The sequence below is a fragment of the Enorma massiliensis phI genome, from assembly GCF_000311845.1.
GTDB classification, from domain to species: Bacteria; Actinomycetota; Coriobacteriia; order Coriobacteriales; family Coriobacteriaceae; genus Enorma; species Enorma massiliensis.
In genome coordinates this window covers 396,446-501,754 of the sequence record NZ_HE978575.1, presented here as the reverse complement: position 1 = coordinate 501,754, position 105,309 = coordinate 396,446, and the positions used below count along the sequence as shown (strand labels likewise).

Genomic DNA, 105,309 nt, shown 5'->3' with positions numbered 1-105,309 from the left:
GCGGTCGCCGCCAAAGCCACCGCGTCCGCCGCGGTCGTCACGGCCACCAAAGCCGCCACGGCCACCGCGGTCGCCGCCGCGCGAACCACCGCGCTCGTCGCGACCACCATGCGTGCGATCGTTCTCGCAACCCATCTCCACGAGCGGATTGATTACCTCGTCGAGCAGGGAAAGCAGCTCGCGCGCACTCTCAGCGGAAAGCTGAGGAACGAGCTTCTTGCGCTTGTTGCCGCGCGCCTCGGCCATCGCCACGGCATCCTCGCCTGCGAAGACCACGATATGGCGCATGTCGCCATCCTCGGGCTCGATACGGCCCACGATATCCTGCTTTTCCGCCTCAATCAGCAGCTCATTGAGGGCGCGAAGGCGCATGCCCAGAAGGTCGGCCATCTCCTTCTCTTCCATCTTGGGCTTGAGCTCGAGCAGGTGCAGCGCGCGAACCAGGTCCTTGGTGCGCTCGGCCTCCGCCTCGGCCTCCTCGGCCAGCGCGGACTTGCGGTTACGCAGCAGGCGAGCAGCGCGGTTCACCTTATCAAACAGCAGATCATCGAGGTCCTCGTTTGCAGGCCCCACCGGCTTCTCCTCCGCAGGCTTCTCAACCTGGAGCTCCTCGGCAACCTCGGCTACGACCCCTTCAGACTCCTCAGCCGCTTCGTTTGCCTCGATGCTCTCCACGGCCTCGGTGGCATCAGCCTCAAGCTCCTCCGCCTCAACGGCAGCGGCGGCCTCGACCTCTTCGATAATTTCGTTCTCTACCATGTTCTCGTTTTCGCTGTACTCAGACATGCGTTCCTCCTACGCCCTTCCGGGCTCTCTTGGGCGCCATTGCATCTCGCCCATCACTCAAAGCAGCCTTTCGGCTGGGCAGCGTCGTTGCTGCGCACCCAAGTGTAGAGGTCGCCGCGGCCATATTCGCAGGAAAAACTTCGTGTACACGAAAGCCGGACAATCGAGAGGGGCAGGCAACGGTAAGGCACTCTTCCGCGCCCAGACATCAGCTCGCAAAGACGGGCCGCCGCCATGCCGCCCCCTAAGTGAAATCCTAGCGAGCACCGACAAGTTCGAAAAGAAGCGCAGCCCTCTAGAACGGAGCAATCGCAAGCATCGCTACGAATACGATGCCAAGCCCCACGATTCCAGCCAGATAGATAGCCTGGCACATGCGGTACGTGCGGTCGCGGCCAAAGCGCGCGATCACCGCACTGGCACCCTCCTCGCGCATCGCAGCAACAAGCTCAGCGCTTTCGAGCATAGACCCCTGCTCCGCCTCAGCACGCGCAGCGCCCTCACGGCCATAGAGCGCGAGGACGATCCCCGCCAGCTCAAAAGCACCTCCCGCACGATAGGCATGCGACATGCGCGCGAGGTGCGACCAGCATGTGCATACCGGGTATAGCGAGATCGCGCACGCAAAGAACAGGTCGGAAAGGGGCTCGGTCGCCACCGCGATCACATGGTGCCGCTCACCCGCCGCAACAAGAAGCAGGCCGAACACCGTAAAGAAGAACGCGGTGCCCAGATAGCGTAGGAGCTGGCCCTTGAGCCCGGTAAACTCGCTGTCGCGCTTCCCGATTACAGCCTGCAGCGTCTCCATGGTGCCTCACCTTTCCTACCGTTCGTGCATAGGGCGCAATGCCCGCCGCACGCCCTGCATGCCTACACCCTACCCCGCTCTACGCGCAAAACGGTTAAAGGCATGTCATGGGTTGGTAAAGTCGGCACCGTTCAGCAGGCAATATCGGCCGCCCGCCGCCTGACTCCCGTGGAACAGGTAGCGGCCGGCGCAATCCATAGCCCCAAACGACCCGGCACAAGATAGTCGTTCCACTTTTGGGAATATCTTTTTCAGGATGTGCCCGTACGCACGCGAAGGAGCGTTCGAATCCTGCGGATTTCCTAGCAGCAGGCAGCGCTTTCGACGGCTCCGAAAAGATATTCCCAAAAGTGGAACGAACAATCGATTCACGCAGCCAGAATCGACCGCGAGGCGATGAGCAAGGGCTATCCGAAGCGATCGCCCACAATTTTCTAGAAGAACATCCTAGGCCAGAGATTCGCCCTCAGTTCTGCAAGTTCATCCCGCGATACGAGATGCCGCAGGAATCTAAGATCCGCTTGGAAATCTGGTTGCTCTCGGTGCCGTCGTATTTGTCGCTTAGGTACACGACCTCGCCGATGCCCACCTGCGCGAGGATCTTCGCGCACTCATGGCACGGGAACAACGTGACGTAGATGGTCGCGTGGTTGAGGTCTTTGAGCGACCCGCGGTAGTTGAGCACGGCGTTTGCCTCGGCATGCACCACATAGCTGTGCTTGTCCAGCAACGGATCGTCGCTCACGCCCCACGGGAAGTCGTCGTCGTTCAGCGCGGACGGAGTTCCATTGTACCCCACCGAAAGGATGCGGTGGTTCGTGTCGGCGATGCACGCCCCGACCTGCGTGTTTGGATCCTTGCTCCGCAGCTGCGCAGCCACCGCCACACGCATGAAGAACTCGTCCCAGGTAATGACATCGTTGCGCTTGTCAGGCATGGTCACTCCTCATAACACATACGGCACAATGACTGGCTCGGTCCGAAGCGCCCCGGGAACACGCCCGTCGGCCAAGCCGAAGAGCCCGATCCCGCTCAGCTGCGAAGCCAAGACCGCCGAGCCTCCCGGCAGGCGCACGGGCACCGGCCAGGCTAACGCGCACGGACACCGGCCTCCCTCACGGCAAGCACGGACAGGCGTCGGACCTCCGCCCTATTGTGCCCCATTCTCGTCTAATGCTGGCGGTAATGCTCAAAGAAGTCGGCAAGGTCCGTCATCGCCTCGCGCAGCACCTCCATACGCGGCAGGTACACGATGCGGAAATGGTCGGGCTTGTCCCAATTAAAGCCGCCGCCGCGCGTGATGAGGATGCGCTTCTGGTGCAGCAGGTCGAGCGCGAACTGCTCGTCGTCGGTAATATTGAACTTCTTGACATCCATCTTGGGGAAGATGTAGAACGCGGCCTTGGGCTTTACCGCGGTGATGCCATCGATGGCGTTCAACGCCTCGTACACGTAGTTGCGCTGCTCGTACACGCGGCCGCCCGGCACGATGTAGCTCGTCACGCTCTGGTGGCCTCCGAGCGCCGTCTGCACGATGGACTGCGCGGGCACGTTTGAGCACAGGCGCATGTTGGAAAGCATGTTGATACCATAGATGAAGTCGCGCATGCAGCGCTTGTTGCCCGAGAGCACCATCCATCCAATGCGATAACCTGCGATCATATGGCTTTTCGACAAACCGGAGAAAGTTACACACGGAAGATCGGGCGCAAGCGAGGCGATGGAGATGTGCTCGTAACCATCCATGCAAAGGCGGTCGTAAATCTCGTCGGAGAGAATCATGAGCTGGTGGCGGCGGGCAATCTCGACAATCTGCTCCAAAATCTCGCGCGGGTAGACGGCGCCCGTGGGGTTGTTGGGATTGATGATGACGATGGCTTTGGTGCGCTCGGTAACCTTAGCCTCCATATCTGCAATGTCGGGGCACCACTCGGCCTGCTCGTCGCACACATAATGCACCGGCACGCCACCGGCGAGCGTGGCGCACGCGGTCCAAAGCGGATAGTCGGGGCTGGGAATGAGGATCTCGTCACCGTTGTCGAGCAGCGCATTCATGGTGAGCTGGATGAGTTCGGAGACGCCATTGCCGGTGTAGATGTCCTCCATACCCACGTTGGGCAGGTTCTTGATCTGCGCGTACTGCATGATGGCCTTGCGCGCAGAGAAGAGCCCGCGCGAATCCGAGTAGCCCTCGCAGTCGGGCAGCTGCTGGCGCATGTCGGTTACGACCTCGTCCGGCGTGCGGAAACCAAAGGGGGCCGGATTGCCGATGTTGAGCTTCAAGATACGCAGGCCTTCCGACTCCATTCGGGCGGCCTCGTCGGCCACGGGGCCGCGAACATCGTAGAGAACGTTATCGAGCTTGGTAGACTTTTTGAACTCACGCATGGATGCGCTCCTTTTCGGGTTGGATGTGAAGGAGTTGCTGGCGGCCGCAGGCCGCGCGGAAGCTCGCGTCACATCATCCGCAGGCGCGGGAGCCTCGTTAACGTCGCCCATCTTAGCTGGACCCGAAGCGGATTCCTGCCAAGCCCCGCGCGTTACCGAATTGGCGTCGTTCGCCGAATGGCTTTCGTCAACCATGGGGTCCATGCCATCTGCCAGCCACACTTCGCGCACGCCGAGAACCTGCGCAAGCAGCGCCATGACATTGCGACGCGGCACGGTCTTCCCACTTACATATTGGCTGACCTGGCTTTTTCCAAGCCTGCCGCCATACTTGGAAGCAGCATGAATTACATCCGCCTGTTTCATTCCGGCGCGGGACATCGCCTCGATCAGCCGTGCGGAAAACGCCTCTTGGCGCGCCATTTGCCCTCCTTTAGTTCAATTTAGATTGAACTCTTTTGGTAAGTATGCCATAACATTAGGTTTAAAGTTCAATTTATATTGAACCTGTAGCTCTGAGCACGCAGACTCCATGCTTTTTGAACAATTCCCGGACTGAGACGCATCAACCCGCAGCCGAAGCAATGCCGCTAGATTGAAAGCGACTCATTTCGCTGAGGAATTCTTGAAACAGTTCGCAAAACTGGATAACTTTGTCGATTTTCGGCGCTGGCAAAGGCGCGCGGGCATGCAATTTGGGCCAAAAAGCCGCTGCGGAGACCCTTCGCGGGAGTTTTCACAGCAATTAATCTCGATAAAGCCCCGTGCACAGAGCATCAATCGCCAGAAATCGACATTTTTAGCCAATTCCTCTTCCAAATCAACCGAAACAGTCTAAGGCTGCCGCGATACGGTAAAGCCATCGCAATCAAACGCCGCCAATCGCCACAGCCAGCTCCCAGCGGCAAGTGCATGCGGCGCTCAACGGGCAGCGCCCAATAGCGGCGGGCACGGCCTGCGGCGCACCGGGCGCGATCTCTCATAACGGCCCACACGACCTGCGGCGCACCGGGCGCGATCTCTCATAACGGTGGTACGTGCGACAGCGCAACGACCAGGCTCGTACGCAACAGCGAGCACGCCCGTAGTACAACGGTCGTGCGCCGCCATGGCGACGAACCTGCCCAGCAGTACGATCCGCTATCCCAAATCTATGTGATATAGCTCTTTATACGAAGCGCCCTCTTGGCTCAACTCGCTCTTAAAAAGCGCTACCCGATAGGCACGTTCCGGATCCGGAAACACTAACTCCGGCAAGTCACCTTGAGGCAGCCGGGCGCGACGCGCCAGCGTAATATGCGGTCGAAACGCCTTGCGGTCGTAGGCGATGCCCCGCTCTTCGAGTCCCGAGCGAACCGCCTCGGCTAAAGCGCGAAGCTCCTCGGTTAGCGCAATGCCCAGCCAGAGCGTCGCGTCATGTGGGCGGCCGAAGGTGCCCAAACCATCCGCAGAAAGCCGCACCGCCCCGCAGCGCTCGCATACCTCGTCAAGCGCGCTAATAGCACGAGCCGCTTCCGGCTCACCAATCTCTCCCAAAAACGCCAAGGTCAGATGGTAGGTCTCTGGCTTCATGAATCGCCCGGCAACAGCAGGCCGGAGCTGCCGGGCCAGTGCGGACACCTCGCCCGCAAACGGCTCAGGCAACTCCAATGCAACAAACGCCCTCAAAGGTGAATTACCCCTTGCTCTCTAAACCCGCTCGGGCCAATTCCAGCGGCAGAAGCGCTGTTCGCGACCGCCCCGGTGGCAGGCACGTCGCCCGCTGCAATCCCGGCAGCAGGCGCGCCACCCGCTGCAACCCCCGGTGGATACGCTACTCAAACCAACCCGGCGGCAAGCGAACTACTCGCGGCCGTCCCAACAGTAGGTGCATACCTGCGCGGGGTCGATGCCGATGGCCTCGAGCATGCCGGGCAGACTCTGGTAGCCCAGGGAATCGAAGCCGAGCTGCTCGCAGATGCGCTTAAGCATGCACTTGCCGCGCTCGGTCGAGCTGTCGGCGTATTCGTCGAGGTGCTCATCGCCCTCCGGCCCCTCAAGCTCGCGCACCACGCGGCGGGCGATAAGGTCTTGGTCGCTCTTGCCGCGCGAGAAGCTCAGATATTTGCAGCTAAACATGATCGGCGGGCACGCTGAGCGCATGTGCACCTCGGCGGCACCGGCCTCGTACAGGAAGTCGACGGTCTTTCCCAGCTGCGTTCCGCGCACGATGGAATCGTCGACAAGCAGCAAGCGCTTGTCGCGGATAAGCTCCGGTACGGGGATCTGCTTCATCTCGGCGATGCGGTCGCGCACCTCCTGGTTGGTCGGCATGAACGAGCGCGACCACGTGGGCGTGTACTTGATGAACGGCCGCGCGAAGGTGGCGCCGCACTCGTTAGCGTAACCGATGGCATGCGGCAAACCGGAATCCGGCACGCCCGCCACATAGTCAACCTCGGGCAGCGTTCCCGCCATAGCCTCGTCGCGCGCCATGATATGGCCGTTTCGATAGCGCATGACCTCGACGTTCATGCCCTCGTAGTTCGAATTGGGGTATCCGTAGTACACCCACAGGAACGCACAGATCTTCATCTGGTCGCCCGGCGCCACGAGGCTCTCGTAGCCATCGCTCGTCACGCGCATGATCTCGCCGGGACCGAGCTCGCACTCATCCTCATACCCGAGCTTGTGGTAGACGAAGGACTCGAACGAGATGCAGTAACCCTGGCCCTCGATATCGCGGCCGATCAGCACCGGCAGGCGGCCCATGCGGTCGCGTGCAGCGTACACGACGCCATCCTCCGTCATGACGAGCAGCGTGAGCGACCCCTGAATGGCCTTCTGCGCAAAAACGATGCCCTCGACCAGGTCGTCTTTCTGGTTGATGAGCGCCGCGACGAGCTCGGTGTGATTGACTGCACCGGAGCTCATTGCCATGAACTGCGCGCCGCCCTGCTCGAAATACCGCTCGATGAGCTCGTCGGCGTTGGTGATGGCACCGACCGTCGTGATGGCAAAGGTGCCGTGGCGGCCGCGAACGAGCAAGGGCTGGGGGTCGGTATCGGAAATGCAGCCGATGCCGCTCGTGCCGTGGAAGCGCTCCAGATCCTTATCGAAGCGAGAGCGGAACGGCGTGTTCTCGATGGAGTGAATCTCCTTCTGGAAGCCGCCCGTGCCCTCGCAAAAGACCATGCCCGCACGGCGCGTGCCCAGGTGAGAGTGGTAGTCCACGCCGAAAAAGACGTCCAGCACCACATCGCGCTTCGAAACCGCGCCAAAGAATCCGCCCATCGCTCCCCCTCATATATGGCTGATGATGCTGCCATTATACGTGAGCCATTCCTTCGCAGCGCGAAGGATATGAATAGCGCGGAAAGACGCATGGCAGATATGCGTGCTTCCCGGCAACCGGGAGCAGGCCACGCCGCTCACCCCCACCGGCTCTCCGTCGCGTGCCCCTTGCTCCCATTTCACCGAGCCCTCCTCGCTCCTTCCGCCGCGCGCGACGCTCGCCCGGTGGGCCCCACGCTCCTTCCGCCGCGTGCTTTCCGCCGCGCCCCTCGCTCCCTCGCCCCTTTCAATCGCGCCCCACGCCGGAAGACAGCGCGAGGCCCTTGTCGATGCGAACCTCGCCCCCGCGCCCACATGCTCTAGCGTTGAAAAAGAAAGCAGGTGTATAATCGCGCGCGAATCGCGGCACAATGCCGTTATTCCATAGTGGAGGAGGCCAACATGGACGAGTCTCTGATCGGAATCATCGTTGCAGCGGGGTGCGGGCTGCTTTGCGCTGGGCTCGGCGCGTATATGGTCGTAACAGGCAACCCCTCACTTCTGCATAGCTATCATTATGCGACCACCCCGCTCGCGGACCGCCCGGCGCTTGCGCGCGAATCGGGCGCCGGACTCATCGTGACCGGTGTGGGCTGCGCACTCATGGGGCTTTCGGATTTCTTTGGAGTCTGGGCAGGCGTTGCGGGCATCGTGCTGCTCGTCGCCGGTATCGCAATCAACCTTATTTCCATCATCAGGCATAACGGCTCGCTCTTCTCGTTCCCTTCAAGCGAGGAAAAGGCACATGGAGGGCGTGGGCTTCACATCGGCCTCAATACCGGAGGCGGCGTCGTCCTAGGCGCAATCATCGGCCTCGTTTGCATCGTGCCCGGCGTCTATATGATCGCGACTGGCGACGTGAGCCTGCTTCACAGCTACCACTACGAGCATATCGCCGCTGCGGACCTGCCCGCGTTCTCGCTCATCGAAGGCCTCTCGATGATTGGCCTCGGCATCGGCCTTGCCATCTGCTTTGCCGCGGGCGGACGCATGACGATGCGTCCCATCCCGCTCTGGGCAAAGGTGCTCATGGCTGTAGGCGGAATCATCTGGGGCGCGAGCCTCATCGCCCTAATCGTCGCGATCCCCACCTTCGGAGGTTCGCTGTCATAGGATCCGCCCGAGAGGCGGGCCACAGGCCGAACGCCCGACGCTCCGCCTCGCGCGGCATCGACATTCTTCGTCCTCTGCGCCAGCATCGCACCCGTAGCGAGACAGTTGTGCCGGGTTAAACTGTCTCATAATCGTCATGCCTGAATGAGACAGTTTAACCCGGCACAACTGTCTCACAACTGTCTCACGGCTACGCCTCTGCGTCGTCCCTCTCGGCAGCTTCGGCGATGCGCGCCTCCTCGAAGGCGGCCTTCATGGTAGGGTTGCCGCGCGTGAGCTTTTTGATGGTGAGGCCCTGCGCCTTGTCGTTCGCTAGGCGCAGGTTGCGATCGCTCGAGAGCAGTGCCTCTTTGGTCTTCTGCAGATGGCTAATGGTCTTGTCAATCTCCTCGATCGCCGTCTGGAACTTGCGGTTCGCCAGCTCGAAGTTGCGCGAGAACCCTTCCTGGAACGCCTCCAGCTTCGATTCGAAATTGGTCACGTCCACGTTCTGCTGCCGCATGATAGCGAGCTCCTGCTTGTAGGCAAGCGCGTTCATGGCGGCGTTGCGCAGAAGCGTGATGAGCGGGATGAAGAACTGCGGGCGGATCACGTACATCTTTTCGTAGCGGTAGCTCACATCCACGATACCCGTGTTGTAAAGCTCGCTCTCCGGTTCCAGCAGGCTCACCAGCACCGCGTACTCGCACTTCTTCTTCGTGCGGTCCGCATCGAGCTTCTTGAAGAAGTCCTCGTTCTTATGTTTGGTGGCCGTGGCATCGTTTTCGTTCTTCATCTCGAACATGATGGATATGATCTCGTTGCCGTCATCGTCGCACTCGCGGAAGATGAAATCGCCCTTGGAGCGGCGCGAACCGTCCTCGCCCTCAACAGCGTCGTTGTCTTTCTCGAAGTACGCGTGCGGGAAGGCCGTCATGCGCAGGCGGTTGAACTCGGTCTCGCAGTGCTGCTCGAGCGTCTCGCCCACCATCTTGGTAGACAGGCGCACCTTCATGTCGCGCAGGCGCTCGATTTCCTCATCCTTGTAGCGAATGAGCGCATCGCTCGCCTTCTTGGATTGCTCAAGCTCAAGCGCGTGCGAGGCCTCGAGCTGCTGGCGCTCGCTATCGTGAAGCGCGCGCTCGCTCGCAAGTGCCGCGCGCGCCTCGTCGCGCTCGCGCTCCGCCGCCGTAACCGCCTGCGCCACGGCAAGCTCCTGCTTCGCCGCATCGGCGGCAATCTGCTGCCTGAGCTTGGAAATCTCGGCATCCTTGGCAGCAATGCCCTGGGAAAGCTCCTCGCGTGTCGCAGCGCGCGCGTTCTCAAGCGCAACCGCCTGCTGTTGGGCAGATGCCTCGGCCTGGGCCTTGAGCCGAGCGATCTCGGCGTCGCGAGCGGCGATATCCTCCTGAAGACGCCGAGCTGCCTGCGCTTGGGAGAGCTCCGCCTCCGTCTCTTGCTGAGCCAACTTCGCCCGAAGCTCGTCGCACGTGCGCTCGAGCTCTGACAGCTGCTGCTGAGCATCTCGCTGCGCCTGCGCCGCGGCGCGCTCCTCAGCGAGCCCGCGCTCGTTCGCCGCGGATGCAAGCTGCGCCTCGAGCTCGGCGATGCGCGCATCGCGCCCCGAAACCGTTTCCTGAAGCTGGCGCTCGGCCTTCTGCTCTGCAAGCTCCACCGCTGCCGCACGCTCACGCTCCATGATGCGCTCGCGCTCAGCGAGCTGACGCGAGAACTCCTGGTCGCGCACCTGGCGCGCGATATCTGCATACCCTTGTTCGTCTACCTGGAACACCGTACCGCACTGGGGGCACTTTATCTCGTTCATAAACGGACCTTTCTTCCAAAGACGCCTGCACCCATGGTTCCTTTTACTGGAATCAGTCTACCCCGGCATGCGGACAGAAGAATGCGGCGCGCCCGGAGAGCTAACGAAGCTCATGTAGACGAGCAGATGAACCGCACCTGTCCGTCACGAACGCCGCACGTCGCGGGCGGTTAAGGTCGCCGGGCGGTTAAGGTCTCCCCGTGCGTTCAGGCGCGATTCGGACGAACCCGGCACGCCTGCCGTTCCCGGGCCGGATTGGGACATCGCCTGTGTTGTCGGGCAGGATTCGGGCGCGCACCGGACGTTTTGCCATTCTCGGGCGGAATTCGGACACGGCCGGCGTTCTCGGGCGAGATTCAGACGGAACAGGGCCCTCGAATGTCCAAATGTTGCCCGAAGGCGGCCAACATGTCCGAATGTCGCCCGGCGCAGAAGAGCAACGGCGGATGCCGCCCAGCAACGCCGTCAGTGATTGGGTGAGACAGTTTAACCCGGCACAACTGTCTCCCTGTCACATCCCGAGGTACGAGCGCAGCGCGTCGAGCGTAGCCTTGCCGTCGCGGCGGCCGACCTGGTACACGCGGTCGAGAATCGCCGGATCCTTCACCGAGAGCGGCGTCTTGACCGATTCGCTCGGCCGAATCACGAACACCTTGCCCTCGCGCTCCAATCGCGCGAGCTCGTCGAGTTGCGCGTTGTAGCGCTCATGGCGGTTGGCCAGAAGCTCAACCAGCTTGGGATACCGGCGCAGCAGCACGCGCAGCGCGGGCATGAGGCCGTTGGGCTCCTTCCGATACCCCTCGGGCTGCGTACACACCACCACGCAGCGGTCGTAGCCCTGATCGAGCATCCAGCGGAAAGGAACGGAATCGGCCGTTCCGCCATCGAGCAGCAACCGCCCTTCCAGCTCAACGGGGCGAGAGAGCGCCGGAATCGCCGACGAGGCGCGCATCCACTCCACGTCCTCCTCATCACCGCGGTTCACGTCGTGGTACACCGGCTCGCCGGTTTGGATATCGGTCGCCACCACGGTGAATCGCATGGGGTTAGCAGCATAGGTTCCCACGTCGAACACATCGAGCTCCCAAGGGAGGCGCCCGAAGGCGAACTCTCGATTGAAGAGGTTCCCCGTGGTAAGCAAGCTTCTCATGCCTGCATAGCGGGGATCGTTGCAGAACCTTTTGTTATAGCGAACCGCGCGCCTCAACTGGCACGACTTGAAATTGCACCCGAAGGTCGCGCCCGCGGAAACTCCCACCGTATGCGTGGCCCCTATGCCCTCCTCGAGCCATACGTCGAACACGCCCTCGGTATAGTGGCCGCGAAAACCGCCACCCTCGAACACCACGCCTACCGTATGCGGCAACGCGCCAAACTTGGGGCGCTCGCTCGGCTCCCGCACATCGGAAAGCTTGTAGTCTGCACCCGAGCCAACAATGTTAGGTTCTTTCGCCTGTACCATGCCATACCTCACTTAATCATGGCTTTTGAGTATAGCGCGGCGCATGGAAAAGGTAGTCGGCTTCCTCGGCACCTTCGTCGCCCGTCGCCGGGCAGGGCTGACAAGCCGCGCCGCCCATCGCCCCATGGATTCTTCACGGCCGCTTAAGCCAGGCTTCACTGCTGTGGAAAGCCCATGCAGGGCAGCGGTTCACCGTAGAATCGAGAGGGTACCGATAAACGGAAGGGGGCTAAACCACGGCAGAAACAGTCTTGATCGTAGAAGACGACCAGGATATCGTCGAGCTGCTGTCGCTCTATCTAACCGGCAGCGGGTACGACGTCGTCACTGCTGAAAATGGGGAAGATGCTCTCGAGCAACTTCGACAGCACCCTGCCGATATCGCGCTTGTCGACATCATGATGCCGCGCATGAACGGCTACGACTTCATCAAGGCCCTCCGCGCCACGAACAATATCCCCGCCATCATCATCTCAGCTCGCACGCAGGCTGCCGACAAGATTGTGGGGCTTGACGCCGGGGCGGATGGATTCATCGCGAAGCCCTTCAACCCGCTCGAGGTCACGGCGCAGATTCGCGCCCTCCTGCGCCGCCGGGCCACCGATGTTGCCGACGCCCTCGCCGCAGCCGGCCGCACCGCCCCCGCCGCAGATGAGGCGTGTGCTACCGCACCATCGGAAGGCGAGGCATCCCTTCCAGGACCAGACACCTCTTGTCCCAGCGATCGCGCGACTGCAGAGAGCACCCCCGCGCCTTCAACCCCCTCGCAAGACGGCGCGCATGTGCTTCGCGTGGGCGACCTCGCCTTTGACACCGAACGGCTCGAGCTCTTCAAAGGCGGCACGCCGATTCCGCTCACCGCCGCCGAGCTCAAGATCATGGCAACCTTCATGGCCGCCCCTGGTCGCGTTTTCAGCAAAGCCCAGCTCTATGCATGCATCAACGGGGAGAGCTTTGCTGGCAGCGAGGCAAGCGTGATGGTTCATGTCTCCAACATCCGCGCCAAGCTGGAAGACGACCCGCTGCGGCCGGCATACATCAAGACCATCCGCGGTATGGGATATAAGATCGATGGCTAGCGAATTCGAACACACGCCCTCTTCCCGCAGTCCCTTGCATCGTCTGCGCAAGAGCATCGCCGTGCGCTGCCTCGCCGGCCTTATCGTCTACGCAGCGCTCCTAGCACTCGTGCTCTGGAGCATCAACCGCGCTAGCGAGAATCTGTTCGACAGCGCCTTTCCCTCCATGGAAACCGTGCTGACGTATGCCGACGATCTGGAGCATGACCGCTTCGATGCGCTGCAGACGCAAGCGCTCGAGCACTGCAGGATCGTCATCTTCGACGGCGACGGCACGCGGCTCTACGCATCGAGCGCACGGGCAGCGGAGAAGATCCATGCCTCCGACCTCGACCTCATCAGCGAATACGATGAGCAGAGCTTCTACGAGGTGTTCCAGCAAAGCACCGTCGACGGCCTGCACTACCGCATCGTGCAGTGCACCTACAGCCTCGAAGACGGGTTCACCAAACGCATCACGGCGTGGTGTGAGCTCGACGAAAACCTAACCGTGGTGGCCGGCGATCTATTCGCCGATCGCGGCGCGCTCACGCAGCGCGAATTCGACTTCCTGCAGGGCGTCTACAGTGCGCAGATGTCTGTGGAGCGCGTGAGCTACCAGACCGTAGACGGCGAAGAGCGCATTCTCGTGCTGGCCGCCCCGCTCATGAGCGACATTCGCTACCAGCAAGTCATAGACGAAGCCAACCGCCTGCCGCTCCTTGCTACCCCCGTGACGCTCGTCATCACCATTGGCTGCGCATGGTACCTGGTGGGCGTCGCGAAACGTGCGACGCGCCCACTGGACCGCGCGATCAACGCCTACCGTCGCGGAGACGAGCAAGTGGACGCGGCGACCGACGTTCCCACCGAGCTCGTGCCCATCTACGACAACTTCACCGACCTCATGGACGAGCTGCGCGAGGCGCGCGAGGACAGCCAGCGCATCATCGCCAACATCTCACACGACCTCAAGACGCCGCTCACCGTGATCTACGGGTACGCACAGGCCTTCCGCGACGGGCGCGTTCCGCCGGAAAAGGAGCAAGACTACCACCGCATCATCGGAGAGAAGGCGCTTGCCGCAAGCGAGCTCATCGACACGCTCTTCGCCTATGCGAAGATGGAGCACCCCGAATACGCCCCGAACCTCGAGCCATGGCGCGTAGACGAGCTGGTGCGCTCGGTGGCGCGTGAGGCGGAGGCTCAGGTAGAGCAGGCAGGATGTTCGCTCTTCGTAGTTCCCGAAGGGACATCGCTCGCGCAGGCCGCACAGGGTGACGAGAACCCTGGCATGGCGACGAGCAGCGCCGAGCCCATCGCCTGCATAGACCGGCAGCTCTTCCATCGGCTGCTCATGAACCTCATCAGCAATGCTTGCGCCCACAACCCTTCGGGCACAAGCATCTATCTCGCCTGCGAGGTCGACACCGGGCGCGGCCTCGTGCGCGTGCGGGTAGCCGACACCGGCACGGGAATCCCCGACCACATTGCCTCGCACGCCTTCGACCCCTTTGTGACCGAAAACGCCGCACGCTCCACCAACGGGGGAACCGGCTTGGGCCTCACCATCGCGCGGCGCGCCGCCGAGCTCATGGGCGGCACGCTCACGCTTTCCCCGAACCCTCCCCACCCGTGCGCTACGGAGTTCGTGATCGAACTGCCCCGCTGCGCGGAGGAGTGAACGCTGCGCGACCAACTTCCGTGCGATGCTCGGCTTCATCGTCGCGGCGGTCGTGGTAAACGCTGCGCGCGGCCGGCTTCCGTGAACCGGGTGCGCACCCGCTGCGCGCGAACCCAAAGGCTGCCCGACCGCGCGCGGGGTCGCAGTGCGCGCGAACCTAAAGAAACCTTTAGCAAGCGTTCAGGTGCGCTAAAGCTTCCCTTCCCATACTGGAACCCATCGAACCGACCAGTTGGAGGAAGCAATGCACACGACGGCGCATACACCGATCGAATACCTTGAGCGATCTGCCCGGCTGTTCCCGAGCAAGACCGCAGCGATCGACGAGTTTGGCACCTGCACCTATGCCGAGCTGCTCGAGCGCAGCCGAGCCATCGCCCAAGGCCTTCTTGCTACAGACGCGCGATCAAACGCCTCCGGCAACCCGGGGATCCGCGCTGCGGGCTCCGTTAACGCGCCCGCGCCGCAGCCCGTCGTCGTCTTCATGGAGAAGCGCATCGATATGCTCGCCTCCTTCCTCGGTGCCCTCATGGCGGGCCGCTTCTACGTGCCGGTCGATCCCAGCGTGCCTGCAGAGCGAGCGAGAAATGTCTATGCCACCCTGGCGAATGGGAAGCCGGAAGAAAACGGCCCGGTCGTGATCGCGAACGCCGATACCATAACCGCCGCGCGAGCAATCTTTCCGGAAGGCAGCGTAGCGCTCGTGGATGACCTGCTGCAGCACACGGTCGATAGCGCGGCGCTTGAGAACGTCGCGCGCTCCTTGGTGAGCAGCAACCCCGCCTACGTGCTCTTCACGTCTGGGTCGACCGGCATACCGAAGGGTGTGGCCGTGAGCCATCGCTCCATCTGCGGGTTCATCGATGCATTCGTGGAAGCCTTCGGCATCCGCGACGATGACGTCATCGGCAACCAGGCGCCGTTCGACTTCGATGTCTCGGTCAAAGACATCTACGGCGCACTCGCGACAGGCGCCACGATCGTCTTGCTGCCGCGCAGGCTGTTCAGCGCCCCCGCGCAGCTGGTAGATGCCCTTCGCGAGCACGAGGTCACGGTCATGACCTGGGCGGTGGCCGCGCTCTGCCTCGTGAGCAGCCTTCACGGCCTCGACCACGCCCCGCTGCCGAGCGTGCGCCTTGTCCTGTTCTCGGGCGAGGTCATGCCGCGCAAGCATCTCGCACGCTGGCTAGAGCACCTGCCCGAGGCAACCTTCGCGAACCTCTACGGGCCTACCGAGATCACCTGCAACTGCCTCTACCACATCGTGGATCGCAGCCGCGCCTACCTTGACGGCCTGCCCCTGGGCGAGCCGCTCGGCGACCGCCGCATCCTGGTGCTGGACGAAGGCATGCAGCCCGTTAGCGAGCCCGGACAGGTGGGGGAGCTCTATGTGGGCGGCCCGAACATCGCGCTCGGCTACTACGCCGACCCCGCTCGCACGGAGGGCGCATTCATGCCGAACCCCATCCCCGGAGCGTTGCCGGAAACCGTATACCGCACCGGAGACCTCGTGCGCATAGGCGAGGGCGGGGAGCTCTTCTTCAGCGGGCGGGCGGACAACCAGATCAAGCATCAGGGCCACCGCATCGAGCTGGAAGAGATCGACGCCGCCTTCGAGCGATGCCCCGGTGTCGAGCGCTGCCGCTGCGCCTATAACGAGCGCTTCAAACGCATCCATGCGTTCTTCGAAGGCTCGGCCGAAATCGATGAGCTCCGCCGCGCCGTGAGCTCGATGCTTCCCGGCCCCATGGTACCCGCAAGCATCGAGCGCGTGGAGCGCATGCCGCTCACCAAGAACGGCAAGGTCGACCGCCGCGCGCTGCTCAACGCGTGACACTTTCCCCCGGTACAACTGTCTCAGAGACAGTTTGACCCGGCACAACCGTCTCATGAGGAGGAGATCTGATGACCGATTCCGCACTGCGTGCACTCGCCGACCGCTTCGGCACGCCGCTCTACGTCTTCGATGACCGCGCGCTCGTACAGCGCGTCCGCTACCTGCGCGAGGCCCTGCCGGCTCGCATGGGCATCTGCTTCGCCATCAAGGCAAACCCCTTCGTTCTCCCCGCGCTCGAGCCCCTCGTCGACCGGCTCGAGGTGTGCTCGCCCGGCGAGTACCGCATCTGCCGCGCCCTCGGCCTGCCCCACGACAAGATCGTGGTCTCGGGCGTGCATAAGGACATCCAGACCGTATCGAGCGCCGTGAGCGAACGGCAGGCGCCCGCAGCCGTCACCATCGAGTCGGTCTCCCAGCTTGACCTGGTCCTGCACCAAGCCGCCACGCACTCGGCACGCGTGCCGGTGCTCCTGCGACTCACCAGCGGTAACCAATTTGGCATGGGGCGCGACGACGTGAAGGCTGCGGTCACGCGCCTGCGCCACAACGGGCGCGTGCGCCTTGCAGGGCTCCAGTTCTTCTCCGGCACGCAGAAGAACTCCCTCAAGCGGCTTGCCCGCGAGCTCCGCGGCCTGGATGCGTTCATTCAGGAGCTTGAGCAGGATTGCGGTTGGCGCGTGCCCGAGCTGGAGTTTGGCCCCGGGTTCCCCGTCTCGTACTTCGCCCACGACGACTTCGATGAAAAGGAGTTTCTGGCGGAATTCAGCGCGCTTATCGAGGGCATGTCCTTCCAGGGCCACATCATGCTCGAGCTCGGCCGCAGCCTTACCGCCTCATGCGGTACCTACCTCACGCGCGTGGTAGACGCCAAGGTGAACGCGGGGCAGCGATATGCCATCGTGGACGGCGGCATGCACCAGCTCGTGTACTTCGGCCAATCCATGGCCATGAAGCAACCGTGCTGCCACCTGCTTGGCGCCGATGACGAGAATTCCGCTCCAGCAGACGAAGAGCTCTGGAACATCTGCGGCTCGCTCTGCACGGTAAACGACATCCTTGCCAAGCAGCTCCCCCTCTCCGGGCTCGAGCAGGGTAGCATCCTCGCTTTCAAGAACGCCGGCGCCTACTGCATGACCGAGGGCATCTCGCTCTTTTTGAGCCGCGATCTTCCGCGCGTGATCATGGTCGACGGGCATGGCGCCCCCACGCTCGTGCGCGACGGGCTGCGCACCGACATCCTCAACACCCCGCTCTTCCCCATCAGGTAACACCCCGGCGCAACAAGCGCGCTGGGCTACAACTAAGAAAGGACCATCATGGACGCAATTCTCGACATCTTGAACGAACTCAAGCCCGGTATCGATTACCGCACGCGCCACGACCTCGTCGACACGCGCGAACTCGACTCGCTCACCATCATCACGCTCGTCTCGGAGCTCGAGGATGCCTTCGACATCACCATCCCCGCCGTGGAGATCGTGCCCGCTAACTTCAACTCCCTCGAGGGCATGTGGAACATGGTGCAGCGCCTGCGCGAAGCTGGCTTTTAGCGAGGTGCCGGGGCTCTCATGACTTCGTACTTCTCTTTGACGATGCTCGGGCTCATCCTGCCCGGCACGGCGGTCGCCTACCAGGTCATGCCGCGCCGGGCGCGCTGGGCCGTGCTTCTCGCCGCTAGCTATGTCACCTTCTGGGCCATCAGCGGAAAGCTGCTCGCCTTCCTTTTGGCGTCGACCGTGACCATCTGGCTCTGCGGCCTTGCGCTCGATCGCGAGATCAAGCAGCGCGGCGAGGCCCTGCGGGCTCCGGGCGCCAACCGCAAGGCGGTCAAGCAAAGCTATGCGAGGCGCATGCGCCTCATCATGGCGGCGGGTGCGGCGGTCAACCTTGGAATGCTCTTCGCCTTCAAATACGTGGTGTTCGCGCACCGCCTGCTCGCTCCGCTCGCCGCCCCGCTCCTCACCCACCTGGGGATCGGCTGGGCAGCACCCGCGGCAATCGCGGCGCCCATCGGCATCTCCTTCTACACGCTGCAGGCCGTCTCGTACCTCGTGGACGTGTATCGCCAGAGCGTCACCGCCGATCGCAACCTGTGCCGCTTGGCGCTCTTCATGGCGTTCTTCCCCCAGATCATGGAGGGGCCCATCTGCCGCTACGGCCAGACGGCGCAAGCGCTCTGGGCGGGCCACGGCATCACCTGGGAGAACCTCGTATCGGGAAGCCAGCGCATCCTTTGGGGCGCGGCGAAGAAGCTTATCGTTGCCGATCGGGTGAATCTGCTGGTGAAGACCGTCTTTGCCTCATATGAGTCCTACGACGGCGGCATCATCGCCCTCGCCGCGGTGCTCTACACCATCCAGCTGTACTGCGATTTCTCGGGCACGATGGATTTCGTGGTGGGCACGGGACGCATCTTCGGCGTGCGCCTGCCCGAGAACTTCCGCCAGCCCTTCTTCTCGCGCACCGCATCCGAATTCTGGCAGCGCTGGCACATCACCCTGGGCACGTGGTTTCGCGACTACGTGTTCTACCCCGTATCGCTCAGCAAGCCGGTGAAGCGCCTGACCACCTCGGCGCGGCATCTCCTGGGCAATCGCATGGGGCCGGTGGCCGCGAGCGGCGTGGCGCTCCTCGCCGTGTGGCTCGGCAACGGCCTCTGGCACGGCGCGGGCGGGCAGTACGTGTTGTTCGGACTGTTCTGGTTCGCGGTCATCTGGCTCGGCGGCTTCGCTGAGCCGATCGCGCAGTCCATCTGCGAGCGCCTGGGGATCGACCGCTCGGCGCTCCCGTACCGCGCCTTCCAGCACGCGCGCACGCTCGCGATCGTCTTTTGCGGAGAGCTCATCTTCCGCGCCGATGGCGGATGGGCGGCGCTCGGCATGCTGAGGCGGCTCTTTGGCCAGTTCTCGCTCGCATCGTTCGCCGACGGCACCGTGCTCAAGCTCGGTATGGACGGCGCCGATTTTGCCTGCGTCGGCATCGCGATCGCAGTGCTCTTCGTCGTTGGACTGCTGAGGGAGCGCGCCCAGCACGACCCTGCCGCCTCCGCCACCCCGGCAGGACACGCGGGCATGCCGGCGGCAGCCACCGCGAACACCGCAGCCACCCGCTTCGCCCTCGCCTGGTGGCAGAACTTCAACGTGCGCTGGGTACTTGGCTGCGCCCTCATCCTTGCCATCGTGGTGTTCGGCGCCTATGGAACGGGCTATGTTCCCGTCGACCCCATGTACGCATCGTTCTAGCAAGCATCAGTACCGGCAGGCAACAGGTCCCGCCGGGCACGACAGCGGCTGATAGGAGGTCCCATGCTTCATAACGCAACAACGCCCGCCACGGGGCGCACCCAACAGCAGGCGGCGCGGCACATGCGCATCGCGCTTCGTCTCGTCGTTACCGGCATCGTGCTCTGCGGCCTCCTTGCCGCGGTGTCGCGCATCGTGCAGCCGAAGAACAACCAGGCCGAATTCGGTCAGAGCGATCCCGAGGCCCACGGCGTGCTCGGCGAGCCGCGCGACAGCATCGACGTCCTCGTTCTGGGAGACTCCGAGTCGTTTTGCTCCATCTCGCCCCTGCAGCTTTGGGGCGAACAGGGCATCACCTCCTACGTATGCGGCACGAGCGGACAGATACTCCCGCTCACCCGCTCCCTGCTGTTGAGCGCGCTGAGCAAGCAGCATCCTAAGGTCGTGGTCCTCGAAACCAACTGCCTCTTCCGCCCGTTCCGACCGGGGTTCGCGCTCAACCGCGCCCTCCAAGACAAGTTCCCGGTGTTCGAATACCACAACCGCTGGAAGAAGCTGCGCGCGGAGGACCTCGTCTATTCGCCCCAGGTCACCTGGACGCACGAGCTCAAGGGCTTTCGCATCAAGAAAGACACAGTTGCCGCAGACCCTTCCGGCTACATGGCCCCTACCGATGAACTGGCGCCGATGCCGCGCCTGAGCGAACTGTACCTGCGCAGCATTGCGAGGATCTGCCGTGATAACGGCACCAGGCTCGTGCTCGTGAGCACGCCGAGTACGGTGAACTGGAACACGGCGCGCCATAACCGCACCCAGCTTCTAGCGGGCGAGCTGGGCATCGATTACATCGACCTCAACATGGGCAGCCAGCGCGTCGAGATCGACTGGGCCACCGATACCTGCGACAAAGGCGACCATCTCAATATCTACGGCGCCCAAAAGGTCACGAGCAAGCTTGGCGAGATCCTGCGCGCTACGTACCAGGTGCCGAGCCATGCGAACGAGAAGGCATATGCCTCTTGGAACGACGCGTACGCGCGCTACGCCAAGCAGCTCGCCGGAACGTGATGCCGCGCGGAGCCGGCACGCGTAGGCACCCTCGCCCGCTCTCGGCGCCCGCGCTCCTCGGCGCCCTGCCGCCTCCTAGCGCGCTGCCCCCTCCTAGCGCGCTGCCTGCCGTGGCGCCTCACCCGCCTTATCGCGTTCCCAAGCCCCGCCCTATCCATACCGAAAGGAACCCATGCCACTCAGCAAACCTTCGCCCGAGCTCAGGCACATCGCCCTGCGCCTCGCCGTCACCGCCGCCGCGCTCGTCATAGCGCTCGCCGGCATATCGCGCATCGTGCTGCCCAAACACAACCAAGATGCGCACGGCCCCAATAACTACGAAGCCGCCCACGGCATCTTCGCCGAGCCGGAAAACTCCGTCGACCTGCTATTTCTTGGCGATTCCGAAACCTACTGCGCCATCACGCCCCTCGAGCTCTGGCGCGACCACGGCATCGCCTCGTACATCAGCGCCACGGGTGCCCAGCGCCTGCCGCTCACCCTCTCCATGCTCAACCGCGTCCTCGGCTGCCAGCGCCCCAAGATCGTGGTCCTCGAGACCAACTGCCTGTTCCGCGCGGTCACGCCGGGCACGGTGGCGCGCCAGACCGCAAACGACGCCCTCCCCGTGCTTGAATACCACAACCGGTGGAAGACGCTACGGCCCGACGACCTCACGGCTGCCCCCTTCTCCATCGGCACCGACGACTTCAAAGGCTATCGCCTCAAGACGGGCGTTAGCGCTGCCGACGACTCGTCCTACATGACGCCCACGATGGACAGCGAGTCCATTCGGTCGCTCAACCGCTGGTACCTGGAGCAAATCGCAGACGTCTGCCGTAGCCACGACATCAAGCTCGTGCTCGTGAGCACGCCGAGCACCGTGAACTGGAATATGAAGCGCCACAACTGCGTGCAGCAGCTTGCAGGCGAGCTCGACGTCGATTACATCGATCTCAACACGGGCAAGAACCGCGCTCAGATCGACTGGTCGACCGATACCTTCGACGGGGGCGATCACCTGAACCTCCAGGGCGCGCAGAAGGCAACCGCGAAGCTCGTCGAGATATTGCGGAACAGCTACCAGCTGCCCGACCATTCCGGCGAGAGCGCCTACCGCTCCTGGGACGAGGCCTACGCGCGCTACGAACGCGTCGTGAACGAGGGCGCGGCATCGTAGCGCCGGCCTGTACCCCACGGGCGCCGATTCCCGCTGGCTGCTCGCCAAGACCCGGCTCGCACCGATTCCCGCCGTCTGCTCGCTAAGCCCCGGCTCGCGCCGATTGCCCGCCGGCTCCTTCGGGTACAACTAGGGGGACATCCCACGAGCAAGGAGGCACCATGAACACGCTTGAAGCACTCAAAACGCGGCGGAGCTGCCGGGCCTACACCAGCGAGCCCGTCGCACCGGAGCTCCTCGACCAGATCATCGAGGCGGGAACCTACGCCCCCACCGGCATGGGGCGCCAATCCCCCATCATCGTCGCCATCACGAACAAAGAGGTGCGCGACCGGCTTTCGCGCATCAACGCGCGCGTCATGGACAGTGAAGACGACCCGTTCTACGGGGCGCCCGCCGTGCTCGTGGTGCTCGCACGCAAGGATGTGGGCACGCACGTGTACGACGGCAGCCTGGTGATGGGAAACATGCTGAACGCTGCCCATGAGCTGGGCCTTGGCAGCTGCTGGATCCATCTCGCGAAGGAAGAGTTCGAAGCACCCGAGGGCCGCGCCATCTTGGAGGGCCTGGGCATCGATGCCGACGCATACGAGGGCATCGGCAACTGCATCGTAGGCCATGCCGCCGAGCCCGCGCCGGAAGCCGCCCCGCGCAAGACAGACTACGCTTACCATATCGACTAGCTGCACATTTAACGAGCCCGCGCGACCGAATCCGCAGGGCGCGCTGCAAACTATCTGAGGAGGCTCCATGCCTTACGCCACCCATGAGAACGACGTTCAGTACCTCGCAGATGATGGCACCGTACTCGGCGAGGTTACCTTTCCAAGCTGCGGCGATGGCATCGTGGACATCAACCACACCTTTGTAGACGGATCGCTGCGCGGGCAGGGCATCGCGGGCGAGCTGCTCTCCCGTGCAGCAGCCGAGCTCGAGAAGAGCGGGCGGCGCGCCCACCCCTCATGCTCGTACGCCGTTCGGTGGTTCGAGAAGCACGCGGAGTACGCGCATCTGCTTGCGGAGTGAGAAAAAACCGCCCCGCCATATCCGAAATGAGCGCGCCGCATGCGCAATCCGCCCCGCGTCACGGCTTCGGCCAAGGCGCGGGGCTCGCTTTTGCAACTTTTGGGCACTTGATTCCTGAATGTCCAAGTATAAAGCGATCCCTCGTTACCATAATCGCAGGTCAGAGGCTTGGCCAATATGTCGCTACTCAGCAGATCTCCGTTTAAGTGCCCAAAAGTTGAAAACACTTCTAAACCTAGCTCCCTCGCCGTCCCGATCACGGTAACAACTGCGTTACGGCGGCGTTTCGCGCGCGTTTCCTGCGGCGCGGCCTCATAATAGACCCCACCTGAATATCAACGGGCGGGCCATCGCGCCAGCGATCACCGCAACGGCGCGCCCGCCCATGCAAGGTTAGGGGTCGATATGTCCATGAAGTTCAAGCGCCTGCTGCCCATCCCCAAGGAGATCCGCGAGGAGATGCCGCTTTCTGCCGAGACCGCGGCGAAGAAGCCGGCGTTCGACGCGCAGGTGGCCGACATTCTCACGGGCAAGGACGACCGCAAGCTCGTCATCATCGGCCCGTGCTCCGCCGACCGCGAGGACTCCGTGCTCGAATACGCCGGCCGCCTGGCGAAGCTTGCCGAGCGCGTGAGCGAGCGCCTCTTCATCGTACCGCGCGTCTACACCAACAAGCCGCGCACCAAGGGCACGGGCTACAAGGGGCTCCTGCACAACCCCGACCCCGAGGGCCCGAGCGACCTCTTGGGCGGCGTCAAGGCCATCCGCCGCATGCACCTGCGCGTTGCGGAGGAAACTGGCATGTTCACCGCCGACGAGATGCTCTACCCCACCAACTACCAGTACCTCATCGATGTGCTTGGCTACATCGCCGTGGGCGCGCGCTCGGTAGAGAACCAGGAGCACCGCCTCGTGGCTTCGGGCGTTCCCATGCCCGTCGGCATGAAGAACCCCACCGGAGGATCCACGAGCGTCATGCTCAACTCCATCTACGCGGCGCAGCAGCCGCAGACCTTCATCTTCCGCAACTGGGAGGTCGAGACCACGGGCAACCCGCTCGCGCACGCCGTGCTGCGTGGCTATATCGGCGAGGACGGGCTCAACTACCCCAACTACCATTATGAATACCTGGAGCGCCTGGCAGAAAAGTACACCGAGGCAGATTTCGTCAACCCTGCGGTTATCGTGGACTGCAACCACGACAATTCGGGCAAGCGCCCCTTCGAGCAGATCCGCATCAGCCACGAGGTTGCAGATTCCATGCGCCGCTCGGAGCAGATCCGTCATCTCATCAAGGGCTTCATGGTGGAAAGTTACCTGGAAGACGGCAACCAGCCCATCGACGGCGGCGTGTACGGCAAGTCCATCACCGACCCATGCCTCGGCTGGGAGAAAACGGAGCGCCTGGTACTCGATCTCGCAGAGCGCGTGTAGCCGGAACCAGCTGGGCGAATGACGGGTCCCGGTCGCCTGGCGTGGCTCCCGGCGTGCCCGCACGAAGCCGGGCCAGGCTCGAAGGAGTCTGGCCCGGCTTCTCGCTAGATGGATACCTCTCGAAAAGGACTCCGGCGTTTCTTAGCCGATAGCACCTGCATGCAACAGATCGCGCACCTCGAAGAGGTCCCGGCAGATGCGCGTCGCCAGGGCGCGCATCTCGTCATCCGGCTGCACCAAGTCGGGCACCATGATGGTGATGAAGCCGCCTGCGGCGCCGGCGCGCACGCCGTTGAAAGAATCCTCGAGCACGAGCGCCTCGTGCGCATCGCACCCTAAGAGTTCTGCCGCGCGAAGGAACACGTCGGGCTCCGGCTTGGCGTGCTCAACCTCAAGCCCGGACACCGTGGCAGAAAAGCACGCAGAAACGCCCGCGTTCTCAAGGTTCTGCGCGATCTGGCTCGCCGGCGAAGAAGACGCCACCGCCGCGGGTATGCCCTGCTCTCCCAGATACGCGAGGAGCTCATCGAGGCCGGGCTTCTTCTCCACCCCGGCGCGCAGGTGCTCCTCCACGATCGCATGCCAAACATCCCAGAGCTCATCCGCGTCGACGCTCTCGTCGTACCACGCGTGAACAACCTTCGCGAACTCACCTCCCGCGGTACCGCGCACCGCGTCCGAGAGTCCGGGCTTATAGGCGAGGCCCAAAGCATCGGTCGCCGGCTTTAGGTTTTCTCCCCATACGGGCTCGGTGTCGAACATGAGCCCGTCCATGTCGAAGATGACGCCCTTGACCATTACGTACTCCCTATCCATTGGCCTGCTCTGTAGAGCTCTGAACACAGAAGACGATAGGGCGCCTCGCCCCATGCGCGAACCATTATCGTATACTTCGAGGCGTCCTCGCGGGAGGCACGAAAATGTTTCCAAGCGCGAAGCTGCACGACCAAGGAGCCCTATGAGCGAGCAAGCAACCCGCATTCTGTTCGTCTGCCACGGCAACATCCTGAAAAGTCCCGGAAAAGCCAGTAAAATCAATGGTTTTACGAAACAGAAAGGCGCTTACTACACCACTACTACACCATTTTTGAAAGTGCCTTGATGTGACGAGTTTTATGGACGATACAGTAAAGCGGCGTATTCCTTAATAGGAGTATCGCCACTTGCTGTATACGTGGAAATATGCGCCTTCAGTAAAAAACCAGAGCATGAAACCGCTTATGGCTAAGTAGATGTCATCAAGAGAAGGAAGGAAAGCACAATTCAGACGGAACCGGCGATTGTGGTAAGAAATGTTCGTGGGATAGCAAGAATTTTGATATATTGGGAGCAGGAACCCTGGAACCGGGATAAATGTACATAAGCTATAAACCCCTATGACATACGCTGGTTGAGCGCAATATGAGGAAAGAGGACTTGCGAATTGCCGCCGGTCTTACAACAAATATGATAGCCAATATGGGTAAAGGCAAAAATATCAGCATGGAAACGCTGGCTCGTATCTGCGAAGCCCTGAATTGTGATATTTTGGATGTGATTGAATTGGAGCAAGACGAACCGAAACATGATTGACTTTTGGGGGATAGGATGTTATACTAAGCGAAAATCATACAATGTTTTGCTTGCTGCCGGGGAAGCATTTAGTGTTGATTTCGTATCGATAGGCCTATGGAGATACGAGGTTAACACTTATTTTTTATCTATGCGCTTACCCTGTTCGGAAGCAGGACTTGTTAAAATTATAGGCAACTCTGTTTTGTCAGAGTAAATACACAGGGAGGATTTGTTATGTTTAGAGAAATGCGCCGAAAAAGGCAACTTCTTTCAAAAGAAGATACTCAAAAAGTATTGTATCAGGGAACATCTGGAGTTTTAGCTGTATCAGGTGATGATGATTATCCCTATGCGGTTCCGCTCAGCTATGTATACGATGGACATAAAATTTATTTTCATAGTGCCAAAGCCGGACACAAATTAGACTCTATTGTCAAAAATCCGAAAGCCTCTTTTTGCGTAATTGACAAAGACCAAATAGTACCGGATGAATACACAACTTATTTTAGAAGTGTCATTGTTTTTGGAACGATTCGCATTCTTCACGATGAAGAAGGAAAAAGAGAAGCCATTAAAAATTAGCAGTTAAATATGCGCCTGATGATACAGAAGAAAATCGTAACAAAGCGATTGAACGTGAATGGAATCCGTTATGTATGTTGGAAATGACCCCTGAACATATATCTGGAAAAGAGGCGATTGAGTTAGTTAGACAGCATAAATAAGTAATCAAATGTTATTAGCCCGCCGGGGCATAGATATTGTGTAGTAGGCCTGCGTTACACAAAACGCAGGCCTATTTGTATTTAAGGAGTGAAAGAGCATGCTGCCCGCGATCATGCCCACCGAGAACACCACCTCTGCGAGGGCGGCATCGGCCGTCGTGCCCGCAAAGTGGCCGAGCGTCATAATGGGAAAGAGCGCCGATATGGGCGAGAACACGAGCGTGAAGGCAAACCCGCACCACAGCAGGGCGAAAAGCCCTCGATACCTGCGGAGCACGCGGTAGCCCTCAGCGGTCTCACGAGCGAGTTGGCGCACCTGCGTCGCAAGGCCCTCGCGAACCACAGGAACCGCGGGCGGCCCGCTTAACCGCGCGGCGAGAACGGCCACGCTCGCGAACAGCGCACCGGCAACGTCAAGCGCGACCATCGCGGTAAGTCCCCACACCGGGTACATCGCCGCAGCCGCGGCCGTTCCCAAGATGTACCCGCCCGATTGCACAAGCTGCGTTACGCCCGCAAGACGGGTAAGGTGCTCAGGCGGAGCCACAAGCGGGGTCAACGCCTGGAAGGCGGGAGTGTGAAACGCGCTTCCGATGGCCCTGAAGAACAGGGCAACGATTACCATCCACACCGGCAAGGAGCCGGACATCGACGCAAGCGCCACGAGCGCGCTCACCGCAGCGATGAAGAGATCGGCCCCGATAAGCACGCGCTTAAGCGGAAGGCGGTCGACGATCGCACCCGCGACAGATCCCAGCAGCGCGAGCGGTAGGAAGCCCATGAGCGATGCCAGCGACAGCATGCTCGCAGAATTCGTGGTGAGCGTGATGTGCCAGATGAACCCCATCTGCAAGATGGAGCTGGTGAGCACCGAAACGAGCTCTCCGCCCCACACGCAGGCGAGCTTTAGCTTCCAAGAGCCGTCCGGCCCGGGTATTGTGCCCGGCGCCGCTCCGTCTACCGCATGAGGCGCGGCTTCCGGCGCATCGGATGTTCGCGGCATGGTGGCCCCTCCCCTCGCCCACTGAACCCGCAGGCGCAAACAGCGCATATGCGCGGAACAGCATAGCAGACGCAACCGAGGAGCGCAGGAGGCATATCCTTGCCGGAGGATCGTACGCCCGCCATGAAAAAGCGCCCCAAGCGAGGCGCTTCTCGTGATGTCAAACGGCGAGCATCTCAAAAGCACAGGCTATCTCCCGTCAGGAGCGACCGCCCTTCGCCTTAGTGGACCCGGCGCTTCCCGCTGGATCCCTTCGCTCGCCGTCCCGGATTGCCGGCGTGGTGATGAGACCTGCCAGCACCACAGCCCCGCCGACGGCATATGCCATGCGTACCGCATCGAGGCGCGCCGTGGCCTCGATCGACACAAGCTCCTTGCGCTCGCCGTCGGTCATGGGGATTCCCGCGATCTCGTCCTCGAAGGTCCGGTTGCTGACCAGGTCGATGCTCACACCCGATAAGGCGCTCGACACTCGAGGCGAGATGGAGGCATCCGCCGCAGCACGGCTTCGAACCGTACCGGTGATCCCGAAGATTAGCACCGCGCCCAGCAACGCCACACCGAGGGCCTGGCCCACGTTGCGCATCGTGCTCTGGATGCCGCCCGACTGCGAAGCCTCGCGCTCGGGAAGCGCCATCGCCACCACGTTGCTCGCGTGGGCAGAGACCGTACCCGCGCCCACGCCCGCCATGAAGGCACCCAGGTACACGAGGGGCGCACTTGCGCCGTTCTCGGTCACAGAGAACGCCATGATGCCGAGTGCAGCAGCCATTGCCACGTAACCGGTTTGGATTACGCGGCGCGGGCTAGCCTGCGGCATGAACTTGGGGATGCCAAGCGCCAGTGCGAAGGTGGGAACGCCGGTGACGATCGAGATGGTCCCCACTGCCACGGGCGACCAACCGGCCACAAGCTGCAGATAGGGCGCCATGAGAATAGATTGCGCTCCCATAAAGAAGAAGGTGAGGGCGCAGGCCACAAGGCCGGCGCGCACCTGGGGAGTCGTGAGGAACGCACTCGGCAGCACCGCGATGCCGCCCCGCGCCTCGACGCGGCGCTCATAGGCAACGAGGATGCCGAGAACCACGATACCCGCCGCAGCCATGGGAAGCGCGGGCGAGATGCCCAGGATGGTGAAGGGCGCAGTGGAGAGAGGCATTACGAGGCCCCACGACGAGATGCTCGAGAGGCCAATGAGCAAGAGGAACAGGCCCGACGCAGCCAGAGCGACGCCCACACCGTCGAAGCCCGCCCGCTCGCGCGGCTGCTCGATGGCAGGAAGGGTGAACGACGCGGCGAACACGATCGCGAAGTAGCCCGCGAGAGCGAGGAAGGTAACGTGCATGCCAGCCACCTGCATGACCACGCCGAGCGCAAGGGGGAGCAGCGCAGAAAGTCCCGAAGCCGCACCGATGGCACCGAACGCGATCACGCGATCGTGACCCTGGTAGATAAGCGGGATGAGCCCCAGCACCGAAGGAATCATGAAGCTCGCGCCAAGGCCCACCAGCACGCGGCCGCCCCAGATGAAGACGGCCATGCTGGGTGCTAGGGCAAGCACGACCTCGCCGAGGGCGCAAAGTAGGATGCCGCCGCGGAAGGTCTTCTTCCAGCCGACCATGGTGCCGGCAAGACCGCCCGCGATCATGAATGCACCGCCTACGAGCGGATAGATCATGTTGGCGAGCTGAATCTGGGCCGTGGTGGCGCCGAGCTCGCTCGTGAGCGACGCCGTCGCCAGCGAGAGCGCCCCGTTATCGCCGGTCGCACCCATCTGCGCGAGGATGAGGACGATGATGGGCAAGATCAAGAAGCGAGCCGTTGCGGTCGCAGGGGCTGCCGCGGGGGCTGCTACTGCGGTCGCGGGGGCTGCTGCGGTCGCGGTGGCCCCTGCGGGGGCCGACGCCGCGGTCGCGGGGCTCTCTGCGGCTCCCGGAGCGACAACGGAGGCAGCGCCCGAGTTGCCCGCAGGCCGCGCATTCGCCGCCGAAGCGATCGTTTTGGCCTGAGAGGCCCGGGCGGGCTGCGCAGCCCGCGCCTGTTGGTTGTTATTCACGTGTACGCCTTTCGAACATGGTTAGTGGGTGCCGTGCAGACCACACATGGCCCGCACGGCGGTACCGCGCCCCGCATGCGCCGGGGCACGCTGGGCCACGCCGCATAGCACGCTGGCCATGCGGCGGCCCCGGCAAAGCAAAAGAGCGCGAAGAGGGGTTCTACGCCGCCGGCGCGAAGAAGGGCTCGCTTCCGCTTACATCGCATGCGGAGAGCGGGTACGCGCGGATGCCCGGCTCGTCATAGGTGGCATGGTAATACGTGAGCGTCTCTGCCGAGAAACAGCTCGTGTACAGGGTGATTTCCGACGATCCGTCGGCCATGCGCGCCGCCCCCATGGGCACGGCGACCGAGCCGAGCGTGCGGAAAAGCCGCGTGACGTTCGCCTCTTCGGACTCTTGCACCGGATAATGGCTGTTCACAAATGCCGCCTTCACGAAGCGGGCAGGGCCACTGTAGTCCCCTGGAATCCCCTGCATGCCCATGCCCGACCCGAAGGGAGCAAGCTGCGCCTTATCCCACGTGGCGGTGGCGGGCTCGGCATCGGTGAGAACCAGATAGTTGCGGAGGTTCGTTCGCTGCCAGCCGAAATCGGGCTCGTTGGTGAGCACGTCGACGTCGTTCTCCCACACCTTAAGGCCGTCTTCGAGGCACTCGACCACGATGCTGCCCGTGGCGTCGGCAACGATCCAGTGCAGGTTTGCAACGGGAAGGTCGGACGAGACGGGCTTGGCCACAACGGTAGTCTTGGAGAGAGCGCGGCGCACCTCATCGAGCGAGGAGAAGTTGCGAGCAATCCAGAAGGGAAACTCATAGGCGGCGACGTTCACCGCACCCGGCTGGCTGCATGCATGGGCGGCATAGCGCGCGCTCTGCGGGAAGTTGAGCCCCGCAACGGCGAGGCCGGCATCGTTACCGCAATCGAAGTAGAGCGGGACGCCGCCCGTCACGATTCCCATGCCGATCACCGTATGGGCGTGCGCGCTATCGAGGTCGCCGGGGCGCTCGAAAGCGGCGGGCACCTCGGCAGCAGGGGGCGTCACCACCACGCGCTCGCCATAGCCTTGAGTCCAATCGAGGTTCCGGCCGAAATACATGGAACCTGAGGTGCCGGTAAAGCGGATGCCCGTGCACATGGGCCCGCCCCCTTTCTTGCCCGAGGCAACACCTCGGGTCGAAGCGATAGATACTTCTCTTCTGCCCGTAACTCCCTATTAGTTACGACCGATATACTTAGGAATGACTGAAGAGGGGTAACATTTTTGGCTAAAGCGTCAACAGAGCTGCAAGAGCGTCGTATTTCAACGCATCATCGCAGGTAGACTACCTACTCAAGCTTTCTTATCGATAGTCAAGCAGGCGAGAGCCGGCGCTTTCCGAACACCACGCCGACGCCCCCCGACATATGATGCAGAACCTATGGATTCGGCTCCCGGAGACTTCCGCTCGTAATGTTACCCAGGGTATACAAGTTCCGCACCTAGACAGACTCTGCCTCCGCGCTCAAATGATTCCCCAGCGCGGCTACGCCCCTCACGGGGCGCAAGATGCGAAAGGATTTGGACATCATGCCCAACAGCAGAATAGCCCCTACAACCCTGCGCGCCCTCCTTGCCGCGAGCCTTGTGCTCTCGGGCCCCAGCGCGGGCGCTGCGCTTGTCTCTCCCGCACTCGCCTTTGCAGACGAAAACAGCGCCCAGGAGCATAGCGAAAGCGAGACCAGCGCCACCGCACCCGCGGAAGACGCGCCTGCCGATTCAGCCGATCCCGCTCCTACGGAAGACGCATCCGCCGAGACTGCCACCGTTCCCGCAGAAGACGCCTCCGCCGGCGCCACCGCGCCCGCCGCCGCAACAAGCGCGCCCGCCGAAGACGCCGAGCCCACCTCCGAAGCAGACGCCTCCGTCGGCACGGTCGCCCTCGTCCACAACGGCGAGCGGACGGCATACGACTCGCTCGTCGAAGCAGCCCGGGCCGCACAGGACGGCGACGCCATCGAAGTCTCCGGCACGCTCAGCATCAGTGAGCCCGTAGCGGTCGACGCGGGCCGCTCCATCACACTGCGCGCCACCGCAGACACCACCGTCACCCGTGCGGAGCAATTCCCGCAGGAGGGTGGAAAGGCTGCGGGCATGTTCCGCTTGTCGGATGGTGCCTCGCTCACGCTGGAGGCGGCCGACCCCGCCACGGGCAAGCTCGTCATCGACAGCGAGCGGACCGATTCGAACGACGCCGTCGTCACCCTGCGCGGGCAGTCCACCTTCACCATGCGCGCGGGCACGACCATCGAGGGCGCTCAGTGCTCATGGAAGCCGTGGGGTGCCGTCTATGTGCGCGAGGGCACGTTCGTACTAGACGGCGGCGAGATCCGCAACGGGTTCGCCATGCGCAACGCCGCCGTGGCGGTGGAGCGCGGCAGCACCTTCGAGATGCGCGCGGGCACCATCACCGGGAACCGCACGAGCTATTCCGAGTCCATCGTATGGACCAAGGGAGTCGTGCGCATGAGCGGCGGCAGCATCGCGGGGAACTCATCCAATGTGTCGAGCGACGGCGTGGTGCACGTGCTCGTGGGCGGTGAGCTCAGCTTTACGGGCGGTACCATCGGCAACAACAACCCCAACAACACGTTCGGCGTGCGCGTAGACGCCCGCGGATCGCTTGAGCTGGGCGGGCGAGCCCGCTTCGAGGGCACCGACCGCGTGAGCCTAGCGCAGGGGGCGGCGCTCTCGTTCGCGAGCGCGCCGGAGGCACACACCACGGACGACCCGATCGAGGTCGTGCTCGCGGGCGAGTGGCCGGCGGGCGGCGTGGTGGCAACCGCCTCCTCGCCCGAGGTGGCGCGCGCCGCGCTCGAGCGCCTCTCGGTGCGCTACGCCGGAACGCCCGAAAAAACGGCCTCCGTGGGCCTCGACGCCGCCGACCAGCGTCGCATCACCCTTGCCTCGGCCGACGTAGCTGCGCTTTTCGACCTGCTCGACAACCCCTTCGCCGACAACCTCGGCCTCCAGCTGCGCGACGAGCTCACAGGGCCCGATGCTCTCGATCGCCTGCGCACGGCGGTAGAGGAGCACTTCGCTGGCGTGGAGACGCCCGAGAAGCGCGTGCGCCTGCAGCAGATCGAGGACATCGAGCGCCATGCGGCCTATCTCGACGCGCATCGCGACGAGCTCGCGGACACGGTGCGCGAGCTCTCGCAGCTGGGAGACCCGTGGGCCGAGGCGCAGCGCACCCAGCAGGGCTATCAGTTCGACAACCTCGATGCCACGGGGCTCTACCTCAAACCCGGCCAGGTGAACGAGATCGTGGTCTACGTCGATGCCGACGATCCTTCGAAGCTCTCGGTTGCCTGGCGCCAAGTGGGCGTGACCGACACGAACAACTACCCGTCGCTCAACCTCGGCCAGAAAAGCGGGTTGGTGAACGGCGCCAATCGCATTACCGTGGACCTCACGGGGAAGACCTATGGTTCCATGCTCTACCTGCGCAACGACTCCACCGAGAACGCGGCGCGCGTGCGCATCGAGGCGGCGGATGCGGCTGCGGTCGCGATGGGTGCAGCGGGCGACGGTGCAGAAGCGGCCTCAACCGACGGTGCTGCCGGCACGGGCGGCGCGGGCGCCTCGGGCGGCACCGAGGCCGGCGGCAGCCCCGCCCTGGGCACGAGCCTGGGCGAACACCCCTTCTACGAGCACGATCCCGCCCACCCCGAGCGCTTCTGGACCTTTGTGCAAGACATCCGCGCGCACGCCGCGCGGGCACAGGCGGGCCAGGTGGCCGACATGACGCTCATCCAGATGGGCGACCGGGGCAGCGCGCAGTTCGCCGTGAGCGCGACCGCCATGGCGAAGGCGTACTCCGGCATCTCGTCCGAGGCCGAGGCCATCGCCTATATCGAGAAATCGAACACCGCCATCCAGAACCGGCTTGAGTTCTATTGGGCGTTCGACGGGTTCGACCCGGCGGAGGCAAGCGGCCCCAACGCCATCACCACCGCACGCGTGCACACGGCGTTCACCCGCACGGTCTCGAGCCCCTCGACCATGTACGCCTACGGGCGCTATTTCCACATGCCGGAGAGCACGGCCGCCTCGTTCCTCTCGGGCGACGACATGTACGGCTGGGGCATGTCGCACGAGTACGGCCACATGCTCGACAACAACGTGATCGCGGTTGCCGAGGAGACGAACAACCTGTACTCCATCGCCGGCTCGCGCCACGGCGGCATCGAGGCGTCGCGCGCAGCGGGAACGGCGTTCAACCCCTCGGCGTACTACCACGTGAACGCCATGAACGCCACCAAGCGTCGCGACGCCGAGCTTGCGCAGATGGCCGCCGACCCGAACTACGTGCCCGACTGGATGAATGACAACGTTTGGGGCACCTATATCTGGACGCATGTGACCACGTGGTGGAACGGCCTGCATTTCTTCGATGACTGGGATTATGCGGGCTACGACTTCTCCGCGAGCCCCTACACCGAAGAGATTGCAGCGGATGTGGAGACGTACGGCGCCTACGGGGCGACCCTGCGCATCCTGCGCGGCAACCCAGCTGCCGTGAAGACCATCGAGGACCTGGCGAGCAATGCCACCACGGGCGTTAAGTACAACCGCATGGCCGTGGCCTTCACCATGGGAACGGGCTACAACTTCGCCGAGTACCTCTACGAGCTCGGCGAGCGCGACCTAGCGCCCGAGGTGCTGGAATGGTGCGCGCAGTACCCCTCGATGCCGCGCAAGGTGAAATACTTCTCGCTGAACACCGACGCGCAGATCATCAACGGGGCGAAGACGTACGAGGAGATCGTGGGCGCAGACGGCACGGTTGAGCCCGAGCTTACGGTCGAGATCGTGGGCAGCGCGCTGCGCGTGACGGCCTCGATGCCGAGCGACGGGCTCACACGCGCCACGACGGCGTGGGAGCTCTACCGCGACGGGCAGCTCGTGGGTTTCTCGCGCGACGGGGTATTCGAGCTCACCGGCGACGTGGGTGACGGAGATCCGGCATCCTTTAGCGTGGTGGCCTACGACGTGCGGCTGAACCCGCATACCGCGCTTGCCGGTGGTGATGCTGGCGAGGAGCCTGGAGGCGGCGAAGAAGGCGGCGGCTCGGAAGGCGAGGAGCCTGGTGATGGCTCCGGCGACGGCGAGGTGACCCCGCCCGAAGGCGGTGGCCAGGAACCGGGCGATGGGTCGGGTGACGGCGACGGAGGCGACCAGAAGCCCAGCGGCGATGGAGACGAAGGCGGATCCGGCGAGGACTCTGGGAACGGCGAGCAGCCGCCGGCAGGCGAAGACGGAGAGGACTCGGGCGACGGCAACGGCTCGAACGGCGAAGGGCCCGGTAGCGATAATCCCGGCAACGGATCATCGGACGGAAACCAGACCACTCCCCCGCAAGGCGATAGCGACTCCGGTGAAAGCGCCGGCGAAGGCGGAAACCGCCCCGGGGCCAGCGCAGACGCCGACATATCCCGTGCGGAAGAGGACGGCGGCAAGCTCGCCGCCACCGGCGACGCGCTCTCGCTGCCCATGATGGTTGCCGCTGCAGGAAGCGCGCTCGCCTTTGCAGGGGCTGCAATCGCCGCGCGCATACGCCGCAAGAGAGATTAGCGAGCGGTACTCGATTGCCGTGGCGGCCAGCAAACGAACGCCACGGCACGCACAAACACCATAGGACCATGCGGGCTCCGGGCACAGCGCTCGGGGCCCGCCTTCGTTTGTCCGCTCGCAAGATGCCCGCTCACACCGCGCGCGTGATATGGTTGACTATCGAGCAGAGACAACGAGCTGGGAGGCGCCATGGCGGGAACGCTGCGCGATTGCATCTACGGACAGGCAGTGGCCGATGCGCTCGGCGTGCCGTACGAGTTTCGCCCGCGGGGGACGTTTCGCTGCACAGGCATGGTGGGCCACGGCTCGCACAACCAACCTGCGGGAACGTGGTCGGACGACACATCGATGGCGCTTGCCATCTGCGACAGCTACCGCGAGCTGGGTCGAGTGGACGCAGAAGACATCCGCACGCGGTTTTGCCGCTGGTACCGCGAGGGCGCCTATACCGTGGACGGCCTGTTCGACATCGGCGGAGCGACGGCTCGAGCGCTCGACCAGGGCTTTGGTTGCGTGGATGAATGGGACAACGGCAACGGCTCGCTCATGCGCACGGTCCCCTTGGCATTCACCGATGCGCGAGACGAGGACATCGAGGCGGTCTCGGCCATCACACACGCGCACCGCACCTCGACTAAAGCATGCGTAGAGCTCGTAGCGATCGCCCGGCGGTTGGCGGCAGGCGTCCCGATGCGAGAAGCCGCGGGCCCGTATGCTGCGCTCGCCGAGCGCCCTGTACGTGAGGTGCGCTCCGGAGGCTTCGTGCGCGACACGCTAGAGGCGTCCCTCTGGTGCCTGCTCACAACGAACAGCTACCGAGACTGCGCGCTCGCCGCCGTCAATCTCGGCGACGATACCGACACCACCGCCGCCGTAGCCGGCGCGCTGGCGGGCATCGTATACGGCATTGAGGGGATTCCCGCCGAGTGGCTTGGCACGCTGCGTGGAAAGAACGTGATCGAGAGCTGCTTGTTCTAGCGCACAGGGACGAATCTACTTCACGCCTTCATAACGCCAGGCGGAATAATGCTGCGGGAACTCGTAGAACTTGATGCTTCTACCAGAAGCCGTTTGGAACATCTGAATGCTGCCCGAACGGACGAGCCGCCAACCAGGACGGCCCAGATAGGCGAACGACTCCCCGTTATCGGACATGTGGACGAGCGTGAAGGGCCGCGCCGCCTCGCGTTCGGCCTTGTCGAGGAAACGCGTGAGCACCGCCGTATCGAACGGATTGAACAGGTAGAAGCAGGTATAGAGGGCGAGCGGGATGTCAAGCACGCTGCCAGCGATAACGCTGAGCTGGGGAGACGATGCTGACCACGATGAGGCGATGTTGGCGAGACGGGCATCCAACTCCACGCCCGTTGCCCTGCATGGAAGCTGCGAGGCCGCATAGGCGAGAACCCTGCCCGTTCCGCAGCCTACATCTAGCAGATGGCCATCCGCCGTGAGGCCAAGCTTGCCAAGCAGCTCTTCCAGCACGAAATACGGCGTCGGAGTTGGTTCGTGCGCGCAGGCGGATGCCAGGTCCGCGCGGACCCGAGCGTCCACGTGAAGCGAACGGCCGCACAGGGCAATATCCCGCGCCGCGTCGGCAGCAAGAAGGTCCGCCTTGCTGGCCATCGATGCATATGAGGCAACCACGGCATTACTCCCCTCTCGCTGGGACCTGGCGGGTCGCTCGACGCGCTCGATTCGAGGCGCTGCCAACGGAAAATGCTCGCCTGGCATCCCCTTCGAACACTTGCTCTTTCCCAAACGGGACCGCCAACACCACTCGTTCCAGTTTTGGGAACATCTTTTTGCCGCGATCGCCTTGCCGCATGCCAACGTTCCCATAATCCTGCGGTTTTTCTGCGTTCAAAACGCTGTACTTCGTATCGTTGAAAAAGATATTCCCAAAAGTGGAATGAACGTGCAAACGGAATCTCGGAAGAGCGAGGTGGTGGTGTTCACGCGCCCTACCACCAGCGGTCGTGGCGCTCCTCCAGCTCGATCAGTGCGTCAAGCAAGGCCTTGCGAAGCTCGTCTTTCTTGAGGCTGTTCACGTAACGGACGAGCTCCGCGCGATGGGCTTCCTCCTCGCGCTTATATTCCAGCTCCGCCTGTTCGACCTCCCACTTGAAGGCACCGATCTGCTGGGGATAGGCCGCGAACACCGTGGCAACCATGTGCTTGCAAATGCGCCTCGTTCCCGCCGCGTGCGGGCAGTCGCAATAGGACTGCCGAACATGCGCAGTGTCCACGTGGACGGTGTAGGGCAGATTTGCGGAGCCCTCCACCTCGGCGTCAAAGGCGCCCTCGCCGACAGGCCGAAGGTTCTTCACACGCCCCTGCTCCACATAGTCGAGCCCGCGCCACAGGGAGGCTCCGCTGGCCATCCGAAGGATTGAGAGAAGCTGCGTGGGAGGCTCTCCTTCGACGTTGTGCCGATGCACTCCGCTTTCTCCTTCAGCCTGGAAAAGCCAAGCGCGCTTTGAATAAGAATATCCGCACATCGTGAACAGACTTGCCGCAAGCGGGCAAGTAATGCAATGAATATGCGATGCCGATGCACGGAACAGCAATGGCTAAGATCGCATCGATCAGCATGAGGGTCAATCCGCGGATCAAGGCAGAGGCAGAATCAATTTACGGAAGTCTCGGAATGACTCTCACTGAAGCAATCAACATCTTCCTGCACAAATCGATTCTCGAGGGCGGGCTGCCGTTCGACGTTCGGTAGCCGCGGTACAACAGCGAGACCGAAGCGGCGATGCGCGAAGCCCGCGATATTCTTGCGTGGAAGGTGCCCGCGGAATCCTATGACTCAGCGTCGACGATGTTTACCGCATTGAACGAATAACCGGAGATGGCACTCAGACTCGTCCGTGTCGTGTCACGCACCGGAACTCATTCCGATCTATTTGACGAGTAGCCGACACAGTAAACTATCTGGCAGCAGTACCCCGCACGCCTCTCTAGGAAACGATGAAGCGCACCAAGCGAGGTCATTTTTCTACCCCTCCTACGCAGCGGGTCGGGTCGCATTCTCCCTGATGCTTCTAATTGCCGTTAACAAATCCATCTGCTGCTGCGTTGAGAACATCCTGACAAACGATTTCGGACGATCGAGCGGGGGCTGCGTCAATGCCTGCGGTTCCATATAGCCGTTATCAACCACATAGTTGACCACACGCTTCACGAATGAAATCTGCTGTTCATTCAAGCTCTGATCATTCAGGAATCCCGCAAATGCCTCCATAGCCGCATCGCGATCCAAGTGTACTAGCGTTGCTGGATAGTGCCAAACCGCTCCTAGGCATATACCCGATCAGCTCATCCACCTTTTCATTATTGAAATGGAATGTCTGAGCACCTATACTACTGTTTAACAGAAGTATTGGAGTCGCCATGGAATTTGCCGACAAAGATCTTCAGCAATTCTGGGAAAGCAACGGAGGGGCATGTCCTAGGCGCATCCCTTCGGATTGCAGAAAAGTGCTGTTTCGCAAGCTGCAAATGCTCGACGCTGCGCACGCGATACAGGACCTTCGGATTCCTCCCAATAACAGGCTCAAGCGCCTTCAAGGCGATCGGTTTGGGCAATATAGCATTCGCGTAAATGACCAATGGAGACTTTGCTTCACCTGGTCAAACGGAGAACCAAAAGGGGTTGAGTTTTGTGACTACCATTAACAGCCTCATTTCCACGCCCGGCGAGATCCTACTCGAGGAGTTCCTTCAGCCCCTGGGTATCTCGCAATATCGTCTGGCCAAGGCGATCAACAAGCCACAGTCCGCAATCTCGGACATCGTCCACGGGCGCCGCGCCATTTCCGTCGAGATGGCCTGGCTCCTCTCCCGCGCGCTCGGAACTACGCCGGAGTTCTGGCTCAACTTGGAAACGACATACCAGATTAAGTCCTTCGATGAAGGCAAACTCCCGGCAGTCGAGGCACTCATTGAGTAATCTCGGAGGTCTGAAACCGTATTCCGAGGGGCACACGCCGCCCGGGACGCTACGACTGTCGAGCGAACACAGCACCCCAGGCTCGCAAACCCGCTCCTACCACTCATCCCCGGCACGGCCGCGCTGCCGCTTCAACTGGGACCGATGGCGCTTATCCGCCAGCCGGCGTTCGCGTGCGGCCTTGGGTACCTTGGTCTTCTTGCGCACGCGCGGCGGCTGGGCGCGGCGCTTGAGGATCGACGCAATCTTTTGCAGGCAGAGCTGGCGGTTCTGAAACTGGCTGCGCGTCTCGCGCGCGATCACGGTTATGCCCGTGGGAACATGCGTCATGCGCACCGCGGAGTCCGTGGTGTTCACACCCTGGCCGCCCGGACCCTTCGACCGAAACACCTGCACCTCGCAGTCCCGCGCAAGCTCGTCGATACTCTGCTGAGCGTATTTCGCATAATCGCGCCAGTTCACGTCACGCCTCCTCTCCCTGCATTGGAATGACACCGTGAGAGCCGGTCTCCCTGCGTCAGTCTGACCATGTAAAACCGGGTTTCTGATGGTCTAGGGACGTGCCCGTTTTGACCGTAAGCGGTCAATTTGGGCCCGTCCCATATTGACCCGTTTTATCACTCTGCTGCCCAGCTGCTACTTCACCTGCACCATGGTGAGCGAGATCTTGCCGCGGTCGCGATCGACCTTTTCCACCCACACCTTCACGGTGTCGCCCACGGCCACCACGTCGCTCGGGTGCTTCACGAAGCGCTTCGCCAGCTTGGAGATGTGCACGAGGCCGTCCTGGTGCACGCCCACGTCCACGAAGGCTCCGAAGTCGACCACATTGCGCACGGTGCCGGTGAGCTCCATGCCCGGCTGCAGGTCGTCGATAGAGAGCGCTGCGCGGCTGAACACGACCTCGGGCGCATCGTCGCGCGGGTCGCGGCCGGGCTTCTTGAGCTCGTCGATGATATCGATGAGCGTCATGAAGCCGCAGCCCAGCTCGCCCGCGAGCGCGGCCACGTTGCCCACGCGCTTATCGATGTCCGGGATGCCGCCCGCCGCGAGGTCCGCCGCCGTCACGCCGGCACGCTCGAGCACCTGCGTGGCAACCGCATAGCTCTCCGGGTGCACGCTCGTCGCATCGAGCGGGTTCTTACCGCCCGAGATGCGCAAAAAGCCCGCGCACTGCTCGAAGGCCTTCGGCCCAAGCTTGGGCACCTTCTTGAGCTGGTTGCGGTCGGTGAACACGCCGTTCTCCTCGCGGTACGCCACGATGTTCTTCGCCACCGGCTGCGTGATGCCGGAAACGTAGCCCAAGAGGCTCGCGCTCGCCGTGTTCACGTCCACGCCCACGCGGTTCACCACGTCCTCCACCACGTTGCCAAGCGTGCGCGAGAGCTCGGCCTGGTCAAGGTCGTGCTGGTACTGGCCCACGCCGATGGACTGCGGCGGAATCTTCACGAGCTCGGCCAGCGGGTCTTGCAGGCGTCGGCCCAGGCTCATGGCACCGCGCGTGGTCACATCGAGCTCCGGATACTCCGCACTTGCCAGCTCGCTCGCCGAATACACGGACGCGCCGGCCTCGTTCACGATGGTATAGCGCAGATCGGGCGCCTGCTCGGCGATGAACTCCGACACGACCTCCTCGGTCTCGCGGCTCGCCGTACCGTTGCCGATCACGATGGTGTTGATATGGTGCTTCTTCACCAGACGCGCCAGCTCGCGCTTGGTGCCCGCTACGTCATGGCGCGGCTTGGTGGGGTAGACGACGCCGTGGTCCAGAAGCTTGCCCGTCTCGTCCAGCACCGCCACCTTGCAGCCCGTGCGGAAGCCCGGGTCAAGCGCGATCACGCGCGCGCCGCGCACCGGACGGGCCGAGAGCAGGCTCTCGAGGTTCTTGCCGAAGACCTTGATAGCGTCCGTCTGCGCACGGACCGTGAGCTTAGCGCGGAGCTCGCGCTCGAGCGAGGGCGCCATGAGGCGCTTGTAGCCGTCGGCGATGGCGGCGTCGAGCACCGGGGCGAAGGGGCCCTGACGGCTCGGCCAGCGGGAACCGAGGCGCGTAACGGCAGCTTGCGTGTCCACGCCCACGCGCACGCGGAGCTTGCCCTCGCGCTCGCCGCGGTCGATGGCGAGAATGCGATGGTTGGGAATCTTGCGCGCGGGCTCGGAGAAATCGTAGTAGGGCTCGTACGGCGTCTTCTCGTCCGCATCCACCGCAGCTGCGACGATCTCGCCCGTACCCTCGGTGAAGGAGCGCAGGTCGGCAACGTTCTCCGGGTCCTCGGCAACCGTCTCGGCCACGATGTCCTGAGCACCTGCAAGGGCCTTTTCGGGCGTGTCGTAACTGGCCTGGGCCGCCTCGGCGGTAACGTATGCGGCGGCCGCGTCGATCGGAGTCGCACCGCCCTTGGGCGTGACCTGCATGATGATCATGTTGGCGAGCGGTTCGAGCCCCGCCTCGCGGGCCTTCTGCGCGCGCGTCTGGCGCTTCTTGCGGTAGGGCTTGTAGAGGTCCTCGACGCGCTGGAGCTGTGTGGCAGAGCGAATCTCGGACTCAAGCTCGGGCGTGAGCTTGCCCTGGGCGTTGATGAGGATGATCACGTCCTCTTTGCGCTGTTCGAGATTACGCAGGTAGGTAAGGCGGTCGCCCAGCGTGCGGAGCGCGACGTCGTCCATACCGCCCGTGGCTTCCTTGCGGTAGCGCGCGATGAAGGGAATCGTGTTGCCCTCGTCGATAAGGTCGATGGCCGCCTGAACGGCAGCAGGCTTGAGGTTCAGCTCTTCTGCGAGCGTGAGGGTTATGTCCATGCAATGACTCCAGACCATTCGATGTTGGAGTGACTAGGATACCCGCCCACGCGGACAGGGGCAACCGGACGGGACCGGTCGCCGGGATGCCCGGCAGGAAGCATCCGCCTAGAACCCCCCGAAGCGCGGCTCCGCGCTCGGCCCTTGCGTCTGGAACACGCGCTCGACCGCTTCCTCGTACTCCCCCACCTTGCGAGCTTTCCGCACCGCGCGATGCACGACCTGCGGGTCTGCGAAGGAATATTTGGCGTAGGACCACCATTCCTTCATGCGAAACACCGCGTTGCCGCCGATCTCTTCCTCATAGGCGCAGAAGAGCTTGTCGTGGAAGTGCTTGAGCTCGGCTGCTGCGGCAGCCTGCCCGCCGTTGAGCATGCGCGCCAGCGCGGGGTTGGAGAGGATGCCGCGGCCGAGCATCACGTGGCGCGTCTCCGGATACGCCTCGAGTAACGCCGCCATGTCATCGGTCCCAAAGATGTCCCCGTTATACGCCACAGGAAACGGCGCCCGTCTGAGCGTCTCGCCGTAGAGCTCCAGGCGCGGAACGCCCTGGTAGCGATCTTTCTGAACACGAGGATGGACGATGAGCTCCTGGAGCGGGAAACGGCAGTACAGCTCGAGGATCTTCTCGTATTCAGCGTCTTCCAGCACACCGACCCGCGTCTTGACCGAGATCGGAAGACGCGACCGGTCGCACACCTCCTGCAGGAACCCTTCGAGTTCCCCGAGGTTTCTGAGAAAGCCGGCACCCCTCCCCTTGGCAACGACCGTCCCGGAAGGGCACCCCAGGTTCAAGTTCACCTCCGCATAGCCCATATCGGCAAGCACCTGCGTCGCCCACACGAACTTGTCTGCATCGTTGGTGAGCAGCTGCGGAACTACGTCGAGACCTTGGTTGCGCTCCGGGTCGACCTCTTTATACGCCTTGCCGCCAAACGAAGAGCCTACCTGCGGCGGAGCGAGGAACGGAGTGTAGTAGCGGTCGAGGGCGCCGAAGCACTCCGCGTGGACCCTGCGAAATACGCTTCCCGTGATCCCCTCCATGGGGGCAAGCGAGAATATCATCGGCATCGGCTCCCCTTTCCCTCCTGCCGCGGCACCTAAGCCGCATCGAGGGCGGCTACCATCAAATGGAGACATTGTAGCGCGGACTGCATACGGCGAAGAAGCGCTCGCCGCCTTGCCTAAACCGAAACCGGTTCAATGGCCCAGCATAGAGAGGCACGATGGAGCGTCTTGCGGAGAGTCTTGAAGTGAGACTTGGCATGCAGCGCACGGCAGACGATAAGGGCGGATGCCCGTTACCTAAGCATCCGCCCTAAAGTCTCATCTAGATAAAGGTTGTCGTACCGTCGCGTTAGCTCCTGTGCCGCCTTGCGAGCAGCCCGCCTGCGAGCACCGCAGCGCCAACAACCGCCGCCGCAGCCACCGCGAGCATGCTCATATCACCCGTAGCCGGAATGGCGGCCGCATCCTGCTCCAGCCCTTCAGACGAGCCGGGCTCGCTGGGTTCAGCCGGGCGCTCAGGATTGACGGGGGTCGTCTGGTCCGGATCCTGACTCGACTCCTTCTCGCCGCACACGGTGCAGACGCCGTCTACGAAGCTATGGCCGGCAGCAGGGATCTCCTGATAGGTCGAGTAGCCGCAGGCGCACTCGTCATAGGCAGCCCAGCCAGGGTCGGTGCAGGTGGGATCCTGTCCGTCGTGGTGCGCCAGACTATGCGCATCGTAGTTCGCAGTGAGCTCGACGGCACCCGCCGGCATCGTGAAGGTGGTCTGAGCTGCGGAGGGATCGTCGAAGGAGCCCACCGCAGCACCGTTCTGCGTCCAGCCGGATAAAACAGTCGCAGTGGCCGAAATGACCCGAGCGCTCGCACTCGAGGCCGCCCGCACCCATGGTTGGAATAGCGATCTTCATGAGGCTGCCCTCTTTCTTCGTGCAGGCACTTCGCTTTTGCGCCCGCGCCCATGCCGTATGCTGCTTGACTACTACGCGATATCCTCCGCGATATCGATGCTCTCGCCCAGAAGACCCACGTGGGCGCCGGCGGCAGCCTTGTTGCTCTCCGCGTGCACGATGAGCCATTTATCGGCAGCCCACAGGAGCGGGGCATCGCCGGCGTTGGCAAGCGCAGAATCGAGCTCCGGCAGAGGGCCGTTCGTGCCCTGGGGCAACGCGACGAGCGTGCGGAAGCCCTCATCGCCTGTCTGACAAGGCGCGTAGTGCAGGGTGTCGGCAAAGACTTCGACGAGCACACCGGCGGGCACGCGGAACGCGCGCACGAGCGACATGTCGAGCGTGACGTCGACGCCCATCCCCTCTATCTGGTGCTGCTTCGCAAGGAGCAGGATGAAGTCGTTCGCGCCGAGGTTGAACTCGCTGGAGCGGTGGTACTCCAGGGCGTTGAGACGCGTGTTATGGCCGCAGCACCAACCCAGTTGAGTGGGACGACCGCCGAAGAGAAGCCCCTTGAGCGCAGGCGCGACCTCGAGTTCTTCGAGTGCGGCGGCGCTGGCCTCGTACTTCGTGCCGTCCTCCGGGCAAGGCGCATGCTCGGCGAGCGCGTGGACCACGGGCTCGGTGAACGCGGCAGGAACATCTGCCCACACGCGACCATAGTTGCGGAATGATTCGTCATAGATGGATTCGATGAGCATGGTGTCTCCCCTTCTTCTGCTGGGATTCGACTGACATGCAGCGCGGACGGCGCACCCGCGCCGGCAACGTCGAATGCGTCGATTATCGCACGATTCGCATGCACAGATTCGCTCTACATCCCCGTTTATCGTCGATGTAGGTCAAATTCCTGTAAGTTATGCTTCTCAATGTCAGCTTTGGTGGCGCAGTTCAAAACAGATAGAGAGGAGGCGTCGAAGGGGCTCTCGGTTACGCCTCGATGTGAATCGCGATGCTCGCGCCGCCGAGTTCGGGGTCGATAAAGCGCGCATCGCCGCCATGCTGCCGCGCGATCGTCCGCACCACAGAAAGACCCAGCCCGGTACTGCCGTTCTTGCGCGAACGACCCTCTTCCAGGCGTACGAACCGACCGAACACGCGCTCGCGATCCTGTTCCGGGATACCCGGCCCATCATCGCTCACAACGATCTCGACGAATTCGCCGTCCGCGTTCTCAACATTGCGGCACGAGATCGCCACGCGACTCCGTGCATAGCGCGCTGCGTTGTCGAGCACGTTGCGCACCGCATGCGAAAGCGCCTCGTGATCTGCCGTGCACACCACCGGCTCCACACCGGAAACATCGACCTCGCACGACGCCCTCGCTTTCAAAGACGAGGCCTCTTCATAGAGCAGGTCGCACAGGTCGAGCTGCTGCTTGTCCAAACGCGACACGCCCTCATCCTGGCGCGCGAGCAACAGCAGGTTGCTCACAATGCCGCCCAGACGCTCGTTTTCAGAGAGCAGGTCGTTTGCAAGCGTATCCGCGTCAACCGCGTCCGGATGGTCGCGCATGGTCTCGAGCATGACGCGAATAGCCGCCACCGGGCTCTTGAGCTCGTGCGACGCATCGGAGACGAAACGGCGCTGCTCCGCGACGGCAGCCTCGAGGCGCGCGAGCATATCATTGAACGTGGTTGCCAGCGGTTCCAGGTCGCGATCGTGCTCCGGCACGGGCAAGCGGCGGCTCAAGTCGCCGATGGATATCGTCGCGGCCTCCGCGCGCATGCGCTCGACCGGCGCGAGCGTGCGCGCGACGGCGAACCACGAGAGCACCGCGACTGCGCACAGGGAGCCAAGCATGGCGATGGCGAGCACGATGGCGACCGTCCTCATTGCCTCGCGCGCGGGAGCGAGCGACGTCAGCGCGGCGATGGTAACCACGCCATCGGGCGTCTGGACGCCGCGCTCCACCACGAGGATCGGCCCTTCGATACCGAGCGCCGTAGTGGCGTCGATGTGCATCTCCTCGACCGATACCGAAAGTTCCTGGGCAGACGATGCGCCCGCCTGCTCCGCCACGAAAGGAAGCCGCTGCTGTATGAAATGGCGTGCATGTGCATAGATGCGGCCGCGCGCCGAGGCGTCGCCGTCATAGCCGGAGTTGCCCCCGTCGTCGTAGCCGGAGTTGCCCCCGTCGTCGTAGCCGGAAGCACCTCCGTCGTCGTAATTCGAGGCAGCTTGTTGCGACTGCGACGGAGCGGGAGCAGACGAATACCCGCTGTTATAGTTCGAAGAGGCTGCCGGCACGGAAGCTTGCGGTCGTGACGGGCTACTTTGCGGCGTTGCCGAAGAATCCGCCTGCTCGCGCTCCTCCGCCTGCGGCGCCGCATCGTCGACGTCGTCTTCGGCAGGCTGTCCATCAGCCATGTCAAACGTCAGAGAGACGCGCTCGCGCTCTCCGCGGCGCTCCTCCCCCGGCGCCAAGCCGCCCGCCGAGATGGGCGCCACGTCGCTCGCCCAATCGCTCGACGCCACCACGTTTCCAGACTCATCGATAATCTGTACAAGATCGGCGCCGGTCCCGCGCAGCTCGTCGGGCATCTGGCCGGCAGCGACCTGCGCTTCGATCTCGTCGAGACGCTGATCTAGGCTGCCCGAGATGGTGGCGCTGATCGCCCAGCCCGTCGCCAGCGCAACGGCGGCCGTAATGGCGACCATGGCAGCCGCGCACACCGCGACGGTGATTACCGAAACCTTCCCTCGAATGCTTTTGAAAAGATGCATGGTCTCTCCCTGGTTTCCGGCCGATGCGTCCCACGGTGTCATGCACGCTGGCGCGCACGTGCGACATCGCGTTTCCACGCGGCAGCACGTCCCAGCGGCATCACCCGTACCAGACTCCGGCCTTGCGTCGCCCTACGCTGGCTCGGACATCCGATACCCCACCCCGCGCACGGTGTGGATGAGACGCTGCCCAAACGCCGCGTCAACTTTCTTCCGCAGGTAGCCCACGTACACCTCGACGACGTTGTCGCCGCCCATGTACCCCGGTGACCACACGTGGTCGAGGATCTGCGTCTTGGTGAGCACCTTCCCCGCGTTGTACATGAGGTATTCCAGCAAGGCGAACTCGCGCGGCGTGAGCTCGATCGCCGTGCCGCCGCGTTCGACGGCCTTGGAAGCCGGATCGAGCGTGAGGTCACCCACCTGCAGCTTCGCCGAACCCTTGCTCGCCCCGCGCCGCAGCAGCGCTCGCAAGCGCGCTACCAGCACCACAAGCGAAAAGGGTTTCCGAAGAAAGTCGTCGGCACCAATGTCGAGCGCATCCGCCTCGTCGTACTCGCCGTCCTTGGCGGTGAGCATGAGCACCGGCGTCGTGATGCCCGCGCCTCGCAGCTCGCCGCACACGTTGTAGCCGTTCATGCCGGGAAGCATGATATCGAGGGTGATGACGTCGTACGCCTCGGTGAGCGCCATCTCCAGACCCGTGTTGCCGTCGCAGGCGATATCGACGGTGAAGCCCTCGTCTTCCAAGCTCGCCTTGAGGTACGCGACGATGTTCTCCTCGTCTTCAACGACCAAGACGCGCATATGAATCCCATCCATTCCGCTCCGAGCGCACCGTGCAAGTCGATTCTACGGAGAAGGGCGCTCGCCCTTGCAGCGTAGCGCCCCTCCTTCGGCAAGCGGTAGCTCTATCCGAAAAGCCTTACCGTTTCCTTACAGCATGTAAAATAACCCCAGGGGTTTTTCGACATCGCCGCGCTAGTCGTCGTAGCCGCTGTCGGAGTCGTAACCGCTGTCCGCGTCGTAGCCGCTATCGGAGTCGTAGCCGCTGTCGGAGTCGTAGTTGCTGTAGCCGCTGTTGCCCGTAGCGGGAGCAGAGACCGCGGGTGCCGAAGCCGCGGGGGCGGGCGCGGGTGCGACGTAGGCAGAAGCGCCGTCATCGTAGCCGCTGTTTCCGTCATCCCAAGAATCGTCGTAGAGGCTGTCACCCGATTCGTACACGCTGTTGCCGTCGTAGTCCGTGGCGCCGTCGTCGTAGTTGGTGTTGCCATCGTCGTAGTCCGTAGCGCCCGGGGCGGGAGCCTGCGTGGTCGCCGGAGCCTGGTTCGCGCCATTGGCGTCGTCGCCACTTGCTACCACGCTCTGTCCCTTCGTCGCACCTGAAACCAGAGCGCTTGCCGCCGACGTATCGCAGCCGGTCAGGAAGAGCACGCCGCACAGGCCGATCATGCACAGGGGGACGAGGGCGAGCTTGGGGTTGGCGAGGTCGAGCTTCTTCATGATGTCCTCCTTCTCTTGCGTTCCGCTTCGAGCGGTTTTCGCTAATCCTTGCGCCTTCCTCTGGGCGCATGGTCATAATGCCGAAGGAACCTGAGAAATAGCTGAGAGAATCTGCCGCGGCTCTGAGCGCGCAAATGGGGTATGAACGGGATATGCCCGGCGCAGAACAACCCAAGAAGGAACGCCCATGACCAGCCTCGAGAACGTCCGCGTGTTCACGCAAAGCGCCATCCGCATCCAGAGCAAGGATGGCGTGGTCATCTACCTTGACCCCTTCAGCCTCACGGATGCCGAGGCGGCGCACGACGCGGACTACGTGTTCATAACCCACGCGCACTTCGACCACTTCTCGCCGGAGGACATCGCGCGTGTGGCGGGTGACCACACCGAACTCGTGGCACCGGCAAGCATGGGTGCCGAGGTGGCCCGTGTGGCGGATGAGATTGGGGCAACGGCGGTGCACCTGCTGCAAGCGGGCGGGCGGCTCGAGCTGCCCGGCGTTGCCGTCGAGGCCGTGCCTGCATACAACGTGGAGCCGGAGCGCCTGGGGATGCACCCGCAGACGCACGGCTGGCTGGGCTATGTGCTCACCGTCGACGGCGTGCGCTACTACGCGGCGGGCGACACCGACCAGAACCCGGATAACGAGCAGGTGGCGTGCGATGTGGCGCTCGTGCCCATCGGCGGGACGTACACGTGCGACCCGCATCAGGCCGCAGCGTTCGTGAACGCGCTGCACCCGAAGACCGTGGTACCCATCCACTACGGCAGCATCGTGGGCGTGCCGGAGAACTTCGACGAATTTGCCTCCGAGGTCGCGGCGGGGATCGAAGTCGTGCGGAAGGTTGAGCGGTAGGACGCTACGCCCCTCCAACGCCCCATACCGGGCTACGCCACCGCAACAACCGCTTCGAGCAGATCCTCTACCCGGCAGTGAAGCACGCGAGCGATCTGCGCCACGGCGGAAGCCTGCGCCCGGTTGATATCCTTGTTGCGCTGCTCATACATCTGTATCGACCGCAGCGAAACGCATGATAGCTCGGCGAGTTCACGCTGCGTGTACCCACAGGCACTCCGCATGCGCGCGAGGTTCGTCTGCCCCCGATAGCTTGTCATCCGCTCCGCAAACAACTGAGCCATGCGCTCTTCGGATGCTTCGTGCCACGGGTCGTACAAGTCGACAAGCACATCGAACGGCAACACATCGAAAACCGTGCGGAACGTAAGCGCAAACCGCCATTGGACGTACGCGGCGATCCAGCCCGCCCAATACTCAGGCGTCCTGTCTGGTCGAAAGCCCTGCTCGATCATCGCCTGTTCATCGTCGTAACCAAGCTCGCCGCACATGTCCCAGAAGAGCTCGATGCCCGACCGCCCGGAAACCACCCACGGTGCCCCCGTTTCGAACTGCCGGGCAAGCCGACTCGACGCAAAAAGGTTCGCAACCTCAAATCCTTCGGCACCGTAGTCCCAGGCCGCATAGTCGAAGAAGCATGCAAGGCAGGACATGGCGTCTTCTAGGTAGAGGACGTCGTACGCGCGGGCAGCGACGCCACGGCCTTTAGAAGAGACGTGGGTCATGGGGATCGACCTCCTCGAGCAGGATATCGCGAACATACAGCCCGGTGCGATCGAGCCGCGCGCAAAGAGATTGGTACTGGCTCCGCGCACGGCGATCGCGTTCGGCCCTACGCGCGTGATAGATCTCGCAAGACGCAAGTTCATAGCCGGTACATTGGATGCATTCGAACGCCTTCGCACTGGTAAGCGCAACCTGCTCGCCCAGATTTCCCAAACGCATAGCCTCGGAAAGCTGCGCTACGGAAATCGTGTTGTTCAAAAACGCCCGCGCGAACGAAAAGTACGAATCGTCTGCACGGTATCCGCGGATGATATCGAAACCCGACGTATCGATGAGAAAGCGATCGAGCAGGTAGTCGCGAGCGGTGCGAGCGATGGCATTCGAGAGATCGACGCGGCGATTTGCGAGCAACAAAGCGAGCCAAGTGAGCACCGAATATTCCGAGCTAGAAAGGTCGAGGATGGCGAGCTTGTCCGTAGCAAGCTCATAGCGATTCGCAAACCCATCCGCTTCACCAGGGCACGCCCATTCCTTTGCAAGGTCTTCATGCTCAGTACAGTAGAAGCCCGCGCCGTAGTCGTTGTATGGACGGCACAGCTCCAAGCGCGGTTGCTTAATGATTTCGGACGACCCATGCCAGAGGATCATGGCGCCACCGCCTTCGCTTCTGTATCTGAAGTATCACTGTAGTGATAGTATCACAAAAGCAGGATGAGCTGTGCGCCTGTTTGTCTCCCAACTTGCAGACCGCTCACCCATGTGCTCAAAGACCGCAGTCGTCCCAGTGCGATACGATGTCCTAAAGACGCAGACTCGCCATCGTTCACCATTCGAAAGGACGCATCATGGGAATCTTCGGCTCGCGTGAAGAAAAGCTCGAAAACAAGGCGCAGCAGTACCGGAGTGACGGCATGTTCCAATACGCCGAGACCGTGCGCGCAAGCCTCGCGCCCAAAGACGGCAAAGTACACGTCGTGATGCTGAACAGCTTCTCGAAGTTCCTGAACCAGACATTCGAGTGCGAGAACAAGTACACCGGACAGATCGACGCGATTATCAGCGCCATGCAAGACGACGGCTATGAAATCTTGGACGTAAAGTTCAATTCGATCCAAGGCCAGGGACTCACCGGCAGCATGGAAGGGTTCCATACGCTGGTGACGTATAGGTAGGGGCAGTGCGGTGCCATCTTGGTGAGTTCGAGCGTCTCGCGATACTGCGCTTTGCCGCATCGAGAGCCTCCTTGATCAAGCGGGGCAAAACCTCGCACGAAAAGAATGCACAGCATAGTGATCTGATTCCAAATAATCAACCTCGCGAACAATCCCACACGACGCGTCCATTTCCAGCGGTAGAATATGTTTCCGTTACCTTATTGAATCTCGGAGCATCACAATGCCCAAAACGCTCAATTCGCTCATGAAGCATTTACGAAATTGCGGCATAGCAATCAAAGGCTCAGCCCAGAAGCGCAAGCTTAAGAATATTGGCTACTATCATGGATACAAGGGCTACCGCTTTGCGGGAAAAGCAAGCAACCGACTTCCACTCACGGACTTCTCACAGGTTGCCGCTCTCTACGATTTTGACATGCAAGTCAAAACGCTGCTTTACCCCCATGTCGTGCAAATTGAAACATGCCTCAAAAACTATACGCTTGAAGCCGTTCTCAAAGACACGGGCTCGGCAACGTTTGAAAACATTTGGAAGCAAAGTCTCACTGATTACCGAAACTACAGAGGGGATAGATATCGCAAAGCGTGGGATAGACGCCAACGACTGCGCGGCGAAATTGACAACCTCATCTTTCGCAACCATAAAAATCGTGACGTCATTGGCCATTTCCGTGATGCTGACAAGGATATCCCCATCTGGGCAATTTTCGAAGTTATGACACTTGGCAATTTTGGCGCATTCTACGAATGTCTCAACAAGCGTGTTCAAACGTCCATCGTTCGCGATCTTGATATGCCCACCAACTTGGAATCGGAGCGCCGCCTAAAAGACATTATTTTTGCCCTAAAAGATCTCCGGAATGCTGTTGCGCATAATGGTGTTGTGCTCGATGTTCGTTTCCGATCCGGCGCTGTCCACTCTGGAGTTGCTCAACTCATAAAGCAGGAAACAGGAGTTGTCGGCGTCGATTTCTCCGACATAACTGATTACATCGTTCTCATCGCCTACCTCATGCGCAAGATGCGTTTGACTAAAACCGAATGCAAGCAGTTCATTTCAGGCTATGAAAACATCTTGAAGGTCTTCTACGCTGAACTGCCCTTCAACATCTACTCCAAAATCATCAAAACAACCGCGCGCAATAAGCTTACCGCTTTACGGAAATATGCGAGCAATGGGTAAACCGCCTATCGCTGAAATGGCGAAAGAACTCCGGGTATGCTAGACTACAACCAATCGCGGTGGAAGGCTTCGGTCTACACCTGGAAAGGCCCGATGAGTCGGGCCTTTCTTATGCGTGAAATCTTGCATAAATTAGCTTACCTTGGTGCGAGGCGCCCGCACATACCTTAGCCCAATAACTCCGCAATCGCATCGAGCTGCGCGGCGATGCCAGCAAAGTCCTGGTTCAAATCGAGCGTTCGCACATGGTAGGTATGACCCAGCTCCAGCCAGCTTTCGCTCTCGAGTTCCGCGCCCTCCGTCTTCGCATAGAGCAGCATGCCCGAGACTTCGCCGTCAAATGCGTTCGCCGCATGCATGACATACGAGAAGATTTGGTTCAAGTTCGCCGGTGAGAGAATCTCCTTATCGTAGTGGGTGCCCAGAATCGTTCCGTAGCATTTGGCGTCGATGATGAGGCACTTGTCTCCGTTGGCCAGCGTCACGTCCGTGAGCATACGCGGCAGAAAATCCGGTGCTGAATCGCCTATCCCGTGGTCGATCTCTCGCGCCGCAGGATGCAGCCAGCTCCAGTGCTTGCGGTAGTACTCAAGGATGAATTTCTCGTACAGCCGATGCGGCGAGTCGCCATTCAAGACGTCGGCAAGCCGCGCCTTTTTTCTCAGGCGATACGCCTCAGCAAAGCGCCTCCGCTGGCGAGCAAATTGAACTCCTCCCTAGCATCCTCGTGGTACAGTTATTCCAATTCATAACCGCGCCGCGCAGAAAGCAAAGCCATGGCAAATCAGCCCAAACTCGGAAAGATCGAAAAGGTAAACGTCCGGGACGTCTGGCCACATGAAGCACTTAACTTTACCAAGTGGCTTGCACAAGAAGAAAACCTCACCATGCTTGGCGATGCCTGTTCCATTGAACTCGAGCTCAAGGATACAGAAAGTGCAGTCGGCTCGTTTGCGGTAGACATCTATGCTCAAGAGGCTGACACAGAGCGTAAGGTGATTATCGAAAACCAGCTCGAAGATACCAACCATGATCACTTGGGAAAAATCATTACATATGCCGCAGGCAAAGGAGCAGGTGTGGTGATCTGGGTCGTTGCGCGTGCGCGCGACGAACATCGCAACGCAATCGAATGGCTCAACGAACACACAGACAGCGACTGCGCGTTCTTCTTGGTTGAAATCGAGGTGTGGCGCATTGGCGACTCTCCCATGGCTCCTCGATTCAACGTAGTAGAATCACCCAACGAGTGGGCACGTGCGGAAAAAGCCAAGTCGGATCTCTCAGAAACTGAGCGCATCAAACTCGAATACTGGCAGACGTACGTCGACTGCGCTGCTCAAAACGAGACCTTTTCACAATTGTTTAAACCGCACAAGCCGCAAGCGCATCATTGGACAGAATTAGGAGCAGGCTCGATAAGATACCATCTGGTACTTTTGATTAATACGCAGAAGAAACAGATTGGTGTAGAGGCGTGTGTGCACGATACCGATTTTGGCGACTTTGTCCTCTCTCGCCGTCAAGAGCTTGAACAAGCACTCGGTATTGCCGGAACACCATATAACAGGAAAAGCAAAGGCGTTCGTTTCTATAAGAGCGGCCATGACATCAAAGCCAATCGTGAGAAGTGGCCGGAATTCATAGATTGGCAGCTTAACATGATTATGGCTCTTCAAAATGAAATGGTTCGCCTGGAGAATGAGTTCGAGACGATCGAAAGTAAAGCAAGCGCCCTGACGACTGATAACTAAACGCAAAATCATTTTTTGAGAACAGCTGGCTGAGCTATAAGCCGCCTATTATATGTAGCGCATGATTCCTAAGCTGAAGTCATGCAACAGTGCTGTTGCATTCACGACCTGTCCGCATGCCGAACCTGCATCCGAGTTAACCATGAAAAAGCCCTATCCAGACGCGATGTAAAAAATGCGTATTAGCGAACGCGGCAGATACTTGAACCTCGACACAAAGAAGTTCACGACGCACTCGAAGCAGAACAGGGAGAGTTCTAGCCGACTGGCGCACGAGCAATGATGCTCAGCATGTAAACTACAGACATCACCGGTTTTTGCTTTTCCGTATAGAGACCCGTCTGACAATTTGAAAGCTTGTTCTTACGACTTCTAGGCTCATGCTACGATTGCCGCAGCGCGGATTTGCATGTCGATACCGCTCGCATATCCAAGCTACTTCACGACTGATATCAGTAAAGATTGGCTTGCTGATGATGCACCCCTCGTACAGCTCTTGGAAAGCAGCATGCAAAACCATGAAGGACCAGAAACGTCGCTTGAGGTGCTATCTACAATGGTATCCATTCTCAGTTCTCAACACTTTTGATTGGCAACTTCTATCTTCGGAGAACTTTTTCTCGGCTTACATTAAAGACGGTGCCTTCATTGCTTGTACTTCGATGAATTATGTAACTAGTGGTTTCATTCAGAAGCAAGGCGCGTCATTTCGCGATTCAACACTCATTTCTCCAATTATGTTTTTATACCTTGTTGCTTTTGGGATTGAGTACCAGAGATGTTTCGCTGACCCGCGCGAAGACATGATATGTGAATACGCCGGCGATCTAGCAAACAACTGCGCGCAGTATAAGGATAGCTATCGACGGTATTGTGACCAGAAACGGATTGCAAAAAGCCAGTACTCCTACTACCTCAAAACAGACCTCTCCAATTTCTACAACTCAATTAATGTCGACAAGCTCATGTCAAAGATGCAAAGTTACTCCGATAAGAATTTCTCAGCTACCGACTGCCTTTTCCTTCGCGCGCTACTGCTCTATTGCGGAGCGGGTAAGTTTCCAACCATTCAAAACCATCCGACGCTGAGCTTCCTGGCTACCAAGGTATATCTTTCCGACATCGATGCGGAGCTTTTCCGCTGCATTGATAGCAATTGCGGTGCCGAGTCATTCAAAATGATTCGCTATGTGGATGACATGTTCATATTTATCAACGTGTCGAACGAATCATCCCCATTCAAAATAAAGGAACTGATTCTCAATAAATACGCAGATATCTTGAGGAAAAACGGACTTGCTCTAAATCTGAACAAGGTAGAATTCGGCCAAACAAGTGAGCTCTCATTAGCCGAAGCAACAGAATCATGCGTTGATTTCTCAGGTCATTACACGGGGGAAGTAATTGAAGACCCCCCAGGTCGCATATCTCAATTGTTTGAAGAGATTGCTCGCATGTCATTCGAAAGGAATTATTGCCAGCAAGACTTCAAAGCAGCTGTCGAGTTGACATTTTCTCAAAAAGATAGGCATATAGATTCAATGACTGCTTTCCGGAGCGTTATTTATAGCAATGCCAATTTAAGTTGCCTAAGCGTCAAGAACTCAATCAAAAAAGCTCTATTGAGCGGCAAGGTCATTCTGACTTATGGAACAAACGAACTTGTTAAGTGCATTCTTGATACTCATGATGATTATCTAATCAAACGTTTGTTGAATACGCTTTTCCTGTCCTATAGAGATGGGACTTGGTCCAGTATCGACACGCTCATCGCGCTAAACTATCTCATCAACAGAGGAATGCATCACCGTGACCTTCTGTCGCTGCTGCGCAAGTCAGAACTCGGACTGTCCATCTTTATCGATAAATATTGTATTAACGACCAATTCATCCGCGACCCGATTACAGAAGTTGAATCGAAAATACTATTCGTTATCGCCGATGATGATCGGAGCAAAATCCAATTCGTCAACCAGCTGTTCCATGGAAGAACGCAAAACTTTTTTGAACAAATATCGTACTATCGAGCCTATTTCGATAGATTCTCGACTCTCTTCAAACGCAAAATACTGAAAAAGAAGCAGAGGGGCTTCTTATATAGTGAAAAAGAGTTAGCTAAGCTATATTGTGAGATACCGAAATCTGAACAGATTATACATGCCGCCGAAAGGCTTCGCCGAGATAATCCGTTAATCCATGCGGGCTCAGATTTGATTCGCAATACATATCAAATAGAAATACTTAAAACAAAGCAATCTCTCGAAGGGCTCATTGCAAGCATATTGGAGGACGTTGAATTGCCGCTGCCACGTAGTCACAACAACACTGACCCGCTAGATCGGGATCGGGATCCGTCCTGATTCCCAAATAAGGCTTACAGGGCAAACAGCGTGTCCTGTAAGCCGCTTTACATTAGTCGCAAGAGCATCTCACACGTTTGCTAACGAGTGGCAGAGGTTGTAGCTTCCATATGCGACAAAGCGCTACTCTTCTCCGAAGTAGTCGCCATCAATTCGCTTGATGCGGTATACCTTTTCAGTCGAAACGCCAAGATCGTACTGAATCATCAGCTCGGTAAGGCGTTTGCCGTCGATAAGCACGAGCGTTGCATGAGGGTAATGCCGCGCCCAATCAATCGCGCTCTGCGCAAAGCTTGATGTGGTGATGAACACGCCGCGCGAGATGCTCCCAAGCGCGCCTGCAAAACCTTGAAGTTCGGGGCGCCCAACGTGCTTTTCAGCCGAATAGCGCTTGGCCTGGACATAGATTGGGTCAAAGCCCAGAGCATCCGTTGCAATCATACCGTCGATACCGCCATCATTGCTGATACGCGTCTGCTCGCCCTGCCCGTAACCCATCTTCACCAGAAGATCCACGACAAGCTTCTCGAAGAAGCCCGGGTCTTTATCCATAATCGAGGAAAGCAACGAGTCCTGCAGGTCAGTTTTCAACTGTGCGAAAGCAGCGTCGATTTGCTCCTGCGGAGACGTCTCGTTGATGGAATCAGGAAGAACCCCTTCATCCAACGGATCCTTATCCCCCTTTTGCTTGGCATCACCCTTTTTCTTCGACTTCCAAGGATTCTTTTCTGCAATAGCCTTGTTGATTTCATCGGAAAGCAGCTGCGCGTTGTCGTATTTCTCAACAGCAGCATTTCCGTAATCGCTAATCCTGTATACGCCATGTGTCACTTTGAAAAGCATGCCCGCACGCGCGAGATAAGAGACCGACCAGCTAACACGGCTGCGATAAACCGGGACACCGCTTGAGGTAACTAGTGCCTGCTCTCGATCCGAGAGACCGAGCATATCGCAGGCGTCGTTAATGATGCCGATGCGCTTGCGCTCTTTGCCGTCTTTCATGAGCTCCAAGACCACGAGAAACATCTCGGTCTGAGTTGGAATTGGCATAGTGGAAACCTTTCATTTTCGGTTTATGCAGCGGGCGAAACGGCATTCTCTTTAATTGACTTGATTACAGTCACCAAGTTCATCTGCTGTTGAGTATTAAACATCTGCATGAAAGATTTCGGGCGATCGAACGGTGGATGATTAAGTGCCGCAGGCTCCATATATCCGTTCTCAACCACATAATCTATTACGCGTTTAATAAACGAGATCTGCTGTTCATTGAGGCTCTGATCGCTAAGAAAATCGGCAAAGGCCTCCATCGCCGCGTCCCGGTCGAGATGAACTACCCGACGAACTAAAAGGCCAAACGGAGTATCTTGATATGCTTTTGCGTAATCTTCCGCATTGCCAAGTTCGTGAGTAAAGATACGCTCGAGTTGGCTAAATTCATATTCAGTCATCGGCTTATTGGTCCGCAACTTGTGAATAACCACGTTATTAGAATAATCCCTAAGATAGCGCTCGACCTTAAGCCTATAGTTCTCGAAGTTTTCACCAATATCTGCGGACACTCCATAGGTCATTTCCGTGATCGGGTCATCCAGGTGGGTGATAACATCCCGTCGTTGCGGCCCAGTGATAATAAACTGAATAAGCGAGCGAAGTCGCCTGCGAATATCTTCAAGAAGCAGCAGGGTAGCCCCATCCAGCATGTCCCCTTCTGCGATTTGCCTAATCAGGGGCATTTGCTCGTTGATCTGGGGAACGGTCGACAACGACTGCAACAGCCTTGCCATACTCACAATCTTTTTCTTATACGAATCTGTATTTTGGGCTTTGCAGGTCGCAATCATGTAACCATACATGACGTTATCAAAGCGCAACGCAGAAAAGTCCGCCTCATCATTGACAACAAGCATCGAAATCGGATTCTTAAGCTCGGCAAACGAAACGTCAGAAAGCAGCGTAAAGGATTCGATACGGCGGTATTTCTCCACCTCTCGGCGATGTTTACGAACGGTGAAGAGCTCGTCATTCAAAGCGATTACCTGGCCGTGCATAGTTTCGACGAGCTCTTTTCTCCATGCCTGATAGTCATCGGCCGTAAAAGCGCTGTTTTGCAGAAGCATAGCGAGCTCTGCCTGCCTGCAAAAAACCTGCTCAGCAACGGAAACGGTTAACTTCCCTTCAACAACGTGCGGGTTTTCACGGAAGAACTCGAAATTGCGGCACCAATCGAAAATGAAGAAGCGCTCCTTGTCCTCGTGGGTGCCATCCAACGGGTCAGTAACGTTCAGCCCCTCGCATAAACGGGTTCCGCGACCAATCATCTGCCAGAATTTAATCTTGGAGCGAACCTTTTTGAAGAATACGAGATTTACGATTTCGGGCACATCAATGCCTGTGTCCATCATGTCAACCGACACGGCGATAACCGGCCGAACCTTCAGCTCAAAATCTTCAATAATGGTATGCGCATAGTCGTCAGAATGAACAACAGCCTGAATGTAGTCTCCCGGAAGTCCCGGGTAAAGCTTACCGAAACGCTCGACAATATAGCGCGCGTGCTTTTGGTTTTGGGCAAAGACTACCGACTTGCCCAACTCCTGACCGCCCTGGACATGGATGCCCTTCTCCATGAGCGTGACTAGAACATTGTCGACCGTTTCTTCGTTAAACACCCATCTATTAAGGTCTGTGCTCTCGATTTTGTCAGGAACCTCTTGGCCGGTATCTTCGAAATCTTCCTCAATCCGCTCTTGCTCCTCAGGAGATAGCTCGTCGTAGGTAATACCTTCGTCGATAAAGCTCGTATGAGTTTCTATGCCGTAATACGGAACAAGGACATGATCGACTTCCGTTGCTGTTTTGTATTCGTAAACATAGGTCGGCACGCCACGCTCAACATCAAAGAAGTCGTACGTATTTCGATCAACCTCGTTGGCAGGTGTTGCCGTGAGTCCAACGACAAGAGAGTCGAAGAATTCGAAAATCGCCCGATATTTCTTGAAGATAGAGCGATGCGCCTCGTCAACAATAATGAGGTCGAAATGCGCTGGCGTAAACATACGGTCGCCGTCTTCATTTCGCTCCCCATCAATTGCATTCATGATGGTCGGATACGTGGAGAAAACGATGCGAGCATTGCGCTCATCCTTATTTGAGCAGAGATTGCACAGAGACTCATTGGGCAGATAATCTTGGTAAGCGTGCTTTGCTTGCCTGACAAGCGCCACGCGATCCGCTAAGAAGAGGACGTTCTTAACATGCCCTGAACGCATGAGCACGTCAACCAGGGCGGCCGAAACACGAGTCTTGCCGGTTCCCGTAGCCATAACCAGCAAGCTCTTGCGATGCCCCTCTTCGATGTTAGCACATACGCGTTGGATAGCCTCAATCTGGTAATAGCGCTTTCCGCCGCCAGCTATCGCTTCATTTACTGTCAGGGTCGTAGGCTTTACCGTAGCCGCCCTACGGTTAAAAAGCTTCTGCAGATCATCTTGCGAGAAGAATCCGCTTACCGGACGTGGAGCACCGTTTTCGTCATCGACAAACAGTGTAGCGAATCCATTCGTGAGGAATATAGGCGGCTTATAGCCAAACTCCCTCTCAAGGCAACCTGCGTAAAGCCGCGCCTGCTTGAGACCCTTTTGTTCAGAATAAGAGGTGCGCTTCGCCTCGACAATGGCGAGCGGACGCCCGTCTTTACCCATAAGAAGATAGTCAACGTAGCCCACACCCGTGTTGTAACCCGGTTCAACCGGCATGCCGTGAACTTCTCGCTCTTGAAGAACGGTCTCGTCGAGTTTCCAGCCAGCGAGCGCAAGATCCCAGTCGATATAGTGCTTGCGCGTCTCAAATTCGGAGATGTCTTCTGGGTTGAAATCGCGCTTCGGCCTATCCTCTTCTTTGATTTGAGCCGCCTGAGCGCTCAGCTTCTTCAGCTCAGCCTCGAGCCGCTTAATCTCCTCGTCCTTTTCATTGAGAAGTGACTCGCGATCCTTAACGACCTTAATTTGAGCTGCTGTGAGTTGGATTCCTTTCTTTGGAATCTTTTTCTCATCAAATGTTCGTACAGAATAATCTGGGCCGTAGCAATAGTCGATCCAGTCAACGAACTCGAAAAGGCTGCGCAGTACCAAAATCGCGTCCGCGGGTGTAACGACACGCTCGGTGTGTACCGCAAGATTGCCAAGCTTGTTTATCCCAAGAAGCTTCCGCCATACGCGCTCATCAACAGCGTCCATGAACGACCGTTCGTGGAGCAAAGATGACAAATTGTCGCGGTAGGGCATGCTAATGTCTGTATCAATTGCATAGACCCACTTAACCGCGAGCTCAAGCGCTTTGCGACAGCCGACAGCACACATGGCGGGCGACGTAGAGAAAACCTTCTCCGCTTCAATGCAAGCATCCGCAAAGAGGCTATAGTAGCCATCTTCTCGTTTGAGAAAATCGAAGTTCATGCCAGCTCGCTCCGCCCGATAATCGCAATTCCACTGGATGCAATAACGTCATTATACTTAACCACCTGTTGTTGAACGACAAACCGCGATTTGTCGACCTCGGCGGCGAAGGTGAGAAAAGCATCTTGCAAACTGAGGGGAGGAATTGGAAGGTGCATTTCACCAAGAATTCTTTGATTCAGGTTTTGGATATTCGCCCCTCTTCCAATAAGCCTTTCTCTGCTTGATGGCTGCCTGAGCGACCAAACCAGATAAGGAATGCGAACGAGATCGGACGTGATGCGAAGACGAATGCAGAAACCGCTAAAGGTTACATCCTTTCTCCCAGGATATACCGACATGCAGCGACCAACTAGCTTCTTGTTTCCATTTGAGCGAACAAAAACGACGTCTCCGTCTTTAAGAAGGTTTTCCTCAGATGGAGGAGAAGCGAGCGATACGTAATTCAGATTTGTAACATCTTTTAGCTCCGATTTAGCGCCAAAATCTGAAACACCCAGACACCTAATCTCAACGCCAGACTCGCCTTTCCGATAATTAACTCCGTTCTTGAGTTCACCGAGTGATGCAATCGCTTTACACGGTAACCGCATTGGATTCTCAACAGGATCCCCGAACATCTCGACAAAGCGGGATTTGACCAGGTCGTCAAGGAGAGAGAGCTGATGTTCGTGAGTTTCCATCAGCCCCTCAATCCTCTCAAGCGTCGACACCCACCTTGCAATTTGCCTGGCGTCGGGAAGTCTTATTTCCATATCTTTTATCTTGCCCAACCTAATGGAGGGAAACGATGGGTTCTCAACCAAGGCATTAGGCTTATTCCATCTGAAATAGTGCTTCAAATAGAGAGTAAGCTCCGTGTTGTCTATAGCCACGCACGCAAGATGAGAGACAACGTAACAAGGCTCTTTTAAGACATAAACATTACCCGTCATGCAGGACATGCCGCTTTTTGCGAATAAGATAGTCCCCTCTGGAAACAGTTGCATACCGAGCTTGTCCGCGGTCATCTTGTCAATTCGTTCAAGTGATCTGGGGCTTTCACCATCGAGCAGCCGGGATAAACTTCCAGCCCTAACAAACGGTATCCCCCTCTCGGAAAACAGACCCTTCTTCGGCGCAACGTTACCGGCTTTCACACTCGCAATATCCCCCAGCCTCACGCGGCGGGCGCCCTCCCCCGCAAAGGGGGGTTTGTTTTATGCGATGTACCTTCGATGCGACATCCGAACGTTACGCTGATCGACCATCGCGTATCTGAGCGTCGTATCTATCTTTTGGTGTCCCAGCAACACCTGAACCTGCTCGATGGGCATTCCTTTGTCAATAGCGCGTGTTGCGAGCGTCCTTCTAAACTTATGGGGATGGACACGACAAATGCCCAGGCGCCGCCCCAATTCGCGCAGTCGTATCTCCACCCCGCTAATTTGCAGCCTTCTATTAGGATTGCAGAGCGAGACGAACAGGGCCGGATTATCATCGTTGCGCTCCGCAAGATACTCGACCAAATGAAGCTTCGTTCGAGCATCAAAGTAGACGCGACGCTCCTTTCCGCCTTTTCCCAAGACGATGCACTCTCTTGCCTCGAAGTCGATGTCCTCACGGTCGAGGTTCACCAGCTCTCCCACGCGAATACCCGTTGATGACAACAAGTCGACAATTGCGAGGTCGCGCTTTGTCGTGCAGCCATCACGCATCAGCTCAATTACTTCATCGGAATAAGTCTCTTTTACTGTCTTTACCGTTCGAATCTTCTTAATTCGGCGAGCGGGGCTCTTATAGATATAATCCTCCGCTTCAAGCCATGAGAAGAAACTCGATATGATGCGCCTTACGTTGTCGATTGTCACGTTACCAGCGCCGCTCTTTTCTCCATAACCGCCCAGATATGAGCGGATCTGCTCAGTTGTAGCTAGCATGAGAGAGCTGTTGAGCGTGCTCACAAACCTCACAAGCGTACTCCGGTAGTACTTAAGAGAACGACCAGAACAACCCTCGAGGCGTTTAGCATCAAGAAACGCCTCGAGGAGTTCAGTGTTGCCGAGGTGCTTATGACGCTCGACGGTCTGCTCAATGAAGCACTCAATGAGCGCATCGTGCAGACGGCGCATCTGCGTACCGTCCAACGTCGTCACCATCATCCGTTCGACCTGACGAATCGCATCGCTGATTGACAACATACCTGCCTCCATTCATCCGGGAGGCAAGCGTAGCGCGAATGTGCCTAATGTGCCCATCAGGCATCCGGGGGATGCGCAGCAAACCGGTGCGCCAGTAATCGTGCCTGGTAAGTTTGCACGTTTCCCCATAGCCAACGTCAATGCGAAACGACTTCTTCACGCTAGACTTCTAGCCGAAATACTCTTGCGCAAGACTGTCGTAAAGCGCCTGGAGCTTCTCGATTTGCTTCTGCACTACAACCCGCGATTTGTCGACCTCGGCGGCGAAGGCGGCGAACTGCTGCTGGAGGGCAAGCGGAGGAACACAGAAACTTTTCGCGGATAGCGATGTTTTGTTCAGTATGCCCTTAAGCTGCATGTTCACGCCTGAGCAAAGATAATCTTTTGACAATCTTAGAGCCCATAGCAAATATTCGACGTCAATCATTTCACTCGGAATCAGAGCGTTGATTTGTTGATTAAACGCTACACTGCGATCAGCAACGGCGACTTTCCCTATACTTTTTACGCTTCCAGCAATGCACGCCATCAATATGCTTCCAGCTGGTACAACGCGTCCTCTTAACGCACCTTCCTCGGAAAGCATCTCTGATGCTGTAGATAAATACTTTGCATCGGTAATATTATCCGTCTTGCACCACTCTATATAGTCACCGTAATTAGAAGGGTCTTTTCGTGGCGGCGTATTGCCCGTGACTATCGTGCATATTTCATCCAAACGTTTAGAGGGCCAAGCAACGCCATTGGTCGGATCCCCGAACATCTCGACAAAGCGGGATTTGACCAGATTATCGAATAGAGAGAACTGACGACGGCATACATTCATCTGTGCCCTGACGGTACCGAAGATGTCAACGATGCGTTTCTGTTGGCTAAAGTCTGGAAGCGGTATGCTCATTGCAGTTAGGTTATCTGACGTCAGAGTGCGGCGGCGAGCAGTGGTTCCCCTCATCTTGTCAGCGTAATACGCCATGCAGCTAGGTCCGTGCAGCGCAAGCTCAAGATAGCCCGGGAAGACAATACTCGCGTCAATATCCCAAACGTTGTAAGCGGGGCTCATAATTCCAGGCTTATCAAACCCCAGAACGTAAATCACGCCTTCATCTATTGGAAATCCAACAACGAGCTGACCGGGATAAACGACTTTGTATGAGCTAACGTCCTTCGAAGCAATCGCTTTCTTGAAACGCTCCGATTGCGCAATGATTCCATCGTGCATGGTCATCGATAGAACTGGGAACGACCTATCCCCGCAGCGCTCTGTTTTCGCCTTGGAAATCAGCTCGCCCAGCCTCACGCGGCGGGCGCCCTCCCCCGCAAAGGGGGGTTTGTTCGTCATTAGAGATCACCGCCCAGCATCTTCTTGAGTTCGGCTAGCCCAGCTGCCATCTGGGCATTAAGGTCTTCAAGATCGGCCAGAATTTCTTCTGTGGGCGGGTACTCAATGCGCTCATATTCGGTCTTTGCGTACTTGTTGAAGCTGAAATCGTAATCATTATCAACAATTTCCTGTTTCGGAACGAGGAAGCTCTTCTCCGTACGCTCGCGCTGGCGCTCGGAATCAAGCTTTACCCAGCGCTCAAGGATATCCGGAATATCGTTACGCTTCTCGTCTGGATCACGCTTATCATCAAGTGTGAAGCCATCGCCTTCCATATTGTAAAGCCAGACATCATCCGTGCCACCGGCATTGGTCTTGGTGAATACGAGGATCGCCGTGCTTACGCCCGAGTATGGCTTAAAGACACCGCTGGGCATATAGATAATCGCTTCAAGCTTCTGATTGTCTACCAGCTCCCGGCGCAGCTGCCCATATGCCTTGGAGTTTGAACGGAACAGCACGCCATTCGGAACGATGCAAGCGCAGCGACCACCGATTTTGAGCATGCGCAGGAACAGCGCGACGAATAACAACTCAGTTTGCTTGGTGTCAACGATGGCACGTAGGTTCTTATTGATGTCTTCAACATCAACCGATCCGGTAAACGGAGGATTCGCAAGGATGACGTCGAACTTGTTAGAGATGCCGTTCTTTTGCGAAATGCTGTCAAGGTAGCGAACATCAGGAGCTTCGACCTCATGGAGCATGAGGTTCATAGCGCTAATGCGCAGCATCGTCTGATCCATTTCGAAGCCGCTGAATTGGGGATTTGCGCCGTTCGTACCCGTGAAGGCGTCCCACTGTGCGGTTGTCATCTCATTCTCATAGTTGCTACGAATATGTTCAGCGGCGGAAATGAGGAAACCTGCTGTACCGCAAGCTGGATCGCAAATGAGCTCGCCAGGCTTGGGATCAACAAACTTCACCATCATGTCGCGGATGTGGGCGGGTGTGCGGAACTGGCCATTGGTGCCCGCCGTCGAAAGCTTTGAGAGCATGTATTCGTAAAGGTCGCCTAAGTCACCGATATGCTCGTCGAAATCGCGGAGCAGTTCATCTACACCTGTAACGGCCTTCTCCAAGAGCGACGGTTTGCCTGCGGGGAACCCAAAGGTTGCGTTCTCCATTGCACGGGAATATGCAGACTCGTCACCCAAGGTCTTAATGAACGGGAAAGCGAATCGGTCAACGATGCGATACATCTCTTCGGCACGCTTGTCTTTGAAGCTGCCCCAGCGCATCTCTTTACCGGCGATGGTCTCCTTTCGATCATTCTCGTATTCATCCGGGAAGATGTGCGGCAGAGGCTCACCGAGCATCGCTTCCATGCGCTCCGTTTTGAGCTCCTTTTCGTCAAGCTGACGCATGAACATTAGATAGGTGATATTGGTGATTACATCGAGCGGGTTAGTGATACCGCCCTCCCACATCTTCTGCCAGATGGCATCAACTTTGCTCTTTGTTGCTCCGGTAATCATATTGAAGTCCTTCTCCTTGTGGCCGTCTTTGAATCAGTTAATAGCCTGCACTATACGAGCGAACTCGCTTTGAAGTAACACGTTGCTCTTTTCGGATATGGCGCGGCAAAGTTCTTTGTACCTTTGGACGCCTTCAGAAAGAGCTCCGAGTCGCGCCTGCTCCTCTGTCGAAGGAACAGGGATCATTAAGTCACCGATATCCCTTTTCTTTAGAAGCTGGATAGTCATGCCTTTACTCATATTCTGAAGCTCTGTGTTTGCTTGTTCGAGTCCGAGAAATAAAGCAAGGTAACGCATATCAACTAATGATTCCGAGGTCGACCGAAGTATGAGACCAAATGAGGTGACCAGCAGCCCCTCATGCTCCTTGTCGATGTAGACGCAATCATAGGGGGTAGATGCTTTGATGATTACGTCGCCCTCTCGTGTAAAAAGCTCCTCTTTGACCTTCGAAACCTTCTCGATCACAAGCTGAGCGTCATCGATGCGCGAATCTGCCATCGCGGCTGGAACGAGCACCCTTGTTTCAATTAGGTCGTCTCCAACTGCTATTTTTTTGCGCGGCTCATAGGTGCGCCAGTTTTTATATCAACAAGCGAGCCAAGAGGCAGGTATTCGCAAGGCATGTTCATCTCCTTTCTGAATGGCATGCGGACCACAACGGCGCTTAGTTTTGCTATGCACCAGTTCTGGTGGTCTCTTTACAACACTAATGACTTACGCGATCGTCCTTTCTTCAATCCGATGTGGATTCTGATAGAAGCTGAAACATGTTCCAATTGTTAAGAACAATAATACTGGAGAGGGGGAACGAGTCAATAGAAATGTTCTAATTATTTTGAACATTTCTATTACTGCATAATCAGCTTTCTTGCAATCGGTTAGTCTCAACAGAGTTGACGCGTGAGCTGGCGTCATCTATTGCGTTGCGAACACAACGGTGCGCTCTGTCAGAGCGCGGCTAGCGTTAATCACCGAGCATCTCGAAAAAAAGTATCCGCATCGATAATATCGATATCAACACCTTGAGCTTTATATTCAAGCCCTTTCCTGTGTTTGCCAGACATCCCGCCCTTAACCGTGTGGTATTTACTGTAGTCAGCGACATCTAAATTATTAGTCGATTTCTAAAGAGCTCCGCATGGCACATATTGGCTGCGTCTGCGGCAACGACGTCCGCGGCAACAGCATCGAGACTATCTACCGCTTTGTCTCCGACGACCTCATGAACGAGTACGCGGAGAGCGAGACGTTCTTCGGCCTGCCCTATCTCCCCGGCGATAAAGCGGAAATCTGGCTTTGCAACGAATGCGGGCGCGCCATCTTCTCTGACGACGACGGCCTGTGCGTAACGCGGTATATGCGTCCCGCCGAACCGGCGGAATTCAGCCAATGCGATGACGATGCGAAGCGGGCGTATTGTACAACGATAAGGTCTTCTTCGACGCCGACGGAATCTCAGATGCCCCCACGCGGCTATGGCTTTTGAGCAGGGAGGATATGGCTGCGCTACGGCATTCAGATACTTCTACTGAGTAGCTGGCTTCCTCCAATGCACGTCACATGAGATGAGTAACCTTTTTCATTACATCATTATAGACACGTAGAATCGAAGCGCCTATACTACATGTAACTAATCAGGTTACATGAAAGGAGTGGCGTAAACATGACACACAATCATCCCCTCCTCATGGGCAGCGGTCAATGAAAATCTCGTTTCAAACCAAGAAGCTCCAGAAGCTTTGCGAGGACGAGCGCGAGATGCATAAGCGGCGGCCAGACATCGAGCGAAAGCTAAGACTTCGAATCGCCGCGCTTAAAGCAAGCGACAGCATCGCGCAACTAGAGGTGAACGACCCGTTAGGAAAATGGCATCGGCTCAAGGAAAACAGGAAGGGTCAGTGGTCAGGTGGCGTCTCGTCTAACGAACGAATCATCATCGAGCCGCTCAAAGATGGCGTCCGGATTATCGATATCGAGAAGGAAAGACGGTCGACCGAGGCGCGCGTTGTCGAAATAATTGATTATCACGAAGAGTAAGCAAGGAGAACTTAAAAGCGATACCTGAAAATTAAACACTGGAAGAGGAGATGATAACTCATGCCTACCAACTATGCCGTAGCGCCGGGTGAGTTCCTCCAGGAATGGATTGAGGAAGAGGGCAACGGCATCACCCAGGCAGAACTTGCACAGCGGCTTGACGTGTCTAGAAAACTTGTAAACGAGATCATAAACGGAAAAGCGCCGATTACGCCAGATACCGCAATTAGGCTAGGCCGCGTCACCTCAATTCCGAGTGACGCATGGCTTCGCTACGAAGCACAGTATCAGAATGATTGTGCTCGCCTGCGAAACGATCAGCAGCTGAAGCAGCATGAAGGCATTGTCACGCCTCAGCTTGGCGCATACCTGCGTAAGTTGGGAGCCACCACGGCGACCATGCGGGATAAGACACAGGTTCTATCGGATCTGCTCAGCTTTACCGGCTACGGCACCTTTGAATCCTTCTCTGCTGGTTGCTCCATTAAGCTCGGCGCAGCGCTTTCGACGCTCCGCGAGTCCAGCGCTACATACGACGAAGCGCTCATGATGACCTGGCTCGCAGCCGGGGAGCGCACTGCCGCATACAAACGCGCCCACTGCCTCAAATTCGATCGGAACGGGCTGGAGAAGCTCCTCCCTCAACTCAAGGAGCGTGTTCTGTCTGCCGACGACACTATGCTCGACGACATAATTCAGCTGCTCGATAGCGTTGGAGTGATATGCCAGTTCATCGAGCCGCCCGAAAAGTTCCCCATCTACGGCATTGTCATTTGGACGCGCAACGGTGTGCCCGTAATTCAGCTCACCGGTCGCCGCAAGAAAAACAACAATGTGATCTGGACGCTCTTCCATGAGCTCGGCCACATCCTTAATGATGAAACCCCCACAACGCAGCTCGAATTCAATAAGTCATCCAGCAAGCGAAAAAGCGAAGAGGTTGCTGCCGACCAATTTGCTCGTGATTGGCTATTCGGCGGAGGCGTAAGTGAGTATCGGGGCATGAACCGTGCCCACGACATCGAAGCGATGGCGCGACAGAAGGGTGACGTCCCCTGTATTGTCGTGCAGGAGCTGCATCGAAAACGGATGCTCGAGCGCAGCTACTGCAACCAGCTTATCTTCGACGTGCGCATTCCGTTCCAAGAGCAAGATTATTCTCCGCAGAATAATTCTATCTAGAATAATCTTTAGCTTGGTGTGGCTTCGCTTTGCAAGATCGAAGCGGGAACGCAGCACAGCGCTCCCGCGCCCAAGGGGGATGAAACGAAACCGTCCCCAAGCAACCCATTTGCTATACTTATTTCAAAGTTCGTATAGCAGGAGGTTGCCATGGCCGCCGCACAGATGAACATCCGAATGGACTCCGCTCTCAAGGCATCCGGCAACGCCGTCATCGCCGAGCTTGGGTACACGCCGTCGCAGGTCGTGCGCGCGCTGTGGGAATTCGCCACCGTGCAGGGCACGCTCCCGCCCGCCTTGACGCACCTGCTACGCGGCGATCAAGCTGCCGGCGCGGCGGACAGCGGCACTCCCGACCGCATGTCTGAAGGCGCTGCGATCGTTTCGTCCTTCTACCAGAAGGTCGGCATCGAGGAGCCCGTGGATGGCGCCGTCGATTACGACGAGCTCCGCGAGCTTGCCGCGGCCGAGCAGCTCGAGAAATGGGGGCTCGCATGACGAAGTCCCCGTGCGAAGGCGCTCGCCTCCCCATCAAGATCCTCGTCGACACCAACATCTGGCTTGATTACTTCCTCGCGCGCGGCGTGCATCACCATGCGGTGAGCACGTTTATAGCGAAGACCTACGGACGCGAGGACATCGCGCTCTATGTTCCATCGCTCTCGCTTAAGGACCTCGCGTACCAACTTGCGAGCCTCATGAAGCTCGACGCTCGACGTGCCGGAAAGGACATTACGCCCGATATCGCCGCTGCCGCGCGTGAGGTTTCCTGGGGCTGCGTGCGCAGCGTGCTCGAAAAAGCCCTTGTCGCACCCGTTAGCCGCACGGAGGTGCTCGGCGCCTTCACCTACAAGCGCATCCACGATGACTTCGAAGATGACCTCGTCCTCGCCGCGCTCGACGACGTCGATGCGAACTTCCTCATGACGCACGACGACGCGCTCAGGCGACACGTAGGCGATTTCTGCATTACCGCCGAGGAAGGGCTCGAGCTGCTCGCCGAACTTGATGGGTAGTTACCTGAACGGCGCATATTCGCAGCGGGAGTAAGCCGTAGCGCCCTGCGCCTGGGGGGACGGCGAGCTCGGAGTCGAGTGCGTCAGCTTCGGTAATCCTCGTGCCTGGGAGGATGAAACGAACCCGTCCCCAAGCAACCCCTACCAAGCTAATCTGTTATACTTTACTCAAAAATTTTGACTCAACTTTTTTGAGTAAACTGAGGTGAGTAAAAAATGACATTCATCGGCCGCACGAAAGAGCAGGAAAAGCTCCTGGCCCAGCTTTCCTCCCCCATCCAAAACGCAGCACTCCTCTACGGCAGGCGGCGCGTTGGCAAGAGCGAGCTCATCCTCCACACCATGCGGCAGGCAAGCGACGCACGTACCATCTACTACGAGTGCCGCCAGACCACCACCGAGAACAACACGAAAAACCTCTCCGAGGTCATCGCAGAGGCCTTCGATATGCCGCCGCTCGCCTTCTCCGACATCGAGGCCACCCTGCGCTTTGTCTTCGACCGAGCGACAGGCGAGAAGATCGTGCTCGCCATCGACGAGTATCCCTACCTCCGCGACGTCGTGAAAGGAATGGACAGCATCCTCCAGGTTCTTCTCGACGAGTATCGCGACCGCTCGCACCTCTCGCTTATCCTCTGCGGGTCGTACGCAGAGGTCATGAAGTCCCTGCTGGAGCGAGACAACCCCCTCTATGGGCGCATCGACCTCAAGATCAACCTCCAGCCGATGGACTACTACGAGTCTGCGCAGTTCTATCCGGAGCGTTCCTGCGAGGATAAGGTTCGTCTCTTCAGCGTGTTCGGCGGCATTCCGTACTACAACCGCCTCATTGACAAGAACGCATCGGTTCGGGAGAACCTCATTCACCTGATTCTCGAGCCGGATGCGCGGCTTGAGGACGAGGTGCCCTCCTACCTGCTCTCCGAGATTTCGAAAATCGGCAACGCCCACGAGATCTTCTCCGCCCTCGCCGACGGGCATGCCCGCTACCGAGACATCCTGAGCCAGTCGCACGTCTCCAGCGGCGCGACGCTGGTCAACGTGCTCAACAGGCTGATCGGGATGCAGCTTGTCCAACGGCGCTCACCCATCAACGATCCCAACAACAAGAAGCGTACCTCGTACGTCATCTGCGACGGGCTCTCCAAGTTCTACTACCGCTACGTCTTCAGGTATCTGTCGCAGCGCAGCGTCCTTGACCCCGAGGTCTATTACGACCGCTACGTGAACGACGACTTTGAGACCCAATTCGTCCCCCGCGCCTTCGAGGAGGTGTGCCGCCAGTACCTCGTACGACAGAACCGCATGGGTAATAGCGAGCCACCCTTCGACCTGATAGGCACGTATTCCTACGACGATCCGGTGACAAGGACGAACGGAGAGTTCGACGTTGTAACCAAAGACCCGCTCGGATACTCCTTCTACGAGGCGAAATTCCGCACGACACCCATCACACAACGGATGATCGAGGATGAGATCGAGCAGGTACAGCGGACGGGGCTCACGTGCCACCGGTACGGGTTCTTCTCGCGCTCCGGGTTTGAGGCGCAGGCAGACGAGCGCACGGCGCTCATCGGGCTGGAGGAGCTGTATCGGTAGGCGCTCGCCATTGGTGTGCAGGCATTCCTCGCGTCCGAAGGGGATGAAACGAACCCGTCCCCAATCAACCCATTACTTGTCCCTAAACACCAGCAGCCCGTCGTAATCCGTGTTGCGCGGGCGCCGCAGATCGGGGTCGCGGAAGAAATCCTGCGAGAGGCGCCTGATCACGGGCGCGAGTGCAATGAGCGCGATGAGGTTGGGGATCGCCATGAGGCCGTTGAAGCAGTCGGCGAACTCCCACACGGCATCGAGGTTCGCCACGCAGCCCGCGAATACCATGGCCACATAGGCCACCTGGTAGATGCGGATTGCCACACGGGCACCCCGGCGCGCGCGAAACAGGTACTCCACGCACTTCTCGCCATAGTAGTACCACGCGATGAGCGTCGCGAAGGCGAAGAGCATGAGGCCCACCGTCACCACGTACTGGCCACCCGGGATGCTCTGCCCAAAGGCCGCCGAGCTCATGGCGCCCTCGGACATCATGGGGTCTGCGCACCAGAGCCCGGAAGTGATGATCACGAGCCCCGTGATGGTGCACATGACGATGCTGTCGAAGAACACCTCGAACGTGCCCCACAGGCCCTGGCGGGCGGGATGGTCGGTGTCGGCGGAGGCGTGCGCGATAGGCGCCGAGCCCATGCCGGCCTCGTGGGTGAACACGCCGCGCGACATGCCCACACGGCAGGCGTACATGACCGTCGCCCCCACGAAGCCGCCCGTTGCCGCCGTTCCGGTGAAGGCATCGCGGAAAATCATGCCGATGGCGGCTGGAATTTCGGCCGCGTTGAAAACGAGCACCACGAAGGCGGCGATGAGATAGAACACAGCTGCGAAGGGCACCAGCACCTCGGTGATCTGCGAGATGCGTTTGATGCCGCCGATGAGAACGAGCCCGGCAAGCGCCGCCACGACGGCGCCGATGGCGGGCAGCGGGACGCCAAAGGTCGCGTTCACGCTGGTGGCAAGCGAGTTGGCCTGCACGCTCGCCCCGATGCCGAACGAGGCCAGGAAGCCGAAGATGGCAAAGAGCACCGCGAGCCAGGAAACGCCTAAGCCGCGCGAGATGTAGTACATGGGGCCGCCCACGATCTCGCCGCGCTCGTTGCGGGTTCGATAGGCCACCGACAAGGTGACCTCGCAATATTTGATGACCATGCCCGCGAGCGCGCTCAACCACAGCCAGAAGATAGCGCCCGGCCCGCCCGTTGCCACGGCAAGCGCCACGCCCACGATGTTGCCCGTGCCGAGCGTGGCGGCAAGCGCGGTGCATACCGCTTGGAACGGCGAGATGGCACCATGCTCTAGCTCAGATTTGTCGAGGCGGTTGAAGAGCGTCTTGGTGGTGTAGCGCATCACGACGTTGAAACGCGTGAACACGGCTCCTTTGGTAACGATGAGCAAGAACACGCCCGTCCCGATCATCAGCACGACCATGGGAATGCCCCATAGCACGTTGTTATTCAGTGCGGCCAGCATGGACATAATCTGGTCAAGCATGGATTTCCCCTCGATAGGCCTCTTGGCGGCCGCGCGCGGACAGCGCGGCCTGAGAGTTTAATGTACATGCCCCGTGTTTCGGGGATGTGAACGCGCGTCCGCAAATGGCCCACGGCAGCCCCGCTCCAATCCCAGCTAAGCCATCCTCGTCGGACGGAAGGCCGGACATGCCCGTTGCCCCCCCGTTCCAAGCGATCCGAGCCCCTGCAAAGACAAGCCCGTTGGCCATGGCGAATAGCGTAAAGGGCGCCGCCGAGACGTTCGGCAGCGCACAAGCGCCTGCCCAGCACACGCCGGAGCTCCTTTGGTCGTCAGGTAAGTGCCCGAAAACACGCGTAGTCGATGCGCATGGCCTCGTAGGCGGCTGCCACGCGGGCGTAGCGCGCGGGGACGCAGCCCATGCGGTCGATGACATGGGCTGGCAGCACCAGCATGCGGCGTACGTCAGGACGCTCACTGAGAATGGGTTCACCCAGAGCATGTCGAGAAAGGGACTGCCTGGACAACGGGGCGACCGGGCAGATCTTCGGCCATATGAGGAACGAATTCTTTCGCGGCCGTAACACACAGGTGATGTGTGATGCACCGCAAAGCTGATTCCATACCTCAATTTATCCAGTTTGTTGGATAGATTTACCAATTCACCGATATTCATCTAGATAAATGGATAGAATTAAGATATTTCCTTGGTTTATCCATTTGGGTGGACAGATTGGACTCGCTCATGACAAACCAGCCGGTCATCGTCCCGCGCCCTCAGGCAACTGATTGGCTTCTCCGCTGGAAGGACCGTGACGTCATCAAAGTGGTGACCGGCCTGAGGCGTTGCGGTAAGTCGACCGCGCTCAAACTGGCCCAGCGAGTCCTTGTCGAATCCGGCGTGAACGAGAGGTCAATCGTCTCGATCGATCTTGAGCGCCTGGGCTTTGCCGCCCCCACCACGCCGCAAGAACTCTACGATTACGTCGTCGCCCGCATCAGCTCCCCGAGCTGCTACGTGTTTATCGACGAGCCCCAGCGCGTCAAGGGCTTTGAGCGAGCAGTCGACGCGCTGTATGCGCGCGAAGACTGCGACGTCTACGTCACCGGCTCGAACTCCGATCTGCTCTCGAGCGAGCTTGCCACGCTGCTTACCGGCCGTTATGTTGAGTTCCGACTCCTGCCGCTCTCGTTCGCGGAGTATCGTGGTGCCCGCGCCGCCTTTACGGACGACGCGGACGATACCGAGCTGCTCAACCGCTATCTCTCGCTGGGGGGCATGCCGTACGCCTCCCTACTGCCCGCCGAGGACGTGTCCGAGTACCTTGACGGTGTGCTCAACACCGTCCTCGTCAAAGACGTGGCGACGCGGCACCCCCGCATCAGCATGCCGGTCTTGCGCGCGCTTCTCGCCTTTCTCGCCGATAACGTTGGAAATCGCTTCTCGCTCAAAACGGTCGCGGACACGCTGACGGCCAACGGCTCAAAAGTCTCCCCGACCACCGTCAGCGAGTACCTCAACGCGCTCATGGAGTGCTACCTCATCTTCAAGGCCGACCCCTATGACGCCAAGGGTCGGCGCCTGCTGCAGCAGGGGGGAAAGTACTACCTCGGCGACCTTGGCTTCAGACACCTGCTGCTCGGACGCGACGGCAGCGACCTCGGGCATCGCGTGGAAAACGTCGTGTATCTAGAGCTGCTGCGGCGCTATCACTCGGTGCGCGTAGGGCGCGTGGGAGATCTGGAGGTCGACTTCGTTGCCGAGCGAGAGGGCAAGCCGCATTACTATCAGGTCGCGCTGTCCGTACTGGACGAGGCGACGCTGCGTCGCGAGCTGCGTCCGTTCGAGCTGCTGGGGGACGCCTACCCCAAGACGCTGCTCACCCTGGACCGCATCGGCGCGACGGACCATAACGGCATTGAGCAGCGCAGCCTCGTTGATTGGCTGCTGAAATAAGTTGGGAGGGCGCTCCTCGGCAGCAGCGCCGCAGCGTTCGTGCGTGACGCGCACCAGCGCAGACTCGTGAAACTTAAGACGCGAGCGAAGTTGAGCGCACGGTCGGTCTACGCGTGGCAGACATCCGCACCCGAAGAGAGCCGTTCCGCGCCCGCATCAAACCAACAGTAACTGTACGCCGACGCCATATTCCCATTTTTCTCCCGCGCAGTACGTGGGGAGCAATTTCAAACGAGTCTCTTCTAGATTCTAGGATTCCTGCCCAAACCAGCGTGTCCGCCATCCGATATGGCCAGCTCTGTTTGTGCCACCACCGTTGTCCGCAAATTCCCCTCACGCGCACGGGTATACGGAGAGAAACGACCACCGGGAGGGCACATGCCAAGTCAGCTCACTAAACGCGCGCTCGAGGAGTCGCTCAAGCGCCTTTTGCTTACGAAGCCCCTGAACAAGATCACCATCGCAGACATCACGAGCGACTGCGGCATCAGCCGCATGACGTTCTACTACCATTTCCAGGACATCTACGACCTGGTCGAATGGGCGTGCGAAGAGGACGCCGCACGAGCCATCGCCGGCAACAAGACCGCGGGCACCTGGCAGACCGGCCTTCTTGACACGTTTCTCGCCCTGCGCAAGAACAAGCCCTTCATCGCGAGCATTTATCACGACATGAGCCGCGAACAGGTTGAACGGTTTCTCGTCCCTGTGGTGAGCGACCTGGTGAAAAGCGTGGTCGACGAGCATGCAGCACGAAGGCATGTGCGCGAGCAGGACAGGGACTTCATCGCGCGCTTCTTCGCCCATGCGCTCATCGGGACGGTTCTGGACTGGATCGCCCGAGACATGCGCGACGACCCGCAGCAGCTGGTGCAGCGCGTGGCTACCATCGCAGACGGCGCCATCGAAACCGCGCTTGACCGGCTCGAGATCCCCGGCGGCTACGTCGCCGGAAGCGAGGGGAGCGTTCCGGAAGGGTCTGCCGCTCCGTAGGAACGCGATACGGGCACCTCGCCCGCCTTTCTCGCCCATCTGTACAATCCGGCCGTATTGATAAGAAACCGTACAGAGGCACGGCACTGTCTATGGTGCGCCGCCCATCGCAGCTCCACCATGGAATGAGACGCACGGGACACGCCCGATGCGCACGTTAGAAAGGTGCTGCCATGTACTATTCAAGCGGCAACTACGAAGCATTTGCTCGCCCCAAGAAACCCGCGGGCATCGATCACAAGAGCGCCTACATCGTGGGCACGGGCCTCGCGGCGCTCTCCGCGGCGTGCTACCTCGTTCGCGACGCCCAGATGCCAGGCAAGAACATTCACATCTTCGAAAAAGACAGCGTGCCCGGCGGCGCATGTGACGGCCTCGACATTCCCGGCCTTGGCTACGTCATGCGCGGAGGTCGCGAGATGGACAACCACTTCGAGGTGATGTGGGACCTCTTCCGCTCCATCCCTTCCATCGAGACCCCCGGCGTTTCCGTTTTGGACGAGTATTACTGGCTCAACAAGGAAGACCCCAACTACTCGCTCTGCCGCGCAACGAAGAACCGCGGGCAAGACGCGGGATGCGCCGGGAACTTCGGCCTCTCGGACAAGGCGGCTATGGAGATCATGGAGCTCTTCTTCACACCCGACGAGAAGCTCTACGACCGTCCCATCACCGACTTCTTTGACGACGAGGTGCTCTCCTCCAACTTCTGGATGTACTGGCGCACCATGTTCGCGTTCGAGAACTGGCACTCCGCGCTCGAGATGAAGCTCTATATCAAGCGCTACATCCACCATATCGCCGGGCTGCCGGACTTCTCGGCCCTGCGCTTCACCAGGTACAACCAGTACGAGTCGATGATCTTGCCCCTCATCGAATACCTTAAGGCAGCAGGCGTGCAGTTCCACTTCAACACGAAGGTCGAGGACATAAGGTTCTCCATCGGAGGCGGCGCGGGCCCGGTGCGCCCGCACACTGGCACCGGCCAGGACACCATCCAGCGCATCCAGCAGGCAGCCTTCCCGCGCAACCCCTACAGCTCGCCCGCGAAGAAGGTGGCGACGCGCATCGTGCTGAGCCAGGCGGCAACGAGCGGCGAAGCCGAACCCGGCGCGACCACGGTCATCGACCTCACCGAAAACGACCTCGTCTTCATCACCAACGGCGGCTGCGTCGAAAACTCCACCATGGGCGCGCAGGACAAACCCGCTGCATGGAAGCCCGAGCTTGCCCCTGGCGGCGGCTGGGATATGTGGCGCCGCATCGCGGAACAGGACCCCAGCTTCGGTCATCCCGACACCTTCTGCGGCGACCCCGAGAAGACCAAGTGGATGAGCGCTACGGTGACGACCCTCGACGGCGAGATCCCGCCCTACATCCAGTCGATCTGCAAGCGCGACCCCTTCACCGGCCATGTGGTCACCGGCGGCATCGTAACCTGCACCGACTCAAACTGGCTCCTGAGCTGGACGCTCAACCGCCAGCAGCAGTTCCGCGACCAGCCCAAGAACGAGCTGTGCGTGTGGGTGTACGGCCTCTTCCCCAACGAGCCCGGCAACTACGTGAAAAAGCCCATGTGCGACTGCACCGGCGAGGAGATCTGTCAGGAGTGGCTCTATCACATGGGCGTTCCGGAGGCGCGCATCGCCGAGCTCGCCGCCAACCATGCCAACACGGTGCCCGTCATGATGCCCTACATCACGGCGTTCTTCATGCCGCGCGCCGCAGGCGACCGCCCCGACGTGGTGCCCGACGGTGCGGTCAACTTCGCCTTCATCGGCCAGTTTGCCGAGACACCGCGCGACACCATCTTCACCACGGAGTACTCCATGCGCACGGGCATGGAGGCCGTCTACACACTCTGCGATGTTGACCGCGGCGTGCCCGAGGTATGGGGAAGCGTCTTTGACGTGCGCGACCTGCTCATGGCAAGTGTGAAACTGCGCGATGGCAAGCCGATCACCGACATGAAGCTCGGTTTGGTCGAGCGATTCGCGCTCAAGGAAGCGCTCAAGAAGGTCAGGGGAACGGACATCGAGAAGGTGTTGAAGGAGTTCGAGGCGATCTAACGGGGATGGGCACGGCGCGCGGCGAGAGCTTGCCGCGCGCCAGCCTACGCTTCCGATTTCCCCCGCCTCTTCAATGATCACGGCCCTGTTTTCGCGTTACTTGGAGAAAACAGGGCCGAAATACTCCATTGCCAGAGAACATCAGGCGGATATTGCTGCGACCGGAAAGCGGGAGCTGTCTTCAGCGTTCTCGCTTTCGTAGCGGATGAGTGCCAGCGCGGCTTCTTTTCTCCCTGCCCTTACGGGCGCATCATACCCATGGCGCGATAGAGATCCTCGAAACCGAGCTCCTTACGGTCCCGACGGCGGTACCACGTCGCATAGGCATTCCAATCGGGCGCGAGAATGTGATTGCAGAGCAGAATCCACAGGGGAATGAACGGGATGAAGAGCAGCCCGGCAAACGAGAGCCACACAAGAACCCTGAGCTCCATATCCATGGAGAGCGGAAGTGCCAGAAGGATTACCAGGGCCAGCACTGCAGCCGCCGCATAGCCGATCATCCCGCGGATTTGCAGCTTCTTCGCTTTTTCGTATCCAGAGAGAATACGCCCGAGCAGCTGCGCGTGGCCGCGGCTGAAGGTCTGGAGCGCATAAGCCAGCATCTCGTTACGCTCCGCAGCCGAGGCGGCAACCCCCGCCGCAGTCGCCGCCTCTGAAAACCCGTCGGGCGCACGCAGCGGAGCATCGGACGCCCACTCGTAGAAATCGTGGTCCATGTACGTCTCTCCAAAATGTGAGGCGCTGACGTTCGCCAGCAGCAACCGTGCAGGTAGATTCAGATTCACGGCGACTACAGAGCTGTAACCGGGCCCGATGCCGCGCTAGATTGACGAATTGCCAACCGTTGTTGGTTGCTCCTGCGCCGCTCACGCAGTTCCATGGTCTCGCGCCCAAGCGGCGCGGACCGCGTAAACCGACCGAAAGGAACGGCCATGAACTTCAACGACCGACTCATCGACCTCAGGAGGAAACGGGGCCTCTCGCAGGAGCAGCTAGGGTACGAACTCGGCGTCTCGAGGCAGACAGTGTCGAAATGGGAGCTCGGGCAGTCGTACCCCGACTTCCAGCGGCTCGTCCTGCTATCGGACTACTACGGGATCGGCCTGGACGAGCTCGTGCGGGGAATCGACGTGGGCGATGTGCGCGCCCTCAACGAGTCCGACAAGCAGATCTCCTCAATCTACGCGGACGTGGAGCGGGGCAAGGAGGCGGTGCTTCGGGCCTGGCGGGCTTTCCTCGTCGTCGGGGGTGTCGTCCTGGCGCTCTTCGCCCTGGTCGTGATCTATGGGGTGTCTCAGGGCAGCCTCTTCGCAGGGTAGCCGGGTCGAGGGGCACGCATGACGACGGCGGGCGCGCTCCCGCCCGCCGCGCTCTTCTCGGCGCTTTGGAGGGCCCAGGGTCCGGCGGCAAGCCGGCCTATCGCACGGAACGCGTACGATTCTTGAAAGCGCCGAAGATTAGTGCCGCACAGACGGCTTCCGCCGCCGCAAAGACGACCACCAGCAGAAACGCCTGCTGGGTGCCCGCGGCCGTCGCGTTGGCCATGTGCGCAGGATCAATCGCCTGCGCGCTGGCGACGATCGTGGAGACGAACACCGTGCCGATCGCGCCCGCCAGCTGCTGCACCGTGTTGACGATCGCGTTTCCATCCGGGTTATGCTCGATGGGCAGGTGCGCCAGGCCGTTTGTCATGTTACCCGGCAGGTTCGCCCCCTTTCCCAACGAGTAGAGCACGAAGAAGAGAACGATGAGCGGCCCGGTAAGCGTGGGCGCGAACGCGAAGAACAGGATTGTGGACGCGAGCGTGACCACGCACCCGCCGATAATCGAAAGCCCTGCGCCAAAGCGATCGTAGACGATGCCCGAAAGCGGCGCCTGAAGGGCGCCCGCGATGCATCCGGGCACCAGCAGGCAGCCCGCGGTAAACGCATCGATGCCAAGCGACAGCTGCGCGTAGTTGGGGATGAGGAACGCAAGCCCCAGTGTGCAGAACTGCACGAGGAGGATACCCGCGACCGAAAGGGCAAACACCGGGTCGCGCAGCACGCGCACATTGAGCAGGGCACCCGGCGTGGCAAGGGAGTGCCGGCAGAACAGCGCGATCGCGGCAGCTGCCACGACGAACAGGCCGAGCACAGACGGGCTCGCCCATCCGGCTGACGAGGCGCTGTTCGCGGCAAAGATGAAGCTGGCAAACCCGACAGCGAGCATGATGAGGCCGCAGACGTCGAGCGACGGGCGCCCCGACGTCGTCGACTGCCGAATGCAGGCGGCGCCCAGGGCAAACGACGCAGCCACCAGCGGCACGAGCACCCAGAACACCGCGCGCCAGCTTAGGACGCTCACGAGAAAGCCGCCGAGCGACGGGCCGATGGCGGGCGCCGTCGAGGTGATGAAGTTGGCGATACCGATCATAAGCCCCATGTTCTTGCGCGGCACCTGCTCCAAGATGATGTTGAACATGAGGGGCAGCGCTACGCCCGTGCCCACGCCCTGCACCAAGCGTCCGGCGAGCAGCACCGGAAAGGCGGGAGCCAGCGCCGCCGTCAGCGTTCCCGCCAGAAAGCAGGAGGCTCCCGCCACGAATAGCGCGCGCATGGTAAAGCGCCGACGCAGATACGAAGACATGGGGATGATGACCGACAGCACGAGCAGATAGCCCGTGGTAATCCACTGAACCGTCGCGGTATCGATGCCGAACTCCCGCATGAGAGACGGAAAGGTCACGTTCATAGAGCTCTCGACCACCACGCCCGAAAAGGACATGATGCCCGCCGCAATCACGGACGCGACGACGCGCCGCGGCAGCTTCCGGCTATCATCCACTCCTACTCCTCCGCACTTCCGCACGCCGCGGCCTTACGGCCCAAGCGCTCGTTCTGCCAGCGTGTGAGGTCGGCCTCCCCTACAACCTCAAGCAGCCGCTTGACAGTCCGAACCGTCACCTCGATGTCATGTTCGGTCACGCCCGCCTCGCCAAGAAGCAGGGCGGTGTACTCGTAGACCTCCTCGTACCAAACGCGATGCGTAGCGAGACCGTGTTCGGTCAGCTCAACCAACACCTCGCGGCCGTCCGTGGGGCTGGCAGACTTGTGCAGGTAACCATCCCGCTCGAGGTCGCACACCATGCGCGTCACGCCGGGACACGTGGTGCCCATATCGTCCGCGATGTCGCTCACGCGCACGGCGCGGCGCCTCGATGCATCTTCCTTGGCGTAGCCGCCCAGCTCATAGAGCGTGTCGAGCACGCGCGTCCTCCCGTTGGTGAGGTCAGGCGGCAGCTGCGGCATCATGCCGTCGATGCGACGCGCGCGCCGCAGCGTATCCATCAGCATCTTGAATGAGCGCCCGTTCATTTCTGTTCCTTCCGTCTCAAAAAATAATTATCTGTAGTAATTATCTTGAGTAATTATATACGGACGCACATAGGATGCGCCGACGAAGAAGTCTAGAGCGGCAGACAGTTCGATCGGTTCCTATCGGTCGGCCTTGCGACGAACGATCACTCGCCTCATGTGTTCAAACTGTCGCATGGCGAAGCCGGATTTCCCAACGAGGCCGGCGCAAGCATCCATCACAGATCGCCCTTGGCGCTCATCGCGCCACCTTCGGTCATTGGCTTAACCTTTTCCATGGCGGTTCCCGCGACCACAGAAGCGCACGCTGCTACCGTCAGTCCAAATGCACCTCACTTCGGCAGCCTTGCGCCCCCACAGCCATCGGTGAGCGAGGTTTTTGCAGTGGATTGTTTATAACCCACTTACTTCTGCTCGGTAATCAAATCGTGCACTTCCATAGCCTCTCGTCTACGTGGTGCACCACCGTCTCCCCGTTAACCGAAATCAGCCGCATTTCACGTGCCCGAGTTGAACTCAAATTGAACTCAACTTCAGTTTATCGGTTCGCGGTTATGTGTAATGCCCATAGCAATAAATGACAGTACGACTCCGAGTTCTTTTCACTCCTTTATGCTTTTCATAACAGAAGTAAGCGACGGTGAGCGTACAGTTTTCTCTAAACTGAGTAATCCCTTATTGCCTGAACCACACTGGAGGAGTTCCAGCCGACCATCACATCAGAGTTGTCTGCAACCTTTTTGGGAACCCTCTCCTGGCCCCAAGGCCGAACACCTATAATCGGCTTACCCATCTCAATTGCTGTATCTATCTCGAAGTCAATCCATCGGCTGTAGTTAACATACATCCCCGCAAGAATAACGACACAGCTGCATTTAGCAATTTGTGTTGAAATCTTTGTCTTTAACTCCCTAACAGAATTTGCGTCGAGGGGATCGTAAAACGGAACAGAGTAGTCGCTCCAGTAAAAGTAGGACGCATCATCCAGCCATTTCTTGACCGTCTCGTAAGGATCCGGGTATTTCCATGAATGACTAATAAACACGTGATAGGTTCTCAAACCAGCCATCGCAAACCCTTCCTATTTAGATTTTCCCATCTTTCACCAGCCGCCAATATTGCTTGCCCATGGGTGTCAAATGACAACTCCCGGAATTCATGGCCGCATAATACATGTGCTCTTCTCCGGTGGGGACAACTAAGCCAATCCCTTCAAGCTTTTGAAGAACGGAGAAGGTTTCCGTATTCGGTTGCTTCGCATAGGGCTCAACAACCTCATGAGGGCACCCAGGTGTGTTTGTAGGCTCAAACGATGGATCGAGTTGCACTTCAGAGCATTCCTCAGTAAACAGCTCCGCCAATCGCCGAATCGTCTTGATGTCTACTTGAGGAGTAACCTTCCGAATAGAGGTGAAATGGGACACGTTCGTCTTGAAAACAGGCCTTTGCTCCCAAGGGCCTAGAGCCTTATCGATAAATGCGTAAATCCCACCAGCACTAATTGCTCCAGTGATATCGGCAGCGCCCCCCTTTGAGGGCTTCTACCAGCAGCGAAGTAAACACTCCGTGTCCATCGATTTCCATCGATGTCTCGAATTCACGGCAGGCGGAAAGAATTGTAACTCCCTCGTTAATCACAGCAGTGTTTTGCCCGGAGGTTTTGATGTTCCCCATCTGTCCCGAATAACAGCTATCGAGGATAATGATTCTCTCTCGGCATTTCGACTGATTGGCAATCGTGAGCACTTCGTCTAACGATACGCCCCAATCATTAGGAGAGTAATCGGGAGTAACCAAATAACCACCGACGGAATCGATATACCCATGCCCAGAATAATAAAAGAGAGCCACTTCGCAATCTCCGTCGAAGCACTTCCTAATGTGCTCTCGAAGCTCCCCCTTAGTGGGCACGTCATCTTTCTTGAATACAGAGAAGTTTGGGTCTCCATTCTCGTTATTTGCAAGAAGGTCCTCTATCGCTTCTGAGTCATTGCGGCACCCCTGTAACGGGCAACCCGGATAATTGTCAATCCCTACGACTAGAGCCTTTCTCACAAGTCCCCCTTAACATATTTGATGACCGCGACATACCCAGGAACGGCCAAAACACCATCGAATTATCTTCCTTTATACCCGCGTTTCCAGTCGAGGTACTCCTCCTCGGAGATCTCCCCGGAGTCCCGCCTCGCGCGCATCGCGGTCCACGCCCTGACCGCCGCGTCGAGCTTCTGGGCGCCGGGTGCGTCGGGGTGAATCTGAATCTGCCCCATTCCCGTTGACACACGGACTTCCGTTTCGGCATGATGCCGTAAACGGGGAAAGGAGGCGGGGATGGGGAAACCGTCACCGAAGTACACCGCGGAGTTCAAGCAGCAGGCGGTGAGGCTGCACAGGGAGAGGGGCGGCACCTACGCCGAAACCGCCCGTGAGCTCGGGGTCGACCCGGGGAGCCTGTCGGACTGGGCCAGGAGGGCGGATGCCGCGCAGGCGCCGCCCGAGGACAACCCGTTCCAGATGGCGGAGGACCTCAGGCGCCTCAGGCGCGAGAACGAGCGGCTCAAGAGGGAGAACGAGATGCTTTTAAAAGCGAGCGCCTTCCTCGCCAGCAGGCAGCTGTAGGGGCCCAGGCGGAGGGGGCCAAGTTCGCTTTCATCCTTCTCAACGAAGGCTCCTGGAGCGTGTCCGAGATGTGCGCCGCGCTGAAGGTCACCCGCCAGGGCTGCTACGCGTGGAGGAGGAGGCCGCCCAGCGCGCACGACCTGCGCGATGCCGAGCTCGCGGCGAAGATCTCCGAGATATACGGGGCGAGCCGGGGAAACTACGGGGCGCCGAAGGTCTTCGCCGAGCTCAAGAGGGCCGGCGATCGGACCTCGCGCAAGCGCGTCGCGCGCCTCATGCGCGACAACGGCATGGTCGGAACGACGCGCGGCCGCGCCAGGAGGCCGAAGGGCGCGGCCAAACCGGCCGCGCCGCAGGCGAACGCGGCTCCCGACCTGGTCAAGCGAGGCTTCTCGGCGGACGGGCCGAACCGCGCATGGTTCGCGGGCATCGCCTACGTGCGCACGCACCGGGGATGGCCCTGCCTCGCCGTGCCATGGACATATGGTCGAGGATGATAGCCGGTTGGTCGATGTCCCCGCACATGACGGCCGAGCTCGCCGACGACGCGCTCAAGATGGCGATAGCGAGGCGGCGCCCGAAGAGGGGGTGCGTCCACCACGGCGACCACGGCCCTCAGTACGTGTCGCTGCTGCTGGGCGAGACGATGCGCGAAGCCGGCATCGGGCCCTCGATGGGGTCGGTCTCGCCCCCGTGGGACAACGCCGCGATGGAGTCGCTGATGGGCCTCATCAAGTCCGAGCGCGTGCACGCCCGCACGTTCGAGACGCGCGGGCGGGCAGCCCTCGAGATCTTCGAGTACATCGGGTGCTCCTGCAACCGGGTGCGGATCCACTCGGCGCTGGGGCACCTCAGCCCCGAGGAGTTCGAGGCGAGGCATATGGAGGGCGCCGCCAAAACGGCGGCGTAAGGATGTAAACGGAATCGGGGCAAATTCAGATTCAGGCGGACAGGCCGCCGACGAGCCCCGAGTAGGGGTTCAGTCGCTTCAAGGCGGAGTATTCCCATCCGCCCGAACGCCCACCCGGAGGGAATGTCGCCAAACATAGATCCGGGTGGGCGCTCGGGCAAATTCTACGTTTGGCTGGGAAGAGTATATCCCGTTCTGCCGGGGCGCTCGATCCATCACCTAAGTTCTAGACTGTCAGAAAAATAAACGATTTCCCACGTAAACAGCCGTACAAGACCGTTTACGGCAGTTTTTATGCCGCTCACACTGTAAATATCACGTTTCATCTTGTTTGGTTTTGTTGAGATGATATTGTTCCATTTGCCCGGATATTCCAACAGCAAGCAAAATTGCGTAACAAAATGAGCACGTGCTCATACTACGGGAGGAACCATGACATCAAAAGAAGAGATCTCGATGATCGGCTTTGAGATTGTCGCCTACGCTGGCGACGCCCAGACCGACCTAATCGCCGCATGCGAAAAGGCAAGCCAAGGCGACATCGATGGGGCGCGCGCCCTTCACGAATCTGCAAAGCAAGCTCTTATCGACGCCCACGACGTCCAGACCAGGCTTCTCTCCCAGGAAGCCGGAGGCGGCGAAATGGAGGTTACCTTCATCATGGTGCATGCCCAGGACACCCTGATGACCACCATGCTGCTTGAGAAGCAGACCAAGTTCACCATCGATGCCTACCAGCGCATCGCCCAACTTGAAGCCAGGCTCGCCTAGCGCAAGGCGCCATCAAGCTTTTGAGACAACCCAACTAATGAGGGGGCCGCTTCCGAGCGGCCCCATCTTCATCTATATGCGATCAGCCACGGTGCCGCGCTCGACCAGCTCGCCCGGCAAACGCACCGCCTCGACCTTTGATTCTCTCGATAGCTGGGAGAAGAAGTAGTCGAACGTCTTTCGACCACGCTCGCGCATGTCGAAGCGCACAGTGGTCAGGTCATTGTGGGGCACCATGCCCTGCATGGAATCGTCCACGCCTATAACGCTCACGTCTTCCGGTACACGCCTGCCATGGGCGCGCAGCGCCATGATGGCACCCATGGCCATTTGATCGTTGGCCGCGTAGAGCGCCGTCATCTCAGCGTCTTGGACGAGCTTCTCGCCAAGCTCGTAGCCGCTGTCCGCAGTCCAATCCCCGTGTAGGGGCTCAACGACTTCGAGCCCCGCGCGCTCCAGCGAGTCTCGCCAACCGCGCGTCCTGAAATCCGCCGTAATCGAGTCTTTGGGACCGGCCAGGTGCCTGATCTGCGTATGGCCGCGCGAGCGAAGGTGGTCGACCACAAGCTGCGAACACCCGTATTGATCGGAGTCGATAGTGGTGCAGCGCGGGTGCTCCTTCATGGAGATGATGATGGTGGGCAGGCCGTTGAGCGGCTCGAACTCGTCAAAATCCTCGATGGTCCTGTTGGTGTTGAACACCATGCCGTCCACGGGGAGTTCCGCCAGGCGACGCGCGGTGTCCCGCAGGCGCACGGACTCGCTCTCATCAAACTCGATCAAGGTGACGGCGTAACCGCACTCGCGGGCGGCGGACATAAGCCCCTCCAGCGTAGCGACGTTACCCGTATGGGTGATATCGAACATGCACAGGCCGATGCAGCCGTACTTGCCGCCGCGCAGCGACCTACCGGCAAAGCTGGGGTAGAAGCCAAGCTGGTCCATGGCATCCATAACGCGCCTTCGAGTCTCCTCGACCACGCACGCCTGCCCGTTGACCACGCGCGACACCGTCTGTCGGGAGACGCCGGCAAGCTTGGCGACGTCTGCCATGGACACCGCCCTGCCAGACTTGTGCACTGCGGAATCTACCGCCGTCATCTTGTTATCCCGTTCCATCCAACGGCTCCCCTCGTATTGCGCATGCTCTCAGATTGATGCTCGAATTGCTGTTCAAACTGCTGTTCTGGTAAATGTAGCATCAACCGAGTGCAGACTGAAGAGCACGCGCGCATTGGACGAAGGCTATCATCTTTTCCGCGCACCTCTGTCTACGTCTATCCCGCCGCTTGCCGCCGATAATCGACCGCTCGCATCCCTTTACCCCCGACACCCCTTGCACCGCTATCAACTTATGTTAACGTGCTCATTGTAGAAATGAGCACGTGCTCATAACGAGTAACATCCGGGCAAACATACTCGTAAGCAGCACAAGCTCGCCCTGGCAGCCATCTCTATCAGCACGTTTAGTGGCTGCAAAAGCAAAACCATGCAAACGGAGGGTCCATGGAAAAGCTCATAGCGTTCATCGAGAAAGGCAAGCCTTTCTTCAACGCCATCGCGCGCAACAAGTACCTCAAGGCAATTCGCGACGGCTTCATTTCCGTCATGCCCATCATCATCGTCTCCAGCATCTTTCTTTTGGTCAGTGCCGTCCCCAATGTCTGGGGCTTCTACTGGCCGGCAGAGATCAACGACGTTCTCATGAAGGCCTACAACTACTCCATGGGCATCGTCGGCATCTGCGCAGCGGCCACCACGGCCAAGCACTTCTGCGATGCGCAGAATCGCGACCTGCCCAAGAACAACCAGATCAACTTCATCTCGGTCATGATTGCATCGCTCATCGGTTTTCTGCTGCTCTCCAGCGACGCCATCAGCTTCACGGATAACGGTGTCTCCATCTCCGGCCTCGCCAACGGCTACATGGGTTCCAAGGGCCTGCTAACCGCCTTTATCTGTGCGTTCGCCACCGGCATCATCTACAAGTTCTTTATCAAGCGCAACATCACCATCAAGATGCCCGAACAGGTGCCGCCCAATATCTCCCAGACCTTCAAGGACATCATCCCCTTTGGCGTCTGCCTGCTCTTCTTCTGGGGCTTTGACTTTGCATTCCGCAACATCTTTGGCTTCTGCTTCGCCCAAGGCGTTATCCAGGTGTTCCAGCCGCTCTTCTCCGCGGCAGATGGCTATTTGGGCCTCGCCATCATCTACGGCGCCATGTCTCTCTTCTGGTTTGTAGGCGTCCACGGCCCCTCCATCATCGAGCCCGCAATCTCCGCCGCCCTCATCTCCAACCTCGAGCTCAACATGGCCATGTACCAGGCCGGCGAGCACGCAACCGCCGTCCTCACCAAACCGCTTCAGGATTTCGTCGTCGCCATGGGCGGCACCGGCGCCACGTTGGTGATCTGCTTCATGTTCGCCTTCCTCGCCAAGTCCAAAGAGATGCGCGCCGTGGGCCGTGCCTCAGCCGTACCGGTTTGCTTTGGCGTCAACGAGCCGTTCCTCTTCGGCGCTCCCATGGTCTTGAACCCCATCTTCTTCATCCCCTTCATCTTCGCGCCCATCGCCAATATCTGGATCACCAAGTTCTTCATCGACGTCTTGGGTATGAACGGTTTCATGTTCAGCCTTCCCTGGACCACCCCCGCGCCCGTGGGCATCGCCATGGGCCTGGGACTTCAGCCCCTTGCGTTCCTGCTCATCCCCGCCCTGCTGATTGTCGATTTCCTCATTTATTTCCCCTTCTTCAAGGTGTACGACCGTGAGAAGTGCGCCGAAGAAGCCGAGGCCGATCAGGCTGAGGTCGCACAGCGGGCCGCCCAGAAGCAAGCAGCCATGAACGCGGCGTTCCAGGGCAAGGCAGACACGGCAAGCGTCGCCACCGGTGCCGTCGCCCAGGCTGCCGCGAGCATGGCAGCAGAGAAAAAGCGTGCCGCTGGCCAGCCTATGGACGAAGAATCTGCGGGTAACACCACCCCCGCTGCATCTGATAACGCCGTTGCCAGCGCCTCGTCCAGCACTATCGCCGCTGCGAGCGACCCCTATGCAGCGCTCAACGGCCGTCGTGTCCTGGTCCTGTGCCAGGGAGGCGGAACCTCCGGCCTGCTCGCCAACGCGCTGGCCAAAGCTGCCCGCGAGCACGGCATCGACCTTGAGACCGCAGCGGACGCCTACGGCAGCCATCTGGACATCATGCCGGACTTTGACCTTGTTATCCTGGCGCCCCAGGCAGCGTCATACTTCGATGACCTCAAGGCCGACGGCGAGCGTATGGGCGTTGCCTGCTGCGTCACCCGCGGCAAGCAGTACATCGACCTCACCCGCGACGGCGAGGCATCGCTGGCATTTGTAGCCCAGCAGCTGGGCCTCTAGATCCCTGCGCGTGCAGTAGCGCACTCGAATAGAGCCCCCATTTCCGCGGTTCGGGAGCAGCGCCCTGCCGTCTTCTCCCGAACCGCTCCTAACCCCTTTCAGCCCTTCAAACAAGATTGGATTCGCCGTGAGTCACATCTCCCCCGCCGATACCTCCCAGCGCTTTCCCGACAACTTTGTTTTTGGTGGCGCCACCGCCGCCTACCAGGTAGAAGGCGCTTGCCAATCCCACGGCAAGGGCAAGGTCGCATGGGACGACTACCTCGCCCAGCAAGGTCGCTTCTCGCCCGAGCCCGCCTGCGACTTTTACAACCGCTACGATAGTGACCTCGAGCTGTGCGAGCGCTTCGGCATGAACGGCATCCGCGTCTCAATCGCCTGGAGCCGCATCTTTCCCAATGGCGGCGTGGGCGAGCCCAACGCTGAAGGCGTGGCCTTTTACCACAACCTCTTCGCCAGCTGCCGCGCCCACGGAGTCGAGCCATACGTGACCCTGCACCATTTCGACTCCCCCGCCGCGCTCTACGCCAACGGAGACTTCCTCAACCGCGACACCATCGACGCCTTTGAGGCGTATGCCCGCTTCTGCTTTGACGAGTACCCCGAGGTGACCCGTTGGTTCACGTTCAACGAGATCGCAGCGGCCACGCTCAACCGCTATGTCGAAGGCACCTGGCCGCAGGGCAAGAAGGGCTGCCTGCACGAGTGCCTGCAGGCCCAACACAACATGATGCTCGCCCACGCCCGCGCCGTCTTGGCCTACAAGCAGGGTGGCTATCCCGGAACGATCGGCGTCATCCACGCACTGGAATACAAGTACCCCTATGACCCCGCCTGCCCAGGCGACATCCAGGCAGCCAAAAACGACGATGTTTTGCAAAACCGCCTGCTGCTCGACGCCACCTTCCGCGGCGACTATGCGCCCGATACGCTCCAGATCATCGAGCACCTCTGCCAGGCGAGCAACGGCTCAGTCGAGTTTTTGGACGATGACCTCTCGATTATGCGCCGCGCCGCGCAGCTCAACGACTGCCTGGGCATCAACTATTACCAAAGCCGTTTTCTCAAGGCGTTCGACGGTGAGACCGACCTTCATCACAACGGCACTGGCGACAAGGGTACCGGTCGCTGGCGCGTGGCGGGCGTGGGCGAGCGCGCCGTACGCCCCGGCATTCCCACCACGGACTGGGATTGGATTATCTATCCCAAGGGCCTGTTCGACCTTATGATGGATATTTCACTGCGCTATCCCAATTACAGGCAGGTGTTTATCACCGAAAACGGCATGGGTCGCAAGGACCAGCTTGTCGATGGCACCGTGGACGATTCCGAACGCATCGCATACGTCGAAGACCACCTGCGCTGGATCCTCAAGGCCATCGAATGCGGTGTCAACGTTGGCGGCTACTTTATGTGGAGCCTGCAGGACCAGTTCAGCTGGACCAACGGCTATAACAAGCGCTACGGCTTCTTCTACGTTGACTTTGAAACCCAGCAGCGCACGCCCAAGGCCAGCGCGTACTGGTTCAAGCGCGTCGCCCAGAATCACTGCCTGTAGGCATCGAATCACCTGTTAGCGCCGCATATCATTAAACGCATGCGCCCCCAGCCGGCATCGCCGCCGCAGGGGGCGCATTGGTTTCTGCCGATATCCACCAGCACAGACGCTCGTCCTTCATATCAAAAAGGAGGGAAACCCCTCAGGGCTCCCCTCCCCTTGTAGCAAGCTGTCAGCATCTGCAGCAAGACGCACGACAACATGCGAAAACAAAGAAATACGTGCAAACGTATGCAGCTCGATTGTGCCGCGCCGACGATCCCGCCCGCCTTCGCCCTTGACGCCGAATGCGGGCAAGCAGCGGGGTAAAGCAAACCAAAGCAAAGCCCGCGCCCCCTGACGGGACGCGGGCGCAGTCGCTCACTTCGTGAAGGGAGGGGCTCGGCCCCAAGGGTCCGGATCGAGATGGACGCATCCCCATCACGGACGCGATATGGTCGCGGCTATATAGCGCGCAGGCTAGTCGTGGTACTCGCCGCGGTCCCACTTCTCGATGAACTCATCGAAGAGGGCCATGCGGGGCGCGGGGACCGCGCCCTCGATGGGCTCGATATCGTCGCCGTGGGACGACGCGGCCATGGAGTCGCTCATGGGGCTCATCAAGGCCGAGTGCGTGCACGCCCGCACGTTCGAGACGCGCGAGCAGGCCGCCCTGGAGATATTCGACTACACCGAGTGCCTCTACAACCGCAAGCGGACCCACTCGGCGCTGGGGTACCTCGGTCCCGAGGAGTTCGAGCGGGCCAACTGGCCCGGGGAGGGCCGCCGACCGATGGCGGCGTAGGGGTGTAAACGGAATCGGGGTAGATTCAGATTCAGATTCAGAGACTGGCCCGAAGGGAGAAACCGGGCCTGCAGGCTCCGACGGCGTTTCCTGCACGCACAGCTGGAACGGGACCGTCCTCACCGTCACGAGCGCGTCCGGCACGAGCTCCGCCGATCTTGTGGGGCCACAGGGGCCGACAGGAGAAACTTGCGCGACGGGACCGCAGGGCGAAACCGGAGCCACGGGGGCCGCAAGGGCCGCAGGGAGAGACAGGAGCCACGGGCGCAACCGGGCCGCAGGGCCCTGCCGGCGACGACGGCGAGGACGCGACCATAACCGGGGCATCTGCGACGGTCGACGCTTCCACCGGCACGCCTTCCGCGAGCGTGACGCTCGGCGGAACGGCTTCCGCCCGCACGTTCGCCTTCGCGTTCACGGGGTTGAAGGGCGAAACCGGGGCGACCGGGCCACAGGGCCCGCAAGGCGAGACTGGACCGGCCGGCGCGTCGGGCACAACTTTCACGCCCGCTTCCCCCTTGTCGCTTTCGGGCGGAGTGCTCTCAATCGACCTTTCGAGCTACGCGACTCAGAGCTGGGTCACGCAGCAGATCAACGCTGCGATCGCGGACCTCGACGACCTTTCCGGGGTGAGCTTCTGATGGCCGTTGGAACTATCGAGACATCCGTGCTTACAGACATAGCAAATGCTATACGCTTTCAAGCGGGCGTGGCCACGCTCTTCACGCCTGGCGAGATGGCTGCCGCCGTAACGGCGCTCGACGGGACGAACGAGGGCAACTACCAGGCGCAGATTTACATGACGCTGGAATCGGGCATCCTGAGCGGGCACGTCTTCGAGGACATAGCAGACGCGATACGCGGGCAGAATGGCTCGACGGACACGTACCTACCTGGCGAGATGGCGGCCGCGATACTGGCGCTTTCGTGGGACGTGGGGCTGAAGCCCCGCGCTGTACTGACATCGCTCGGCACTTTGGAGTTCAACTACGTGGACGGACGGCATTGCTATTCTGGTGGCGTGCCAGTAGACGCCTGGGAGGTCGACCCAGCGGGCTACTCGTCGGCATCCGCGCGGCCCTACGATTCGGTGAAGCTTCAAGTGCAGAAGGTCGTCTTCCACTCGTCGTGGCGCAGGTGGGCATGACCAATGCCAACTACCTGCTGAACGCCTTTGAATCTATGACCGAGGTTTCCGGCTTCGAGAACATGAGCGGCATGAGGAGCGCGAACCAGATGTTCGGCAGCTGCTCCATGCTCGAGACGATCTACGCCACCTCCTTCAGCAACTCCGGGCTTTCGGGCTCGCTTATGTTCAACGGGTGCTCGCGCCTGGTCGGCGGTACCGACGGCTTCGTGCCCTCGACGACGAGCGGCGCATCCGTATGCAAGATCGGGGCCGGCGGCGTACTTACTGACCCAAACAAAGATGCAAGAACCTGGTTCTATGGGCACTTCTACGAGGACGGCGAGGCTGTGCTCACGGCCACGCAGGCGCCGGACCCCTCGCGCACGCTTCGGGCAACGGGACGCATCTGTGCTATCGGCAAGTATGTGGGACTCGGGTTCACGCCATGGACCGGCACGGCAGGCGCAACGCACAGGCAGTATCTCACCGCCGTCACCTTCGCGGCGGACATGGCGACGTATTCGACGCTGCGATTCGACTATTTGCTGTATAGCTGTACTGCGGCGACGTCCGTTTCTGGCCTCGGCAACCTCTCCAGCGTTACGTCGATGCGCTTCACATTCTCGTCTTGCTCTGCGCTGACGTCGCTCGACTTCAGGGGCTTCGACCCGTTGGCGCTGACGGATCTGTATTACACGTTCGGTGGGGCGTCCGTACTCGCGGCCATCTACGCCGACTCCACGTGGGAGCTACCATCAAGCGGGGTTTCGGGGAGCTCGTGCTTCTACAACTGCCGCAGCCTGGTCGGCGGGAACGGCACGGCATGGTCCAGCTCAGCCACTTCATACACGTACTTCCGCATAGACACGGCGAGCACGCCCGGCTATTTGACGGCACAATGATAGTGAGGTTGTAAACCTATTAACTAGTATTAGTGAATTGTCAAAGTGAATTTGACTATATATTTACTATTGACAAGAGAAAGTGAATCTGCAGAATAGTGAACATCAAAACAAGGAGGTTCACTATGAGCACGACAATCGCTTTCGACATCGACGACGAGCTCGCCCGCGACGCGCAGGCCGTCTACGGGGGCATGGGCCTCACCACAGAGCTCGCTATACGCTTCTTCCTGCAGAGGACCGTCGCCGAGGGGCGGATCCCCTTCGACCCCTTCGCCCCCATACAGGGCGCGGCAACGGCGCCGACTTCCCTCGAGCCTGCAGCAGCGCCCCAGCAGCCCGAGCCTTCTAAACAGGCCCAGCGCAGCACCGGCAAGATCACCTTCGAGATGGTCGAGTGCGTCTGGCGAGCCTTCTCCGAGACCCACGGGACTCCGGGATTCGACGCCCAACGGCTGGCAGAAGAGATCTCGGGGGACACCGGGATGAGCCGTGGCAGCGCGTTCATCTACCTGGTGATCCTCGACAACCTGGTCGCTGGCAAGCCCAACACCCGCAACATGAAGATGAAAGACCTTGAGTACTACATGGGTCGCATACAGGAAGAGCTCGGCGAGCCCAGCTTCGGCAACGCGTGCGAATCGCTGCGGCAGTCGGTCGAGTACTGGGACAAGCCGCAGTTCGGCAAGTTCGCCGAGAACGTGCAAGGATACCTCAAGAGCATCGGGCGCTAAGGGGCCTTCGGCCGGGGCCGAGTAGCGCTGCGCAACTTCATTATTAGTACTCACTGGAGTAAGGAGGGCGAACAAGCCCTTACGCAACTGCGCCCTGGAACAGTAAAACGAGGGGGGGCAGGCAGCGTCGGACGCTGTAACGCCGTTAAACGGAAGGATGAACAACATGGCAAGCTTCACAGGCACAATCGAGGATTTCGACTGCTTCATAATGCCGCGCATAAGGAACCGCGTGCAGACCGTGTCGAGGCCGCTGAAAGCCCGCGCAAACGGGCGCTGCGAACACTGCGGAGAGAAGAGGACACTTGAGGCCGCCCACGTCCACGGAAGAGGGCGCAAGGCGATTGCTCGGGAAGTACTGGAAAAGCACCGGGCTGGCGACGAGTACGACATAGCGGACCTTCATGAGTTCGAGGAAGAGGTTATGCGCGCCCACGAGCCCATGGGCGAATGCTTCCTGTTCCTCTGCAGCAACTGTCACCGTGCATACGACTCGGCGGAGCTGCGGAAGGGCGGCGCCGGGAGGGCAGCCGCAGGCTCTCGGCATGCCGCAACGAACGGGTTGCGCAGGGCCATTCACGCGACGGGCGATGGCCTTGCCGATGGGTTCTACGACTTCCTCGCCGAAGAGGGCTACACGGTCAAGACCAAAGGCGGGAACCCGGGCACATGCCACTCGTACAAGAGGGCCGTTGCGCGCGTCTGCAAATGGGAGGGGTGCGGCTGGAACGACTTGCCCGGCCTGATAGGCGATCTGATCCAGGAATACTCCGCCGGCGGCCCGAAAGAGGAGCTCGGCAGGCAATCAAAGAGCACGGTTAAAAACGCCCTGATCGCGTTCGGCAATTTCTGCTCCGCGCGCGGCTTAAAAGAAGCCGACCACGACGATAGGTAGGAGGAACCATGCGTTTCATCGACTACAACGGAAGCGGCGGGCTGGACCCTCAAGATATAGCCACGAGCATCGCCGTTGAAGAGGCGACGCGCGAGGACGAGCCCGCTGAGAAGAGCACGCCGCGGCAGCTTTCCAGCAATGTCGGCTGTGCGACGATGGCGGCGTTCATGGCCCTTCCCATCCTGGCAATACTCTTTGCCCTTTAGCGGCAGTCACCTCCTTTCCGGCGTTGGCCCGGCGCGAATGCGTCGGGCCTTCGTCGTTTCCGGGGCATGCGTTCGAGTTTGAGACCTAATCCGATACTCCCACCCGTAAGAGGTCGTTTGAGGCACACGGGGGGGGTTTGCGCATGGAAGCGGTACTTGCGGCGGCTGTGACGGGCGTTCTCACGCTGATAGGCGTGATCGTCTCCAACTCTAGGAGCAAGGCGGTCCTAGAGCTGAAGATCGACACGCTATCAGAGCGCGTCCGCCAGCACAACGAAGTCGTATCGAGAACGTACGCGCTCGAACAGCAAATGGCCGTGGCCCGAAACGACATCGAGACGTTATACCACCGGACCAAGGAGGCATCATGACCAAATTTCTGACGAGCAACGAATGGCAATGGAGACTCGCCCGCACGATCGTGCAGGTCATCCTCGGCGTTGTCGTTGCGAACATCGACGTGCTCGTGGGCGCGGCGGTGCTCGACCCGGCGGCGCGCGCGATCGTGGTGGCGCTGTGCATGGCGGTGCTTTCGCCGGTGATGGCGGAGCTCGGCAAACACCTTGACGAGGCAGACATCGACGTGCCGAAGGGCGGTGACGTTGATGCGGCTTAACGAGATAGCGGCCGAGGTCCACCGCCGGATGTGCGAGGACGACAGGTTCGGGTACTCCTGGGAGGAGCGATACGGCGCCATCTGGGAGACCTGGACGATCGACGGCAAAGACTATCGGATCAGGGTAGGCGACTACGACTGCTCTTCCTCGACGATCACGGCCTGGGCCGTGGCGCTGCAGCACACGCCCTGGGAGGGCGCCCTGGACGGGGCGATCACCACGACGGGGCGCTCAACGAGATCGCGCGCACGGGCCCTGCGGCCCCGGGGGCGGGGCTCGTCTACGAGGGGCGGCGAGGATGCTGCTCAGCTCCCTCGTCGGCACCGCGGTCGCGGCCCTGCCCGAGGACCGCCGGGCGCGGGTCGGGATCCTCGCCGCCATGGAGCTCGCGAACTCACGTTGGCGCGATGGCGCGAGCCAGGAGGAGGTGGCATCGGTCGCTGGCATGGGAGTTACCAGGTTCAAAAGCCTCTTCAAGCAGGCGACCGCAGGCACATCCGGTAATCGGAACCCCTCGGATGCCGCGGCGCGCCACACTTTGCTCGCCCTATCGCACCAGCCCTTCCCCTCAGGCACAACCCGCTACAAGAACAGCGCGCTCACGTGGTAGACGACGCACCCCAACAGCAGAGAGCAGCAGATGTAGAAGAGCGCCGTGATGACAGTCCACTTGGTCGAGTGCACCTCACCCCAGGTCGCCGACACGCTCGCCGCGCACGGCATGTTGAACGTGAACGCGAAGATGAACGCGAGCGCCTCGGGAGCCGAGATGGCCTGCGCCATGACCTCGCCGATGTTCGACGCCGCGGCGGCGCCGCCGGTCATAACGCCCACGAGCACGGCGTTGGGCGTCGCGGCACCCGTGAAGAGCCCCGAGAGCACCCCGAGCGCGGACTCCTTGAGCACGAGGGCGCACAACCACGCGGTGAACGTCTGCCAACCCATGCCGAAGAAGCGCGTGACCGGCTCGATGGCGGTACCGAGCGCGTAGAGCACCGACCCCTCGACGCTGCCGGTCGCGGTGTAGGTGAGCGCCCAAATCGCGAAGGCGAAGAGGGCGACGACCCGGATGGCTCGCACGAACATCTGTCGACTCTTGAGCAGGGCGCCGCGCGCGACGTTGCCCAGATGCGGCCGATGGTACGGCGGAAGCTCCATGACCATGCCCGCACGCTCGCCCTCCGCCACCAAGCGCGGGCCGAACACCCTGCCCACGAGCCACATGATGAGAATCGTCACGGCGAAGATGCCCACGATCACGAGCGGCGCGCCGGCCACGCCGAAGAACGCCACGGCGAGCACCGGAACCACGCCCCAGGTCGAGCCGCACGGGATGGCCCAGGCCATCATCACCGTGAGCATGCGCTGGCCCCACGAGTCGATGACGCGCGAACCCGACATGCCGCCCATCGTGCAGCCGAGGCACATGAGGAAGGGCATGAGCGACTTGCCCTGCAACCCGAAGCGCGCCATGGTGTGGTCGAACACGTAGGAGATGCGCGCCATGTAGCCCGCCTCCTCGTAGAGGCCGAACACGAGGTTGATGCCGAAGACGTAGCCCACCATCATGGTGCCGAAGCACAAACTGTTGAACACCACGCCCGCGAGGAAGCTGCCCAGAACATCGGGGGCGCCCGCCTGCGCGAGCGCGCCCGCCACGACCTGCCCGAGCGACGAGATGGCGCCGCCGAGCATCATGATGGGAATAGCCGGCACGAACGCCAGGATGAACCCGAGCAAGATCATGCCGATGGTGATGGGCTTCGACCAGCGCGAGCCCGTGACCACGCGATCGAAGCGCGAAAGCGCGTGCGGGCGCGCGGGCGCCTCCACCGCTCCGTCGAGCAGCCCCTCGATCCAGGCGAACTTCGCTGCGGCCGTGCCCTGGATCGTGTCGGGGGCGGCAGCGATCCCCTCGCTCAGGCGCGCGCCATCCACGACGGAACGCTCGCGCACCGTGCGTGCAAGCGCGTCAAGCAGCGCGCCGTATCCCTCGGGGCGCGAGGCGACGAGCGGCACCACAGGAACGCCCAGCCGCCGCGCGATAAGGACGGCGTCGATCCGCTTGCCCTGGTTCTCGGCGACGTCCATGAGGTTGAGAGCGAGCAGGCACGGCTGCTCCGGGCACGCCGCAACGAAGTCGGCGAGCATGTAGAGGCTGCGCTCGAGCTGCGACGCGTCGGCCATCACGAGCACGATGTCGGCAGCGCCCGATGCGAGGTAGTCGCGCGTCACCTCCTCTTCGGGCGAGTTGGCCGCGAGCCCGTACGAGCCGGGGAGGTCGACGACCTGGAACGCCGTGCCACCGCGCTCGAACGTCCCCTCCTTCCGCTCCACGGTCTTGCCGGGCCAGTTGCCCACGTGCTGGCGCGCCCCCGTGAGCCCGTTGAAGAGCGTCGACTTGCCCGAGTTGGGCTGGCCGAGCAGCGCGACCGTGACGCCGCCCGCCGCCTTGCGGGCGGCGGGCGCCTTCGCGCCTCCCGCCGCGGGGCAGGAAGCCGCACATCTCTCGCAGCTCATGCGACCACCTCCACCTCGATGCGCATGCAGTCGCCGCGATCGAGCGCCACGTCGCTGTCGCGCACGTGCACGAGCACGGGCCGGTTCTTGACGTTTTGCAGGACCTCGACGGCGCATCCCTCCGTCAGCCCGATGGCCGTGACGCGCGAGACGAACCGGTCGTCGCCGGATACGGATGCGATACGGGCAGAAAGCCCCGTCGCCACATCGCATAGTCTCATGGAATCGCTCCTTTCCTTAAACGGGCATGACGCCCGCAGCCACCAAAGTAAGCCTGGAACGTGTGCCCCCTCAACTCCGCGATGTAGGTTCAGCTCCAAATCTCATCAAGTTAGATAAAATAAACTTTTGAGACGAATGGGGCTGGACTGCGCGAGCGGGAGATAGCCTATGGGAAACGCACCCTTCACCGATACGGAGAGCAACCGGGGGACGCGCCTGCGCGTCGCCTCCGGCGTCGAGCTCGTCCAAGACGCCGACGGCGTCTACGAGCTGGTGCTGTCGCACCCGGTCGGGAGCGGGTGCATGCGAGGCCGCCCCCTGTCGCGCGACCTGTTCGTCGCCAACGTCGACTTCGCGTGCGAGCGGTGCCCCAACGTTCCAGAGGTCCCGTCCGTCCCCCTCCCCGCGTTCTCGCGGGGCAAATGGCTGACGATAAACCTATGCCACGAGGGCCGCTGCGAGGTCGACGTCCCGAGCGGGGGTCTGGCGACGGTCTCGGCCGGCGAGGTGTGCATCAGCTGCTCGCAGGAGCGCCCCGCCGAGTTCCGGTACCCCTCGGGACGCTACCGGGGCGTCGAGGTGTTCGTGAACACGCGTATCGCTCGATCGCCGCTCTTCTCGCTGCTCGATGACGAGGATGCCGTCGAGGCCATCGCGCGACAGGCGGGCAGCGCCGCCGTGCTCAGCGGCGACGGCGAGCTCAACGGGCATATGAGACGCATCGCCGCCCTCGTCGAAGCACCCGACAGGGCTCTGGCCACCTACGAGGTTCTCGGCTTGCTGCTTGGCCTCCAACGTCGCGACCTCTCCTGCGCCAGACCCCGCTTCATCCTCACACGCACCCAGATGCGCATCGTTGCCGCCGTGCACGACGAGCTCGAGGGCTCTCTCGACTGCGCCCATGACGCCCGCGTGCTAGCGTCGGCGTTCGGTGTGAGCGCGGCGACACTCAACCAGTACTTCTCGCGGGCATACGGGAGCACTGTCGCGGGGTACCTCCGCAAGCGGCGCATGGAGGTCGCCGCCGCCCTGCTTGCCAGGGGAGCGCGCGTCGCCGAAGCCGCCGTGCGCGTCGGCTACGCGAACCCGAGCAAGTTCTCCTCCGCGTTCAAGAGGGAATACGGAACCGCACCGAGCGAGTGGAGGCGGCGTCGATTCGGCGAGAGGGAGGGCGTTCACGAAGTCAAGGGGGAGTTCTAGGAACGCTGACGCGCGGCGGCTTGCCGGCGGCATGGTCACCGAGCCGAATCATTTTTGACCCCGAGATGCTCAGTAAGGAGATGGTTCAAATGAAGCAAAATCAAGTTCAGCAAAAAGAAATCCGCCTTGGGACGCATGGGGAACATTACGGGAACTGGATGTCAAACCCTGTTTTCTATGTGGTAGGCGCCCTTTTGGCGCTGTCTGTGGTACTGGCGGTGCTGTCATTTACGGTGTTCCATATCGCCGCGCTGGGCGTCCTGTTCTCCGTCGCCGCAGCGGCGCTGCTGGCCCTGCTGGTCTGGATCACATGGATACGGAAACAGTATGCCTTCGGCGGAGGCGGGATGATGGAGCGGGTGCACAAGACCGTCCTCGCACATCTTAATTTCGACGGCCAGGGCAGCCTCTTAGAGGTGGGCTGCGGCTCCGGGGCGCTGAGCATCCGGGCGGCGCTGACCTGGCCGGATGCTGAGGTCACCGGCATCGACTATTGGGGCGCGGCCTACGGCTACGGCCAGGCCATGTGCGAGAAAAACGCCGCAAGCGAGGGCGCGGCGGCCCGGTGCGTATTCAAGCATGGGGACGCGAACAAGCTGGATTTCCCTGATGAGAGTTTCGACGCCGTGGTGAGCAACTATGTCTACCACAATGTAATGGGTGCGGACAAGCAGGCTCTGCTGTTGGAGACCCTGCGGGTGCTGAAAAAAGGCGGCGTGTTCGCCCTCAACGATGAGATGAAGCCCCACATGCACGGGAACATGGAGGCCTTCGCCCAGGAACTGCGGGACATGGGATATGCGGATGTACGGCTCATCGACACGGCCCAGGAGGCTTTCGGTTCCCGCCGCCGGGCGGCCATGATGATGCCGGGCGACTCCCGGATGCTGGTGGGGCGAAAGTAAGACGGAGGTTTGTCATGAACTATACATATTGTGAAAGGCTGATGTGGGCTGCCATCGCTCCTGCCGCATTTCGGTATCTGGCAAGGCAGGAGTTGGGATGGGATATTTCTGCGTTGAAGCAGCTCTCTAAGCAGATTTACCGGCAAATGGTATCCCGTACCCCGGATATTGGCTCCATGATGGAAAACCCGTTGCGGGTCTGCCTGACTGGTGGAATTCTATGGCTGTCTATCTATAAGGCGGCAGAAGAAAAAATGAGTGAAAAGTGCTTTGAGGGCATGGTAAGTGCCAGTATGCGTTCTCCTCTGGTTGTGACCGCCTTCCGGGGCAAAGCCAAGACTGCATTTACATTGAAGGCTCAATATAAGCGAGCAGCGATTGCATCTTTGGCGGATGCAGATAGGAACCCCTTTCAGTGGAATGCCGAGGTCATCTTCGGCCGGGATGCAGAGGAATATACGATCCTTTACCACCAGTGCGGTCTGTGTGCCCTGGGCCGACAGGAGGGCCTTCCTCATCTGGTTCCCTATCTATGCGCTCTGGACACGATGTCCGTCGACTGGATGGGTGGGCGGCTCTACCGTACCAAAACGCTGGCTGCCGGCGGTGACTGCTGTGACTTTTATATCTGCAAAAAGGGTTCCCGTTGGGACAAAGAACGGCAGGGAAAATAGAAAAAGGAAGATTTGATGACGCTTGCAGAATTTCGCCGGACTTATCCCGCCGCCACCTTCACGGTCAGCAGCGGGAAACTCTTTACCTATCGCTACTATCAAAATCCCCAGGCCAAAGCCACGCTGGTCCTGCTCACGGGCGGCATTGGGCTGTCCGACCTGTTTTATAAGCACTTTGCCCGGTTCGCCAGGGATTTTTCGGTGCTGACCTTTGACTATCAGCTCCAGTTCGGGGACAACGGCGAGTTTGCCGATGCCGTGGCTGAACTACTCCGCCACCTGAAGGAAAAGGTCTGGCTGGTGGGACAGTCCCTGGGCGGCGTAGTGGCCCAGGTCATCGCCTCCCGCCACCCGGAAGTGGTGGAGGGGCTGGCCCTCTCCAACACCTGCTCGCTGTCCGGCAACATGAGCAAGGCCGGGTATCAGGATCTGATGAAGATAATCGAAAGCCAGCGGAAGTTCAAAAAATGGCTTGCCTTCCTGCCGTTTCCGCTCATCAAGCGGATGATGAGATGGGCGGTGATGAAAAAGAAAACCGATGGCTTTACAGCCCAGGAAAAGGCCGCTATGGAGGAACTGTGCGGCGCTATGATGGAACTGCTCACCAAGCCCTATGAACAGCACATGATTGACTTTCTCTGTGACGCAGAACACTACTTTGGCATGACCCGCAATGATTTTGCCCCGTGGGAGGGGCGGGTGCTGCTGATTTTGTCCGAGGACGACACCACCTTCACCCCGGCCTGCCGGGAGGACCTGATCGCCCTGATGCCAAGTCCCACGGTGGTCACCGACCTTACCGGCGGCCACCTGGCGCTGATGGTGCGGCTGGATCAATACGCGGATCTGGTGACGGACTTTATCCACCAACACACATTGGATTGTTCATATCTGGATTGCCCATGTGGAGAAAGAGAAAACGAGAGTTCCCACTGAACAGTGTTTCCCGCGTGGATCAGGATATGACAAGCCGCCCAAAAGCCGCTTACAGCGAAAGAAAATGCCAAAAAATCGACCTTTATCCTGACAGCAAATAGCCCTATCTATCCATCACCCAATAGCAAAGAAAACCGCCTATCCCACAGACCGATTAGCTCGGCCATAGGGGCAGGCGGTTTGAGTTTCTGAATGCTAACGCACTGCGGATTGTATGTCATTCTTTATTCGAGGTTGTTATTCAGAATGACATTCAAGAAAAACTGAATCCTGAGGTATCGGTGCACCGAACATCTTTGCGTTTCGTTCTACGACGAAATCGACGGAGTGGCGCAGAAGCAGGGAGCGCCGCTCAGCGTCGGAGCGATCTCGGTATATCTCGGAGGAGAGGGCGAAGAGTACGAGGCGCACGTTTCCGAAGGCGCGTCGGCAAGGGGCACGTCGATTACCTTTTCCCCTGACTCGCGAAGACCGCGAAGCCATCGATTTCATCTGCGGATACATTGCCTCGAACCTTGGAGGGGACCTGTCCTGCTCTCTCCTGGCAAACCAGCTCTACATAGGGAAGACAAAGTTGAAAAACCTCTTCAAAACGGCAACGGGACTGTCGCCATCCCACTACGTCGCGCACGAGCGCATGGAAGAGGCCGCTCGCCTACTTGCCGAAACCGATTTGGCGATAGCGGAAATCGGCGAAAAAGTAGGCTATACCAAGCCGGGTGCATTTACGGAGGCCTTCCGAAGGGACAGGGGCTGCACGCCCACGCAGTTCAGAAAGCAGCGCCAGCATTCAATCCCAGAACGAGAAGAGCGCTCTCGGCTTCGGCCTTCAACCTGACGGCAAGATTCACGTCGCGTGGCGCTTGCTCCACTCGAGGAACTCGCCCCTGAACGTGAAGCGTCCCCCTCTTCCTATCCCTCATCCTCCTCGACGGTAGAGGGTCGTTCCAAGGAAACTCCATCGTAGACCGCGTTTCTGCTCACGCGCGGAAGGATCGCCATCTCCGCCACCGAGCACGTTTTCCGGATTGGTGTGGGACCTTGACGTGAGGGCATCCCGCTGGCTCAACCGCCATGTGTCTACTCTTTTATTAGATATGCCTAACTTTTTGAACACGACAGCTGCGGCGAGCGTTTTCGACAAAGGCTCATGGCGTGTCTTAGTTCAGCGGCGTCCCGTACCCGTGTATCGACGCGCTGCCGACGCGATAGCTCCTCCTCGCGCAGGAGTCGCTCGTGTTGCCCTCGATGGTGTGGACGGTCGAGCCGTCGCAGGACTCCACGATGCCCACGTGGTCGGCGCCGCCGTCCCCTCCCCAGTCGAAGAACACGATGTCGCCCGGCTGCGGCTCGTACCCCCGGTCGCTCCACAGCCCCGCGGACTCGAACCACTGGACCCCGGCCGAGCAGGCGGCGAACTTCGGGATCACCCCGGCCTCGATGTAGCCGCACTCGTTGGCGCACCAGCTCACGAAGCGCGCGCACCACTCGACGCGCCCGGAGAACCCGCACCATGACCAGTAGGGCCGCCCGCCGACGTTGCCGATCTGCGAGGCGGCCACCTCGACGATGTCCCCGCTGCCGCCGGTTACCCCGTAGAGGACCGACTGCCACATCGCGGCGTAGCGGTCATCGAGCAGCTGCGCGAGCATGTCCCCCTGCTCGGCCGTGAAGCCGTAGGACGCCGCCGCCTCGTCCGGGGACCTCGCGGAGAGCGTGACCATGAATCTGACGCCGAGGGCCGTTTCCGCGTAGAGCTCCTCGATGAATCTCTTGGAAGCTGCCATCATCCTCCTCTCGCGCATGCCGGTATGTACGCTCCGTCGCGGCGTGGCGCCCCTCGGTCGAAGGGGCTACGCGTGCCGCGACGGAGGTGGTCTTATGAGGTTCCCTGTTTTTCTAAAAGTTGCTGTCGCTCTGCTTTTTGCTGTGTTCGTCGTTGCTGTGCTCGTCGGGCTCTACACCGCCCTTGATTCGGCCGGCGCTTTGTACGGCGCTTGATGCCAAGCAGATTGCACGGTGTCCCGCACGTTTGTTACTGTTGGGATGAGTCTCTTCCTGCAACCTAAGAAGAGGAGAAGGCATGTCTGTCGAAGATCTGTTATCCCTCTTGTCCTCGGAGCCCTTCATCTCCATCATTACCGCCCTCCTCGGTGGCTTTATCTCCTACAAGCTCGCCACGAGAAAGAGTCGTGAGGAGCATAGGCACGAAATCGACCGGCTCATCAAGGAGCAACAGCTTTCGATTGAACGAGAGGCGCAGCTATACGGCTTCAAGAAGAAATACGACGCGACTGCTGATGTCTCAAGCAAGCTGTCGAATCTCGTGTCATGCGCAAGCTGCCTCTTCCCGAGGGGCATAGAGTTTTTGCCCAAAGACGAGGAAAAGCAAATGGAGTACCGAGGCGACCTGTACCGAGCTGCCTCGGAAGCTCACAACTCCGCGCAGCTTTCGTTGAAGGCAAATGCCCCTTTTCTTTCTGATGAGGTCTCCGACCTCGGCATGGAAATCATCAGATTATGCCGCGTGCAGCTTAACTACTTCCAATTGCTGTACGGCGACATCGAAAAGGAGAAAAGCGTCAACTCGGACGCTTACGAAAAAACCGAAGAAATCACCCGCCAACTGGATCGTGCGCTGAACCTCATGAAACGCGATCTGGAGGCGAACACCCTACTCAAAGAGTCGGACCAGGGTACGGCAAAGTAAGGATTCCCTTGGCTATTTCTGAGCGCGGTCCGCGTTGCCCGCCGCCACACAGCACGCGTAGGCGACGAGCGTGACCGTCGAGGAGAGGACCGCGGTGACGGCGCTGAATCTGAATTTACCCCGATTTCGTTGACACCCTCTACGCCGCCGAAGCGGCCTCCTGCGCATGCCTCGCCTCGAACTCCTCGGGGCTGAGGTTGCCGAGCGCGGAGTGGATCCGCACCCTGTTGCAGGAGCACTCGATGTAGTCGAATATCTCCAGCGCCGCCTGATCGCGCGTCTCGAACGTGCGGGCGTGCACGCACTCGGCCCTG

Annotated in this window: 103 protein-coding genes and 1 pseudogene; 57 read left to right on the top strand and 47 right to left on the bottom strand. The window is 60.0% G+C overall.

Going from position 1 to position 105,309, the window contains the following annotated elements; genetic code table 11:
* From HGEM_RS08895 to HGEM_RS08870, 6 genes are all read right to left on the bottom strand, one after another.
* Positions 1–786: hypothetical protein (locus tag HGEM_RS08895; RefSeq protein ID WP_019129084.1), on the bottom strand; the 786-nt coding region annotated here is incomplete at its 3' end.
* 295 nt (positions 787–1,081) lie between these two features.
* Complete coding sequence (locus HGEM_RS08890; protein ID WP_019129083.1) at positions 1,082–1,594, bottom strand: hypothetical protein; 513 nt, start codon at positions 1,592–1,594, stop codon at positions 1,082–1,084.
* Between the two features lie 466 nt (positions 1,595–2,060).
* Positions 2,061–2,531 carry a deoxycytidylate deaminase gene (locus HGEM_RS08885; protein ID WP_019129082.1) on the bottom strand — a complete coding sequence of 157 codons (471 nt, stop codon included), beginning with the start codon at positions 2,529–2,531 and terminating at the stop codon, positions 2,061–2,063.
* 233 nt (positions 2,532–2,764) lie between these two features.
* A complete protein-coding gene (locus HGEM_RS08880) occupies positions 2,765–4,405 on the bottom strand; it encodes an aminotransferase class I/II-fold pyridoxal phosphate-dependent enzyme (protein WP_019129081.1) in 1,641 nt (546 codons plus the stop codon).
* Between the two features lie 717 nt (positions 4,406–5,122).
* A complete protein-coding gene (gene thpR / locus HGEM_RS08875; RefSeq protein ID WP_019129080.1) occupies positions 5,123–5,650 on the bottom strand; it encodes an RNA 2',3'-cyclic phosphodiesterase in 528 nt (175 codons plus the stop codon).
* Positions 5,651–5,824: 174 nt separating this feature from the next.
* Entirely contained in the window at positions 5,825–7,255 is a 1,431-nt protein-coding gene (locus HGEM_RS08870) for an amidophosphoribosyltransferase (RefSeq protein WP_019129079.1), read from the bottom strand.
* A gap of 441 nt (positions 7,256–7,696) precedes the next feature.
* Between HGEM_RS08870 and HGEM_RS08860 the strand changes: the two genes are divergently transcribed.
* On the top strand, positions 7,697–8,407 hold the full coding sequence (locus tag HGEM_RS08860) for a hypothetical protein (protein WP_019129078.1): 711 nt from the start codon (positions 7,697–7,699) through the stop codon (positions 8,405–8,407).
* Between the two features lie 190 nt (positions 8,408–8,597).
* On the opposite strand, the gene HGEM_RS08855 is transcribed toward HGEM_RS08860, so the two are convergent.
* Both HGEM_RS08855 and HGEM_RS08850 read right to left on the bottom strand, forming a co-directional pair.
* The gene (locus HGEM_RS08855; RefSeq protein WP_019129077.1) at positions 8,598–10,211 is read right to left on the bottom strand and encodes a DUF2130 domain-containing protein; all 1,614 of its coding nucleotides are present in this window, start codon (positions 10,209–10,211) and stop codon (positions 8,598–8,600) included.
* Between the two features lie 511 nt (positions 10,212–10,722).
* The gene (locus tag HGEM_RS08850; RefSeq protein ID WP_019129076.1) at positions 10,723–11,673 is read right to left on the bottom strand and encodes a patatin-like phospholipase family protein; all 951 of its coding nucleotides are present in this window, start codon (positions 11,671–11,673) and stop codon (positions 10,723–10,725) included.
* Positions 11,674–11,924: 251 nt separating this feature from the next.
* On the opposite strand from HGEM_RS08850, the gene HGEM_RS09835 reads away from it, so the two are divergent.
* The 11 genes from HGEM_RS09835 (at position 11,925) to HGEM_RS08790 (ending at position 24,181) form a co-directional block, all read left to right on the top strand.
* Positions 11,925–12,752 (top strand): response regulator transcription factor, encoded by an 828-nt coding sequence (locus HGEM_RS09835; protein WP_019129075.1) that lies wholly within the window; start codon positions 11,925–11,927, stop codon positions 12,750–12,752.
* The gene (locus tag HGEM_RS08835; RefSeq protein WP_019129074.1) at positions 12,745–14,415 is read left to right on the top strand and encodes a sensor histidine kinase; all 1,671 of its coding nucleotides are present in this window, start codon (positions 12,745–12,747) and stop codon (positions 14,413–14,415) included. The genes HGEM_RS09835 and HGEM_RS08835 overlap by 8 nt, the downstream gene beginning before the upstream one ends.
* Before the next feature lie 244 nt (positions 14,416–14,659).
* Positions 14,660–16,249, top strand: a complete 1,590-nt coding sequence (locus HGEM_RS08830) for an amino acid adenylation domain-containing protein (RefSeq protein WP_019129073.1) — start codon at positions 14,660–14,662, stop codon at positions 16,247–16,249.
* 71 nt (positions 16,250–16,320) lie between these two features.
* Complete coding sequence (locus HGEM_RS08825; protein WP_019129072.1) at positions 16,321–17,520, top strand: diaminopimelate decarboxylase family protein; 1,200 nt, start codon at positions 16,321–16,323, stop codon at positions 17,518–17,520.
* Positions 17,521–17,568: 48 nt separating this feature from the next.
* Positions 17,569–17,802, top strand: a complete 234-nt coding sequence (locus HGEM_RS08820) for a phosphopantetheine-binding protein (RefSeq protein WP_019129071.1) — start codon at positions 17,569–17,571, stop codon at positions 17,800–17,802.
* An 18-nt stretch (positions 17,803–17,820) separates the two neighbouring features.
* Positions 17,821–19,494, top strand: coding sequence for an MBOAT family O-acyltransferase (locus HGEM_RS08815; RefSeq protein WP_019129070.1), 1,674 nt, complete (start codon positions 17,821–17,823; stop codon positions 19,492–19,494).
* Between the two features lie 63 nt (positions 19,495–19,557).
* Entirely contained in the window at positions 19,558–20,562 is a 1,005-nt protein-coding gene (locus HGEM_RS08810; protein WP_019129069.1) for a hypothetical protein, read from the top strand.
* A 172-nt stretch (positions 20,563–20,734) separates the two neighbouring features.
* The gene (locus tag HGEM_RS08805; RefSeq protein ID WP_019129068.1) at positions 20,735–21,721 is read left to right on the top strand and encodes a hypothetical protein; all 987 of its coding nucleotides are present in this window, start codon (positions 20,735–20,737) and stop codon (positions 21,719–21,721) included.
* A 161-nt stretch (positions 21,722–21,882) separates the two neighbouring features.
* A complete protein-coding gene (locus HGEM_RS08800; RefSeq protein WP_019129067.1) occupies positions 21,883–22,404 on the top strand; it encodes a nitroreductase in 522 nt (173 codons plus the stop codon).
* A 67-nt stretch (positions 22,405–22,471) separates the two neighbouring features.
* Positions 22,472–22,747, top strand: a complete 276-nt coding sequence (locus tag HGEM_RS08795; protein ID WP_019129066.1) for a GNAT family N-acetyltransferase — start codon at positions 22,472–22,474, stop codon at positions 22,745–22,747.
* A gap of 405 nt (positions 22,748–23,152) precedes the next feature.
* Positions 23,153–24,181, top strand: a complete 1,029-nt coding sequence (locus HGEM_RS08790) for a 3-deoxy-7-phosphoheptulonate synthase (protein WP_019129065.1) — start codon at positions 23,153–23,155, stop codon at positions 24,179–24,181.
* Between the two features lie 141 nt (positions 24,182–24,322).
* Here HGEM_RS08790 and HGEM_RS08785 read toward each other — a convergent pair whose 3' ends face one another.
* The gene (locus HGEM_RS08785; protein WP_019129064.1) at positions 24,323–24,979 is read right to left on the bottom strand and encodes an HAD family hydrolase; all 657 of its coding nucleotides are present in this window, start codon (positions 24,977–24,979) and stop codon (positions 24,323–24,325) included.
* A 160-nt stretch (positions 24,980–25,139) separates the two neighbouring features.
* Here HGEM_RS08785 and HGEM_RS10385 point away from each other — a divergent pair, with 160 nt between their 5' ends.
* From HGEM_RS10385 to HGEM_RS10135, 3 genes and pseudogenes are all read left to right on the top strand, one after another.
* Positions 25,140–25,283 (top strand): hypothetical protein, encoded by a 144-nt coding sequence (locus HGEM_RS10385; protein WP_195891260.1) that lies wholly within the window; start codon positions 25,140–25,142, stop codon positions 25,281–25,283.
* A 284-nt stretch (positions 25,284–25,567) separates the two neighbouring features.
* Complete coding sequence (locus HGEM_RS10140; protein ID WP_338081897.1) at positions 25,568–25,753, top strand: helix-turn-helix domain-containing protein; 186 nt, start codon at positions 25,568–25,570, stop codon at positions 25,751–25,753.
* Positions 25,754–25,969: 216 nt separating this feature from the next.
* Positions 25,970–26,460 (top strand): annotated as a pseudogene (locus HGEM_RS10135) (pyridoxamine 5'-phosphate oxidase family protein).
* Positions 26,461–26,464: 4 nt separating this feature from the next.
* Here HGEM_RS10135 and HGEM_RS08780 read toward each other — a convergent pair.
* The 3 genes from HGEM_RS08780 to bsh form a co-directional block, all read right to left on the bottom strand.
* A complete protein-coding gene (locus HGEM_RS08780) occupies positions 26,465–27,463 on the bottom strand; it encodes an MFS transporter (protein WP_019129062.1) in 999 nt (332 codons plus the stop codon).
* 199 nt (positions 27,464–27,662) lie between these two features.
* A complete protein-coding gene (locus tag HGEM_RS08775; protein ID WP_230197260.1) occupies positions 27,663–29,519 on the bottom strand; it encodes an MFS transporter in 1,857 nt (618 codons plus the stop codon).
* Positions 29,520–29,679: 160 nt separating this feature from the next.
* Complete coding sequence (bsh, locus tag HGEM_RS08765) at positions 29,680–30,654, bottom strand: choloylglycine hydrolase (protein WP_019129059.1); 975 nt, start codon at positions 30,652–30,654, stop codon at positions 29,680–29,682.
* A gap of 411 nt (positions 30,655–31,065) precedes the next feature.
* Between bsh and HGEM_RS08760 the strand changes: the two genes are divergently transcribed.
* Together HGEM_RS08760 and HGEM_RS08755 are read left to right on the top strand one after the other, a co-directional pair.
* Positions 31,066–35,133, top strand: coding sequence for a M60 family metallopeptidase (locus HGEM_RS08760; RefSeq protein WP_230197259.1), 4,068 nt, complete (start codon positions 31,066–31,068; stop codon positions 35,131–35,133).
* A 189-nt stretch (positions 35,134–35,322) separates the two neighbouring features.
* Positions 35,323–36,111: an ADP-ribosylglycohydrolase family protein gene (locus HGEM_RS08755; RefSeq protein ID WP_019129057.1), complete on the top strand. Its 789-nt coding sequence runs from the start codon at positions 35,323–35,325 to the stop codon at positions 36,109–36,111.
* 15 nt (positions 36,112–36,126) lie between these two features.
* On the opposite strand, the gene HGEM_RS08750 is transcribed toward HGEM_RS08755, so the two are convergent.
* Entirely contained in the window at positions 36,127–36,780 is a 654-nt protein-coding gene (locus tag HGEM_RS08750) for a class I SAM-dependent methyltransferase (RefSeq protein WP_019129056.1), read from the bottom strand.
* A gap of 317 nt (positions 36,781–37,097) precedes the next feature.
* A complete protein-coding gene (locus HGEM_RS08745) occupies positions 37,098–37,574 on the bottom strand; it encodes an SWIM zinc finger family protein (protein WP_195891259.1) in 477 nt (158 codons plus the stop codon).
* Positions 37,575–37,702: 128 nt separating this feature from the next.
* On the opposite strand from HGEM_RS08745, the gene HGEM_RS10520 reads away from it, so the two are divergent.
* A complete protein-coding gene (locus tag HGEM_RS10520; protein WP_019129054.1) occupies positions 37,703–37,861 on the top strand; it encodes a type II toxin-antitoxin system RelB/DinJ family antitoxin in 159 nt (52 codons plus the stop codon).
* A gap of 282 nt (positions 37,862–38,143) precedes the next feature.
* Here the strand turns inward: HGEM_RS10520 and HGEM_RS08735 are convergent, their stop codons facing one another.
* A complete protein-coding gene (locus tag HGEM_RS08735; protein WP_230197258.1) occupies positions 38,144–38,380 on the bottom strand; it encodes a type I restriction-modification enzyme R subunit C-terminal domain-containing protein in 237 nt (78 codons plus the stop codon).
* A gap of 149 nt (positions 38,381–38,529) precedes the next feature.
* Between HGEM_RS08735 and HGEM_RS10130 the strand changes: the two genes are divergently transcribed.
* Positions 38,530–38,814: a type II toxin-antitoxin system RelE/ParE family toxin gene (locus HGEM_RS10130; protein WP_081580893.1), complete on the top strand. Its 285-nt coding sequence runs from the start codon at positions 38,530–38,532 to the stop codon at positions 38,812–38,814.
* Positions 38,801–39,088 carry a HigA family addiction module antitoxin gene (locus tag HGEM_RS08730; RefSeq protein ID WP_019129052.1) on the top strand — a complete coding sequence of 96 codons (288 nt, stop codon included), beginning with the start codon at positions 38,801–38,803 and terminating at the stop codon, positions 39,086–39,088. The genes HGEM_RS10130 and HGEM_RS08730 overlap by 14 nt, the downstream gene beginning before the upstream one ends.
* 96 nt (positions 39,089–39,184) lie before the next feature.
* Here the strand turns inward: HGEM_RS08730 and HGEM_RS08725 are convergent, their stop codons facing one another.
* From HGEM_RS08725 to HGEM_RS08690, 8 genes are all read right to left on the bottom strand, one after another.
* Positions 39,185–39,550 carry a peptide chain release factor-like protein gene (locus HGEM_RS08725; protein ID WP_019129051.1) on the bottom strand — a complete coding sequence of 122 codons (366 nt, stop codon included), beginning with the start codon at positions 39,548–39,550 and terminating at the stop codon, positions 39,185–39,187.
* 174 nt (positions 39,551–39,724) lie between these two features.
* A complete protein-coding gene (locus HGEM_RS08720; protein WP_019129050.1) occupies positions 39,725–41,887 on the bottom strand; it encodes a Tex family protein in 2,163 nt (720 codons plus the stop codon).
* 108 nt (positions 41,888–41,995) lie between these two features.
* The gene (locus HGEM_RS08715; protein WP_019129049.1) at positions 41,996–42,958 is read right to left on the bottom strand and encodes a tRNA dihydrouridine synthase; all 963 of its coding nucleotides are present in this window, start codon (positions 42,956–42,958) and stop codon (positions 41,996–41,998) included.
* Between the two features lie 286 nt (positions 42,959–43,244).
* Positions 43,245–43,781 (bottom strand): InlB B-repeat-containing protein, encoded by a 537-nt coding sequence (locus HGEM_RS08710; RefSeq protein ID WP_338081895.1) that lies wholly within the window; start codon positions 43,779–43,781, stop codon positions 43,245–43,247.
* A gap of 96 nt (positions 43,782–43,877) precedes the next feature.
* Positions 43,878–44,546, bottom strand: coding sequence for a DUF4867 family protein (locus tag HGEM_RS08705; RefSeq protein ID WP_019129047.1), 669 nt, complete (start codon positions 44,544–44,546; stop codon positions 43,878–43,880).
* 229 nt (positions 44,547–44,775) lie between these two features.
* Complete coding sequence (locus HGEM_RS09830; RefSeq protein WP_051008508.1) at positions 44,776–46,572, bottom strand: HAMP domain-containing sensor histidine kinase; 1,797 nt, start codon at positions 46,570–46,572, stop codon at positions 44,776–44,778.
* Positions 46,573–46,704: 132 nt separating this feature from the next.
* The gene (locus HGEM_RS08695) at positions 46,705–47,394 is read right to left on the bottom strand and encodes a response regulator transcription factor (RefSeq protein WP_230197257.1); all 690 of its coding nucleotides are present in this window, start codon (positions 47,392–47,394) and stop codon (positions 46,705–46,707) included.
* Positions 47,395–47,553: 159 nt separating this feature from the next.
* A complete protein-coding gene (locus tag HGEM_RS08690; RefSeq protein WP_035101636.1) occupies positions 47,554–48,075 on the bottom strand; it encodes a hypothetical protein in 522 nt (173 codons plus the stop codon).
* Positions 48,076–48,262: 187 nt separating this feature from the next.
* On the opposite strand from HGEM_RS08690, the gene HGEM_RS08685 reads away from it, so the two are divergent.
* Entirely contained in the window at positions 48,263–48,931 is a 669-nt protein-coding gene (locus tag HGEM_RS08685) for an MBL fold metallo-hydrolase (RefSeq protein ID WP_019129045.1), read from the top strand.
* Positions 48,932–48,963: 32 nt separating this feature from the next.
* Here HGEM_RS08685 and HGEM_RS08680 read toward each other — a convergent pair whose 3' ends face one another.
* Together HGEM_RS08680 and HGEM_RS08675 are read right to left on the bottom strand one after the other, a co-directional pair.
* Complete coding sequence (locus HGEM_RS08680) at positions 48,964–49,656, bottom strand: helix-turn-helix domain-containing protein (protein WP_019129044.1); 693 nt, start codon at positions 49,654–49,656, stop codon at positions 48,964–48,966.
* Positions 49,637–50,305 carry a DUF3990 domain-containing protein gene (locus tag HGEM_RS08675; protein ID WP_019129043.1) on the bottom strand — a complete coding sequence of 223 codons (669 nt, stop codon included), beginning with the start codon at positions 50,303–50,305 and terminating at the stop codon, positions 49,637–49,639. Before HGEM_RS08675 ends, HGEM_RS08680 begins: the two co-directional genes overlap by 20 nt.
* Before the next feature lie 197 nt (positions 50,306–50,502).
* On the opposite strand from HGEM_RS08675, the gene HGEM_RS08670 reads away from it, so the two are divergent.
* Together HGEM_RS08670 and HGEM_RS08665 are read left to right on the top strand one after the other, a co-directional pair.
* Positions 50,503–50,829: a hypothetical protein gene (locus HGEM_RS08670; RefSeq protein WP_019129042.1), complete on the top strand. Its 327-nt coding sequence runs from the start codon at positions 50,503–50,505 to the stop codon at positions 50,827–50,829.
* Between the two features lie 223 nt (positions 50,830–51,052).
* Positions 51,053–52,015 (top strand): Abi family protein, encoded by a 963-nt coding sequence (locus HGEM_RS08665; protein ID WP_019129041.1) that lies wholly within the window; start codon positions 51,053–51,055, stop codon positions 52,013–52,015.
* Positions 52,016–52,182: 167 nt separating this feature from the next.
* On the opposite strand, the gene HGEM_RS08660 is transcribed toward HGEM_RS08665, so the two are convergent.
* Positions 52,183–52,650 carry an McrC family protein gene (locus tag HGEM_RS08660; protein ID WP_019129040.1) on the bottom strand — a complete coding sequence of 156 codons (468 nt, stop codon included), beginning with the start codon at positions 52,648–52,650 and terminating at the stop codon, positions 52,183–52,185.
* A 141-nt stretch (positions 52,651–52,791) separates the two neighbouring features.
* Between HGEM_RS08660 and HGEM_RS08655 the strand changes: the two genes are divergently transcribed.
* Both HGEM_RS08655 and HGEM_RS08650 read left to right on the top strand, forming a co-directional pair.
* Positions 52,792–53,769 carry a DUF4268 domain-containing protein gene (locus HGEM_RS08655; RefSeq protein WP_019129039.1) on the top strand — a complete coding sequence of 326 codons (978 nt, stop codon included), beginning with the start codon at positions 52,792–52,794 and terminating at the stop codon, positions 53,767–53,769.
* A gap of 380 nt (positions 53,770–54,149) precedes the next feature.
* Positions 54,150–56,129 carry an AbiA family abortive infection protein gene (locus HGEM_RS08650; protein WP_081580890.1) on the top strand — a complete coding sequence of 660 codons (1,980 nt, stop codon included), beginning with the start codon at positions 54,150–54,152 and terminating at the stop codon, positions 56,127–56,129.
* A gap of 123 nt (positions 56,130–56,252) precedes the next feature.
* Here the strand turns inward: HGEM_RS08650 and HGEM_RS08645 are convergent, their stop codons facing one another.
* The 7 genes from HGEM_RS08645 to HGEM_RS08615 all read right to left on the bottom strand — a co-directional run bounded on the left by HGEM_RS08645 (position 56,253) and on the right by HGEM_RS08615 (position 66,126).
* Positions 56,253–57,179 (bottom strand): restriction endonuclease, encoded by a 927-nt coding sequence (locus tag HGEM_RS08645; protein ID WP_035101633.1) that lies wholly within the window; start codon positions 57,177–57,179, stop codon positions 56,253–56,255.
* 23 nt (positions 57,180–57,202) lie between these two features.
* On the bottom strand, positions 57,203–60,586 hold the full coding sequence (locus HGEM_RS08640) for a DEAD/DEAH box helicase family protein (RefSeq protein ID WP_019129036.1): 3,384 nt from the start codon (positions 60,584–60,586) through the stop codon (positions 57,203–57,205).
* Positions 60,583–61,749, bottom strand: coding sequence for a restriction endonuclease subunit S (locus HGEM_RS09825; RefSeq protein ID WP_019129035.1), 1,167 nt, complete (start codon positions 61,747–61,749; stop codon positions 60,583–60,585). Before HGEM_RS09825 ends, HGEM_RS08640 begins: the two co-directional genes overlap by 4 nt.
* A gap of 36 nt (positions 61,750–61,785) precedes the next feature.
* Positions 61,786–62,766 (bottom strand): site-specific tyrosine recombinase/integron integrase, encoded by a 981-nt coding sequence (gene xerA / locus HGEM_RS08630; RefSeq protein WP_019129034.1) that lies wholly within the window; start codon positions 62,764–62,766, stop codon positions 61,786–61,788.
* Between the two features lie 169 nt (positions 62,767–62,935).
* Positions 62,936–64,105: a restriction endonuclease subunit S gene (locus HGEM_RS08625; protein ID WP_019129033.1), complete on the bottom strand. Its 1,170-nt coding sequence runs from the start codon at positions 64,103–64,105 to the stop codon at positions 62,936–62,938.
* Complete coding sequence (locus HGEM_RS08620) at positions 64,105–65,625, bottom strand: class I SAM-dependent DNA methyltransferase (RefSeq protein ID WP_019129032.1); 1,521 nt, start codon at positions 65,623–65,625, stop codon at positions 64,105–64,107. The genes HGEM_RS08625 and HGEM_RS08620 overlap by 1 nt, the downstream gene beginning before the upstream one ends.
* A 33-nt stretch (positions 65,626–65,658) precedes the next feature.
* Positions 65,659–66,126 (bottom strand): restriction endonuclease subunit S domain-containing protein, encoded by a 468-nt coding sequence (locus tag HGEM_RS08615; RefSeq protein ID WP_019129031.1) that lies wholly within the window; start codon positions 66,124–66,126, stop codon positions 65,659–65,661.
* 640 nt (positions 66,127–66,766) lie between these two features.
* Between HGEM_RS08615 and HGEM_RS08610 the strand changes: the two genes are divergently transcribed.
* The 6 genes from HGEM_RS08610 (at position 66,767) to HGEM_RS08585 (ending at position 71,462) form a co-directional block, all read left to right on the top strand.
* The gene (locus HGEM_RS08610) at positions 66,767–67,114 is read left to right on the top strand and encodes a hypothetical protein (RefSeq protein ID WP_019129030.1); all 348 of its coding nucleotides are present in this window, start codon (positions 66,767–66,769) and stop codon (positions 67,112–67,114) included.
* 215 nt (positions 67,115–67,329) lie between these two features.
* Complete coding sequence (locus tag HGEM_RS08605; protein WP_019129029.1) at positions 67,330–67,665, top strand: type II toxin-antitoxin system RelE/ParE family toxin; 336 nt, start codon at positions 67,330–67,332, stop codon at positions 67,663–67,665.
* 60 nt (positions 67,666–67,725) lie between these two features.
* Entirely contained in the window at positions 67,726–68,847 is a 1,122-nt protein-coding gene (locus HGEM_RS08600; protein ID WP_019129028.1) for a HigA family addiction module antitoxin, read from the top strand.
* Positions 68,848–68,997: 150 nt separating this feature from the next.
* Entirely contained in the window at positions 68,998–69,345 is a 348-nt protein-coding gene (locus tag HGEM_RS08595) for a type II toxin-antitoxin system RelB/DinJ family antitoxin (RefSeq protein ID WP_019129027.1), read from the top strand.
* On the top strand, positions 69,342–69,863 hold the full coding sequence (locus HGEM_RS08590) for a type II toxin-antitoxin system VapC family toxin (RefSeq protein WP_019129026.1): 522 nt from the start codon (positions 69,342–69,344) through the stop codon (positions 69,861–69,863). The genes HGEM_RS08595 and HGEM_RS08590 overlap by 4 nt, the downstream gene beginning before the upstream one ends.
* 216 nt (positions 69,864–70,079) lie before the next feature.
* Positions 70,080–71,462, top strand: coding sequence for an ATP-binding protein (locus HGEM_RS08585; RefSeq protein WP_019129025.1), 1,383 nt, complete (start codon positions 70,080–70,082; stop codon positions 71,460–71,462).
* Between the two features lie 72 nt (positions 71,463–71,534).
* On the opposite strand, the gene HGEM_RS08580 is transcribed toward HGEM_RS08585, so the two are convergent.
* Together HGEM_RS08580 and HGEM_RS10625 are read right to left on the bottom strand one after the other, a co-directional pair.
* Positions 71,535–72,965 carry an alanine/glycine:cation symporter family protein gene (locus HGEM_RS08580; RefSeq protein ID WP_019129024.1) on the bottom strand — a complete coding sequence of 477 codons (1,431 nt, stop codon included), beginning with the start codon at positions 72,963–72,965 and terminating at the stop codon, positions 71,535–71,537.
* A 311-nt stretch (positions 72,966–73,276) separates the two neighbouring features.
* Positions 73,277–73,399 carry a hypothetical protein gene (locus HGEM_RS10625; RefSeq protein ID WP_268257925.1) on the bottom strand — a complete coding sequence of 41 codons (123 nt, stop codon included), beginning with the start codon at positions 73,397–73,399 and terminating at the stop codon, positions 73,277–73,279.
* A gap of 290 nt (positions 73,400–73,689) precedes the next feature.
* On the opposite strand from HGEM_RS10625, the gene HGEM_RS08570 reads away from it, so the two are divergent.
* From HGEM_RS08570 to HGEM_RS08560, 3 genes are all read left to right on the top strand, one after another.
* Positions 73,690–74,901, top strand: a complete 1,212-nt coding sequence (locus tag HGEM_RS08570; RefSeq protein ID WP_051008506.1) for an ATP-binding protein — start codon at positions 73,690–73,692, stop codon at positions 74,899–74,901.
* Positions 74,902–75,279: 378 nt separating this feature from the next.
* Positions 75,280–75,894, top strand: a complete 615-nt coding sequence (locus HGEM_RS08565; RefSeq protein WP_019129022.1) for a TetR/AcrR family transcriptional regulator — start codon at positions 75,280–75,282, stop codon at positions 75,892–75,894.
* Between the two features lie 173 nt (positions 75,895–76,067).
* On the top strand, positions 76,068–77,963 hold the full coding sequence (locus HGEM_RS08560; protein ID WP_019129021.1) for an oleate hydratase: 1,896 nt from the start codon (positions 76,068–76,070) through the stop codon (positions 77,961–77,963).
* Positions 77,964–78,202: 239 nt separating this feature from the next.
* On the opposite strand, the gene HGEM_RS08555 is transcribed toward HGEM_RS08560, so the two are convergent.
* Positions 78,203–78,682 carry a hypothetical protein gene (locus HGEM_RS08555; RefSeq protein WP_019129020.1) on the bottom strand — a complete coding sequence of 160 codons (480 nt, stop codon included), beginning with the start codon at positions 78,680–78,682 and terminating at the stop codon, positions 78,203–78,205.
* Between the two features lie 216 nt (positions 78,683–78,898).
* On the opposite strand from HGEM_RS08555, the gene HGEM_RS08550 reads away from it, so the two are divergent.
* Positions 78,899–79,285 (top strand): helix-turn-helix domain-containing protein, encoded by a 387-nt coding sequence (locus tag HGEM_RS08550; RefSeq protein ID WP_019129019.1) that lies wholly within the window; start codon positions 78,899–78,901, stop codon positions 79,283–79,285.
* 97 nt (positions 79,286–79,382) lie between these two features.
* On the opposite strand, the gene HGEM_RS08545 is transcribed toward HGEM_RS08550, so the two are convergent.
* From HGEM_RS08545 to HGEM_RS10510, 5 genes are all read right to left on the bottom strand, one after another.
* Positions 79,383–80,792 (bottom strand): DHA2 family efflux MFS transporter permease subunit, encoded by a 1,410-nt coding sequence (locus HGEM_RS08545; RefSeq protein ID WP_019129018.1) that lies wholly within the window; start codon positions 80,790–80,792, stop codon positions 79,383–79,385.
* A gap of 2 nt (positions 80,793–80,794) precedes the next feature.
* On the bottom strand, positions 80,795–81,322 hold the full coding sequence (locus HGEM_RS08540) for a MarR family winged helix-turn-helix transcriptional regulator (protein ID WP_019129017.1): 528 nt from the start codon (positions 81,320–81,322) through the stop codon (positions 80,795–80,797).
* A 658-nt stretch (positions 81,323–81,980) separates the two neighbouring features.
* Complete coding sequence (locus tag HGEM_RS08535) at positions 81,981–82,391, bottom strand: TIR domain-containing protein (protein ID WP_019129016.1); 411 nt, start codon at positions 82,389–82,391, stop codon at positions 81,981–81,983.
* A gap of 16 nt (positions 82,392–82,407) precedes the next feature.
* Complete coding sequence (locus HGEM_RS10515; RefSeq protein WP_230197256.1) at positions 82,408–82,746, bottom strand: hypothetical protein; 339 nt, start codon at positions 82,744–82,746, stop codon at positions 82,408–82,410.
* 73 nt (positions 82,747–82,819) lie between these two features.
* A complete protein-coding gene (locus tag HGEM_RS10510) occupies positions 82,820–83,377 on the bottom strand; it encodes a caspase family protein (protein WP_230197255.1) in 558 nt (185 codons plus the stop codon).
* A gap of 276 nt (positions 83,378–83,653) precedes the next feature.
* Here HGEM_RS10510 and HGEM_RS08525 point away from each other — a divergent pair, with 276 nt between their 5' ends.
* The 4 genes from HGEM_RS08525 to HGEM_RS08515 all read left to right on the top strand — a co-directional run bounded on the left by HGEM_RS08525 (position 83,654) and on the right by HGEM_RS08515 (position 85,622).
* Entirely contained in the window at positions 83,654–83,941 is a 288-nt protein-coding gene (locus HGEM_RS08525) for a transposase (RefSeq protein WP_019129014.1), read from the top strand.
* Between the two features lie 68 nt (positions 83,942–84,009).
* The gene (locus HGEM_RS10265; protein WP_230197267.1) at positions 84,010–84,438 is read left to right on the top strand and encodes an IS3 family transposase; all 429 of its coding nucleotides are present in this window, start codon (positions 84,010–84,012) and stop codon (positions 84,436–84,438) included.
* Between the two features lie 26 nt (positions 84,439–84,464).
* Positions 84,465–84,851 (top strand): IS3 family transposase, encoded by a 387-nt coding sequence (locus HGEM_RS10260; RefSeq protein ID WP_230197254.1) that lies wholly within the window; start codon positions 84,465–84,467, stop codon positions 84,849–84,851.
* 432 nt (positions 84,852–85,283) lie between these two features.
* Positions 85,284–85,622 carry a PTS lactose/cellobiose transporter subunit IIA gene (locus tag HGEM_RS08515; RefSeq protein ID WP_019129012.1) on the top strand — a complete coding sequence of 113 codons (339 nt, stop codon included), beginning with the start codon at positions 85,284–85,286 and terminating at the stop codon, positions 85,620–85,622.
* A 72-nt stretch (positions 85,623–85,694) separates the two neighbouring features.
* Here the strand turns inward: HGEM_RS08515 and HGEM_RS08510 are convergent, their stop codons facing one another.
* On the bottom strand, positions 85,695–86,741 hold the full coding sequence (locus HGEM_RS08510; protein WP_019129011.1) for a LacI family DNA-binding transcriptional regulator: 1,047 nt from the start codon (positions 86,739–86,741) through the stop codon (positions 85,695–85,697).
* 387 nt (positions 86,742–87,128) lie between these two features.
* Between HGEM_RS08510 and HGEM_RS08505 the strand changes: the two genes are divergently transcribed.
* Positions 87,129–89,003, top strand: coding sequence for a lactose/cellobiose PTS transporter subunit IIB (locus HGEM_RS08505; protein WP_019129010.1), 1,875 nt, complete (start codon positions 87,129–87,131; stop codon positions 89,001–89,003).
* 127 nt (positions 89,004–89,130) lie between these two features.
* The gene (lacG, locus tag HGEM_RS08500; RefSeq protein ID WP_019129009.1) at positions 89,131–90,561 is read left to right on the top strand and encodes a 6-phospho-beta-galactosidase; all 1,431 of its coding nucleotides are present in this window, start codon (positions 89,131–89,133) and stop codon (positions 90,559–90,561) included.
* Positions 90,562–91,020: 459 nt separating this feature from the next.
* Here lacG and HGEM_RS10620 read toward each other — a convergent pair whose 3' ends face one another.
* A complete protein-coding gene (locus tag HGEM_RS10620) occupies positions 91,021–91,152 on the bottom strand; it encodes a hypothetical protein (RefSeq protein WP_268257924.1) in 132 nt (43 codons plus the stop codon).
* Here HGEM_RS10620 and HGEM_RS08495 point away from each other — a divergent pair.
* From HGEM_RS08495 to HGEM_RS08455, 10 genes are all read left to right on the top strand, one after another.
* On the top strand, positions 91,103–91,345 hold the full coding sequence (locus HGEM_RS08495) for an IS3 family transposase (protein ID WP_195891257.1): 243 nt from the start codon (positions 91,103–91,105) through the stop codon (positions 91,343–91,345). The two genes, HGEM_RS10620 and HGEM_RS08495, sit on opposite strands and share 50 nt — an antisense overlap.
* Before the next feature lie 368 nt (positions 91,346–91,713).
* The gene (locus HGEM_RS10380; protein ID WP_195891256.1) at positions 91,714–91,986 is read left to right on the top strand and encodes a hypothetical protein; all 273 of its coding nucleotides are present in this window, start codon (positions 91,714–91,716) and stop codon (positions 91,984–91,986) included.
* Entirely contained in the window at positions 91,986–92,492 is a 507-nt protein-coding gene (locus tag HGEM_RS10505; protein WP_019129006.1) for a hypothetical protein, read from the top strand. The genes HGEM_RS10380 and HGEM_RS10505 overlap by 1 nt, the downstream gene beginning before the upstream one ends.
* Entirely contained in the window at positions 92,489–93,376 is an 888-nt protein-coding gene (locus tag HGEM_RS10500; protein WP_230197253.1) for a hypothetical protein, read from the top strand. The genes HGEM_RS10505 and HGEM_RS10500 overlap by 4 nt, the downstream gene beginning before the upstream one ends.
* A 125-nt stretch (positions 93,377–93,501) precedes the next feature.
* Entirely contained in the window at positions 93,502–94,110 is a 609-nt protein-coding gene (locus HGEM_RS08480) for a type II toxin-antitoxin system RelB/DinJ family antitoxin (protein WP_019129004.1), read from the top strand.
* 157 nt (positions 94,111–94,267) lie between these two features.
* Positions 94,268–95,005, top strand: coding sequence for a hypothetical protein (locus tag HGEM_RS08475; protein ID WP_195891255.1), 738 nt, complete (start codon positions 94,268–94,270; stop codon positions 95,003–95,005).
* Positions 95,006–95,013: 8 nt separating this feature from the next.
* On the top strand, positions 95,014–95,211 hold the full coding sequence (locus HGEM_RS08470; RefSeq protein ID WP_019129002.1) for a hypothetical protein: 198 nt from the start codon (positions 95,014–95,016) through the stop codon (positions 95,209–95,211).
* A gap of 143 nt (positions 95,212–95,354) precedes the next feature.
* A complete protein-coding gene (locus tag HGEM_RS08465) occupies positions 95,355–95,582 on the top strand; it encodes a hypothetical protein (protein ID WP_019129001.1) in 228 nt (75 codons plus the stop codon).
* A complete protein-coding gene (locus HGEM_RS08460) occupies positions 95,579–95,827 on the top strand; it encodes a hypothetical protein (RefSeq protein WP_019129000.1) in 249 nt (82 codons plus the stop codon). The genes HGEM_RS08465 and HGEM_RS08460 overlap by 4 nt, the downstream gene beginning before the upstream one ends.
* A gap of 299 nt (positions 95,828–96,126) precedes the next feature.
* On the top strand, positions 96,127–96,438 hold the full coding sequence (locus tag HGEM_RS08455) for a hypothetical protein (protein WP_019128999.1): 312 nt from the start codon (positions 96,127–96,129) through the stop codon (positions 96,436–96,438).
* On the opposite strand, the gene feoB is transcribed toward HGEM_RS08455, so the two are convergent.
* Both feoB and HGEM_RS08445 read right to left on the bottom strand, forming a co-directional pair.
* The gene (gene feoB, locus HGEM_RS08450; RefSeq protein WP_019128998.1) at positions 96,411–98,348 is read right to left on the bottom strand and encodes a ferrous iron transporter B; all 1,938 of its coding nucleotides are present in this window, start codon (positions 98,346–98,348) and stop codon (positions 96,411–96,413) included. The two genes, HGEM_RS08455 and feoB, sit on opposite strands and share 28 nt — an antisense overlap.
* Positions 98,345–98,569, bottom strand: coding sequence for a FeoA family protein (locus HGEM_RS08445; protein WP_019128997.1), 225 nt, complete (start codon positions 98,567–98,569; stop codon positions 98,345–98,347). Before HGEM_RS08445 ends, feoB begins: the two co-directional genes overlap by 4 nt.
* Positions 98,570–98,738: 169 nt before the next feature.
* On the opposite strand from HGEM_RS08445, the gene HGEM_RS08440 reads away from it, so the two are divergent.
* From HGEM_RS08440 to HGEM_RS10495, 5 genes are all read left to right on the top strand, one after another.
* Positions 98,739–99,770 carry a helix-turn-helix domain-containing protein gene (locus tag HGEM_RS08440; RefSeq protein ID WP_019128996.1) on the top strand — a complete coding sequence of 344 codons (1,032 nt, stop codon included), beginning with the start codon at positions 98,739–98,741 and terminating at the stop codon, positions 99,768–99,770.
* Positions 99,771–99,859: 89 nt separating this feature from the next.
* Complete coding sequence (locus HGEM_RS08435; protein ID WP_019128995.1) at positions 99,860–100,675, top strand: class I SAM-dependent methyltransferase; 816 nt, start codon at positions 99,860–99,862, stop codon at positions 100,673–100,675.
* Positions 100,676–100,689: 14 nt separating this feature from the next.
* A complete protein-coding gene (locus HGEM_RS08430; RefSeq protein WP_035101626.1) occupies positions 100,690–101,349 on the top strand; it encodes an L-2-amino-thiazoline-4-carboxylic acid hydrolase in 660 nt (219 codons plus the stop codon).
* A 15-nt stretch (positions 101,350–101,364) separates the two neighbouring features.
* Complete coding sequence (locus HGEM_RS08425) at positions 101,365–102,285, top strand: alpha/beta fold hydrolase (RefSeq protein WP_019128993.1); 921 nt, start codon at positions 101,365–101,367, stop codon at positions 102,283–102,285.
* A 574-nt stretch (positions 102,286–102,859) separates the two neighbouring features.
* A complete protein-coding gene (locus HGEM_RS10495) occupies positions 102,860–103,123 on the top strand; it encodes a helix-turn-helix transcriptional regulator (protein ID WP_230197252.1) in 264 nt (87 codons plus the stop codon).
* Positions 103,124–103,445: 322 nt separating this feature from the next.
* Here HGEM_RS10495 and HGEM_RS08420 read toward each other — a convergent pair whose 3' ends face one another.
* On the bottom strand, positions 103,446–104,072 hold the full coding sequence (locus tag HGEM_RS08420; RefSeq protein ID WP_019128992.1) for a C40 family peptidase: 627 nt from the start codon (positions 104,070–104,072) through the stop codon (positions 103,446–103,448).
* Positions 104,073–104,368: 296 nt separating this feature from the next.
* Here HGEM_RS08420 and HGEM_RS08415 point away from each other — a divergent pair, with 296 nt between their 5' ends.
* On the top strand, positions 104,369–104,995 hold the full coding sequence (locus HGEM_RS08415; protein ID WP_019128990.1) for a hypothetical protein: 627 nt from the start codon (positions 104,369–104,371) through the stop codon (positions 104,993–104,995).
* A gap of 139 nt (positions 104,996–105,134) precedes the next feature.
* On the opposite strand, the gene HGEM_RS10705 is transcribed toward HGEM_RS08415, so the two are convergent.
* The gene (locus tag HGEM_RS10705; protein ID WP_019128989.1) at positions 105,135–105,296 is read right to left on the bottom strand and encodes an IS3 family transposase; all 162 of its coding nucleotides are present in this window, start codon (positions 105,294–105,296) and stop codon (positions 105,135–105,137) included.
* Positions 105,297–105,309: the final 13 nt, after the last annotated feature.

Coding starts and splice junctions, on each gene's coding strand:
- HGEM_RS08825 (WP_019129072.1), top strand. CDS start 16,321: ATGACCGATTCCGCACTGCGTGCACTCGCCGACCGCTTCGGCACGCCG.
- HGEM_RS08535 (WP_019129016.1), bottom strand. CDS start 82,391: ATGGCTGGTTTGAGAACCTATCACGTGTTTATTAGTCATTCATGGAAA.
- HGEM_RS08670 (WP_019129042.1), top strand. CDS start 50,503: ATGGGAATCTTCGGCTCGCGTGAAGAAAAGCTCGAAAACAAGGCGCAG.
- HGEM_RS08580 (WP_019129024.1), bottom strand. CDS start 72,965: ATGCTTGACCAGATTATGTCCATGCTGGCCGCACTGAATAACAACGTG.
- HGEM_RS08880 (WP_019129081.1), bottom strand. CDS start 4,405: ATGGCGCGCCAAGAGGCGTTTTCCGCACGGCTGATCGAGGCGATGTCC.
- HGEM_RS08715 (WP_019129049.1), bottom strand. CDS start 42,958: ATGCCGATGATATTCTCGCTTGCCCCCATGGAGGGGATCACGGGAAGC.
- HGEM_RS08785 (WP_019129064.1), bottom strand. CDS start 24,979: ATGGTCAAGGGCGTCATCTTCGACATGGACGGGCTCATGTTCGACACC.
- HGEM_RS08640 (WP_019129036.1), bottom strand. CDS start 60,586: ATGAACTTCGATTTTCTCAAACGAGAAGATGGCTACTATAGCCTCTTT.
- HGEM_RS08435 (WP_019128995.1), top strand. CDS start 99,860: ATGAAGCAAAATCAAGTTCAGCAAAAAGAAATCCGCCTTGGGACGCAT.
- HGEM_RS08820 (WP_019129071.1), top strand. CDS start 17,569: ATGGACGCAATTCTCGACATCTTGAACGAACTCAAGCCCGGTATCGAT.
- HGEM_RS10505 (WP_019129006.1), top strand. CDS start 91,986: ATGGCCGTTGGAACTATCGAGACATCCGTGCTTACAGACATAGCAAAT.
- HGEM_RS10385 (WP_195891260.1), top strand. CDS start 25,140: ATGAGCGAGCAAGCAACCCGCATTCTGTTCGTCTGCCACGGCAACATC.
- HGEM_RS08675 (WP_019129043.1), bottom strand. CDS start 50,305: ATGATCCTCTGGCATGGGTCGTCCGAAATCATTAAGCAACCGCGCTTG.
- HGEM_RS08650 (WP_081580890.1), top strand. CDS start 54,150: ATGCTACGATTGCCGCAGCGCGGATTTGCATGTCGATACCGCTCGCAT.
- HGEM_RS08685 (WP_019129045.1), top strand. CDS start 48,263: ATGACCAGCCTCGAGAACGTCCGCGTGTTCACGCAAAGCGCCATCCGC.
- HGEM_RS08565 (WP_019129022.1), top strand. CDS start 75,280: ATGCCAAGTCAGCTCACTAAACGCGCGCTCGAGGAGTCGCTCAAGCGC.
- HGEM_RS08705 (WP_019129047.1), bottom strand. CDS start 44,546: ATGCTCATCGAATCCATCTATGACGAATCATTCCGCAACTATGGTCGC.
- HGEM_RS08540 (WP_019129017.1), bottom strand. CDS start 81,322: ATGAACGGGCGCTCATTCAAGATGCTGATGGATACGCTGCGGCGCGCG.
- HGEM_RS08695 (WP_230197257.1), bottom strand. CDS start 47,394: ATGGATGGGATTCATATGCGCGTCTTGGTCGTTGAAGACGAGGAGAAC.
- bsh (WP_019129059.1), bottom strand. CDS start 30,654: ATGTGCACGGGCATCCGCTTTACCGGCACCTCAGGTTCCATGTATTTC.
- HGEM_RS08850 (WP_019129076.1), bottom strand. CDS start 11,673: ATGGTACAGGCGAAAGAACCTAACATTGTTGGCTCGGGTGCAGACTAC.
- HGEM_RS08515 (WP_019129012.1), top strand. CDS start 85,284: ATGACATCAAAAGAAGAGATCTCGATGATCGGCTTTGAGATTGTCGCC.
- HGEM_RS08860 (WP_019129078.1), top strand. CDS start 7,697: ATGGACGAGTCTCTGATCGGAATCATCGTTGCAGCGGGGTGCGGGCTG.
- HGEM_RS08595 (WP_019129027.1), top strand. CDS start 68,998: ATGGCCGCCGCACAGATGAACATCCGAATGGACTCCGCTCTCAAGGCA.
- HGEM_RS08465 (WP_019129001.1), top strand. CDS start 95,355: ATGGAAGCGGTACTTGCGGCGGCTGTGACGGGCGTTCTCACGCTGATA.
- HGEM_RS08885 (WP_019129082.1), bottom strand. CDS start 2,531: ATGCCTGACAAGCGCAACGATGTCATTACCTGGGACGAGTTCTTCATG.
- HGEM_RS08495 (WP_195891257.1), top strand. CDS start 91,103: ATGGGCTCGATATCGTCGCCGTGGGACGACGCGGCCATGGAGTCGCTC.
- HGEM_RS08605 (WP_019129029.1), top strand. CDS start 67,330: ATGAAAATCTCGTTTCAAACCAAGAAGCTCCAGAAGCTTTGCGAGGAC.
- HGEM_RS10130 (WP_081580893.1), top strand. CDS start 38,530: ATGGAATTTGCCGACAAAGATCTTCAGCAATTCTGGGAAAGCAACGGA.
- HGEM_RS08610 (WP_019129030.1), top strand. CDS start 66,767: ATGGCACATATTGGCTGCGTCTGCGGCAACGACGTCCGCGGCAACAGC.
- HGEM_RS08445 (WP_019128997.1), bottom strand. CDS start 98,569: ATGAGACTATGCGATGTGGCGACGGGGCTTTCTGCCCGTATCGCATCC.
- HGEM_RS08870 (WP_019129079.1), bottom strand. CDS start 7,255: ATGGGCGGATTCTTTGGCGCGGTTTCGAAGCGCGATGTGGTGCTGGAC.
- HGEM_RS08600 (WP_019129028.1), top strand. CDS start 67,726: ATGCCTACCAACTATGCCGTAGCGCCGGGTGAGTTCCTCCAGGAATGG.
- HGEM_RS08790 (WP_019129065.1), top strand. CDS start 23,153: ATGTCCATGAAGTTCAAGCGCCTGCTGCCCATCCCCAAGGAGATCCGC.
- HGEM_RS08625 (WP_019129033.1), bottom strand. CDS start 64,105: ATGACGAACAAACCCCCCTTTGCGGGGGAGGGCGCCCGCCGCGTGAGG.
- HGEM_RS08460 (WP_019129000.1), top strand. CDS start 95,579: ATGACCAAATTTCTGACGAGCAACGAATGGCAATGGAGACTCGCCCGC.
- HGEM_RS08780 (WP_019129062.1), bottom strand. CDS start 27,463: ATGCCGCGAACATCCGATGCGCCGGAAGCCGCGCCTCATGCGGTAGAC.
- HGEM_RS08690 (WP_035101636.1), bottom strand. CDS start 48,075: ATGAAGAAGCTCGACCTCGCCAACCCCAAGCTCGCCCTCGTCCCCCTG.
- HGEM_RS08720 (WP_019129050.1), bottom strand. CDS start 41,887: ATGGACATAACCCTCACGCTCGCAGAAGAGCTGAACCTCAAGCCTGCT.
- feoB (WP_019128998.1), bottom strand. CDS start 98,348: ATGAGCTGCGAGAGATGTGCGGCTTCCTGCCCCGCGGCGGGAGGCGCG.
- HGEM_RS08680 (WP_019129044.1), bottom strand. CDS start 49,656: ATGACCCACGTCTCTTCTAAAGGCCGTGGCGTCGCTGCCCGCGCGTAC.
- HGEM_RS08795 (WP_019129066.1), top strand. CDS start 22,472: ATGCCTTACGCCACCCATGAGAACGACGTTCAGTACCTCGCAGATGAT.
- HGEM_RS08815 (WP_019129070.1), top strand. CDS start 17,821: ATGACTTCGTACTTCTCTTTGACGATGCTCGGGCTCATCCTGCCCGGC.
- HGEM_RS08480 (WP_019129004.1), top strand. CDS start 93,502: ATGAGCACGACAATCGCTTTCGACATCGACGACGAGCTCGCCCGCGAC.
- HGEM_RS08810 (WP_019129069.1), top strand. CDS start 19,558: ATGCTTCATAACGCAACAACGCCCGCCACGGGGCGCACCCAACAGCAG.
- HGEM_RS08645 (WP_035101633.1), bottom strand. CDS start 57,179: ATGCCAATTCCAACTCAGACCGAGATGTTTCTCGTGGTCTTGGAGCTC.
- HGEM_RS08755 (WP_019129057.1), top strand. CDS start 35,323: ATGGCGGGAACGCTGCGCGATTGCATCTACGGACAGGCAGTGGCCGAT.
- HGEM_RS08890 (WP_019129083.1), bottom strand. CDS start 1,594: ATGGAGACGCTGCAGGCTGTAATCGGGAAGCGCGACAGCGAGTTTACC.
- HGEM_RS08455 (WP_019128999.1), top strand. CDS start 96,127: ATGCTGCTCAGCTCCCTCGTCGGCACCGCGGTCGCGGCCCTGCCCGAG.
- HGEM_RS08855 (WP_019129077.1), bottom strand. CDS start 10,211: ATGAACGAGATAAAGTGCCCCCAGTGCGGTACGGTGTTCCAGGTAGAC.
- HGEM_RS08570 (WP_051008506.1), top strand. CDS start 73,690: ATGACAAACCAGCCGGTCATCGTCCCGCGCCCTCAGGCAACTGATTGG.
- HGEM_RS08510 (WP_019129011.1), bottom strand. CDS start 86,741: ATGGAACGGGATAACAAGATGACGGCGGTAGATTCCGCAGTGCACAAG.
- HGEM_RS09830 (WP_051008508.1), bottom strand. CDS start 46,572: ATGCATCTTTTCAAAAGCATTCGAGGGAAGGTTTCGGTAATCACCGTC.
- HGEM_RS08415 (WP_019128990.1), top strand. CDS start 104,369: ATGTCTGTCGAAGATCTGTTATCCCTCTTGTCCTCGGAGCCCTTCATC.
- HGEM_RS08555 (WP_019129020.1), bottom strand. CDS start 78,682: ATGGACCACGATTTCTACGAGTGGGCGTCCGATGCTCCGCTGCGTGCG.
- HGEM_RS08560 (WP_019129021.1), top strand. CDS start 76,068: ATGTACTATTCAAGCGGCAACTACGAAGCATTTGCTCGCCCCAAGAAA.
- HGEM_RS08805 (WP_019129068.1), top strand. CDS start 20,735: ATGCCACTCAGCAAACCTTCGCCCGAGCTCAGGCACATCGCCCTGCGC.
- HGEM_RS08475 (WP_195891255.1), top strand. CDS start 94,268: ATGAACAACATGGCAAGCTTCACAGGCACAATCGAGGATTTCGACTGC.
- HGEM_RS08830 (WP_019129073.1), top strand. CDS start 14,660: ATGCACACGACGGCGCATACACCGATCGAATACCTTGAGCGATCTGCC.
- HGEM_RS08550 (WP_019129019.1), top strand. CDS start 78,899: ATGAACTTCAACGACCGACTCATCGACCTCAGGAGGAAACGGGGCCTC.
- HGEM_RS08590 (WP_019129026.1), top strand. CDS start 69,342: ATGACGAAGTCCCCGTGCGAAGGCGCTCGCCTCCCCATCAAGATCCTC.
- HGEM_RS08585 (WP_019129025.1), top strand. CDS start 70,080: ATGACATTCATCGGCCGCACGAAAGAGCAGGAAAAGCTCCTGGCCCAG.
- HGEM_RS08735 (WP_230197258.1), bottom strand. CDS start 38,380: ATGGAGGCATTTGCGGGATTCCTGAATGATCAGAGCTTGAATGAACAG.
- HGEM_RS10520 (WP_019129054.1), top strand. CDS start 37,703: ATGGCTAAGATCGCATCGATCAGCATGAGGGTCAATCCGCGGATCAAG.
- HGEM_RS10500 (WP_230197253.1), top strand. CDS start 92,489: ATGACCAATGCCAACTACCTGCTGAACGCCTTTGAATCTATGACCGAG.
- HGEM_RS08655 (WP_019129039.1), top strand. CDS start 52,792: ATGGCAAATCAGCCCAAACTCGGAAAGATCGAAAAGGTAAACGTCCGG.
- HGEM_RS08615 (WP_019129031.1), bottom strand. CDS start 66,126: ATGGCAGATTCGCGCATCGATGACGCTCAGCTTGTGATCGAGAAGGTT.
- HGEM_RS10265 (WP_230197267.1), top strand. CDS start 84,010: ATGTGCGCCGCGCTGAAGGTCACCCGCCAGGGCTGCTACGCGTGGAGG.
- HGEM_RS08430 (WP_035101626.1), top strand. CDS start 100,690: ATGAACTATACATATTGTGAAAGGCTGATGTGGGCTGCCATCGCTCCT.
- HGEM_RS10625 (WP_268257925.1), bottom strand. CDS start 73,399: ATGCTGGTGCTGCCAGCCCATGTCATCGACCGCATGGGCTGCGTCCCC.
- HGEM_RS08425 (WP_019128993.1), top strand. CDS start 101,365: ATGACGCTTGCAGAATTTCGCCGGACTTATCCCGCCGCCACCTTCACG.
- HGEM_RS08665 (WP_019129041.1), top strand. CDS start 51,053: ATGCCCAAAACGCTCAATTCGCTCATGAAGCATTTACGAAATTGCGGC.
- HGEM_RS08420 (WP_019128992.1), bottom strand. CDS start 104,072: ATGGCAGCTTCCAAGAGATTCATCGAGGAGCTCTACGCGGAAACGGCC.
- HGEM_RS10620 (WP_268257924.1), bottom strand. CDS start 91,152: ATGAGCGACTCCATGGCCGCGTCGTCCCACGGCGACGATATCGAGCCC.
- HGEM_RS08505 (WP_019129010.1), top strand. CDS start 87,129: ATGGAAAAGCTCATAGCGTTCATCGAGAAAGGCAAGCCTTTCTTCAAC.
- HGEM_RS08760 (WP_230197259.1), top strand. CDS start 31,066: ATGCGAAAGGATTTGGACATCATGCCCAACAGCAGAATAGCCCCTACA.
- HGEM_RS10260 (WP_230197254.1), top strand. CDS start 84,465: ATGACGGCCGAGCTCGCCGACGACGCGCTCAAGATGGCGATAGCGAGG.
- HGEM_RS08800 (WP_019129067.1), top strand. CDS start 21,883: ATGAACACGCTTGAAGCACTCAAAACGCGGCGGAGCTGCCGGGCCTAC.
- HGEM_RS08525 (WP_019129014.1), top strand. CDS start 83,654: ATGGGGAAACCGTCACCGAAGTACACCGCGGAGTTCAAGCAGCAGGCG.
- xerA (WP_019129034.1), bottom strand. CDS start 62,766: ATGTTGTCAATCAGCGATGCGATTCGTCAGGTCGAACGGATGATGGTG.
- HGEM_RS08835 (WP_019129074.1), top strand. CDS start 12,745: ATGGCTAGCGAATTCGAACACACGCCCTCTTCCCGCAGTCCCTTGCAT.
- HGEM_RS08620 (WP_019129032.1), bottom strand. CDS start 65,625: ATGATTACCGGAGCAACAAAGAGCAAAGTTGATGCCATCTGGCAGAAG.
- HGEM_RS08440 (WP_019128996.1), top strand. CDS start 98,739: ATGGGAAACGCACCCTTCACCGATACGGAGAGCAACCGGGGGACGCGC.
- HGEM_RS08470 (WP_019129002.1), top strand. CDS start 95,014: ATGCGTTTCATCGACTACAACGGAAGCGGCGGGCTGGACCCTCAAGAT.